Here is a 110,409-nt window from a genome sequence, read left to right as displayed (position 1 = left end):
CGCCTTCAGTTACAGCAACTCCCGTGAACGCGCTGCACACTTGCCGCGCTGGGAGCATGATTACAATTGGCATCGCCAACACGGTAGCCTGAACAAAAAACCACCTATCAGCGTTCTCGGACTCTCCGGGGACAACCTGTTGAGAGATCACATCTAGGGAAGCGCTGAAGTATTCACGCGGCAGCGTAAATACTTCAGCGCTTCCCTAGAACGGCAGGTAGACCTGCACGTTCCCGCCACCGAATGCGGCCCGATGAAGCCGCAGGGTGGGGTTCAGCGCGATACGCCCGCCGGTGCGCTGATTGACGGTGAACTCCACCGCCGGCGCTAACTTGCCATAAAAGCCCCTATCACTGTCGTCGGAATCTTCATCGCCGGGAAACACCTCGGTGTTGTCGTGATAAGCGAGGAAGACTCCCGGCGCGAAAGCGATGGCCTCGCGCACGTACCAACGTCGCCCGGCATAGACCATGTATTCGTGACGCTCCATTTCCATGGTCTCCATGGGGTCCCGCGGCCGGCGGTCATTCTCGGTGAGTTGCAGGTAGCGCACGCCGAACCAGCGCTGCTCTCCCTGATCCAGGCTTTGCCGCATCTCTGCCGTGACAGCACCATAGCTGCGGCGCAGCCTTTGTTCTTCCTGCACGGGGCCGTCCAGACCACGCTGTTCCCGGAGCCCATAGAGACCTTCCACGCGCAGACCGGCCGCGACCGATTCCGTGACGGCGACGTCGACACCGAGCCCCCCGGAGTACTGCTCGTCCTCGGCGCGCAGGTTGATGCTGTCGAGCTGTAACTCCATGGGCGTGTTGACGTTACCGAAGCCGTAGACGGCCAATTGCGGAGTGATCTGCCAGCGGCCACCCAGATAATAGGTGTAGGGGTAGCGCTCGTACACGCCGTCGTTCTGTTTGCTGTTGAAGACCGCGTCCACGGCCACGATGGTGGCACGAAAGCGATTACCCCGGTCGTCGCTCCACTGCACATCACCGTGGATGTCGATGTCCTCCTTGGCGCCTACCACGTCACCCCATACGCCCGCCTGCCAACCGCCATGCCGTAGCCCCCCGCCGACCAGGTTCTCATCGAAGCGACCATCGAAATCCTCGTGCCTGCGGAAGCGGTACCCCGCAAATCCGGGCCCGTCCAGCGGCAGTTCCAAGCGAACCTCGGACCGCACATAAAGCTCTCGGCTGCGGCTGCTGCCGGCGACTCCTTCAATACCATTGCCGCGCAGCACACGCTGCTCGGACAGTGCGGGTTTGGGTTCGAAACTGAAGCGGTGGAGAAAACTCTCGGCGTTGTAATCGAACTGCCGGCCTTCCAGCCGATCGCGGCGGAACGGCTCCGGCTCCAGCCAGTTCACGGCGCCAACCTCCACCGATACCAGAATCAACATCAGGATGCTCGGTCCGAACCAACGTCCGTCAAATCGCATTGCTCTCTCGTTTCCCTGTAAAGGAGACGGCCGCCGGAACCAGGCAGGCCACTCAGCAGTCAATTCAGGGGCGGGCCCTGACCTGACCAGCCATTTACCACGACATCTGAACCGGAACCGGGGCGACGTCTCCGCCCTATACTAACCAGCATGCGCAACGAGAACAGCAAGGCGGATGGCAATCGCACACTGAGCATGCTCATGGTTCTCGCCATGTGGCTGATCGTGCTCGGGCTGCTGGCCATGGCCTTCGGCCAGTATCTGGACCACCGTGACCACCCGAACCGGCACGCCGCCGGCCAGGTCAGCGACAATGGGTTCCGGGAAATCACGCTGCAGGCAAACCAGGCCGGCCATTACATGGCGGAAGGCCGCATCAACGGCGAGACGGTGACATTCATGCTCGACACCGGCGCTTCAGACGTCTCCATACCGCAGGATCTGGCGACACGACTCGGTCTCGAGCCGGGCCGTCCGGTGAGTTATCAAACGGCCAATGGCGTGGTGACGGGCTTTGCCACACAGCTCGGCAGTATCTCGGTGGGCCCCATCGAGAAGCGGGACGTGCGCGGATCGATCAACCCCGGCATGCAGGGAGACCGCATTCTCCTGGGGATGAGCTTCCTTCGTGACCTAGAGTTCACACAGCGGGATGGCCGCCTCACCCTGCGGCAGCCGCCCTGAGGGACACAGGTGGGGACACCCGCAAGCCGATGGGCTATATTTCAGAATGTGACACAAGTCACAGTTTCTAGCCGGAGGGAGCATGGGGCGACGACTGGCAGCCGCGAGAATCGACTTCGACAGCTGGAGCCGAATGGCCCGTGACAACCCTGACCAATTCGAGCGCCAGCGTCAGGCCATGATCGAGACGATGATCCGCTCCGCCGACCCAGTGCGCCAGCAGCGCCTGCGGCAGCTGCAATGGCGGATCGACCAGGAACGCCGGCGCGCCCGTACCCCGGTTGCCGCTTGCGTGGCGCTGTCGCGCATGATGTGGAACCAGGTCTACGGCGAAACGGGCCTGCTTTCGGCCATGGATCACCTGGGCCAACGCTGGCGCGGCGAGACCGATGCCGAAGCGTGGCCACCAGCCCCAGCATGCGGCGTGGTTGCACTCCGCGCCAATCAGGCCGAGGCCGGATCGGCCGACTGATAGAGACTCATCTATTGACCTTGTAAAGGTGTGAGGTGGGCGTTATCATCCTCGGCCTCCCGAACCGTGGGTCGAATGCTCCCGGTTTCAAAATGGACTCTGTAAGGTGTTGTCGCCATGAAGAAGGGTATTCATCCGGACTATCGCGAAGTCGTATTCCAGGACGCGTCCTCGGATTTCGCTTTCCTGACCCGATCCACCATTCGGACCAAGGAAACCATCAAGTGGGAAGACGGTAACGAGTACCCGCTGGTGAAAGTCGAAGTGTCGAGCAAGAGCCATCCGTTCTACACCGGCAAGCAGCGCGTCCTGAGCACCGGCGGTCGCGTCGATCGCTTCAAGCAGAAGTACGGCAGCATGCGGCGTGGCGGCAAGGACTGACCACACCCCCATAGCGCCGGCTTCGGTCTGGCGAGATCTTGAAAAAAGCCCTTTCCGCGTCGGAAGGGCTTTTTTTCGTTCGGCCTCCAGGATTGTGCAGTGCATCGAAACGCAGTACGATCCGCCCTTGACGTTGCCTCGCGACGCCCAGCAGTTTTTTGCACTTTTTTCGTTTTTTCAGGAGGATGCAGCGCATTTGCGGGAGCATTCTGACAGACATGGAACACCTTTTCGCAATGCGGTATTGCTGATAGTATCGGCGCCACTGCAGATTGGCAGCAGCTCCCAAGGAGCTTGCGGCTGACCATCGAGACACCCGAAGCCACAGGATTCGATCCGCGTGACGATCCCACTCCGGCGGGCTCGGATCGGCGCCCAGGCGCCTTGGTGCAGGCCGGTGACCAATGTCGGCCCGGAACAGGAGACTACCCATGGCAAAGCACACTGTTACCGTCACGGACAATGACAGCGGTAAAAGCGTTGAGTACCCCGTCCGCGAGGGCACCCATGGGCCGGCTGCCATCGACATCAAGACGCTCTACAGCGATTTCGGGCATTTCACCTACGACCCGGGTTTTACATCAACCGCCAGCTGCCGCAGCGATATCACATTCATTGATGGAGACGAAGGCGTACTGCTTTACCGCGGTTACCCCATCGAACAACTGGCAGAAAAAAGCAGCTTTCTGGAAGTCTCCTATCTCCTTCTGAACGGAGAACTTCCCGACAAGAATGAGCTGGCGGATTTCACCCGATCCATCACCGTACACACCATGGTGAACGAAAGCCTGAAGAACTTCTTCGACGGCTTTCACTACAATGCCCATCCGATGGCAATGCTCACCGCAGTGGTCAGCTCGCTGTCGGCGTTCTACCACGAGAGCATCGACATCAACGATCCCGACAGCCGCACCCTCTGCGCGCACCGGATTATCGCCAAGATGCCTACCATTGCGGCGGCAGCCTTCAAGCACCTTGTTGGGGAACCCTTCGTTTATCCGCTGAATCGGCTGAGCTATTCCGGCAACCTGCTCAACATGTTGTTCTCACGGCCGTCCGAGGAATACGAAATCAGCCCCATCGCCGAAAAGGCACTGGATCAGCTGCTGATACTGCACGCCGACCACGAGCAGAACGCCAGCACCTCCACCGTGCGCCTGGCCGGCAGCACCGGGACCAATCCTTTCGCCGCTATTGCATCGGGCTGCGCTGCGCTCTGGGGGCCAGCTCACGGCGGTGCCAATGAAGCCGTGCTGCGCATGCTCGAGGAAATCGGCGACGCCTCCCGGGTCGAGAAATATATCGCCAAGGCCAAGGACAAGGATGATCCGTTCCGGCTCATGGGCTTCGGCCACCGGGTCTACAAGAACTATGACCCTCGCGCCACGATCATCCGCAAGACCTGTCACGAGGTGCTGGATGACCTTGGCATGGCCAACGATCCGAAGCTGGAGCTGGCCATGAAGCTCGAGGATATCGCGCTCAAGGACGACTATTTCGTCGAGCGCAAACTCTATCCCAATGTGGATTTCTACTCAGGGCTCATCTACAAGGCACTGGGCATCCCGACGCAGTTCTTCACGGTGCTGTTCGCGCTGGGTCGCACACCGGGCTGGATCGCTCAGTGGACGGAAATGGTCGAAGACAAGGAGCAGCGTATCGGCCGGCCGCGACAGGTCTACACCGGGGCCGCCCGACGCGACTACGTACCGCTGGACAAACGCTAGCTCTAAGTCCTCATCAGCTGAAACCGGTGAGCGGTTCGCTCGGCTCGAGCAGCCGCTCCACCACCGAGAGGCCAGCCCGCTCCATTGGTTGGCCGTCCACCTGGCTTCGCGGCGGCTGGCGCCGCCCGGCATGGGTGAACACGGTTAGATCCACCGTGACGTCACCGGCCACGAAACGATAGACCGGAAAGAACTCCCAGACGTCCCGATCCATACGCAGCCTGCGCTCTGACGGCTCGAAGGGGATACCCTCGTCCATCAGGAAGATGGCCACTTCTTCAGCGGTATCCGCGAACAGGTGCAGCAGCACCTCGGACCACTCCCCGGCACTGCCATCCAGTACCGGGCCGACGAGCTTCGGCCGAAAAGTCCGGAAGAATCGCATGGCTTCCAGGGCCGTCACACGCAGATGGCGCAAGTGCGCCTGCTGCTCGTCACCCTTGAACAGCCTCTGATACTCAATGAGTGCATCCTGGATCTCCTGGTTGCGGGGCATATTCTGGGTGCTTGGCGCACCCAGGCGGTCAGCCGCCTTCCGCTTCGCCAGGTAGTAGTCCTTCACGCCCTCTTCCGCCAGAATTCTGGCCGCTTCCAGCGTCAGGCGCTGACGCATGCGCTGATCCTTGGTCGAGCCGCCTTTCGCCATGGGTGTCTGCTCCGCTGGAACAAGGATTGAGAAGATACTGATTCGTTCCCCGGTTGCGAGTCAGAAGAGACTGCCCCCGGAGCGGGATCCGCCGCCTGACCCCCCGCTGCTGCCGCCAGACGACGCGTTCGGATCACTGTCCGGGACCTGCCCATCACGGAATGTCTCGAACATCGCCTGGGGGTTATCGGCGCTGGTGACCAGCCCGGAGCCCGGGTCGATGCGCACGGTCACCATGCCGGCGGGTCTGCTCGGCGCTGCCTCCGGCACTTCCCGCAACGCATAAGCCATGTAGTCGATCCACATGGGGAGTGCCGTCCGCGCGCCGGTCTCACCCTGCCCCAGCGAGCGGGCCTGGTCGAAACCGACCCAGGCCGTGGTGACCATTTCACCGTTGAATCCGGCAAACCAGGCGTCGTGCAGATCGTTGGTGGTGCCAGTCTTGCCGGCCAGGTCAGAGCGACCGAGGCTGCGGGCCGCCCGGCCGGTGCCTCGGGTGATGACATCCTGCATCATGCTGCTCATCTGATAGGCGTTATCTGCGGGCAGCACGCGCTCGGCGGGCACGAAGCGTTGACCGAGCACGGGCATCCCATCGCCGTTGTCCGTTCCGGCGGACAGCAGGCCATGCCGGGCGGCGACCTCGGTACAGTCTTCGCAGGCCAGAGTCGGAACCGTCCGATAGACCACATCACCACGGTCGTTCTCGATCCTGCTGATGACGTGGGGTTGAACCCGATAGCCGCCATTCGCGAACACCGCGTAAGCAGTGGTCAGCTCCAACGGCGTCACCGCAGCACTGCCCAGCGCAAGGGACAAGTCCGCCGGCATGCGGTCACCGGGGAAGCCAAAGCGGTCCAGGAACGTCACGCCGTAACGAATACCGATGTCGCGCAAGACCCGGATGGACACCAGGTTGCGGGACTGGGCCAGCGCCTCGCGTAACCTGGTCGGTCCGTAAAAGCGGCCGGAGTAGTTCTCCGGGCGCCAGGCGGTCTCCAGCGCCGCATCTTCGAACACCACCGGCGCATCATTGACGATGGAAGCCGGCGTAAAACCACGCTCAAGCGCCGCTGCATAAATGAAGGGCTTGAATGCGGAGCCGGGCTGGCGCAGCGCCTGGGTGGCCCGATTGAACTGACTGTGGCGAAAATCGAACCCGCCCGCCAACGCCAGCACCGCGCCGCTGCTGGGCGACAGGCTGACCAGCGATCCCTCGACGTTCGGTAACTGGGCGAGCCGCCACCCGTCATCGTGGTCACGAATCCGGATTACATGCCCGGGTTCCACCACCGAGGACATGCGCTGGGGCGCGTCGCCTACCCTGGATTGCGTGATCCAGCGCCGCGCCCAACGCGCACCGTCGAAGTCGAGGGTGACCTCATCGTCGCGGCCAAGCAGCAGCCTCGCTTCGCCCGCCTCATCGTCAACGGCCAGCACCAGTGCCGGCCGCAACCCCGCGATGGTGCCGTGGGCCGCCAGCGCGGCGAGGCGGGCGTCGTCATCGCCCAGCGCCGACAGGTCGTGACTCGCCTCGGGGCCGCGATAACCATGTCGTTCGTCGTAACTGAGCAGACTGCCGCGTAGCGCCCGATTGGCCGCTTCCTGCAAATCGGGCTGAACGGTGGTGTAGACGCGGTAACCTTCGGTGTAGGCCTCATCCCCATACATGGTCACCACCTGGGCCCGTGCCAACTCGGCCACATAGGCCGCATCCAGGCCGACACGGGCCGTGCGCAGCGCCGCGGTCACCGGTGCGGTGGAGGCCTCGGCGAACTCCTCCTGACTGATCGCGCCCGTTTCCAGCATGCGCCGGAGCACGTAGGCCCGGCGCTGCAGGGCGCGCTGCGGATTGCGTATCGGGTTGGCAACGGATGGTGCCTGGGGCAAGCCGGCGATCATCGCCGTCTCCGCCAGCGTGAGCTGATCCGGCGGGCGGCCGTAGTAGATCCGGCTGGCGGCGCCAATACCGTAGGCCCGCTGGCCGAGGTAGATCTTGTTCAGATACAGCTCAAGGATTTCCTCCTTGGACAGCTCCCGCTCGATGTTAAAGGCGAGGAAAATCTCGTTCAGCTTGCGCAGGTAGGTCTGCTCACGCCCGAGGAAGAAGTTCCGCGCCGTCTGCATGGTAATGGTACTGCCGCCCGGGCCGATCTCGCGGTGGCGGGCAAGATGCAGAACCGCTCGCGCCATCCCCCGCCAGTCGACGCCGGGGTGGGAGAAGAAGCGCTCATCCTCGGTAGCAATGAAGGCCTGCTTCATCCGCTCCGGAATATCGGCATAGCGCACCGGCTCCCGCCGGTACTCGCCAAATTCGGCAATCATCTCCCCGGAGGCCGCGTAGACGCGCAACGGCTGTTGGTATCGCACATCCCGCAATGTGTCCACGGATGGCAGTTGCGGAGACATGTAGAGATACAAGCCGGCGACGGCCACGACTGCAAGCAGCCCGACCGAAGCGAGGCTGGCGAGCATGTAAAGCAGGAGTCTGGAGAGACGGGCCATGGATTTTGTCTGCGGTTTCCGGCGTTTTCAATTCGATCAGTATAAAGAGACACGGTTCACATCGCGACTGTCGCGGTAGTGCGACGATAGGCTCCACGGGCAACGCTCACCCGGTGACGCCGCCCCTAACCCGCATCAGTGCCGATGCAGATTGCCGAGCAATGCTGGGCGCTTGACATTGGCATTGAATGTTCTGGTGTAGTAACTTGGCTTAACCGCCAAAAGTATAAGGAAAAACACAGTGGGTCTGTTAAGGAATCGACGTCCTTCCCTACTGGGTATCGATATCAGTTCGACGGCGGTAAAGCTCCTTGAACTGAAGGGCCAGGATGGTCGTTTTCGGGTTGAAAGCTATGCGGTGGAGCCACTGCCCCCCAACGCGGTGGTGGAGAAAAACATCGCAAACCTGGAAGCGGTCGGGGAGACCATCAAGAAGGCGGTCAAGCGCTCACGCACCAAGCTGAAGGATGCCGCCCTTGCGGTACCGGCCTCCGCGGCTATCGGCAAGACCATCACCATGCCCGCAGACGTAAGCGAGGCGGAGATGGAAGCGCAGATCGAACTCCAGGCCGATCAGTATGTCCCGTACCCACTCGAGGAAGTGAGCCTCGATTTTCAGGTACTCGGTCCGAGTGCGGGTAACCCCAACACGGTGGACGTGCTGTTGGTCGCCTCACGGTCCGAGAACGTGGAAGTCCGCGTCGATGCCTGCGAGGCTGCCGGGCTAAAGCCGCGGGTGATGGACGTGGAAAGCTATGCCACCGAGAACGCCTTCCGGCTGCTGGCGGAGGATCTGCCCGGCAAGGGCATCGACCAGACCATCGCCATTCTGGATGTGGGCTCCACCATGACCACCCTGACGGTGCTGGAGGATCACCGCATCGTCTATACCCGGGAGCAGGTCTTCGGCGGTCGCCAGCTTACCGAGGAGATCATGCGCCGGTACGGGCTCTCCTACGAAGAAGCGGGGCGCGCCAAGCGCCAGGGCGGGCTACCCGACAGCTATGAAGAGGAAGTCCTGCAGCCGTTCAAGGAAGCCATGGCGCAACAGATCGCCCGCTCCCTCCAGTTTTTCTTCGGCGCCAGCCAGCACAACAGCGTGGATCACGTGATCCTCGCCGGCGGCTGTGCGTCCATTCCCGGGATGGATGACCTGGTCAGGGAGGAGACCGGGACCGACACACACGTCGCCAACCCCTTCGTCAACATGGCCGTTTCCTCCCGTATCAGGCCGCAGTTGCTGAGCGAGGACGCACCAGCACTGCTGATCGCCTGTGGCCTCGCCATGAGGAGCTTTGACTCATGAGCACGCAGATCAACCTGCTGCCCTGGCGGGAAGAGGTCAAGAAGGTCCGCAAGAACCAGTTTATTGCCATGGTCGCCGTCGCAGCGGTGATCGGTGTGGGCGTGGTTTTCGGCGGCAACATGTACCTCCAGGGGATGATCGACCACCAGGAACACCGCAACCAGTTGTTGCGCACGGAAATCACGCGTCTCGATACCCGAATCCAGCGTATCCAGGAACTGGAGCGCACCCGGGATCAGCTCGAGGCACGGATGAACGTGATCCAGGAACTGCAGACCGGCCGCCCGCAGGTGGTGCACATGTTCGAGGAACTGGTGAGCACGCTGCCCGATGGTGTGTTTCTCAAAACCGTGACCCAACAGGGCGGCAACATCACCATCACCGGGGTCGGTCAGTCCAACGCCCGGGTCTCTACCTACATGGAACGACTGGATGGTTCGGCCTGGTTTACCGATCCGAACCTCGACGTGATCGAAGTGCGGGACCGGGAAGGTATTCGAGTGAGCAACTTCACTCTCCGCGTGCGCCAGACCAACCCTGGCGCCGACAATGGGGAGGGAGCGTGACATGGCCATTGGCAATATCAACCTGAACGAACTCGATCTCAATGACGCCGGCAACTGGCCCATCGCCGTCAAGGCCATTGTGGCAGTGGTGATACTGGCGCTGATCGTGGCCGGCGGCTGGCACTTCTTCTGGAAGGATCTTCAAAGCCAGCTCGCCAGGGTCGAGGCACAGGAAACCCAGTTGCGCACGCAGTTCGAGACCCGCCAGCGCCGGGCCGCGAACCTGGACGCCTACGAGGCGCTGCTGGCCGACATGCGCGAGGAACTCTCGGATCGACTGCGCCAGCTTCCAAGCCGCGGCGAGATTCCGCAGTTGCTGGCGGATGTCTCCCAGGCCGGTCTCGGCGCCGGTCTCGACTTCGAGCTTTTCCGGCCCGGCAGCATTCAGCAGCAGGAGTTCTATGCGCAACGGCCTATCCAGATCGAGGTTCGCGGCAATTACCATCAATTCGGCCGCTTCATCAGCGAAGTGGCAAACATGCCGCGTATCGTGACGCTGCACGATGTGAACATTTCCCGCAGCGGCAGCGGCGAACGGCTTGCCATGCGGGCCACCGCGCGCACGTACTGGTATCTGGATGACGACGAGGGGGGCCAGTGATGAAAGCATTGATCACTGATCGTCGGCGATCCGGCCTGCTCGGCACCCTGGTGCTCGCAGTGATCACGACGCCGATGCTGGTGGGTTGCAACCAGACCACCGAGGATCTGGACAATTACATCACCTCTACCCTGGCACGCGCGGCACCGCCACCGGACCCGTTTGAGCCGCCACGGGACCTGCCGAGCCACAGCTATCCGGTGATGCTTGAGCGCGATCCCTTCAGCTCGCTGAGCTTCGTCGAGCCAAGAGCGGCGCCGGAACGCCAGGAAGGCCCGACGCCTGATCTGGATCGGGCTCGCGAGGAACTCGAACAGTATCCGCTGGATGCCCTGCGCATGGCCGGGATCATTCAGCGGGATGGCGAACTCTGGGCGCTGGTGCGTGACCCGCAGGGTACCGTGCATCGCGTTCGCGAAGGCAATTACCTGGGACAGAACCACGGCCGCATCGTCACCATTTCCGAGCGGACCGTCCGACTGGAAGAATTCGTCCGCAGCGGGGATGAGCGCTGGAGACAGCGCGAGTCCACACTGGCGGCGCGGGAGTAGCAAGGGAGTCTACCGACAATGACAAGCCTGGAATTCATCCGCGCGTGGCGCAAGCCACGCACCCTAAACCGGCTGCGTGGGCTCCCGGTCGCAGTCACGCTGCTTGCGCTGCTGTGCTGGGCCGGTAGCGCGTCCGCGAGTAATGCCCTGCGGGACATTTCCTACTCGACGCTGCCGGGCAACGAGGTGCAGATCTCGCTGGAACTCGCCGAGGCGCCGGAGTCGCCGAGTGCGTTCTCCATCGACGACCCGGCCCGCATCACCTTCGACTTCCCCGACACCCGCAACGAGTTGAGCGAGCGCTCGCTGGGTATCGGCGTCGGTCTGGTGGAAGGTGTGAGCACTGCCGAGGCCGCGGGGCGAACCCGCGTGGTTGTGCGGCTGGCCCGGATGATGGCCTACGACACCGAACTCGACGGCAACACCTTCCACATCTATCTGCGTGACCAGTCGGCCACCGCCGAACGGGCACCTGCCCGTCGGGCCACGCCCTCGGCGCAACCCACCGCGGCCGCCGTCTCCATTGAAGACATCGACTTCCGCCGCGGCACCGATGGCGCCGGCCTGATCCAGGTGGATCTATCCGACGAGGATGCCCAGGTCAGCCTGCGCCGCGAAGCCGGCCGCATCATTGTGCGCATGCGCAATGTCAGCGTGCCCGAAGAGCTTCAGCGACGGCTGAATGTGGTGGACTTCGCCACACCGGTAGGCACCATCGAAACCCGCCAGGACGGCAATGACGTTCGCATGGTGATCAACCCCACCGGCGAGCGCGAGTTCGAACACATGGGTTACCAGTCGGCGAACCGCTTCACCATCGAACTGCGTCCGCTCACCGAGCGGGAGGTCGCGGAGCGGGAGCAGGAAGAGTTCACCGGCGAGCGTCTGACCCTGAGCTTCCAGGACATCGAAGTACGTTCGGTACTGCAGCTCATCGCGGATTTCACCGGCCTCAACGTGGTGGTGAGCGACTCGGTCACCGGCAATATCACGCTGCGGCTGCAGAACGTACCCTGGGATCACGCGCTGGACATCATTCTGCGCACCCGCGGTCTCGACAAGCGCATTCGTGACAATGTCATGCTGGTGGCGCCGGCCGAGGAAATCGCGGCCCGCGAGCGCCTGGAAGCGGAATCCCGTCAGGAAATGGAAGTGCTGGCGCCCCTGCGCTCCGAGTTCTTCCAGGTCAACTATGCCCGCGCCAGCGACGTGGCGAGCCTGCTCCGCTCACAGGATGCCTCTCTGCTCTCCGAGCGCGGCACCGTGACCATCGACCAGCGCACCAACGTCCTGATCATTCGGGACACCGAGCGTAACCTCTCCGATATCCGTGATCTGCTGAACCGTCTGGACATTCCCGTGCGGCAGGTGCTGATCGAGTCGCGCATCGTCATTGCCAACGACGACTTCAGCCGCGAACTGGGCGTGCGCTTCGGCGCCAGCGGCCAGGGCAGTGCTGGCAGCCGTGACGGCTGGCGTGCCGGCGGCACCCGCCCGGGCGGCCTGGTGGATGGCACGGCCGGTTTCGCCAGCGGCGGCGCCGAGGGCATGCTGGTGGATCTGCCGGTGAGCAGCCCCGCCGGCGCCGTGGGTCTCGCCGTGGGGCGGATCGGTGATCGCGTGCTACAGCTGGAACTCTCCGCCATGGAGACAGAAGGCCGCGGTGAGGTGGTATCAAGCCCACGGGTGATCACCGCCAACCAGCGCACCGCCAATATCCAGCAGGGTGTCGAGATTCCATACCAGGAGGCCAGCGCCAGCGGCGCCACCAGCGTGTCCTTCCAGGAAGCATTGCTGTCGCTGGATGTCACCCCGCAGATCACACCGGACGACCGCATCATCATGGATCTTGCGGTCAACAAGGACAGCGTCGGCCAGGTCTTCGCCGGCGTCCCCAGCATCGACACCCAGGCCGTCACGACCCAGGTCCTGGTGGATAACGGTGAGACTGTGGTGCTGGGTGGCATCTACGAGCGTGAGCGGCGCGAGGAAGAGGCCCGGGTGCCCTTCTTCGGCTCGCTACCCGCAGTAGGCTGGCTGTTCAGAAACCGCATAGCCATCGACCAGAACAGCGAACTGCTGATCTTCGTCACACCGCGTATCCTGGAGGAATCCCTGACATCCTCCAGCATTAATTAGCCGAGAAGCGGGGCCAACATGACGAAGGGGGCTCAGGCCCCCTTCGTCGTTTACGGATGCCGGTTTTTGCCGCGGCCCACCATCAGGCTACACTTGCCCGGTGTTCAGCCTGCGACGACGCACCCTTAGGCATGCCCTCGTCACAACGACTTTTCCTGATCGGCCCCATGGGCGCCGGAAAATCCACTATCGGTCGGCGGCTGGCGCAACGGCTGGGACTGCGCTTCGTCGACAGCGATCAGGAAATCGAGCTTTGCACCGGTGTGGATATCCCCCGCATCTTCGACGTTGAGGGTGAGAGCGGCTTCCGCCGCAGGGAAGAGGACATGATCGACCGCCTCAGCGAGCAGGATGGTGTGGTTCTCGCGACCGGCGGTGGTGCCATACTCTCTGCCGAGACACGCCGTCGGTTGGCCGAGCGCGGTACCGTCATCTACCTCCGCACGTCGGTAGATCAGCAGTACCTCCGCACGCGCCGCGATCGTCGCCGTCCACTGCTGCAGACCGAGAACCCCCAGGCTCGCCTCGAAGCTCTCCTGGCCGAGCGCGGTCCGCTATACGAGGCCACCGCCGATGTAACCGTCGACACGGACCATGGCTCCATCGTCAGCGTGGTGCGGCAGATCATCGCCCAACTGAACCCACAGGATCCGGACGCATGAACAAGACTCAAACACTGATGGTCGAGCTTGGTGACCGCAGCTACCCGATTGTCAGCGGCGCCGGGCTGCTTAACGACGGAGAACGGCTTCGCAGCCACATGCGCGGTGAGCGCGCCCTTATAGTGACCACCGAGACGGTGGCGCGCCATGGCTACGCCGACCAGGTGCAATCGGCACTGGGCGGCTCCGACCGCTGCAGGATCATCACCCTGCCGGACGGTGAAGAACACAAGAACCTGGTCACCTGCATGAATGTCTACACCCATCTGCTCGAGGCACGCCATGACCGCAAGACCACGTTGATAGCCGTGGGTGGCGGTGTGGTAGGCGATCTCACCGGTTTCGTGGCGGCCACCTACCAGCGGGGGGTCGATTTCATCCAGGTGCCCACCACCCTGCTGGCCCAGGTGGACTCCTCTGTTGGCGGCAAGACCGGCGTGAATCACCCGCTGGGCAAGAACATGATCGGCGCGTTCCACCAGCCCAGACTGGTGCTGGCCGATACCGACGTGCTGCAAACTCTGCCAGATCGCGAGCTCTCCGCCGGGCTCGCCGAGGTCATCAAGTACGGTCTGATCCGCGACCCCGACTTTTTCACCTGGCTTGAGCAGCACATGGATGCCCTGCTTGCACGGGATACCACCACACTGGCGGAAGCCATCCTGATCTCCTGCCGGGTGAAGGCCGACGTGGTGGCTGCGGATGAGACCGAACAGGGGATGCGGGCCATCCTCAACCTCGGCCACACCTTCGGGCATGCCATCGAGACCGCCAGCGGCTACGGCAACTGGCTGCACGGCGAGGCCGTTGGCGCAGGCATGGCCATGGCGGCGTGGATGTCCCATGAGCTGGGCTGGCTGGACACAGCCCATCACGACCGTGTTATTGCGCTGATCCGGCGCGCCGGGCTGCCGGTGGAAGCGCCGACCGGGATGACAACAGAGCGTTTCATGGAACTCATGGCGGTGGACAAGAAGGCTCAGGACGGGCGCATCCGCCTGGTCCTGCAACAGGGCATCGGCCATGCGGTGGTCACCGACGCATTTTCGCCGGAAGTCCTGTCCCGGACACTGGCCCGCTTCACCAGCCCGGCACCGGCCTGATGGCGGTCTCCAACGCTCCGACGCCCCTGGCTTGCTATGCAGCGGATCCCGTGCGCAGCCGGGGCCGCACCTTTCCTGAGTCCGCGCCGCTGTGGCGTAGTGAATTTCAGCGGGACCGGGATCGGATCATCCACTCCTCGGCGTTCCGCCGCCTGGAATACAAGACCCAGGTATTCGTCAACCACGAAGGTGACCTATTCCGCACCCGCCTTACGCATACGCTGGAGGTCTGTCAGATTGCGCGGACCATCGCCCGGGCACTGGATCTGAACGAAGACCTCACCGAGGCCATCACCCTTGCACATGACCTGGGACACACGCCCTTCGGCCACGCCGGCCAGGACGCTTTGCACCACTGCATGCGCGACTACGGTGGCTTCGAGCACAACCTGCAGTCGCTGCGCGTCGTGGACATACTGGAGCAACGCTACGCCGAATTCGATGGCCTGAATCTCTGCTGGGAGACCCGTGAGGGCATACTCAAACACTGCTCCGCCGACAATGCCCGACAACTGGGCGAGCTTGGCCGCCGTTTCCTGGAGCGGCAGCAGCCCAGCCTGGAGGCACAGCTCGCCAATCTGGCGGACGAAATCGCCTACAACAGTCATGACGTGGACGATGGCCTGCGTGCAGGCCTGCTGGAACTTGACGACCTGCGCGAACTGGAATTACTGGGCGAGCTTTTTGCCGAGGTGGAACGAGCTCACCCCGACCTGCCACGCCGACGGGTCATCTATGAAACCGTGCGCCGCATGATCGGCCGACAGGTCGCTGACGTGCTTGAGCACAGCCGGACGACCCTTGCCGAGATCAACCCGACGACCATCGAGGCTGTGCGCGAGCAGCGCAAACCGCTGATCGTGTTCGGTGAAACCATGGCCAGGCAGCATCAGGAATTGAAGCGCTTTCTATTTCGTGGCCTGTACCGGCATCACCGGGTCTACCGCATGGCGGAAAAGGCCAAGCGCACGGTAACCGCACTGTTCGATGCCTTCTTGGCCGATACCGGGCTCATGCCACCGCAGCACGCAGCCCGGGCGGAAGCACTGCAGAGCCAGTCAGGTGATGCCGGCCGGGCGCGGGCGGTGGCGGATTACATCGCCGGCATGACCGACCGCTTCGCCATTGCCGAGCACGAACGCCTCTTCGATCCGCGGCGACTGACCTGATTCAGTGCGGTCCGTCACAGATTGGCCATAAACTGTTGCCGAATCGGGGGTTAGTACGTTGGTCGGGCTCAGCATTGCTGATATAAAAGAAGCATTCAGGAGCACACACGAATAAACGGGGGTTAAACCATGGATCGCAGGTTACTGGTGCCGACGGCGGCACTGATCGGGGGACTACTTGTCGCCGGCAATGCCCAGGCCAACGAAAATCTCACTGGCGTGTACGCCACCGTCTCCGGCGGCTACAGCGTGATGGACATCGACATTCGTGATGGCGGCGCCTTTGGCGATGCCCGCCTGGACGGCGCAGGCGCCAGTGGCGCCAGCCTTAGCGGGGCGATCGGAACGTCACTGGTGATGGGCCGGTTCTACGGCGCCATCGAGGTATATGCCGGTGCCTCCACCGCCGACTTCGAATACCGGGTCGGCGGTGATCGCCTCAAGCTCGAGGCGGAGGATTTCTTCGGCATTGCCCTGCGCGCGGGCTCCGAGGTCCGCTCCAACATGGTGCTTTATGGCATCCTTGGCTATCAGAGTACCAAGTTCGAGGAAACGGTCACCATCGCCGGCAATACTTCGAGCGGCAGCGATCGCTTCGACGGCGTCCGCGGCGGCCTGGGCCTGGAACTGGCGTCCGAGGACCGAGTGTTCGCCCGTTTCGAGTATTCGATCATCCGCTATGGCAGCGAAACCTATGGCTCCGGTGCCGATGCGGTGCGCTACCAGCCCACCGAAAGCCTGTTCTCGGTCAGCGCGGGCTATCGCTTCTGATGGGGTGAGCTACCAGCCCTTCACTTCGCCGCCGGCGGCCGCACGGTCGTCGGCGCAGCAGTCAACCCGCAGCGATATCTCCAACAGCAACACCCATAGCACCGGGAAACCCTGAAAATTCTCGATAATTCATGATCTTACCGAGAATTTGAGCACCATCGGGCGAAGCGATATACTGATCGGCCTTTTGTCCTGACGAAGGGCGGACGCGTGCGGCCGTGGTAATGCGCCAGGATTCCGCGGCGACTGATTGACCGATGGTCGATTGCCGCTACCCGCCCCCCGCCGGAAGTCATCAACCCATACGCAGAGGCACTCCCGTGAGAAACGAGAACGCCGCGCAGTCGAGTTTGTATCGGCCCAGTTTCGAGAAGGATAACTGCGGATTCGGATTGATCGCCCACATGGACGGGACGCCCAGCCACTGGCTGTTGAAGACAGCCATTGACTCCCTTGCTCGCCTGACACATCGCGGCGCCGTCGCCGCTGATGGCAAGACCGGGGACGGATGCGGGCTGCTGATCAGCAAGCCGGATGCCTTCCTCCGCACCGTCGCCGAAGAGCAAGGCTGGAACCTCGGCCAGCGCTATGCCGTTGGCGTGGTTTTCCTGAGTACCGATGAGGCACAGGCCGACGCCGCCCGCAGCGCCGTCAATAAAGCCATCTCTGCTCGAGGGCTCGAAATCGCCGGATGGCGCGTCGTGCCGACGGATGCCAGCGCCTGTGGCGAAGAAGCCCTGAAGACCCTGCCGCAGATCGAACAGATCTTCGTCAGTGCTCCCGACGCCATGGACGACGAGGCGTTCGAGCGCGAGTTGTACATTGCCCGACGTCAGGCCGAAAAGGCAGTGGATGAGCAGGACGAGACCTTCTACATCCCCAGCCTGTCGAGTCAGGTGCTGTCCTACAAGGGACTGGTGATGCCGGCCAATCTGCCGGTGTTCTACCGCGACCTCCAGGACGAGCGGGTGCAGACCTCGATCTGCGTCTTCCATCAACGCTTCTCCACCAACACCTGGCCGCAGTGGCGTCTCGCCCAGCCATTCCGGCTGCTGGCCCACAATGGTGAAATCAATACCGTCCAGGGCAACCGCAACTGGGCTAATGCCCGCGCAGCCAAGTTCGAGACACCGCTGATTCCCGACATGGACCTGGTGCGGCCGCTGGTGAGCAGCGAAGGGTCGGACTCCAATAGCCTGGACAACATGGTGGATGCGTTGCTCGCCGGTGGCATGGACATCTTCCGCGCCATGCGTCTGCTGATTCCGCCGGCGTGGCAGAACGTCGACAACATGAACAGCGATCTGCGAGCGTTCTACGAGTACCACTCCATGCATGTGGAACCCTGGGACGGCCCCGCCGGGATCGTGCTGACGGACGGCCGCTACGCCGCCTGCGTGCTGGACCGCAACGGCCTGCGCCCGGCCCGCTACGTGATCACCAAGGATCGGCATATCACGCTGGCCTCGGAAGTGGGTGTGTACGACTACGCGCCGGAAGACGTGGTCGCAAAGGGCCGGCTGAAGCCCGGCGAGATGCTGGCCGCAGACACCACCACCGGCGAATTGCTGCTGCCCGAAGCCATCGACGAGATGCTCGGCAAGCGCAAACCCTACAAGCAGTGGCTGAACCAGCACCTACAGCGCCTGGAGTCGACCCTGGAAGAGACGGAACTCGAGGAGCAGGGCACCCCTGTCAAGGAGGAGCAGTTCCCGGTCTACCAGAAGCTGTTCAATCTGACCCTGGAAGAAGACGACTCCATCGTCCGCGTGCTGGCGGAGTCCGGCCAGGAAGCCGTGGGCTCCATGGGCGACGACACGCCACTGCCAGTGCTGTCACGCCGTGAACGAGCGGTCTACGACTATTTCCGACAGCAGTTCGCCCAGGTCACCAACCCGCCCATCGACCCGCTGCGCGAGCGGATCGTCATGTCACTGGAGACCTGCTTCGGGGCGGAGAAGAACATCTTTGCCGAAACTGAGGACCACGCCACGCGGCTGGTGGTGGAATCCCCGGTATTGTCCCGCACCAAGTTCCTGCTGTTGCTCAACCAGACCGCGGCCGAGTACGCACATCACGTCATCGATCTCCAGTACTCGCCGGAGGAAGGCCTGAAGGGCGCCATCGAGCGGATCGCGGACGAAGCCGAACGCGCGGTAAAGGCGGGCACGGTGATCCTTGTGCTCTCGGACCGGGAGATCGACGAGCACAAGTTGCCGGTGCATGCCCTGCTTGCCACCGGCGCCGTGCATCACCGGCTGGTGGAGCGCGGCCTGCGTTGCGACGCAAACATCGTGGTGGAGACCGCTACCGCCCGTGATCCGCATCACTTCGCGGTGCTGATCGGTTATGGCGCGACGGCGGTCTACCCGTACCTGGCCTATGCATCCATCCGCAACCAGGTCCGCAGCGGACGCATCAAGGACACCCCCGCCGATCAATTGCGGCGCAACTACCGCAAGGGGATCAACAAGGGGCTGTTCAAGATCCTGTCGAAGATGGGCATTTCCACCATCGCCAGCTATCGCGGCGCTCAGCTTTTCGAAATCGTCGGGATGGCCGATGAGGTGGTGGACCTGTGCTTCACTGGCACGGTCAGCCGTATCCAGGGCAGCCGCTTCATGGACCTGGAGAACGACCAGAAGACCCTGGCCAAGGAAGCCTGGAGTCGTCGCAAGCCAGTGCGCAAGGGCGGCCTGCTCAAGTTCGTGCAGGACGGCGAATACCACGCCTACAACCCGGATGTGGTGCGCACCCTGCAGACCGCCGTGGAGACCGGCAGCTACGAAGCCTGGGAGGAGTATGCGGAACTGGTGAACAAGCGCCAGCCTGCAGTACTTCGGGACCTGCTCAGGCTCAAGCCGGCCGACAAGCCGCTGCCCATCGACCAGGTGGAGCCCATCGAGGACATCCTGCCCCGGTTTGATTCCGCTGGCATGTCGCTGGGGGCGCTCTCCCCCGAAGCACACGAGTCCCTGGCCGTTGCCATGAACCGCCTCGGCGGGCGTTCCAACTCCGGTGAAGGCGGTGAGGACGAGGCACGCTACGGTACGGAGCGCATGTCCAAGATCAAGCAGGTGGCCTCCGGCCGCTTCGGTGTGACGCCACACTACCTGGTGAATGCCGAGGTGCTGCAGATCAAGGTCGCCCAGGGTGCCAAGCCCGGCGAGGGTGGCCAGCTACCCGGCCACAAGGTCAACGAGATGATCGCCCGGCTGCGCTTCTCCAAGCCCGGCGTGGCGCTGATCTCACCACCGCCGCACCACGACATCTATTCCATCGAGGATCTGGCACAGCTCATCTTCGACCTCAAGCAGGTCAATCCGGATGCGCTGGTTTCGGTGAAACTGGTGTCGGTGGCCGGCGTCGGCACTATCGCCGCCGGTGTGGCCAAGGCCTACGCCGACCTCATCACCATTGCCGGCTACGATGGCGGCACGGGTGCGAGCCCGCTGACGTCGGTAAAATATGCCGGTGCTCCCTGGGAGCTTGGCCTGGTGGAAACCCACCATGCCTTGCGCGCCAACAACCTGCGGGACAAGGTGCGGGTCCAGGCTGATGGCGGGCTCAAGACCGGGCTCGACGTCATCAAGGCAGCGATCCTCGGTGCCGAGAGCTTCGGCTTTGGCACCGCGCCCATGGTTGCCATGGGCTGCAAGTACCTGCGCATCTGCCATCTGAACAACTGCGCCACCGGCGTCGCCACGCAGCAAAAAGTGCTGCGCCTCAAGCATTTCATCGGCACGCCGGACAAGGTGGCGAACTACTTCAAGTTCGTTGCCCGGGAAACCCGGGAGTGGCTTGCCAAGCTCGGCGTACGGAGCCTGGAAGACCTCATCGGGCGCACCGACCTGCTGGAAATCCTCCCCGGCGAAACCGAGAAGCAGCGTCAGCTGGACCTGCGCCCGCTGCTCTCCGATGGCGGTATTCCGGCGGACAAACCACGGTTCTGCCTCAAGCCCCGGAACAACCCCTTCGACAAGGGCGAGCTGGCGGAGCAGATGGTCCGGGACACCCTGCCCGCCATCGAGGGCAAGACCGGCGGCGAGTTCAGCTATGCGGTGAAGAACCTCAATCGTTCCATCGGTGCCCGGCTGTCCGGAGAAATCGCCCGTCGTCATGGCAATTACGGCATGGCAGAGGCGCCGATCACCCTGCGCCTGTCGGGCAGTGCCGGACAGAGCTTTGGTGCCTGGAACGCTGCCGGGTTAAACATGTACCTGGAAGGTGACGCCAACGATTACGTGGGCAAGGGCATGGCCGGCGGCAAGCTGGTGATCTATCCGCCCAGGGGCAGCAGCTTCCTGGCCCGCGAGACCACCATCATGGGCAACACCTGTCTCTACGGTGCCACCGGCGGTACGCTGTATGGTGCCGGACTGGCCGGCGAGCGGTTTGCGGTGCGCAACTCCGGCGCCCATGCCGTGGTGGAAGGTGTTGGCGATCATGGCTGCGAGTACATGACCGGCGGCGTCATCTGCGTGCTCGGCGAAACCGGTGTCAATTTCGGCGCCGGGATGACCGGTGGCTTTGCCTTCGTGCTGGACCTGGATAACCAGTTCGTGGACCGCTACAACCATGAGCTGATCGATATCCACCGGGTGCAGTCCGAGGCGATGGAAGCGCATCGTCACTACCTGAAGAACATGATTCGTACCTACGTGCGCGAGACCGGCAGCGAATGGGGTCGGGAAATCCTCGATGATTTCCGCGATTACATCCGCCGCTTCTGGTTGGTCAAGCCCAAGGCCGCTGACCTGCAGAGCATACTGGATACCCTGCGCCAGGCCGCGTAGCCATCGAGTCCCCCGGCGCGGCAATCGTGCCGTCCGGGGGATTTTGTTGACCGGCGTGACCACGCCCCGGACAAGAGTGTTGACGGATACCCATGGGAAACAACTTCCAGTTCATCGAAGTGCCCAGACAGGATCCAAGGAAGGATCCCGCCGAATTGCGGGTGCACCACTTCAGGGAAATCTACAGCCAGTACGGCAAGGAAACCGCCGCGTCCCAGGCGGATCGCTGCCTGGACTGTGGCAACCCCTATTGCGAATGGAAATGCCCGGTTCACAACTACATTCCCAACTGGCTCAAGCTGATTGCCGAGGGCAATCTGTTCGAGGCGGCGGAACTCTCCCACCGCACCAACTCGCTGCCGGAAGTCTGCGGCCGTGTCTGCCCCCAGGATCGCCTGTGCGAGGGGGCCTGCACGCTGAATGACGGCTTTGGCGCCGTAACCATCGGCAATATCGAACGCTACATCACCGACGAAGCCTTCAAGGCCGGCTGGCGGCCTGACATGACCGGTGTGGTGGATACCGGCAAGAAGGTCGCAGTCGTTGGTGCGGGCCCGGCAGGCCTGGGCGCGGCGGATATCCTGGCACGCAACGGTGTCAAGCCGGTGGTTTTCGACAGCTATCCCGAGATCGGTGGGCTGCTGACCTTCGGCATCCCGCCCTTCAAGCTGGAAAAGGAAGTGGTGCGCCGTCGGCGGGACATTCTCGAAGGCATGGGGGTTGAGTTCCGCCTCAACACAACCATCGGCACCGACATCCCGTTCAAGCAGTTGCTGGATGAGTACGATGCCGTGTTTCTGGGGATGGGCACCTACACCTACATGCGCGGCGGCTTCCCTGGTGAGGAACTGCCCGGTGTCCACGAGGCGCTGCCCTTCCTGGTATCCAACATCAACCGGGAACTGGGCTACCAGAAGGATCCGTCGGAGTTCATCAGCATGCGCGGCAAGCGGGTGGTGGTGCTTGGCGGCGGCGATACCGCCATGGACTGCAACCGGACCTCCATCCGTCAGGGCGCTCGCAAGGTGACCTGCGCCTATCGCCGCGATGAGGAAAACATGCCCGGGTCCCGGCGGGAGGTGAACAACGCCAAGGAAGAAGGGGTGAAGTTTCTCTGGAACCGGCAACCGGTGGAAATCGTCGGTGATGGCAGAGTCGAGGGCGTCAAGGTGGTCACCACCGAACTGGGCGCCCCCGACGAACGCGGTCGCCGCCGTCCGGAGCCAGTACCCGGTACCGAGGAAGTGATCCCTGCGGATCGCGTCATCATCGCTTTCGGCTTTCGTCCGAGCCCGGCTGACTGGTTCAGCGAGTTCGACATCGGCACCGACGAACGGGACCGGGTCACCATCGGCAAGGGCGAGAATGGCCGCCTGTTCGGCCAGACCGGCAACCCGAAGATCTTCAGCGGCGGCGACATGGTGCGTGGCTCGGACCTGGTGGTGACGGCTGTGTACGAGGGGCGTGAAGCCGCCAAGGGCATTCTCGACTACCTCGAGGTATAGCGGGAGCAGAAGCGGCACCTCTCCACTCCAGCGAATCCGCCCTGTACACTGGGGCGGATTCTTCAGCCAGGGAGTGAACATGACCGATGCCGCCGGGGCGCCCGCCCACCTAGAAAACGATCTGCTGCTGCGCGCCCTGCTTCGGGAACCGGTTGAGCGAACACCGGTCTGGATGATGCGACAGGCCGGGCGTTATCTCCCGGAGTATCGCGCCACCCGGGAACAGGCCGGCAACTTCCTCGACCTGTGCAAGAACACCGAACTGGCCTGCGAGGTCACGCTGCAACCGCTGGCACGCTTTCCGCTGGACGCCGCCATCCTGTTCTCGGACATCCTCACCATTCCCGACGCCATGGGGCTGGGACTGTATTTCTCCGCCGGCGAGGGCCCGAAGTTCGAGCGCACCGTGCGCAGCGCGAAGGATGTCGACGCCCTGCCAATCCCCGATCCTGCTGACCGCCTGCGCTACGTGACCGACGCCGTCAGCCTGATTCGCCAGGAATTGCGCGGGCGCGTGCCCTTGATCGGCTTTTCCGGCAGCCCATGGACGCTGGCGACATACATGGTCGAGGGCGGTTCCAGCAAGAACTTCGCCCATTGCAAGGGCATGCTCTATGGCGAGCCCGCACTGATGCACCGCTTGCTGGACAAGCTGGCCCAGGCGGTGACCGCCTACCTGAACGCCCAGATAGAGGCCGGCGCCCAGGCACTGATGATCTTCGACACCTGGGGAGGCGTGCTGACACCACCCAGCTATCGGGAGTTCTCTCTGCATTACGCGGAACAAATCATCAGCGGCCTGCTCAAATCGAGGGAAGGCCGACGAGTACCCGTGGTCTTCTTCACCAAGGGCGGGGGCCCCTGGCTTGAGGCCGCCGCCGGCACCGGCGCCGACGGTCTTGGCATCGACTGGACGCAGGATCTGGGCGATGCCCGCCGCCGAGTCGGTGAGCAGGTCGCACTCCAGGGCAACCTCGACCCCAGCGTTCTCTACGCGCCGCCAGCGACAATACGGGAACATGTAGCCGCCGCGCTTGAGAGCTTTGGCCACGGCAGTGGCCACGTGTTCAATCTTGGACATGGTATTCACCCGGAGGTGGATCCGGAACACGCCGGCGCCATGATACGGGCGGTGCACGAACTCAGCCCCCGCTATCAAGGCGTCTGACAGACTTGGGCCGGGACGCTGCAGTCGGCCGGCCCGAGTACAACCGTGAGATCACGGCAGGTTCGGATATGAAGGTACGCACCCTCTCCGCCGGTGTGGTCATCATCCGGCGAGTAGACGAGCAATGGAAGTGCCTGTTGTTGCGGGCCTTCCAGTACTGGGACTCGCCCAAGGGGCAGGTGGAGGCCGGTGAGTCCCCCTTCGAGGGTGCACTGCGCGAGGTGCAGGAAGAGACCGGCATCACCGAGCTGAACTTCCGCTTTGGACGCCGCTTTGTCGAAACCGGCCCTTATGCCCATGGCAAGGTCGCCCGATACTACATGGCGGAAACCCGGACCAGCGAGGTCGTCATGGGGATCAACCCGGAACTGGGCCGCCCGGAGCATGCCGAGTATCGCTGGGTGAGCTTCGACGAGGCCCGCGAACTGGCTTCCCCCCGGGTCAAGCGGGTGCTCGACTGGGCGGAACGGCGGCTGCGATCCGCGGAGCAACGTCGCAACAGCAATCGCCGCTCCAACCGCCGGCGGCGCCCGCAACCCATAGCCCCACCGCCTGCGGACGGCGGATACAGCTGAAGCAGCGCCCCGGGGCGTGAACACCAGCTGGCTCGCGACACCCTGCCCGAATCTGCATAATGGCTGGCAAACCGCCCGGCGAAGCGTCGTCGGCCGGACCATGGCAGTCGAGGAGAGGCAGCGTGAGCAATCAACATCCCGCGGTTGGCTACTACCCTTTGGTGCGCATGCGGCGGATGCGCCGCGACCCCTTCAGCCGACGGCTGATGCGGGAGCACCGGCTCACCACCGACGACCTGATCTACCCCATGTTCGTGCTTCCCGGCGATGATCGTCGCGAGGCGGTGGAGTCCATGCCCGGCGTGGAAAGGCTCTCGGTGGATCTGCTGCTGGGGGAGCTGGAAAGTGTGGTGGAACTGGGCATCCCTGCGATTACCCTGTTTCCCGTCATCCCCGAGGATCGCAAATCCGACAAGGCCGAGGAGGCCTACAACCCGGAAGGCCTGGTACCTTCCGCCATTCGCGCCATCAAGGAGCAGTTCCCGGACCTCGGCGTGATAACCGATGTGGCCTTGGACCCTTACACCAGTCATGGCCAGGACGGGCTGATTGATGACGATGGCTATGTGGTCAACGACGCCACCATCGACGTGCTGGTGCGCCAGAGCCTCTGCCACGCGGAGGCCGGCGCCGACATACTGGCACCGTCGGACATGATGGACGGTCGTGTGGGGCAGATGCGCGAAGCACTGGAAGCAGCGGATTACCACAATGTCCGCATCCTCTCCTATGCGGCAAAGTATGCGTCGAGCTATTACGGTCCGTTCCGCGACGCGGTGGGCTCGGCGGGTAATCTGGGCGGCGGCGGCAAGCATAGCTACCAGATGGATCCGGCCAATGGCGACGAGGCGTTGCGGGAAGTGGCGCTGGATCTCGAAGAAGGCGCGGACATGATCATGATCAAGCCCGGACTGCCCTACCTGGACGTGGTGCGCCGGGTAAAGGACACCTTCGGCGCACCGACTTTCGTTTATCAGGTCAGTGGCGAATACGCCATGCTCATGGCCGCGGCAAGAAACGGCTGGCTGGATGAAAAGAGCTGTGCGCTGGAAGCACTGGTGTCCATGAAGCGCGCCGGTGCTGACGGCATTCTCACCTATTTCGCCAAGCGCGCGGCAATGTGGCTGCGCGAGACCGAGTAACAGCAGCGCCCATGGCTGGCCACCTCTGCCGGCCATGGGTTTCATCCCCTCCTCGTCCCACTTATACTCCCGGCCCTATGTGACATTTTCATGTCGTTTTCGTGACAGCGGACGGGCGCATGTTCACCAAGAGCTATTTCTCCGGCATTTTCGGCAGCTCCCCCTTCAAGCCGCTGCAGGAACACATGAGCAAGGTGGTGGAGTGCACAGAACGGCTGGTCCCCCTGTTCGAAGCAGTGGCCCGTCGCGATTACGCCACGGTGAACAGCGAACGCGAAGCCATCGCCCGGCTGGAGGATGAAGCCGACGACATGAAGCGGGAACTGCGCATGCGCCTGCCGCAAACGCTGTTCCTGCCGGTGGATCGTCGTGATCTGCTCGAACTGCTCCGCCTCCAGGACAATATCGCCAACAAGGCCAAGGACATCGCCGGTCTGGTGCTGGGCCGGGAGATGGAACTGCCCGACGTGATGGTGGAGCCCTTCCTGGACTACGTGCACCGCTCCATCGATGCGGCCCGTCAGGCCCACCGCACCGTGGAGGAACTCGACGAACTGGTGGAAACCGGCTTCCGCGGCTCGGAGGTGGAGGTTGTGCAATCCCTGCTGCTGGAGCTGGACCGGGTGGAGAAGGACACTGACCTGATGCAGATCAGCCTGCGGGGCACGCTGCGCAGCATGGAAGCCGGCCTGTCGGCCGTGGACGTGATGTTCCTCTACAAGGTCATCGAACTGGTCGGCAAGCTTGCCGATCTCGCACAGCGGGCCGGAAGCCGCCTGCAGATGATGCTCGCCAAGTAACAGCGCTCGGGGGGAGCGATGGAATACGGGCTGATCTATCTCATCCTGGCGGCTGTGTTCGGCCTCTTCATGGCCTGGGGCATCGGCGCCAACGACGTGGCCAACGCCATGGCCACCTCTGTGGGCTCCCGGGTACTCACCATCAAGCAGGCGGTGATCATCGCCGCGATCTTCGAGTTCGCCGGTGCCGTGCTGGCCGGCGGTGAAGTCACCAACACCATTCGCTCCGGCATCATCGAGGTGGGTCTGCTGGAAGACCGGCCGGAGCAGCTGATCTTCGGCATGCTGGCAGCACTCCTGGCAGCGGGCACCTGGCTGCTCATCGCCTCCAGCATGGGCTGGCCGGTTTCCACCACCCACTCCATCATCGGCGCCATCGTGGGCTTTGCCATCGCCGGGCTCGGCTGGGGCGCGGTGCAGTGGCCGGTAATCACGTCCATCGCCGCAAGCTGGGTGATATCCCCGGTGCTGGCAGGCTTCGCCGCCTTCATGCTGTTCCGCAGCGTGCAGTGGCTGATCCTCGACCGCCGCGACCCCATACGCAACGCCCGGCGCTATGTGCCGCTCTACATTTTCCTGACCGGTTTCATCATGTCCCTGATGACACTGATGAAAGGCCTGACCCATGTGGGCCTTGACCTGACCGCAGTGCAGTCTTACAGCATTGCCTTCGGCATTGGCACGGCCATGGGTATTGCCGGCAAACTGGTCATTGACCGCATTCCCATCGATCCCAACCTGGACCGCCGCTTCCACTACACCAACGTGGAGCGGATATTCGCCGTGCTCATGGTTGTGACTGCCTGCGCCATGGCCTTCGCCCACGGCTCCAACGATGTCGCCAACGCCATCGGGCCGGTGGCCGCCGTGCTCGCCGTGGTGCAAACCGGCGAAGTGACGGCACAGGCGGCCGTGCCCACCTGGGTGCTGCTGCTGGGGGCGATCGGTATCGTCGCCGGACTCCTCATGCTGGGGCACCGGGTCATCGCCACCGTGGGCAAGGAGATCACCCAACTCACTCCGAGCAGAGGCTTCACCTGCGAGCTGGCGGCGGCGGGCACCGTGGTGATGGCCTCCGGTTTCGGTATCCCGGTCTCCACCACCCATACCCTGGTGGGCGCAGTCCTCGGGGTCGGTCTGGCCCGCGGCATTGCGGCACTCAATCTATCCGTGGTCCGCGGTATTTTCCTGTCTTGGGTTGTGACGCTACCCGCAGGTGGCATACTCTCCATTGTTTTCTTCCAGATACTTTTGCTCATCTTCGGCTGAAGCCGGACCGACCATGACCGACCGCTACGCCGTTTTCGGCAACCCCATTGCCCACAGCCAGTCACCCTGGATCCACGCCCGTTTCGCCGAGGCGACCGGGCAGGAGCTCAGCTATGAGCGGCAACTCGTTGCCCTGGACGGGTTCGCTGCCGCCGTGCAACAGTTCTTTGCCGAAGGCGGCCGTGGGCTGAACATCACGGTGCCCTTCAAGGAGCAGGCCTGGTTGCTGTGTGGCAGCCGCTCTCCTGCCGCCGAATCGGCGGGAGCCGTCAATACCCTGCAATGGACCGACGGCCGGCTCCACGGCGACAACACCGACGGCATCGGCCTGCGACGGGATATCAAGAACAATCTGGGCCAGGCGATTCAGGGCCGGCGCATCCTGATACTTGGCGCCGGGGGCGCGGTGCGGGGCGTGCTACGGCCGTTGCTGGAGGCGCAGCCGGCAGCGCTGACCATCGCCAATCGCACTGTGGCCAAGGCGCAGGCGCTGACCGCCGGGCTGACCAGGTTCTGCCCGGTAGATGCCTGTGGCTTCAGCGACTGCGCCGGCCGGCAATTCGACATCGTCATCAATGGGACCTCCAGCGGTTTGCAGGGAGAGATGCCCGCATTGCCGGAACAGCTGTTTGTCCGCGACAGCAGCCTTGCCTACGATATGGTTTACGGCCGCGAAGCGACGCCCTTCATGCGCTGGGCGGCGACGCAGGGTGCTGGCGCTGTCAGCGACGGGCTGGGCATGCTTGTGGAGCAGGCGGCGGAGTCGTTCCGGCTCTGGCGCGGTGTCCGACCCGCCACCGCGGAAGTCATGGCGGGCCTGCGAAGCCGTCTCGCTGCACCAGCGTAGTGCCCTGACACGGGCGCTTGCCAGTTTGCAGGGCAGGATGCTGACAGCACAGAGTGGCAGATAGGCGTCATTGCAGGCTCGCACCGGACGGAACGGGTTTTGCTCCGTACAAGACTCGGAGCATCACGACCCGGGAGGCTGGACGCCATGAGCACCGAAACCGACACCGCCGTACGTATTCCCCTAGGCAGGCTCGCCGATTGCGGCAACGACGAGTTCCGCACACTGGTCCTTGCCGGCAAGCGCATACTCCTGTTCCGCGATCGCGGTGGGGACCTTGTGGCCGTTGAAGATCTGTGCCGGAAACGGGGCATGCCCCTGACCCGCAAGGAAGAGGACATCAAGGACACCCACCACCCCGCCTGTGGCTGTGCCGTGGTACAGCACCTGTCGGAATGGGCACAGGCCCGCCAGTGCCGGTGTGCCACGCGCCACCCGGTGGTCATGGAAGCCGGCCAGTGTCATCTGCTGCTACGCGGGGGCTGACAACCACCGGTAGACATGCGCATCATGATTGCCGGCATGGACGACACGGGCTTACTCGATGCATGCGGAATCGGCACTGGCAGAGCATCGGCAACTGATTGCAGGCCTCCAGCGCACCCTGTCCATGGACGGCATGGCGGTGGAGACCATCGAGACCCACGGCGCAACGGTGCTGTTGGCTGGTGACCACGCGTACAAGCTGAAAAAACCCGTCGATCTCGGCTTCCTGGACTACTCCACGCTTGCGCTTCGGCAACACTATTGCCGTGAAGAGCTGCGCCTCAATCGCCGGCTCGCACCGGATCTCTATCTCGCGGTTCTCCCTGTCACCGGCACACCGGACGAGCCTGAACTCGGCGGGTCAGGCCCGGTTCTGGATCACGCCGTGCAGATGCGACGCTTCCCCACGGAGGCAAGGCTGGACCGGGTTCTGGAGCGTGGTGAGCTGAAACCGCCGGACATGGAGGCACTGGCGCAGGCCATGGTGTCCTTCCACCAGACCTGTGCGCCGTTGGCCAACGACCATCCCCTGCACTCGGTGAGCGCAATCACCGCACCACTGCTTGATAACCTGGAGGACTGCCGCCGCCTCCTGCCCGGCGGAGTACAGCTTGAGCAGGTGCTTGACTGGTTCCCCCGGGAGCATGACCGGCTGCAAACGCTGGTGAGCGAGCGCCTGCATTCGGGACGGGTGCGCGAGTGTCACGGCGACCTGCACCTGGCAAACATGTACCGGGAAGGCGGGGCGATCCACTTTTTCGACGGCATCGAGTTTTCGGAGCCGCTTCGCTACATCGATGTGATGAACGAGGTGGCTTTCGTCGCCATGGATCTGGATGCACGAGGCTCACCTGACCTCGGTGCCCTGCTCACCAGCCACTACCTTGAGTGTGGAGGGGACTACCGAGGTCTTCCGCTACTGCTGTTATTCAAATGCTATCGCGCCCTGGTGCGGGCCAAGGTCAATGCGATTCACGCCCGGGCCGGCGGTGGCGAGCAGGCCGGACAGGAGGCGGTACGCTATCTGTCCCTGGCTGCGCATTACACCGAACCCCGCAAACCGACACTCTGGATCATGGGGGGACTTTCAGGCAGCGGAAAGTCAACCCGGGCTCTGGCACTGGTGGAGCAGACCGGCGCCGTAAGGATCCGGTCGGATGTGGAACGCAAGCGGCTGTTTGGACTTGCCGCGGATGCGCGCACTGACGCTCCTGCCGGGGGTGGCATCTACGGGCCCGAGGCCGGTGAACAAACCTACCAGCGCCTGGCGGACCTGGCCCGCGGAATACTGGCCTGCGGCTCCTCCGTCATCGTGGATGCAGCCAACCTGCGTCGCTCCGAGCGAGCGCGTTTCCGTGCGCTGGCGAGCACCGGAGGCTGGTCAAGCAGGCTGGTCTGGTGCGAGGCGGACGAGAACACACTGCGGCAGCGTCTGCGGCAGCGGGCACAACTGGGCAAGGATCCATCGGAGGCGACGACAGCGGTGCTGGAGCGACAGTTGCAAATGGTGGAGCCACCCACCGCCGAGGAGACCGATCCGGCGTAGTGGAGCCGATCCGCGACGCGCTTGCCACAACACCCTATCCATGCAACGCTCGCGGTCCTCCACACCCAGCCGGAGCTATCGTGGAAGCACTCATCGTCATCCTGTTCTTGGCCACCATGACCATGGGCGTGCTGACCTACCGCCAGAGTCATCGCCGGGGGCGCTGGATACCCGCCTGGGGCATTACCCATGGCCTGATCGGCATCAGTGCCGTGTCGCTGCTCATCTACCGCGCCTTCACCGGGCCGGAGAACCTCTGGTTCAACAGCGCCGCATTCCTGTTTCTGCTGGCAGTGATCGGGGGTGGCTTTGCCTTCCTGGTTCGACGACGTGATGAGTCGCCAATCCTGCCGGTGATCCTGCTGCATGCAGGGGTGGCCGGAATCGCGTTCCTCGTGCTACTGGGCGGGCTTTAGGACGAGGACAAGCGCTTCGACCAGAAACGCAGGGGCTTGACGGTCTCTTCCAGATCGTCCAGATCCTTCCAGCGGAACCAGGCCTGCAGCGTGTCTTCAGGCTGGAAGCCCCGCTTTTGCCAGAAGGCGTCCAGAGGCACGTAGCCCTCGGGCCTGCGTGGATGCGTTGCAGGCCGTTGCACCGAGCAGAACATGGCGACGGCGTAGCCCAGCGACCGGGCATGCTCCTCCCGCTCGTTCATGAAGCCGACTCCGATCCCCCGCCCGCGGTACTCCGGAAGCAGCACGGACTCACCGAAATAGAACACGCTCTCCACGAGAAGCCCTGCCTCGCGGATCGGCTTGATGACTTCCTCTGTCTCATCGGCAAGCGGAATCCCGGTTGCCGCACCAACCACCCGCTCGCCCTCCCAGGCCAGCACACAGACAGCCTGCTCTGACTGGGCATAGGTTCGCAGATAGCGCGCCTCGTAATCGGCGTCGCCATCGTAGAGATAGGGCCAATCACGGAACACCCGGATACGCAGCGCCGCCAGTTGCTCCAGCGCCTCGTTGATCTGCGCGCCGACCAGGCGCTGCAGCCGAATGGCTTCAGCCATGCCCGCCCCCTCGCGCAAACACCTCCCCGGGGCGGCGAAACGCCTTGAACTCCAGGGCGTTGCCGGCAGGATCCAGCAGGAAGCAGGTGCCTTGCTCGCCGGTTTTTCCTGCAAAGCGCACGGTGGGCTCGATGATGAAAGTCACCGCCTGGTCACGCAACCGGGCAGCCAACACTTCCCAGTCGTCCCACTCCAGAATGAGGCCGAAGTGCTGCACCGGCACCTGCTTACCATCCACATGGTTGGTGGGCACCTGGGGCATCTGATCGACCAGATGGGCAGTAATCTGGTGACCGTGAAAATTGAAATCCACCCAGTGCTCGGACTCACGCCCACGCTCACAGCCAAGAACCTGCTCATAGAAACGCCTGGTGGTGTCCAGGTCGGTCACGGGAAAAGCCAGATGGAAAGCGTTGGACATACGGGGCTCTCTCCAGACTCTTTGCAAATCACGCCAACGGTGTCGTTGGTCACGCCAGCCGAGAGTATGCCAGTGATACCCGACGACGTGGAGAGTGGTCCGGCTTGTGCGCCGAGGACACATGCCATATATTGACTGACCGATCGGTTAGTCAATACGAGGTCAACGATGCCTCCTGTCGCTCTATCCAGCGAATCAGCCCGTCCGCCGTCCACACAAGCCTGTCAGCGCATCCTGGCCGCGGCCAAGTTGCTGTTCGGGCAGCGTGGTTATGACGGGGTCTCGATCAGGGACGTGGCGCAGATGGCCAAGGCCAGCAAGGCCAACGTGTTCCACCACTTCGGCAGCAAGGCCGGGCTCTACAGCGCGGTGCTGGAGGATACGTCCTCGGCCTTTCAGGCCATCCTGGACAGCTTCGATGCCGCGCAGCAGACACCACGGCAGCGCATCAGCGACTTCGCCCGTCGCAATCTCGAAACCATGCTTGCCGATCCGGCGTCGGTGCATCTGTTCCTCCGTCAGATGCTCAACGGCCGGGGCAACAGCCAACGCCAGCAAGCCGAGGAATTGATCGCCCGGGACCTGAATCAACTGCTCGCACGGATCCGTGATGAAACTTCCACCGGCCTGCCGCGGTCGAGTCACGTGGACCCACTGGTGCTGCTGTTGTGCATCCTCGGCGCCAATTTCATGTACTTCCAGCTACAGGACGTGTTGCCACAGCTTCGCAACGCGGAACAACCACTGGATCAGGACCGTTTCATAGGGGCCCTGATGCAGCTGCTTGAGACATCCCTCGACGGCCGCTGAGGCGACCGCTCACTCGACCTGCAGCCGCGGCAAGGTATTGCGTCGCGGCCCCACGATTGCAAGACAAGGCGTCCCATGAAAACTGCGCACTCCCGCACCGGTCTGTTTTTTCTTTTCGCCGCATTTGCCCTGATTGCCTGCGGCGGCAACGGCGATAACGATCAGGCTGACAACGATGACGACTCCGACGGGGTGCTCATCACCACCGTCACCGTGGAAAAGGAAACAGTTGAAGTCCTGGAACGCACGATTGGCCGCATCAGCTCGCGGACCACGCCCTCGCTCACTTCCGAGGTCACCGGCCGTATCCTCAGTGTGCACGTGGACGCAGGTGACCGGGTAAGCCGTGGCGATCTGCTGCTGGAAATCGATCCTGAGCCTTATGAACTGAGCCTGGCTTCCGCGTCCACCGACATCCGCCGCCTGGAGGCGCTGTTGCGCAATCAGGAACGGGAACTGGCACGCAACCGCGAGCTGCTTGAAGACGGATTCGTCACGCAGGCCATGGTGGATGGCGCCGAAGCGGAACAGGAATCCCTGGAGGAACAGCTGGAGGCGGCCCAGGTAGCCCGGCGCAACGCCGAGCGGGACCTGCGCAATACCGAAGTGCGTTCACCAGTTGCCGGTGAGATCGATGAGCGTCACGTCTCCGATGGCGATTACACCAGCCCGGGAGAGCCGTTGTTTCGCCTGATCAGCCAGGACCTGCTCCGCGTGCGCCTGCCATTCCCGGAGTCGGCCGCACCACGGCTCGAGATCGGTCAGGCCGTGCGACTGCGCGCGGCGCTAACCGACAACAGCGATGTCGAGGGTCAGATCGCGGAGCTTCGCCCTGGCCTGACGGACGGCAGCCGGGCAATCGAGGCCATCATCAACGTCCGCAACCCCGGCGGCTGGCGACAGGGTGGTACGGTCAACGCCGATGTCGTTGTCCTCACCCGGGAAAGCGTTGTGGTACCCAATCAGTCGGTGGTGCAACGGCCTCGGGGCGAGGTCGTGTACGTCATCGAGGACGACACGGCCCACGCCCGGGATGTGCGGGTCGGACGGCGTCTCGGCAGTTCCACGGAGATCCTGGAGGGGCTCGACGACGGTGACCGCGTCGCCGTGGACGGGGCGGGGTTCCTGAGCGACGGCGCCAGCGTCCGCGTGTCGGAGGACTGAGCCCATGACACTGCCAGAGCTCTCCATCCGCCGCCATGTGCTGGCGGTCATGCTCAGTGCGGTGCTGGTGCTGTTCGGCCTGATCGGCTATCAGCAGGTGGGCACCGACCGAATTCCCAACATCGACTTTCCGGTGGTCACGGTGGTGGTCTCCCAGCCGGGAGCCGATCCCGAGATCATCGATGCTTCCATCACGTCGCAGGTGGAGCGGGCCGTCAATACGGTGCCCGGCATCGACAACATCCAGTCCAGTTCCAGCCCGGGCGTCTCGGTGGTCAATATCACCTTCGACCTGGACAAGGACGTGGATGTGGCCTTCAACGAGGTGCAGGCCAAGGTCAACGAGATCCGCCAGGAACTCCCCGCCGACGCCGAGGCGCCGGTGGTCCAGAAGGTGGAGACGGACGCCCAGGCCATCATGTGGCTGTCCCTGCAGGGCGACCGCACCCTGCAACAGCTCGGCGTGTATGCCCGCAACGTGGTCCGCCCGCAGCTGGAGAACATCAACGGCGTCGGCGAAATCCAGATCGGCGGCGGGCTTGAGCGCAACATCCGTGTGGAGGTGGACCCGGACAAGCTGGCAGCCTTCGAACTCACCGTTCAGGACGTGCTGAATGCCGTCGAGACCGAGCATTTCCAGCTCCCCGGCGGCTTCCTGGTCAGTGATTCCACCGAACGACTGATCAAGCTCGATCTGGAGTTCCACCAACCTCATGAACTGGAGGAGCTGATCGTCGCCTCCCGGGACGGTGCGTTGATCCGGCTGCGCGATGTCGCCGACGTGGTGGACGGCCTCGAGGACCGCCGCGGCCTGGCCCGCTTCAACGGCGAGCCCACGGTGGGGCTCGGTATCGTCAAGGTGTCCGGCACCAATACCGTGGCCATCATCGACGAGGTGCAACGCCGGGTGGATGAAGAAATCCGCCCGCAGCTACCGCCGGGCATGGAGATCAACGTTGCCTCGGACCAGTCGGTCTTCATCCTCGAGATGATCGACAGCCTCTACCAGACCATCGGCCTGGGCATACTCTTCGCCGCCCTGGTGCTATGGCTGTTCCTCAAGAATCTGCGCTCCACGCTGATCGTCACCCTGTCCATTCCCATCTCCCTGGCGGCGATCATCGCCACCGTCTACTTCTTCGGCTACACGCTGAACTCCATGACCATGCTGGCCATGCTGCTGCTGATCGGGGTGGTGGTGGATGACGCCATCGTGGTGCTGGAGAACATTTTCCGCCATCGCGAGGAAGGTATCGAGGACCCCATCGAGGGGGCCATCGTCGGTTCCAACGAGGTGTTCTTCGCCATTATCGCCACCACACTGGCGCTGATTTCCATCTTCCTGCCGGTGCTGTTCATGGGCGGCATCATCGGTCGCTTTTTCGAATCCTTCGCGGTGGTCGTGGCTCTGGGTGTGCTGGCCTCGAGCCTTGTGGCACTGACTCTGACGCCAATGCTGTGTTCACGATTCCTGACAGTGCCCAAGGAGCATGGCAAGGTTTACAACTTCCTCGAGAGCGGCTTTCGTGGGCTGGAATCCGGCTACCGCTGGCTGCTGGCCCGGGTGTTGCGATTCCGCTGGATCACCCTGGCCGTGGTGGCCGCCGTCACCGTCGCCGCCGGCAGCCTGGTCGGACAGCTGGGCGGCGAGTTTGCACCGGAAGAGGACGAGGGTCAGTTCCTGGTGTTCTTCCAGACACCCCTCGGGTCCAGCATCGATCATGCGGACGGAAAACTGCAGCAGATCGAGGAAGTCCTCGGCTCACAGGACGGCGTACGCAGCTATTTCACCGCTATCGGTCTCGGCGATGAAAGTCAGGTCAACGAAGGCATTTCCTTCGTCAGGCTGGAGCCGCGGGAGAACCGAAGCCTGAGTCAGCAGGCCATCGTCGGCGAGGTCCAGGGACGCTTGGCGCAGCTTCCGGGGGTGCGGGCCTTCGCCTCCTCGGTGCCCTTGATCGGCGGCCAGCGCGGCGAGCCGTTGCAGTTCAACATTTCCGGGCCTGATCTGGACGAGGTCGCACGGCTGGCGGAGGAAATGGAGAGCCGCCTTGGCGGTCGCAGCGAGATCGCCACCCTGGACCTGGACCTGAGCCTGGATCTGCCGGAACTGGTGCTGGAGGTGGACCGCGAGCGGGCCGCGGTGCTGGGGCTTTCCACATTCGATATTGCCCGCGCCGCCAACGTGCTGGCCGGTGGCATCGACGTGGCGCGCTACAACGATGAGCCCGGTGACGGGGAACGCTACGACGTCCGGCTGAAGGCTATGGACAGCGCCTTCAGCAGCCCCGATGACCTGCGCCGAATTTTCCTGCGCAATGGTAGCGGAGACATGATCCGGCTGGATAACGTGGCGCGATTCGAGCCGCAGCTGGGGCCGGCGGTGATCGGTCGCTACGATCTGCAATACGCCGCCCAGTTCTACTCGGTGCCTGGGGTGCCGCTGGCCGAAGCGGTCAATCTGGTGGAGCGCGAGGCTGCGGACATCATGCCGCTTGGTTACAGCCTCAACCTGGTGGGACAGGCCGAGGAGTTCGAGCGCACGGCAGCAGCCATCCTGTTCGTCTTCGTGGTGGCCATCGTGCTGGTCTACATGGTGCTGGGCAGCCAGTTCAATTCCTTCGCCCAGCCGTTCATCATCCTCGCGGCCCTGCCTCTGGCAATGATCGGTGGCGTCGTGGGCCTGTGGCTGTTCAGCCACACGCTGAACATCTACTCCATGATCGGCCTGGTCTTGCTGGTTGGACTGGTGACCAAGAACGGTATCCTGCTGGTGGACCTCACCAACCAGTACCGCAAGAAGCGGGATCTCTCCGTGGACGAGGCGCTACAGCAGGCCTGCCCGGTGCGCTTGCGGCCGATACTGATGACCTCGCTGACCCTGATCCTTGCCATGCTGCCGGCTGCATTGGGCGCCGGTGCGGGAGCGGAAACCCAAGGTCCGCTAGCAGTGGCCATCATCAGCGGCATGATCTCGTCCATGCTGCTGACCCTGGTGGTGATCCCGGCTACTTATTCGCTGGGGGAAAACGGCATCATTCGGATGAGAGAATGGCTCGCGGACCGGGGGACGGCAACGGCGTGAGGCACAAACGGAGTGCGGGTGCGCCGCGCGGGGACACGCCGTGAACCCATCCATGGGGGCTCGACAGCGACATCCCTGTCGCTGACGGTCCCCGCGCGGCGCACCCACACTCCGTTTGTGCCATGACCATTAGGTGCCAGCGCCGCCGCCGTTGTGGTGCGTTACGCGCTTGCGCGCTAACACACCCTACTAGAGCCGCCCCGATCGAAGCCCGGCGTAGGGTGTGTTAGGGCGCAGCGCGTAACGCACCACAACAACCTCTGCAGCCGCCTCACCGCCGGAACGGAAAACCGCGCCGCCAGTACTGAATCAGGAAGAACCCGAACAGCATGCCACCCAGGTGTGCGAAATGGGCGATGCCGCCGATGCTGCCGGTGACGCCGGCAAACAACTCGAAGGCACCGTAGCCAATGACGAAATATTTGGCCTTCATCGGGATGGGCGGGATCAGCAGCATGATCCGGTTGTTGGGGAACAGCATGCCGAACCCGAGCAGGATACCGAACACGCCGCCGGATGCCCCAACCGTGGGATAGATGGCTCCACCCGCTGCGGCCTGACTGGCAACAAAGAGCTGGATCAGCCCCGCCCCCACTACGCAGAACATGAAAAAGAACAGGAAGCGCCGCGAGCCCCAGGTGTGCTCCAGCGGCGTACCGAACATCCACAGGGCGAACATGTTCACGAACAGGTGCAGCGTCCCGCCGTGCAGGAAACCGTAGGTCACCAACTGCCAGGGCTGGAAACTGCTGGTTGGGTAAGGAACCGTCACCGAGGTAGGTGGCTCAAGCGGCCACAGTGCGAACCACTGGTAGAGCGGACTTCCCAAAGACCCTGGCTGGAGAAAAAACACCAGCACATTCAGGGCAATCAGGCTCAGCACCACCGGAGGAAAGGCACTCGGCACCCGCGGACCGACCGGCTCAGGCGGCGGTTCGGGCCTGCGCGGCGGCGGCCCCTCCCGCATGATCCGGTCCTCGTCATGCCAGCTCATTCTCAGCCTGCCCTCAATGCTGCCGTCATGGATGCTTCGACCGGTGGCCAGCGCTGCGGTTTCCGGTTGCCAGACACAGGATGAATCGGGTCGGTGCGTCTCGAGCGCCCGATGTTACAGCATTGGAAAATCGAAGTCGTACCGCCAGAAAGCGCCGGCCCGCCATCCGCGTCCGGCGGTATCGTCCTCGGGATCGAGCAGCAGGTGATCGTATTCCAGGCCAACAGTGTGCTGGCGAACGCGGTAACGGTAGTCCAGGGTCAGCCCGTACTCCTCGAAACCCAGGGCGGCATCCGGGCTGATATCGCGATAGCCGAGGGCAAGCCCCATCCGATGCGCGTGGGCCACCGCCGCCAGGGTCAGCGTGGGGTTTAGCACGCTGACCCCCAGGAACCCGACCCGACGGCGGTAGTCCACACCGGGCGTCACGGTGAACGTGAGGTCCTCACGACCGAGGCTATGGGCGTGGCTGAGTTCGAATCGCCGCTGACGAAAATCTTGATCCAGTGGTGTGTCGTCGTCCACACCAAGCCAATGGGCCGCGAGGCGCGTGGATGATCGCCGCTCGCCGTCCAGCGCCACCCGCACGGTCCACTGAGCCTCGTGGGCCCGACTGTCCACCAGCCCGGGCGTATCGCCGCGATCACGCCGACGCAGGTTCCATGCATGGCTGGCACGATCGAATGAGCCGAACGTGTCATCGGTCTCAAGGCGCAGGCTGTAGTCATCCGTGCGCAAAGCCCGCTCACTGGCCTGTTGCAGCAAGGAGTTATAGCGGCCGCTGATTCGCAGCCCCGGCTGCAGTGCGTACTCTGCACCGGCATCCAGCGCCGAGGAGTCGCGCTCCACCGCTGCTGCCACGGGGAGAAAGCCGGCTGCATGCCGGCGGAAGGCCATGTCATAACGCAGTTGCTGGCGGCGGTCACGCCCGCGCAGGCCCAGTCGCACACCCTGACCACCCCGAGACTCATCGGCGATAGAGCGCCCGTCCTGATGCGCCAATTCAACGTCGGTGGCCAGTTGCTGGGATAACAGCTGCGTGTCCCAGGCCGCAGTAACACTGCCAACAACGCTGCCGTCATTCGCCCAGGCCTCATCCGGTTGCTGGTAGACCACATTGACGGAATAGCGCCGGTCAGCCGACGGTTGAAGCAGCCAGGAGCCGCCGTGGACCTGATGCGGCAGTTCACGCTGGGGCGAAAAACTGGCGGCAGTCAACTGATCGTCACGCTCCCGTCCGGAAAGCCAGACCACGGACTGACCCGGCCGGGGTTGGGCCTCCACACGCACGGCCCGCAAGGTCCGATCCAGCGTCAGGGGCGTGAAGTATGCCGGTTGATCACCCAGATCCAGGCGATAGGGGACGGCGACGCCGGATTGTTCGTGGCGCAGGTGTACCCATTCCAGCCGGCTGGTCCGGTCATCCGTGCGATAGTCCGATTCGCTTAACACACCGGCAAGTCTGAATGTGGTGACCGCACCATCGGCCCGGTAACTGCCTCGCAGGCCGACATCCTGATACACATGCCAGCCCTCGTGGGCGTAGCGTGGGGGGAGACGCAGAGTATTGCCGGAGCGCTGGTAGTAGTCGGCACGGGTGGTGATCTCGCCGGCCAGTTGTTGCTCCCCCGCCGCCGCACCGCCAATCAGCAGCATGGGTAGCAGACAGAGCAGGCTGCGCCAGCGCATCAGGGCACCCGACTCATCACAGACAGAACCAATTCGTGGCGTCCAATGCCATCCGCTACCTCTGCCCCGCTCTGTCGCGTCTCTACACGAACTTCCACCAGCACGCGGACGATCCGGATGGCACCATCCCAGCGCTCGTCCAGCGGTTGAATCGGACCGACGGCAACCAGCCTGGCGGCAGCCGCTGGTGGCCTCTCGGCCAGTTCGGCCAGCAGGCGCTCGCGGTCGGGAAAGGCATCATCGAGGAAATCGCCGAAATCGAGGCCGTTCCAGGCCCGGATCAACGCGTCCAGCAGCCTTTCCACGGCATCCCGGGGCGGTGGTAATGGACTGTGTGCACTGGAGTCGTTGATCGCTTCGAACTGCCGGGGGCCGTGACCAGGCGTGGGCTGCCCGAAAATGGCCTCGCCGGCGAGAGTTGTCGCACCAACCAGTGTGCCGCTGATCTCGACACAATGGGGTTGCAGCAACATGGCCCGGGCGAGCTGCAGGCGTCGATCATCATCGGCGCCCGGATCCCCGGCGAGGATGCTGGCGAATGTCAGGGCCTCGCAGCCCCCTTCGTCAAAAGGTTCGGCGGCTGTACCCATTACCGATGCAAGCAAGACAAACGCTAGCCCGGCGCGCTGAATCCAGAGTCGGGTCCCTGTCACGAACAGCCCCAAGAATCAAGTTTAGATTTATCTTGTATGCGTCTGTTTTTATGTGTTTTGAAGTCTATCAAACCAGGGGGCCGACAGTCTGCGGCGCAGTTCACAACCCGCGCTTGATGGCATACTGTGGGTGCACTCATGACGACCTCGGATCAAAAACCATGCCTCGTATCCCCGCAGTTGCTGCCGTGTTGCTCGGCCTCGGCACGCTGCTGACACTCGCAGCCCCATGGCTCCCCGGCGGCGAGCGGTTGGTCCTACTCGACCCGCCCCGGGAGGGGCATGCCATGGCTCTGGTGGCCACGGATGACGAGCTTCTGGTGGGCACGGAGCGCGGTGAGCTATGGCGCTATCGCCGCGGCGATTGGGAACTTGCGGATCAGGACGCTGACGGCCGGGCCATCACGGTGCTGCGGGGGCATCCTGATGAAATACCCGCCGGGACGGCCCGTGGGCTGCTCCCGGAACCGGAAGCCGCGTTACCGGGCGCGGCACGGGTAAGCGATCTGCTTCGCCTTGATCAGCGACTTTTGGTGGCAACAGGTGCCGGCGTGCTCGCACTGGACCAGGGCGGGTGGCAGACCACAGGCCCGGATGCGGCGGTTTACCGACTGCTGGAACATCGCCGGGATGACGAAACCTTCCTGCACGCGGCGAGTATCGGCGAGGGGCTATTGGGGGCGAGAGTGCCTGAACTGGATTGGTCAACCAACAATGCGGGATTACCACTTCCGCTCAACGGCCTGAGTCTCGCCACCACGGCGGGCGGCCTTGTTCTGGCCGGTACGGATCAGGGCCTTTACTGGCAGATAGCACCCGGGGAACGCTGGCACCGTATTGATGACGGGCCGGGAGATCGCCGAATCCTTGCACTGGCAGTGGCGGCAGAGGCGGATGGTGTGCAGAGGCTTTGGATTGGCAGCGACGATGGCCTGCATGGGTTGGACCTGGTGGAGCGAGAAAGCAGCCTTGAGACACGAGGCCGCGCCCGACACTATGATCACGTCGGGGACGGGCCTGAAACCGGGGTGAGCTGGATCATCGATCGACAGGGCACGCCCGTCCTGACGGCCGGTGGGGTCTACCATCTTGGATCAAGCCGATTCGACTACTGGCACTGGCTGTGGATGGTCGGGCTCGCGCTGATCGTGCTCGGCGCGCGGCAATGGCGGCAGTCGCTGCGCAACCAGGCCTGAGACGAGTCACACGATGGGCGGCTCTGCCCAGTCGTCGTCAATCTGATCCAGGGTCTCGCTGAAGCGCTCCAGCTGCAGTGCTGCGCGGCGACCGCGCTGGAAGCGCGCCACGTGGAACAGGGCCTCGCCCTGATGCACCAGGGGCAGGTTGGTACGACCGATCACCACGCCCGCCACGGGAGATTCCACCGCGGTTTCCCGCTCGCCGAACGGGTCTGCCACCCAGCCCATGGGCTGACCGGCGGCCACATGGGCCCCCAGGGCCACCGCCGCCCGGAGTATGCCGTCCTGGGGCGCCCGCACCCACAGGGAGGCATCCGCCACCAGCGGTGTCGGCTCGGTCTGGCGGCGCCCGCGCGGTGCCGCCAGCATGTCCAGTTCACGCATGGCCCGCAGGATGCCCCGCACCCCAGCGCGGATGGCCGCTTCGTCGAAACGCAGGGCCTCCCCCGCCTCGTAGGTCACCACCGGCACCCCCAGTTCCCGCGCGGCCCTGCGCAGACTCCCGTCGATCAAGGGAGAGTGGATGAGCACCGGCAAACCGGTTGCCCGGGCCAGTGCCTCGTCGCCGGGGTGATCCAGATCGGCGCGGATCTGCGGAAGGTTGTCGCGATGAATCGCGGCGGTGTGCAGATCGATGACGTGGCTGGCATGGGCGAGAACCTGGGTGCGGAAAAGATGGGCCAGACGCGATGCCATGGAACCGGCTTCACTACCAGGGAAGCTGCGATTCAGATCGCGGCGATCCGGCAGGTAACGCGAGCGCCCTGTAAAGCCCAGCACGTTGACGATGGGCACGGCCACCAGGGTGCCGGCGAGACGATCCAGCGTCTTGTGCCGCAACAGTCGACGGATGATCTCGACGCCGTTGATCTCGTCGCCATGCACAGCCGCGGAAACCACCAGACATGGCCCGGCGCGGCGGCCATGAATGACCTGCAGCGGGATGGTCAATGGCGTATGCGTGTAGAGATGGCCCGCCGGGAGGTCCAGAGTCTGACGGGTGCCGGGCCTGACACGCACGCCGGCTATTTCGAAGGGTTGGCGGCTCAAGTGTGGGCTCCCGTGACCGGCCTGTTTCCGATTTCAGTTGACAGCGGCACGGTCCGATCTAAGGTGAAAGTCTAACGCCCGCTGCCGGGCTCCCTGTCCTCACCATGCCGGAGATGCTACCTCGTGTTGTCCTGGGCACTGATTTTCCTCATCGTCGCCATCGGGGCCGCCGTGCTCGGGTTTTCCGGCATCGCCGGCACGGCGGCGTGGATGGCGCAGGTTCTCTTCGTACTATTCATCATTCTGTTTCTGGTGTCCCTGATTTTCGGGCGACGCGGACCCTGAAGGACACAGCAGCCCACTAACGGCCGTAACGATGGCGGTTCTTGAGCTTGACGTAATGCGCCGCCGAATAGCGCAGGAATTCACGTTCCTTGTCCGACAGACAGCGCTGCATGCGAGCCGGCGACCCCACGTACAGATGGCCGCTCTCCAGCCGTTTACCGGGGGGCACCAGTGCGCCAGCGGCAAGGATTACCTCGTCTTCCAGCACTGCGCCATCCATCACCGTGGCGGCCATGCCGATCAGACAGGCATCACCGACGGTGCAGGCGTGCACGATGGCACGGTGACCGATGGTGCAGTCCTCTCCAATCAGCGTGGGAAAGCCCTTTTGCACGCCTTCCCGATCATGGGCCACATGGATGATCGTGCCATCCTGGATGTTCGTCCGGGCACCGATACGCACGTGATTGACATCTCCCCGAACCACCGTCATCGGCCAGACGGAAACATCGGCGGCCAGCTCCACATCACCCACCACCAGGGCCGTGGCGTCGACCCAGGCCGAGGAGGCCAGCACCGGGCGGCAACTTTCGAATGTTCGTAGCATCGGGTTCTCTCTTTTTTTATAGGCCTCGGCCTACACCATGGTGACCAGTTCTTCAGCACTGGTGGGGTGTATGGCAACAGTGTTGTCGAAATCCGCCTTGCTTGCACCCATACGCACGGCCACCGCGAAGCCCTGCAGCATTTCGTCCGCACCGGTGCCAATCACATGCACACCCACCACCCGCTGCTCCGCGCCGACGGTGACAAGCTTCATGCGAGTTCGCGGCTTGTGCTCTCCCAGGGCGTAGTCCATGGCCACAAATGCGGTGGAGAACACCTGCACAGCGTCGCCGAATTGCTCCCGCGCCTCGGCCTCGGTGAGACCGACAGTGCCAATGGGCGGGTGGCTGAAGACCACTGTGGGGACGTTCTCATAGTCCAGCTTGCGCTCTGTCATGCCACCGAAGAGGCGATCCGACAGGCGTCGTCCGGCGGCGATGGCCACCGGTGTCAGCGGGATCTGGCCCGTAATGTCCCCCAGTGCATAGATGCCGGAGACGTTGGTGTTCTGCCAGGCATCCACTGGGATATCGCCGCGCTCGTTCACCACTACACCGGTGGCCTCGAGCCCGAGTCCGTCCGTATTGGCGTGTCGGCCAATGGCCCAGATCACGGCATCCAGATCATCCAGCGAGCGGCCGTCCTCTGCGTGCAGAGAGAGCCGCCCCGGCTCGCCACGCACTGCCGACGGGGTGAAGCGGTTGATCAGATTCACGCCACCCTGGGGCAAAGCCTCCACCAGCCCCTCCTGGAGCAGGGCGTCAAAACCACGCAGCGGTCCATCGCGGCGCACCACCAGGGACACGTCGCTACCCAGCCCTGCCAGGACGCCGGCAAGTTCAACGGCAATGTAGCCGGCACCCACCACAGCCACACGCCGGGGCTGTGTCGCGAGTTCGAAGAAACCATCGGAATCGATCCCCAGTTCGGCCCCGGGAATTCGCGGCCACACTGGCTTGCCACCGGTGGCAATCACGATGTGATCTGCGGTGATGCGCTGGCCGTCCACTTCCAGTTCCGCCGGCCCGGCAAACCTGCCGTGGCCCTGGAATACAGTTACCGCATCCTTCCCCAGGTTGCGGGCATAGATGCCATTGAGTCGCTCGATATAGGCATCCCGGCGGGATTTCAAAACCGGCCAGTCCAGCCTTGGTGCACCAGCCTGAATGCCGTAATCGCCGGCGCGGCGCAGCGCGTCCATGGTGTGCGCTGCGTTCCACATGACCTTTTTGGGTACACAGCCAACGTTGACGCAGGTACCGCCGAGGCGGGCGGACTCGATCACCGCAGCCCTGGCACCATGACGCGCCGCCCGCCTGGCCGTCGCGAGGCCTCCGCTACCGCCACCAACCGCCAACAGATCGAAATGCTCACTCATGTCCGCTCCCGTCGCTGCGGGATCGGCGTGGCCTTGGAATGCCCGCCACCGACCCCATCTATTAAAGCTGCGTTGCATGGTACATTCGCAACCAACTACTCGCACCCATCCGAGGGATCAAGCTCCATGTCGAACCCTTTACTCGATACCGATCAACTGCCGCGGTTCAAGGACATCAGACCGGAACACGTGGAGCCAGCCATTGATGCCTTGCTGGCCGAAAACCGTGATCTGCTGGACAAGGCGCTGGCGTCCGGCGGCCCCTATACCTACGACAGCCTGGTGCGGCCTCTGGAAGAGGCCAATGATCGCCTCAGCAAGGCCTGGTCGCCAGTGGGTCACCTGAATTCGGTGATGAACAACGATTCCCTGCGTGCCGCCTACAACGCCTGCCTGCCGAAACTCTCGGCCTACGCCACCGAGGTGGGTCAGAACGAGGCGCTATTCCACGCCTATCAGGCGCTGCGGGACAGTGATGACTATGTCGGGCTGAGCACCGCGCAGCAGCGCAGCATCGACAATGCCCTGCGGGATTTTCGCCTTGCAGGCGTCGACCTTGCGCCGGAGAAGAAAGAGCGCTATCGGCAGATTGCCAGCCGGTTGTCGGAGCTTTCCAGCAAGTTCTCCGAGAACGTACTCGACGCCACCAACGCGTGGAAGACGGTTCTGCCGGACGCCGGCCGACTGACCGGACTGCCCCAGTCCAGCCTGGACATGCTGCGTCAGTCGGCGGAGCAGGAGGGTGAACAGGGCTATCTGCTCAATCTGGACTTCCCCTGCTATTTTGCCGTCCTGGCCTATGCCGACGACCGGGAGCTGCGGCGCGAACTGTATGAGGCCTTTGGAACCCGGGCCTCGGAACAGGGCCCCCATGCCGGGCAATGGGACAACGCACCGCTGATGGAGGAAATCCTCGCCCTGCGTCACGAGAAAGCGCAGCTGCTCGGGTTCGCCAGTTATGCGGAGCTCTCACTGGCCACAAAGATGGCGGACTCCACCGACGAAGTCATCGCCTTCCTGGATAACCTGGCTGCCAGGGCCAAGCCCCAGGCCGACGGCGAGCTGGAGGAGCTACGCCAATTCGCCCGTGCCGAACTGGGCATGGACGACCTGCAACCCTGGGATGTCACTTATGTATCCGAGAAGCTGCGTCAGGCGCGCTATCAGCTTTCCCAGGAGGATCTGCGCCCCTACTTCCCCGCTAACCGGGTGATCGACGGGCTGTTCCAGGTGGTGGAACGCCTCTACGGGGTGACCATCCTGGAGCGCACCAGCGAAGTGGAGACCTGGCACCCGGACGTTCAGTTCTTCGAGATCCGCGATGGCAGCAATGAGCTGCGCGGCCAGTTCTACACCGACCTCTACGCCCGCCAGAAAAAACGTGGCGGCGCCTGGATGGATGAATGCCGTGTGCGCCGCACCACCACGTCCGGCATCCAGACGCCGGTGGCCTACCTCACCTGCAACTTCACCCCGCCGGTGGGGGGCAAACCTGCGTTGCTGACCCACGGTGAGGTGGAGACCCTGTTCCACGAATTCGGCCACGGGCTCCACCATATGCTCACCCGGATCGACTGCGCACCGGTGTCCGGTATCAACGGCGTGCCCTGGGATGCGGTAGAGCTGCCCAGCCAGTTCATGGAAAACTGGTGCTGGGAACGGGAGGCCCTGGACCTGTTCGCCGCTCATTACGACACCGGCGAGCGTATTCCAGAGCCCCTCTACCAGCGCATGCGGGACGCGAAGAACTTCCAGAGCGCCATGCAAATGGTGCGGCAACTGGAATTCAGCCTGTTCGATTTCCGACTCCACGCGGAGTACGACCCGAATGCCGGCGGGCGCATTGCCGAAATCCTTGATGATGTGCGGGCCCAGGTCTCGGTATTGCCACCGCCCGCATGGCACCGCTTCCCCAACAGCTTCGGCCATATTTTTGCCGGTGGCTATGCGGCAGGCTATTACAGCTACAAGTGGGCCGAGGTGCTGTCCGCCGACGCCTACTCCCGCTTCGAGGAAGAGGGGGTGTTCAGCGAAACGGCCGGGCGGGATTTCCTTACCAACATTCTGGAGAAGGGCGGCTCGGAGGACCTGATGGAGCTGTTCGTCGCCTTCCGTGGCCGCAAGCCGAGCATCGACGCCCTGCTCCGACACGCCGGTCTGGCTGCCTGACGTCCCACAGCAGGAGGTAACAGTGGAGACCCCGCAAGTGTCCGACTGCATCTTTTGCCAGATCGCCAGCGGGCAACTGCCCGCGGCGACCGTGGTTGAAACCGACGACATTCTGGTCATCCTGGACGCCTTTCCTTCGTCGCAAGGTCACAGCCTGATACTGCCCAAGGCGCACCACACGGATCTGATGCAGATGCCGCCGGACCTGCTTGCCCAGTGTGCCAAGGCATCAAGACAGGTAGCACAGGCGCTGATGCAGGCGCTGGAACCAGACGGCATCGCGGTAACCCAGTTCAACGGGGCGGCTGCCGGCCAGACCGTCTTTCACTACCACCAGCATGTAATTCCACGCTGGCAGGGGCAGGACTGGCGCAGTCACGGCAGGGTGAAGGCGGATATCGAGGACCTCCATGCCCTGGCGGAACGCATCCGTGCAAGTCTCGACTGGTAAACCAATCACAAGAGCCCACTGATGAAACTCGCTTCCTGGAACGTCAATTCCCTCAAGGTTCGCCTGCCCCAGGTCCTGGAATGGCTGGAATCCGCAAAGCCGGACATCCTCGGCCTGCAGGAGACCAAGCTCACCGACGACAAGTTTCCGGTGCAGGCCATTGCCGAGGCGGGCTATCAGGTCGTCTATGCCGGGCAGAAAACCTACAACGGTGTAGCGGTTCTGGCCCGCGCAGCCATGGCCGACCCGGTCACCGACATCCCCGGCCTGGACGATCCGCAACGACGGGTCATGGCCGTCACCGTGGGCGATCTGCGCTTCATCAATCTCTATGTGCCCAACGGCTCGGAAGTGGGATCAGAGAAGTACGACTACAAGCTGGGCTGGCTGGACAAACTCCACGGCTGGCTGGCTGACGAACTGAAGGGCCACGACAAGCTCGTGGTGGTTGGCGATTTCAACATTGCCCCTGCCGATGCCGACGTCCACGACCCGGAGGAGTGGCGTGGCAAGATCCTTTTCAGCGAGCCGGAGCATGCAGCCCTGCATCGGCTGGAGGCACTGGGACTCACCGATACCTTTCGCCTGTTCCCCCAGGAGGAGGGAATATTCTCCTGGTGGGATTACCGCATGAACAACTTCCGCCGCAATCGCGGCCTGCGCATTGATCTCATCCTCGCCAGCGACACGCTCAAGGCCGCCTGCACCGCAAGCCGGGTAGATTTGGAACCGCGGCGCTGGGAGCGGCCGTCGGACCACGCTCCGGTGGTGGCAGAGTTCGATCTGTAGAGCAGACTCCAGGCGAGCCTCATTGATCGCTTTGTAGTTTTACTACACAATAGCGGGCATTCTCTGCACCCCACTCCATGGAGACCCACCGCTATGTTCCAGCTGACGCGCAGCGTGACCTGGCAGGCCCTGCAGCGGCTGCGTGATGAAACGGCCAGCGACCGCATCAGCGATTACTTTCGCGCCGATCCCCAGCGCTTCGACAAGATGAGCCTGCGGGTAGGCGGGCTTTTCCTGGACTATTCCAAGCACCACGTTTCCGGCACGGTGCTGAACCGACTGCTGGAACTCGCCCATCATTCGGCTCTGGTCCAGCGCCGGGCGCAGATGTTCTCCGGTGACATCATCAATGTGACCGAGGATCGACCGGTGCTCCACACCGCCCTGCGCAACCTGGGGGATACCCCCGTGCATCAGGCCGACGGCCGGGACGTGATGCCGGAAATCCGTGCCACCCGCGAGCAGATCAGGCAGTTTTCCGAAGCTGTACGTAATGGCGAATGGAAGGGCTACAACGGCAAACGGATCAAGGATGTGGTGAACATCGGCATCGGTGGGTCCGATCTGGGGCCCAACATGGCCTGCCGCGCGTTGCTGAACTACAAACACCCGGATCTCAACTTCCACTTCGTGTCCAACGTGGACGGCACCCACATTCAGAAGGTGCTGCGCGGCCTGGACCCGGCGACCACGCTTTTTATCGTCTCTACCAAGACCTTCTCCACCCAGGAGACGCTGATCAACGCCCGCACGGCGCGCCGCTGGTTTGTTGAACAGGCTGGCGACGAGGCCGATATCGGCGCCCATTTCGTGGCCGCTTCCACCAACCGCAAGGCGGCCACGCAATTCGGCATCCGCGAGGAGAACGTGTTCGAATTCTGGGCCTGGGTCGGAGGCCGGTACTCCATGTGGTCCTCCATCGGCCTGCCCATCGCCCTGTCCATCGGTTTCGACGGCTTCATGGAATTGCTGCGCGGGGCTTTCGAAATGGATCAGCACTTCATCGAAGCACCACTGGAAGCCAATATGCCAGTGTTGATGGCCTTGATCGGTATCTGGTACATCAACTTCATGGGTGCCGAAACTCACGCAATCGTGCCCTACGACCAGGCCCTGCATCAGCTGCCATCGTTTTTGCAGCAACTGGACATGGAATCCAACGGCAAGTCCGTGGATATCTTCGGCCAGCAGGTCAATTACAAGACCGGTCCCATCGTCTGGGGACAGACCGGCTCCAACGGTCAGCACGCTTTCTTTCAGCTACTGCACCAGGGCACCCGCTACGCCCCCATCGACTTCATTGCCTCGCTGAAGCCCGAACCGGGTTTCGAGGACCACCACTTCGCCCTGCTCACCAACATGCTTGCTCAGGCCAACGCCTTCATGGAAGGCAGCCAGGAAGGCAGCCGGCTGAAGCACGACAGCTGTCCGGGGAATCGTCCCTCCAGCGTGCTGCTGCTAGACGCGCTCACTCCGCGCAACCTGGGCGCGTTGATCGCGCTCTACGAGCACAAGGTATTCGTTCAGGGCGTGATCTGGAACATCAATTCCTTCGACCAGTGGGGTGTGCAGCTGGGCAAACGCATTGCCGGCGAAATCAGCGAGCGCATCGATACCAACGTGGACGACTTCGACGCTTCCACCCAGGGGCTTTTGCATCTGGTGCGACAACACTTTGAAGGCCAGAGCGCACCGAAGAAGAACCGAAAGGGCTGAATCATCGGGCGCGGGCACCGGAGAGCTTGGCGACGCCGACGATAAAGTGTAATGTTATAACATTCTACTTTATTCAGTGCGCATCCATGCCACCAAACTATCTGTCCAACAGCGGCCGGCCCAATCAGCCATGGGCCGAGGCAGCCGCGCGATTTTACCTCCAGGCCATCCAGGGCTCCGATTACGAGGCCCGTGTGGGCAGTGCCCTGCATACCCTCGTGGGCGCGACCCAAGATCTGCTGGATATCGGCGCTGGCGGCGGTCAGCCCGGGGCGGCCCTGCTGGCCCCCAACGCCAGCTGGACTGCTGTGGAACCAACTGCAGCGTTGGCCCGGCATCTGGCACGCCGCCCGGAGCGCCCCCGGGTAATGCGCTGCACATGGCAGGCGTTGCCTGGTTCAGTAACCACCGAGGTATATGACGTCGCTCTGGCAGCCAATACGCCGCTTCCACTGGGAGATCCCGTCGGGTTTCTCCGCTCACTGCAGCCCTTGGTACGCGATGCAATCGCCTGGGTGGTGCCGGCGCAGGCCGGGCCAAGGCGACATTGTCTGGCAGGCTTTCTGCCAACGGACATCCATGGCGAAAGCAACGAGCCGGCTGTTGCTGGAGTACTCCGGAAGCTGGAGACGGCCAGGCTTGGTCCCAGCGCCGTGCAGCAGGTGGCCTGGACATTCAGCGCCCGCTTCTCCTCTCTGGCTGCCGCACAACTGCACCTGGAACGCCAGTTCAACCCGGCCCGCTGCCGCCGCCGCCGTCATCGAATACGGGCGCGCCTGGCCCGGCTGCCCCGTGCCACCGACGGCAGCATCACAGTCTCAGTGCCGAAGCAATCAGCCTGCCTGGTTTGGCGGCATTGATCCTTCAACAAAGATGACAACAGGAAGTCAGCCATGCCCCGCGTACCCGCCGCGAGCCTGATCGCCATTGCAACCGTTATCGGTAGCGCGCCTGTCAATGATGTCCATGCCCAGCCCGGTTTTTCCCTCGGCCCAATGGTGGTCACGCCGGGCCGCCGGGCGGAGCCCCAGAGCCAGGTCGCTGCAACGGTGCAGGTCATCGACGAGGAGCGCATCCGCGCCTCCGGCGCCCAGTCGGTGACCGACCTGCTGGCGGAGCATGCGGTGGGCTTTTTCAGCGAATGGACACCGGCCCAGACTTCGATGAATATCCGTGGCGGCGCCTCCGACGGCCAGGGGCGTGACTTCCGCGGGCAGGTCAATGTACTGCTGAACGGCCGTCGCGCCGGCACCGCCAACCTGTCCAAGCTCAGTCTGAATGACGTGCGCCGCATCGAGATCGTGCGCGGCCCGGCCTCCGTGGCCTACGGTAGCCAGGCCATGGGCGGTGTGGTCAACATCATTACCCGCACCGGTGCCGACACGCCCACCACCGGCTTCACCGCCCGCACCGGGAGCTGGAACCTGCGCGAGGGGCACGTCTTCACCGGTGGTGCCCTGGACGGCATCGACTACTACCTCTCCGGCAACCTGGCGCTACAGAATGACTACGAATCCGGCCGCGGCAGCGAGGAGCGGATGGTCAATACCGCCTGGGAGCGGCGCGGCGGCCTTGCCAGCCTTGGCGGGGATCTGCCCAACGGCCACCGGCTGGAACTCACCGCCCGCAGCGACGGCGTCTATGACGCCGGCTTCCGCGGCTCGGCCTGGAACTTCGAGAATACCGACAACCGCATCAACCGTTCCCTGGATCTGGTCTACGACGGCTTCTCCGAGGACGGCCGCCTGGGCTGGAACGTCCACGGCTATCTGGTCCGGGATATCGACGAGTTCAACTGGGCCAACCCGCGTCTGGACTGGGAGACCTTCTACAACGAGCGGATTCTGGACATCCAGGGCCTGCGCCTGCTGGGCGACGTGGCCCTGCGGCCCAGCACCGATCTGCGCGCCGGCATTGACTGGGAGTACAGCGAACTGCGCAACGACCGCCTGGTGCTGACCGGCGACGGCGAGCAGGTGGGCGGCCCGCCGGCGGCGCCCCAGGACAACGACCACGACGAGCGCGTGGTAGGCCTGTGGACCGAGGGCCTGCAGCGGGTCTGGGATGATCGCGTGACCCTGCGCGCCGGCGCCCGCTACACCGATGGCCGCACCTCGATTCGCCCCACCGTCGGTCGCGACGACCTGCGCAGCAACACCGAGCGCTACGACGAGTGGACCTACAGCCTGGGGGCGGCCTGGCGCATCGACCCACGCTTCACCGGCCGCATCGGCTACGCCACCGGCTTCCGCGCCCCCACCGCCACGGAGCTGGCGGCGGATTTCGCCGTGCTGGCGGGCGGTCAGGTCATCGGCAATCCGAACCTGGACCCCGAGCGCAGCGAGCAGGTCGAGGTGGGCGTCAGCGGCTACCTGCCCGCCACCTTTGTCGATCTGGCACTGTTCCGCAACGTCATTTCCGACCGCATCGTCACCGAGCCGCTGGACGACGACCGGCGGCGCTACGCCAACAGTGACGATCCGGTGGAGATGGTGGGGCTGGAACTGCAGTCGGAAATCGACCTCGCCGCCCTGATCGACATCGATGCACTCTGGCGCCTGCAGGCCAACGGCACCTATCACTTCCGCATGCGCGACCGCGCTGCGCCGTCCGCCGCCAATACCGATCGTGCGCAGCGCATCCACAAGTACGAGGCAGGGCTCAGCATGGTGGTCGGAGAGCCGGCGCGCTGGGATGTGCGGCTCACCGGCATCCTGCGCGGCCCGGTCTGGTACCGGACCGAGGAGCGGCTGCTCATCCCCGAGGCCGAACCGTCACGGGAGTTCGTGCACAAAAAAAATGCGTTCTGGGTATTGAACCTGCGGGGCAGCATCGCGGTGACCCGCAACGTGCGGGTGTTCGCCGGCATCAACAACCTGCTGGATAAAAACGAGCACCCGCTGTTCATCGCCCTGAACGAGACCCCTTACATCTCGGACCCGGAGTTCTCGAACGGCGGTCGCGGTAACAGCATGCCCGGGCGGATGTGGTTCGCCGGCGTGAGTGCGGAGTTCTAGCCTTGTTCGGTGTGAGGCGTCGGTATCGCCTGCCCTTGGCAGTCCTGTTGGCGGTGGCCTCTGTGCTCCCGTCAGCGGTCATGGCGGAGTTTCCCCGCACGGTGGTGGATGCACTGGGGCGCGAGGTCACCATTGCGCAGCCGCCACAGCGCATTATCTCCATCTTCGCCAGCAATACGGAGCTGCTGGCCGCCCTGGAGCTGACGGATCGCATCGTCGGCATTGAGGACTACACCCGGTATCCGCGAGGCATCCGCGACGGGCGGGCCATTGTCGGCGGTCGCCTCGGCTTTTCCGCCGAGGCCATGGCCCGCCTTGAGCCGGACCTCGTGGTGGTGACCCCTGCCCGCCAGGCCGCCGCCACCTTGCTACGGCCGATGGAAGCCGCCGGCATTCCCGTAGTGGTGCTGCTGCACCGCGACCTGGAACAGGTATTCGACAACCTGCGCTTCCTGGGCCGGGTCACCGGCGAGGAGGCGGTGGCGGAAGCCGCCGTCGAGGCGCTGCAGGCGCGACTGGAGCAGGTTCGTGTGCGCATCGCCGACGCGCCGCCGCGACACGTCTATTTCGAAACCGGGGAAACGGACCGCGGCGGGTTCATGACCATACGCCCCGGCACTTACACCTTCGATGCCCTTGTTGCGGCGGGCGGGCGCAGCGTGTTTCCCGATCTGACCGGGCTCAGCCAGGTCTCCGGCGAGGCCGTGATTCAGGCCGACCCGGAGGTCATTCTGGTGGCGCGTCGCGACATGGACCCGACGGGCGTGGCAGGCCGGGTTGGCTGGCAGCGGACCACGGCAGTGCGCCATGGTGCCGTTCACCCCGTGAACCGCAGCCTGCTGCTGATTCCCGGTCCACGCGTGGTGGACGGTGTGGAACAGATGGCCCGCCTGCTCCACCCGGAGCGTTTCCCGGAGCCATGAACGCATTGCTGGCACGTCATCCGGTACCGGGCGTCGCCCTGCTGCTGCTCGCCTGTTTCGTGAGCGGTGTCTGGCTCGGCGCCGAACTGCTGCCGCCGGCGGCACTGTGGGCTGCCGTGTCCGACGGCGGCTCCACCCTGGGCAACATTATCCTGCACTGGCGGCTGCCCCGGGTACTGGCCGCCTTCTGTGTCGGTGCCTGCCTGGGCATGGCCGGTGCCGTGTTCCAGGGCGTGTTCCGCAACCCGCTGGCAGAGCCCTACCTGCTTGGCAGCGCCTCCGGCGCCTCGGTGGGTGCGGCCATCGCCATCCTCGCGCCACTGGCGCTGCCCACCGCCATCGGCTTGCCGCTACTGGCCTTCGTCGGCGCCTGGGGGGCAACGTGGATCGTGGTGCTCATCGCCAGCAGCGCCGGCGTACGCCAGACCCATGCCCTGATTCTCGCCGGCGTCGCCATCGCCGCCATGCTCACCAGTATTCGCAGCCTGCTCATGCTGGTGCTGTCCGATGACACCATGAGCCTGCAGGCCATCCTCGCCTGGACCCTGGGCGCGATCCAGACGCCGCACTGGGGCGAGCTGGCACTGCTGGCCCCGCTCACCGGCCTGGGGCTGCTGGCCTGCCTGCTGCTGGCGCGTGGCCTGGACGTGCTGGGCCTGGGGCCGGACGTCGCCGCCAACATGGGGCTTTCGGTGCAAGCCTTCATGCACCGGGCGGTGCTGGTGGCGGCGGCGGTCACTGCCGTCGCCGTGGTCTGGGGCGGGCTCATCGGCTTCGTCGGCCTGGTCGTACCCCACGTGATTCGCTGGTGGCTGGGGCCGTCCCACCGGCGGCTGATTCTCTACTCCGCCCTCGCCGCCGGCGGCCTGCTGATGGTGTTCGACGGGCTGGCCCGGGCGCTGCTGCCACCGGCGGAAATTCCCCTGGGGCTGCTCACCGTTCTGCTGGGGGCGCCGTTTTTTCTTTACATTCTGGTTCGCGAGGCCCGCCGATGACCGCACCTCTGCTCAAGGCCAGCAACCTCTCCGTGACGGTGAACGGCGCCCGCCCGCTGGACTGCGCCAATATCGACATTGCCGCCGGCGAGGTGCTGGGCATCCTCGGGCCCAACGGCTCCGGCAAGAGCACCTGCCTGAAAGTGCTGGCCGGCGTGCTGTCACCGGCGAGCGGCACGATACAGCTCTGCGGGCGCGACTGGGCGGCCTGGCAGCCGCTGGAGCGAGCCCGCCGCATCGCCTATCTGCCGCAGCAGGCCGACATCTACTGGGACTTCCGCGTCGACGATTTACTGGCGCTGGGAGCGAGCCGGGGACAACGATTCGCAGGCTGGCCCTTCACCACCGCGAGCACCGGGGCAACGGACGTGGCGCGGCTGGTACAGGAGTTCGAGCTGGAAGCACTGCAACGGCGTCGCTTCGACACATTGTCCGGGGGCGAGCAGGCGCGCGTGCTGTTCGCCTCGGCGGCGGCGGCGCGGCCCGCCATCCTGCTCGCCGACGAGCCCACCGCCAGCCTGGATGTCTGCCACCAACTGGCGCTGATGCGCCGTCTCCGGGAACTGGCCAGCGACATGGCGCTGGTGTTGGTGCTGCACGACCTCAACCTGGCGGCCCGCTTCGTCGACCGCGTGGTGCTGTTCCGCGACGGCCGCACGGTACTTGAAGGACCAACCGCTGCGGTGCTGGCATCCCCCGAGGTGGACCGCACCTTCCAGGTCCGCTTCCAGCGTCTGCCCATGGGGGAGCAGACGCTACTGATGGCCGAGTGAGGGACTGTGCGGCACGGAAAGCGTCATTTTGCCGGCATCGTCGTCACGGCCCCTCTAGTTCGCGCTCCAGGGTGTCGAGGTAGGCGCTGATGCGCGCCGCGTTGGCGCCGGCGTCGCCCACTCCCAGCCGGGATGCCGAGCGCACATCCACCCGCGTGCCTCCGTTCTCCTCCCGCAACCGGACAACCACATCGTCCTCGAAGCCGAACCAGGTGGTGGTGGCAGTCGCCTCCAGGCGAGTGTCACCGACGTACGCCACGTGCCAGCCGCGGGCCAGCGCCACGGTCTCCACTGCCTCCATCACCACCGCCGGCTCCTCGGAGCGAATGAGCGGCTCGATCTCCGGATAGGCCTCCCGCTGCTGTCGGGCAGTCTCCTCTCCGGGGTAGTCCACCGCATTCGGAGCCTGCTCCCGGGCGCTGGCCAGCGCCTCGAACGGCGGTGGATCATTGGTGTCGGTGGTGATGTCGTGGATGGGCGGCGCATCCTGCGCCTGTTGCCAGTGCAGGATCGGCAGGGCGCTCGTGGACAGGCCGCCGGCCACCGCCACGACGGCAGCGGCAGTGGCGGCGACACGGCCATGGCGCAGCACCCCAATCAGGCCCGCCAGCCCCAGGGCCGTCGCGGTAAGGGCCGCATGGGTGCCGTAACGGAGGCCATCGAAAGCCACTCCCAAGGGCAGCACCCCAGTGCGGTAGGCGGGACCCACGCCAACAACCGGGAGAAGCCCGAGCATCATCAGGGCGAGACCGGTCCAGGCAAGGGTTGCGGAGAAACTGCCTCGTTTCGACATGGGTCAACCTGCTCGCCAAGCGTGATCACTCAATAGACTGTCATGGAGTTCAGCCGATGGATACCAGGTTTGGGGACTTAGCAAATCCAGTCAGTGCAGGCCCATTCGTGGAGTGGAAGCAAGGGCAATACTATCGTGCAACCTTCTTAAGGCGTTGCGCCGCACGCTTGCCGACAAGGATTTTCTCCTTCCGCTTCATGCCGTGCCATGCCTTGATCTCCACCTTGTTGCGCCCGCAACCCACACAGACATCGCCCTTGAACTGGCAGACACTGACGCAGGGGCTGTCGATACGCTTCGCCACAACGGATCTCCGGAATCTGCAAATGCAATAGTATAACAAATCGAAAATCCGGCATGGCGCTAATGCAGTCGAGGCGATGCCATGCTGGGGACGCAAGGGCAAGGATCGGCCGTGGGCGGCAGAGGCCAGCCGTGTCGCACCAGCAGTTCAGCGACGCCCAATGGCAGCGCATTCGCCGCAACTCCCCGGCTCAGGAGCCGAGTGCTAGGCCCGATGCCCCTCGCCAGCAAGAACCGCAGCAGGGGCATGGGGTGCTGGCAACGCAGGGCGGTGAGAAACGGCGACCAGTCGCCCTCGAGATTACCGCGGCGGATGAGATCCGTGGCCTGCCCGTCAGGCAATTTCACCGTGTTCATTGTCAGTGGTCTCTCCATGGCTGATCAGGGAAGGTGACGGTCACCGTCGGCAATGGCCCCGCGGCCGCCACAACGATCCGCGACTCCCGCTCCCGAAGCAGTTCTTCGTCCCAGTACAGAGAGTTGTCCAGCGCCACGGCGAGCACGATGCCGGACACCAGGATCCACCAGACCAGATTCACGGGCCCTCGGCCTTTCATGCTTAGCCCTCCATGGTTTGAATGACGAAAGAACCTGGCCATGATGTAAACACAAATGAGAATCGTTCGCAATATTTGAGCTCAGCTCGGGAATGTTATACTGTTTCGTTTTTTGGAGGAGATTGCGTGATGCAGCGGTTACCCGTCACCGTTCTGTCGGGCTTCCTTGGCGCCGGCAAGACCACGCTGTTGAACCACGTTCTTCATAACCGCGAGGGGCGGCGTGTCGCGGTGATCGTCAACGACATGTCCGAGGTCAACATTGATGCCGCCCAGGTCCGCAGCGGCGGTGCCGCACTGTCACGGGCCGACGAGAAGCTGGTGGAAATGAGCAACGGGTGCATCTGCTGCACCCTGCGCGAGGATCTGCTGCTGGAAGTCAGCCGCCTTGCCCGTGACGGCCGCTTCGACTACCTGCTGATCGAATCCACGGGCATCTCCGAACCCATGCCCGTGGCCGAGACCTTCACCTTTCGCAACAGCGATGGCGTCAGCCTGGCGGACGTCGCCCGCCTGGATACCCTTGTCACGGTGGTCGACGCCCGCAATTTTCTGCACGACTACGCCTCCGCCGATCAGCTGACCCAGCGAGGTGAATCACTGGGAGAGGATGACCAGCGGACTGTGGTGGATCTGCTGGTGGAGCAGGTCGAGTTCGCCGACGTCATCCTGGTGAACAAGACGGACCTGGTCTCCGCCGATGAACTGAAACGCCTGGAGGCCATGCTGCGCAGCCTCAACACCCGCGCCCGCATCCTGCACAGCGAGTTTGGCACCGTGCCGCCGGACGCGGTGCTCGATACCGGGCTCTTCGATTACGACGCCGCGGCCCGGGCACCGGGCTGGCTGGCGAGCCTGCACCAACCCCATCGCTCCGAATCCGACGAATACGGCATCGGCAGCTTTGTCTACCGCACCCGCCGGCCCTTTCACCCCCAACGTTTCTGCCTCCTCGTGCACTCGGAATGGCCGGGAGTGATTCGTAGTAAGGGGCACTTCTGGCTGGCAACACGCCCCGACATGGCGGGCGACTGGTCCCAGGCCGGCGCCGTTGCGCGACATGGCCTTGCGGGCACCTGGTGGGCGGACGTCGATCCGGACAACTGGCCGGATGACCCCGAAATCCTCGCGCTGATTCGCAGCCGCTGGGAGGAGCCATGGGGAGACCGTCAGCAGGAACTCGTGCTCATCGGCATGGACATGGACGAAGCAGCACTTCGCCGCAGCCTGGATGACTGCCTGCTTACCGACGCGGAGATGGCTGAAGGCCCACGGGCCTGGGAATCGCTCCCCGACCCGTTTCCACGCTGGGCCTTCGCCGGAGAAGAGGAGACCGACAGTGCCTTTTCCGAGGAAAACCCATGAATACCGACCCAATCCCGGACAGCTATGAGGCCTGGCGGCATTGCATAACCGAGGACTGCGGCATTCCGCTCACAGTTGCGTTCGTCGAGGAACGGCTGACCGTTTGGCAGAACTCCGAACACGAGGAAACTCAGCGTTTCCGTCGCCTCTACGGTGACGAGCATCTGCGGACAATCATCGCCTGGTTCCGGCAGGCACGACAGGAACTCGAATGAGCAATGCCCCTCCCGGCTCGTGCCGCTCCTTCGAAACCGGCACTTTTACCGGTGATCCCTATACGTTATGTTGTTCCAGTCGCCGCAAAAACCTATGGGATGGGATCAATGGCACAGGGGTTACTCCATGACTGCCGCGCCTCACTCCACCGGGCTGCTCTTCCTTTCCTGATTCTGCTGATCGGTTTCGGCTTGCTGCCGGTCGCTGCCTTCTCCGACGAGGTCACCGATTGGACCGGGGCCTGAGACAGTCGCTGGCGCGATGGCGGCGCTGTGCTGTTTCTGGAACAGTCGGGCGACGGGCGCGTCGAGGGCACCTACCCGGTCCTGGAGGGAGAGATTAGCGGCCAGGTGGACGGACGCACTCTCAGGGGCACCTGGAGCGACCCCGGCGGTACGGGTGAGTTCGTCTTCTCGCTGTCACCCGACGGCGAAACCTTCATGGGCCGATTTGGTACCGGTGAATGGTGGACTGCACGGCGCAAGGATGCCGACGAGATCCGGCAGGTGGAGACCATCCCTGCCGCCTCGACTCCCGGCGACACGCTGTTTGCCTTTCTGCGGGCCGGCAACGATGCACGCGATGGCCGTACCGACCGGTTCGGACCGGTGCTGCCGCTGCTCGACTACGACAGATACCCGGAAGACCTCCCCCCCGCGGCGCGGATCGGACTCGCGATGGAGCTTTTCAACGTGCTCGATCGGACCACCGTGCGGGTGCGCCGATTGGTCCCGTCGGACCCAGAGACCACGGAGTACGTCGCGACCCTGTCGCAGGCCGGTACGCGAGCCCAGATCGACCTGAGCTTCGTTCGCGAGGAGGCACCGGACGGATCCGATCGCTGGCTTCTGGTCGTGCCATCGCAGGAAGAGATGGATCGGGCGCTGGTCTCCATGCTTCGATTGTTCGACGGCGAAATGCCGCACGCCCGCGAGCATCACCTGCTGAAGTCGCCACGCGATACGATGCGAACCTTCCAGGAGCAATGGGAACTGTGGCGAACCGATCCGACAGATCTGTTCGTCAAGACAATGGATATGTCGCAGATTCCCTCTGCCATCAGGTCCGACGAAGCTGCGCTGCGCGGCGAATACCTCAAGGAGGTGATGGACCGAATCGGACTGGTCCTGCCCCAGGAGATTCCTGACAACCCCAAGCAGCAGTCTCCCTACCTCCACTTCCAGCATCCGGCGGGGAGCGTGGAAATCGTGCCAGTGCTGGTGGACGTATCGGAGGACGGTGAAAACGAGACCTGGATCTGGCAGTTCAGCGCCGAGACTGTTGATTCCGCCCGTGATCTGTTCATCGCACTCGAGGACATGCCGCGTGACGAACTGGCCATCACCGAGGCATCGTCACCGTTTTTCGAGCTTCGCAGCCAGATTCGCGCGGTCAACCGGGACCTCCTGAACGAGGTGGGCGGCGTCGAGGTGTGGCAATGGTTGACGCTGACAGCGTGGCTGCTGGTCAGTATTCCGGTGAGCTGGCTGCTGAGCTGGCTGACCGTCCGCATGTTGCGGCTTGGTCGAAACGATGGTCGACATGACGACAATACCAACGTGGTGGTGCGCTTCTCCCTGCCGCTGCTGCTGGTCCTCGTCGCGTGGAGCGGCCTGCTGCTCGTCGGCTGGCTTGGTCTTCCGCAGAACGTCGACATCCCGCTTCGCATTGCTCTCGGCGTCGTGCTTTCGATCGCCGGTGGATGGCTGGCCTAGCATCTGGTCGACCGGATCAGCCACTTCTTCGCCGTCGACCCGAAAATTTCCCAGTATCGCGACGAGATCCTGCACTCCCTGCTGACTTCGCTCGCCAAACTCGTGGTCATCATCGGAACGATCCTGTTCCTGGCGGAAGTGCTCTCGCTACCCTACCAGGGGGTACTGGCCGGTCTGGGTATCGGCGGCCTGGCGGTCGCGCTGGCGGCGCGTTCCACGGTCGAGAACTTCATCGGCGGAATCACTCTGTTCGCCGACAAACCCGTGAAAGCGGGCGATTTCTGCCGGTTCGGCGAAAATATCGGAGTGGTCGAGACCATTGGCCTGCGCTCGGTCAGAATCCGTTCCCTCGACCGGACGATTGTCACCATTCCCAACGCCGAGTTCGCCGCCATGCATATCGAGAACTACTCGCGTCGGGACAGCATCCTGATCAATACCGAGGTGGAACTGCGTTACGAAACCACGCCCGATCAGGTCCGCTGGGTGCTGACGGAAATCCGCAAGCTATTGCTGCAACATCCCATGGTCGAGGGCGATTCGGCCCGGGCGCGCTTCGCCGGGTTCGGTGCGCACTCGCTGCACATCGCGATCTTCGCCTATGTGAGAACCACGGACTGGAGCAAGTATCTCGGTGTGCAGGAAGATATCTTCCTCCGCCTCATCGACATCGTCGATGAATCGGGCACCGGCTTCGCCTTCCCGTCAACGGTGAACTACGTCGCTCGCGACGGGGGCATCGACGAGGAACGCAGGGAACGTGTCGAGGGGATCATCGATCAACTTCGCAAGAACAACCAACTGCCGTTTCCGGACTTCGACCACGATACCCGCGGTGCCATGGCAGACGGGCTGGATTACCCCCCGGCGGGTTCGGCGACAACCCGCTGACATGAGTACACCGGCAGCAGGGCGGCGGATGGCCATCACACGGCAATTCAGCTGGCATTTCGGCGGTCAACGCATCACGACCCCCTTCGATGAGCGCGGCGCCCGCCTCGGCACGGCCGTGTTCGTCACCGGCGGGAGCCCTGCCCAGCATCACGTTCTCGTGCCTGCCCACCGGCACCCTGGGCCTCCATGAGGAACAGGCGGAAACCGTCGCAGGGCTCGTGCAGCGCCATCTTTTCTAGAACCCTGACTAGCACACGGACTGAGGGAGTTCCGCAACCAGTGCATGTCGCCCACGAACACCGCCGGTTAGCTGGCACGGCAGTTGCGCGTACGAAAGCGATCCTCGAATGCCGCGGCAGCCAGGCCCAGCACCGTGATGGTGGCAATTCCCAAGGGAAGCAGGGCCCAACCGACCTGAAGTGGTATCAGGGTGAGCGTGGTGATCAGGCACCACAGTAGCGGGATCGGGTACACCAGCCAGCTGGCGGAGCCGCGCAAGGCGATGAGCAGGAAACCCAGGGTGACGATGGCCGTTGGGTCCGGATGCAGGGCAAAGACTTCGGCCTGCCTCCAGCCGTTGCCTGTGAGCGGTGCCAGCAGCGGGTAGGCGGCGCTTCCGAAGGCGGCGATGGCGACACCGACGACGGTTCGAAGGCCACCACTTCGCCGCGCTGACGGTCCCCCAGCGCCGAAGGAGGCGACGGTCAGCATCAGCACCGCCTGGACAAAGAATAGAACCGCAAGGTTACCGGCAAGGACATTGATTTCCGCGTAATACTGGAGGTGGAAGACAAAGCCGCTGACCAGCCATGCCCCGGCAACCAGTGCCAGACCGAACCGCCGCCATCCGCGCCAGGCGAGGAGTACCGCGACCAGGCCGAGGAAGACCATCAGCAGCTGCAAGGGCCAGAAACTCTCGTTGATACGCTCGATCAGGCGAAAGTAGACCTCGGCGGTGAAGGGGATAAAGTCCTCGAGTCGGTAGCTGAGCCAGTCTCCCATGACGGCGTCAAAGCGACTCAATGTGTTCGATCATGCGCCGGCGCGCACCTTCGCCGGGCATGGGCTCGAGACCTGCCCGCATGTTTTCCTCAAGATGCTCGACGCTCGTCGTTGCCGGGATTGCGCAGGTAACTGCCGGATGGCTGACGATGAACTTGAGCAGGAAACCGGCCCAGGTGGAGCAGCCACACTCCTCTTTCGCCCAACCGGGTACTTCATGACCCCGCTTGAGTCTCCGGATCAGGCCGCCGCCGTCGTAGGGCCGATTGGCGATCACGGCGATGCCCTTCTCGCGGGCCAGCGGCAGCAGGCGGTGTTCCACCTGCCGATGGGTGATGTTGTAGGTCAGTTGCACGAAGTCGATGTCGTGGTTTTGCATGATGTCTTCAAAAGCACTGTGGCGGCGACCGTGGGAGGTGGTGACGCCGATGTGCCGCAGTTCGCCGTCCGCCTTCATTTGCTGCAGCACCTCCAGGTGCTCGCGCCAGTCCACCAGGTTGTGTACCTGCATGAGATCGAAGCGTGACACACCCCAACGGTCGGCGAGCTCGGCAATCTGCTCCCGTGTCGAGCCCCCGGCCGGGCTCCACACCTTTTCGGCCGAGTAGAGCGAGCCGGGGTGGCCCAGCCGCTCAAGCGCGAAGCCCATCACGTCGGGCGCCGAACCGTACATGGGCGAGGAATCCACCATGCCGCCGCCGTGTTCAAAAAACGCGCGGACCACCTCGGCGCGATCACCCAACAACTGCTGATCGGCGCCCACATTGAACGTGCGCCAGGTGCCAAGCCCGATCACCGGCAGCCGCTGCCCGCCGGGAATGGGCTTGTAGAGCCTGCCATTCGAGCCTGCCAAAGCCAGCGACGGTGGGAACAAGGCGCCTGCAATGCCGGCACCCAGAAGCTGGAGCGCTTTTCTGCGTGATAGCCGCAGACTCATGATGACCTCGCGCGGAGTTGTTCGGGGCTGAATCTTCGACGCATCGACATACACTCCTTTCGTCCATTATCAGGCTTACCGGACAGGTCGGTAAAATCGGGGTGGAGGCCTGGCCGCTCGGTGGCCTCAGTGCCGACCGGCGCCTTCTCCGGCAAGGGCCAGAAGCTATAATGGGATCTGATGGCATGACGTCCGCGCCGCCGCGCCGGACACACCACGCTATCGAGGAGGTCGTCATGAGCAAGACGGTTACCGCCGCATACGACAACATCGACAAGGCCAACAACGCCTTGGACGAGTTGATCTCGGAGGGGTTCATCCGGGAAGAAGTGTTTCTGGACAAGAGCAACAACCAGGTCAAAGTCATCGTGCCCGATTCGGTTCGCCGCCGGGCGGAGGACATCCTCCGCCGGCATGAACCCAACGACTTGTGGGATCGCCCCTTCGAGCCCGCCTGACCGAGTTGCCAGCGCGGGCCCCGGCGAGCGCTGCGGGCCCGCACACCTCAGGGACCGTGACACGGGGCGCCGTCCACCCGGAAACGCCGGAACATGCGAGCACCTCGCCAGACCCCCCGCGGCTCCGAGATCAGGGGGAGCCTCAGCTCACGCCTCGGGAGAATTTCGACGGTCCATTGGGTCTCGCCCATGAATCGGAAGTGGACCCGGTTGGGCGGCTCTATTTCCAGCAACGAGAAGGCTTCCGTGGCGTATGGATACCCGATGGCCGCGCTGTCCAAACGGCGACCATCCGCGGTGATCAGATGGATGTTCAGGACGTCCTCGTGGGGAATGTCGTCGGTGAGGAACAGCAGGCACTCCCCGTTGCCGATGTCGATAGCCGCATCGAGCTCCGCGCCTGAGACCACGGGACCGGTATCCAGACCGAACAACCGGACCTCGCTGCGCGGCGGTCCGCCCGGACGGACCGACTGGACGGGACTGAGCTCAATCTCTCTGATCACGCGCACGGCGACGGCACTACCAGGCAGCGGACGCGCCGAAAGCGGCTGCCGCACCGCCGGCGAACGCACCAGCGGCCACACAGACCGGCGCGCCAGGCCCACAGGCGAGGCCTGCAAGCGCGCCACCGTCCAGGCCACCGGCACCGGTTATGGTGGCCTCCTTCGCCGCCGCCTCGGCACGGTCATCGGCGGTCATGATGTTGTAGGCGGACAACCCCAACGACTGAGAAGGGCCAGTCGCTCTTGCAGAGCGGTGAGGCCGGCTTTCTCGAAGGCAGGGCTTCGGCCAAGGACATCCCGGGCCAACAGGGTTTCAAGGCGGTATTCCCGACCCCAGAGCTGCTTCAGTTCATCTGCAGAGACGGAAAACGGTGGTCCGTCCATCCGGGCCTGCTCGTATTCAAGGGTCCAGCACAGCAGCGGTGGCCGAGCAGGGGTGAGGTCCAGCATATGGCGGGCGTATTCCCTGCGCATTTCCGGGGGCAAGGCCACCAGGGCGGCCCGATCCCAGATGGCATCCACTCTGCCCAGTTGCTTCGGGGTCAACGCAAAGTAGTCGCCACACCAGAGGGTGAGGTTTTCACCGGCAAAGCATTGCAACCCATCGACGTGCGCCGCTGCCTGCCGCTCAAGGCCTTCAGCGTCGGCAACCGCCTGCAGACTCGCCTCGGCAAGGTCGACACCCACGACATCGAATCCCTGGCTCCTCAGCCAGCCGAGATCCAGCGTCGCGCCACATAATGGCAAGAAAATACGCGCGCCCGGTTCAATTCCGAGGGATGGCAGATGCTGCTGCAGCAACGGGTTGACCCGATCAAGCTGCCAGGGCGTGTCGCCCTGCTCCCAGCGATCGAGCCAGAACTCCGCCCGCATGTCAGCGCTCAGCCACAGTCAGGCCGGCAAAACGGCGCAGGAGCCACCACGCCTCTGGCGATGGCTGCAAACCTGCCTGCAGTGCGGCGGTATTCAGCCCCTCCTCCTGCAACGCGGGCTCCAGAGCGCGAATGAAGCTACCCATGACGCGATCACTGAACTCCGGATGAAACTGCACGCCCCAGGCACGGGAACCCAGACGATAGGCCTGAGTCGGTTCAAAGTCACCGGTGGCCAGCAGCACCGCCTCTGACGGCAGCCGCTGAACCTGCTGTTTGTGTATCGCCTGCGCGGGAAACGCAGCAGGCAGACCACCGAATAGCGGATCATGGGCGGCTTCCAGCGTGGGCCGGATGGTGACGGTGCCCACTTCCCGTCCGCCCTCGTGGAAGCCGACACCCCCGCCGAACGCCTCCGCCAGCAGGTGGTGGCCGAAGCAGATGCCGAGCACCGGCACTTCGCGTTCTACCAGCGTACGCAGCCATCCGGCGGTGTATTCGCTCCAGGGTTCGCGGTCAGTAACCATGGATCGGGAGCCGGTGAGTACCGCCCCCGCAATTGCGTCCGGGGCTGGCAGCGGCTCGCCCTTTCGAGGGTCGACCACATGCACAGGCAAACCCAGGCCGTTGCCGATCCATTGGTCGCCGGTACCGCACTCCGCCTTCACCGGCGGCGGTGTGGTTCCAAGCCGTACGATCAGCACGGGAAGGTGTTCCCCGGATCCATTCATCATTCACGCAACCTCTTCGTTGAACCGCGCCGTACACCGTCTGGAATGATGCCATGGATCTCGCCGGCATGGTGTCCTGGCCGGCATGCTACCTTGTAACCGACGAGAGAGGACGAGCCCATGGATGATCGCGTACGCCGTGCCATGGCCCGCTGGCCGGATGTCCCCCATCTCTATGGCTGGCTGCGTCTGGACGAGCGAGGCCGCTGGTGGCTGCGTGACAGCTTGGTGCGGAACCAGGCCCTGTTCGACTATATCGGCCGTAACTATGACGTGGACGAACGTGGCTGCTGGTATTTCCAGAACGGCCCGCAGCGGGGTTATGTCGCACTTGATTACACGCCCTGGGTTCTGCACCTCGACAACAGCGGCATGCTGCGTTTTCAGACCGGGGCTGAGGCCAGGCTGACAGGCACGGCCCTGATTGATGACGAGGGGAATCTGCTGCTGGTCACCCAGCGTGGACCAGGGGTGGTCGCTGGCGAGGGGCTGGCGGCCATGATCGACGGATTACGCGACCTGCAAGGGGAAACCATCCCGCTGGAAACCCTTGAACAGGCTATCAACGATCAAAATCTGCAGGCCCTCTCGCTGCATTGGAACAGTGAGCGGGTACCCCTGGAGTTCATCCATCGGGCTGACGTACCCCGGCGCTTTGCCTTCAACCCGTCGCCCACGCCAACCGGCCACTGAACCTTTCCCCCACGGCGCAGCCTTGTGAGCATACCCGGGGGCTGGGAGAATAGCCGCCGGCGCAACGGCGGAGAGATGGCGACGCATGCAATACAGAGATCTGCGGGATTTCATGAACCAGCTCGAGGGGCGCGGGGAGCTCAAGCGCATCACGGCGCCGGTGGACCCTGTGCTCGAAATGACGGAGATCTGCGATCGCACCCTGCGTGGTGGCGGCCCTGCCCTGCTATTCGAGAATCCCGTCGGCCACCAGATGCCCGTACTCGGCAATCTGTTCGGCACGCCGACCCGGGTTGCCATGGGCATGGGCGCCGACAGCACCGACGCGCTGCGCGACATCGGCAAACTGCTGGCATTCCTGCGCCAGCCCGAACCGCCCAAGGGTTTTCGCGACGCCTGGGATCAGCTTCCGGTCTTCAAGAAGGTGCTGAGCATGGCGCCGAAGAAGGTGCGCCGCGCGCCCTGCCAGGAGGTGGTGCTGGAGGGGGAAGACGTGGACCTCTCCCGCATCCCGGTGCAGACCTGCTGGCCGGGGGATGCGGGTCCGCTGATCACCTGGGCGCTGGTGATCACCCGCGGCCCCCACAAGGACCGGCAGAATCTCGGCATCTACCGCCAGCAGGTCATCGGCCGCAACCGGGTGATCATGCGCTGGCTGGCGCATCGGGGCGGCGCGCTGGATTTCCGCGAATGGCGGCAGGCGCACCCCGGCGAGCCGTTCCCCATCGCCGTGGCGCTGGGCGCCGACCCGGCCACCATCCTCGGGGCGGTGACGCCGGTGCCGGACAACATCTCCGAGTACGCCTTCGCGGGCCTGCTGCGCGGCAGCAAGACCGAGCTGATCCAGTGCATCGGCTCGGATCTGCAGGTGCCGGCCAGCGCCGAAATCGTGCTGGAGGGCCACATCCACCCGGATGACATGGCGCCGGAAGGCCCCTTTGGCGACCATACCGGCTACTACAACGAGGTGGATGAGTTCCCGGTGTTCACCATCGACCGCATCACCCACCGACCGGACCCGATCTACCACAGCACCTACACCGGCCGCCCCCCGGACGAGCCCGCCATCCTCGGCGTGGCCCTGAACGAGGTGTTCGTGCCGATCCTGCAGAAGCAGTTCCCGGAGATCGTGGATTTCTACCTGCCGCCGGAGGGCTGCTCCTACCGCATGGCGGTGGTGAGCATGCGCAAGCAGTACCCGGGCCACGCCAAGCGGGTGATGCTGGGCGTGTGGTCGTTCCTGCGGCAGTTCATGTACACCAAGTTCGTCATCGTGGTGGATGACGACGTCAATCCACGTAGCTGGGAGGACGTGATCTGGGCTATGACCACCCGCATGGACCCCCAGCGCGACACGGTGATGATCGACAATACCCCCATCGATTACCTGGATTTCGCCTCGCCGGTCTCCGGTCTTGGGTCCAAAATGGGGTTGGATGCCACCAGCAAATGGGCGGGGGAAACAACGCGGGAGTGGGGTACGCCGATTCGAATGAGTGACGAGATTCGCCAGCGGGTCGACGAACGGTGGGCGGAACTGGGTATTGATGCACCCCCGGTTCCCCGGTAGCCGATATCACACCTCCACCGCCAGACTCGGCCCCGGAGAGGTTTGGCACTTTCCGCTGTCATAGGGCCAGGGACTGTCATCGGATCGGGAGCAGGCATGGAATACCAGGTCACAATCGAGCCTTCCGGACATCGCTTCACCGTCGCGCAGGGTGAATCCGTGCTGGCCGGTGCACTGCGAGCGGGACTGGTGATTCCCTACAGTTGCCGTGGTGGCTCGTGTGCCACCTGCATGGGCAAGGTCGTGGAAGGTGAGGTCACCTACCCGGGTGGCGGCACGCCCGAGGCTCTGGACGAAACCGAGGCCGCCATCGGCCAGGCGTTGTTCTGCATGGCCCAGCCCGGCAGTGACCTGGTGATCGAAGTCCGGGAACTGCGTGACGCAGGCGACATCGAGCCCCGCAAACTCCCCTGCCGGGTGGTCGCCATGCATCGCCTTGCCCATGACGTCATGCAGCTGGATCTCAAGCTCCCGGATAGCGAGCGGTTGCAGTTTCTCCCCGGCCAGTACATCGACATCCTGCTCCGCGACGGACGCAGGAGAAGCTATTCCCTTGCCAACCCGCCACACCGGGATGATTTCCTGGAAATCCATGTCCGGCATCTGGTGGATGGTGAATTTTCCGGCAAGGTGTTCGGCAGCATGCGGGAGAAGGCGCTGCTCAGGCTCGATGGACCCTACGGCACGTTCTTTCTACGCGAAGAGTCGGAACGCCCCATCCTGATGATGGGCGGCGGCACAGGTCTGGCACCACTGCAGAGCATGCTCGAGCACGCCTTCGAGATCGGCTTGAACCGGCCGATTCACCTATACTGGGGGGTGCGGGCCCGGAACGACCTGTACCGTCATGAGCAACTGGCCATCTGGGCTGCGAAGTATCCCCACTTCACTTACACGCCCTGCTTGTCGGAGCCACTTCCCGAGGACCAGTGGCAAGGCCGCATCGGTCTGGTTCACAACATGCTGCTTCAGGAGCATCCGCAGCTTGGCGGCTATGATGTCTACATGAGCGGTCCGCCCGGAATGATAGAGGCAGCCCGGCGGGACTTCCGCCATCATGGCCTTCTGGACGAGCATCTCTACTTTGATTCCTTTGAGCATGCAGCAGACAATATGATTGCGCCGCCCGAGAATTGAAGCTGGTGCGCACCCGATAGCGGTATCGATGGAAACGACGGATGGAAAAGGACGCCCTGCCGAGAGCACACACCACGCATCATTCAATCATCCGGGACGGCGGCCTCCTGGTCGGCACGCCCGCCCTGGCTGCGGCCTGCTGGATTTTTTTCTCCTGGCCCGGCCTTGTGGCATACGCGGCGGCTCTCAGCCTGGTTATTCCCGCATTTCTGGCAACCCGTCGCCGGGTCATCGTGCTGGATGAGCGGCTTGACTTGCTGTCACGGGCAAGCGAAGACACCGAGCATCAGTTGCGCTCCCTCCGCGCCGTTGAAACGGCGACCGCCCGCCGCGATACCGAGCTTGAGCGCTACGCAGCCATGGTGGAAGAACCGGGCCAGGATCTGTTCTCCGCTCATGCCCTTGATGGAGAAATCCTCTGGGTGTCGGCATCTGCCGAGACCATGCTGGGGTGGCCGGCCGCCGAGCTGGTCGGTCGCAACACCTTCGACCTGATCGACCCCGAATTCCGGCAGCGCGTGCGGCGCAAGCGCGAGCAGCGTCTGGCCTCGGAGCGACCATTCACCACGGTGTATCCCATTCGCCATGCCGATGGCCAACTAATCTGGCTTGAGGCCACCCACCGCCTGCACACCAATGCCGACGGTCATCAGGAGGTGCTGGTCATCTCCCGCGATATCAGTGATCGGCGTCGCGCGGCCGGTGCCCTGCGCGACAGCGAGCGGCTTTATCGGGCCATCTTTGACACTGCATCCATCGGCATGGGCCTGTTCGATCCCGCCGACAACGGGCGCTGCCTGCATGCCAACCATGCACTTTCCGAGATGTTGGGCTACACCACCGCGGAGTTGCTGGAAACCCACTTTCGCGACCTCACCCATCCGGCAGACAAGGAACTGACGCCCAACCTGGTTCGGGAACTGCTGGAAGGAGAACGCAACAGTTTCCTGGTCGAGAAACGGTATCTGCGAAAGGATGGCAAGCTCATCTGGGCGCTGGTGAGCGGCTCCCTGATTCATGACGGCGACGGGCAGCCCATCTATGTCACCACGCAGATTCAGGACATTTCGGATCGCCGGATCGCCGAGGACACCCTGGCCCGACTGAGCCGGGAACAGGACCTCATCCTCAACGCGGCAGCAGAAGGCATTATCCGGCTCGACCGGAACGGCCGGGTCACCTACTGCAATCATGCCGCGCGGGAATTGTTGCGACTGTCGGATGACGAGTCCGACGCGCCGAACATGGACGTCCGCGCACTCATGCCGGCGGACACCGATGTAGAAACCTGGCCCGTTCTCGAGGCCTTGCAAGCGGAGAAGACCTGCCACGTCACCGAAGCGTATTTCCGCCGTACGGACGATACCCTGCTGCCCGTGGACTACACCTGCGCCCCGATGATCGAGGCCGGAAACATGCGGGGCGTGGTGCTGGTGTTCTCGGATGTCTCCCGCCTGCAACGGCTCAGCACGCAGCAACGCATCATCCTGGATTCTGCGGCGGAGGGCATTTATGAACTGGACAAGCAGGGCCGGTTGCGGTTTTGTAACCGGGCGACGGAGGAGTTGCTCGGTTACACCGCCGAGGAACTCCTCAACAAGGATTTGCACAGCCTGATCCACCACAGCCGCAACGACGGTACGCCCTACCCCCATTCCGAGTGCCCCAGCCAACATACCCTCGCCACCGGCAAGGTACACACCATGAGCGGTGAACTGTTCTGGCGGAAGGACGGCACCAGCTTCCCCGCAGAGTACATCTGCGCACCGATCCTGCAGGGCGGAGAGGTTCAGGGTGCCGTGCTGGTGTTCTCCGACATCAGTGAAAAGGTGGCGGCCCAGGCCCGTCTGGAAGAGGCCACGGAACGACTCCGCAGAAGCCAGCAGGAACTCCTCGACATGGCGGGCCTTGCCGCACGTGGTCTCGATTCGCCTCTGCAGACCCTCGAGGATCGTGGCGAAGTCGACAGCGAAAAGTTACGCACCCTCCAGGCGGTACTGCTAAGCATCGCCGATAGCGCCACGACGTCCGCGCCGCAGCCGCTGGCCACCAGCGCCCTGGTCAATACCGGCATCGAAACCACCGGCTGCCCCATCGCGGGCACCGAGACACTGCGAGGTGCAGTCATCCTGGCGCCCGAAGATGCCGACATGCTGATCCGGCACCTGTTCGAGATCATGCGTCACGCGCGGCTATCCGGGGGCGGCTGGGCGGTGGAAGAGAAGTTCGAAGACGATACGCTTATCCTGGCCTTCGAGCCGCCGGATGACGTGTCCCTGGATGCAGAAGACCCAACAGTGGGTCTGAGCCTCGCAGTATGTCGACGGCTGCTTTCGAGTCATCGGGGTAGACTGGACATCGCGGACGACAACACGATCCGCCTGTTGCTGCGTCGTGCCGACACCGTCTCGGCGTGACACGAATGGCCGGACCCGCCCTCGGGAGCTATACTGCCGCCTTTCGGCGCGATACCAGCGGCCACCTGTCCTACCACCATCAGGAGCGCGTGTATGGCGGCAAGCATGCCCCTGCCGACCAGTGAAGCGGAACGTCGGCAAGCGGACATCCTGCCCGGTGTCAGTCGCACCTTCGCCCTGACCATTCCGCAGCTTCCTCTCGAATTGCGGCCGGGCATCACCAATGCCTACCTGCTCTGCCGGACGGCGGATACCATCGAGGACAGCGCAAAACTCACGCCGACGGAGAAGGAAACCCACTACTCAGCGCTGCTGGCGACACTCGATGCCGAGGCAGCGCCAGCCAGCTTTTCTCGCCAGTTGCAGGCGGCAGCGCCAATTGCCGAGCAGACCGAACGCGCCCTGCTTGATGCCATGCCCCAGGTCATTACCGTGTACCAGACGCTACCCGCACGGCAGCGCCAGGCATTGCGCCGCTGCCTGGGCGTCATGTGCGAGGGCATGGGAAGGTTCGAGCACCTGAAGAACCCCACTGGCCTGCCTGACCGTCGCCACTTCCGCGATTATTGCTACGTGGTGGCCGGCGTCGTGGGAGAGTTCCTGACAGAGTTGTTCAGCCAGGTCGATGATCAGGTGGCAGAGCGGCGGCAGGAACTGCTTGAACTGGCACCGGCGTTCGGCCAGGGACTGCAGATGACCAACATCCTCAAGGACGTATGGGACGATCGCGCGCGGGGCATCTGCTGGTTGCCGCGGGACGTATTTCGCGAACATGGCTGCAGCCTGGCAGCTGATGCGGCCTGGCACCAGGATGCAGGCTATCGTGAGGCCATGCACACGCTGGTCGGTGTTGCCCACTACCACCTGCGCCAGGCACTTCGCTATACCCAGCTTATTCCTCGTCGCCAGCCGGGCATTCGTCGCTTTTGCAGTTGGGCGATCGGCATGGCTCTCTACACGCTGCAGAACATTCGCCAGCAGCCCGATTTCAACGAGTCATCCATGGTCAAGATTTCACGTCGCCGGTTACGGATGATCATCGCCTATTGCAACCTGTCCGTCGGCAGTAACCGTTTGCAGCAGGCCGGTTTCGAATGGGCTGCCCGGGGCCTGCCGCTGGCGCATCAGGACTCCCTTGGCAACCTGGCTGCCAGGGGCGGTAACCCATGAGCGCCCGGCGCAACCTGCTGATCGCATTGTTTTGCGCGCTTCTGCTTCCCCTGTCGGGCTGTGCCTCGGCGCCACCGGCACCGGATCCGGAGGTCTACGATCCCTTCGAGGAAACCAACCGGCGAATCTACGCCTTTAACGAAGTGCTCGACGCATACATCGCGAAGCCGGCGGCTGATGCCTATGTGGCAGTGACGCCCGGCTTCTTCCGCACGGGGGTCACCAATTTCTTTCGTAACGCCGCTTATCCCGGCGTGATCCTGAACAGCACCTTGCAGGGCCGCTGGGACGAGACAGTGGAGGGCAGCGTTCGGTTTCTCATCAACTCCACCGTGGGCCTGCTGGGGCTGTTCGATATCGCGACACCCATGGGACTTGAAGCAAAGCGCCGGGACTTCGGCCAGACGCTGGCGGGCTGGGGTGCCCCTGAGGGCACATACCTGGTACTGCCGGGGCTTGGGCCCTCGAACACGAGAGACGTGAACAACATTCCCGTGGCGGCAGCAACCAGCGTGGTCACCTACCTCGGCTGGAGCGTGGCGGCACCGCTATATGCGCTGGACCTGGTAAACACCCGCGCCAACCTGGATCAGGCCGCCCGGTTCCGCAGCGAAGCCGCCCTGGATGAATACGTCTTCACACGATCCGCCTACCGCCAGTTCCGTGCCAATCTGATTTTCGAAGGCGAGATACCGGAGCCGGACGTCGACCCGTTCGACGAACTCGACTGGGACGACATGGACTGGTAGAGCGCCACCATCTCGCCCCATGCACAAACGGACGATGGGGGCGCCGCTCAGGGACCGTCAGCGACAGGGATGTCGCTGTCGAGCCTACAGGGATGTATTTACGGCGTGTCCCTGAGTGGCGCACCCGTCGTCCGTTCCCCGGGTATGCAGCTGCAGCCGTAGTGCCCGGGAATGCAAGCTCCTCAGTGCGGCAGGTCCTCCGTGTCATCACTCATCGCGAATAGCGATGCGTTGCCACCGGCCGCCGTGGTGTCGATGGTGACCACCCGCTCGGTGGCAAAACGGTGCAGGTACCGCGGGCCACCGGCTTTGGGCCCGGTACCGGACAACCCCTCGCCGCCGAATGGCTGCACACCGACCACCGCCCCGATCTGGTTGCGATTGACGTAGCAATTGCCGACCTTCACCCGGGAGGCGATGTATTCCGCCGTGGAATCGATGCGCGTATGCACGCCCAGGGTCAGGCCGAAGCCGGTGGCATTGATGGCGTCGAGCACCTTGTCCAGATCCCTGGCCCGGTAGCGCACCACGTGAAGCACCGGCCCGAACACTTCCTTTTCCAGTTCGTGAATCCCGCCGATTTCGAAGGCGATGGGTGCGACGAACGTACCCTTGCCGGTGTTGGGCCCGAGTGCAGCCTCACCGATAACCCGCTTGGCGCGCTTGCGCATGGCATCGATGTGATCCTGCAGCATCCCCTGGGCATCCTCGTCGATCACCGGACCAATGTCCGTGGACAGCCAGGCCGGGTCGTCGATGACCAGATCTTCCATGGCGCCCGCCAGCATCTGCAGGATGTGGTCCGCCACCTCGTCCTGAACGTACAGCACGCGCAGCGCGGAACATCGCTGACCGGCACTCTGGAAAGCCGAGGCAATGACATCCATGACGAGTTGCTCCGGCAGTGCGGTGGAATCGGCAATCATGGCGTTCTGGCCGCCTGTCTCTGCGATCAGCGGGATGATTGGCCCCTCCCGCTGCGCCAGGGTCTGGTTGATGCGGCGCGCCGTCTCCACGGAGCCGGTAAAGGCAACGCCATCGATGCGTTCGTCAGACACCAGCGAGGCACCCACGGCACCGTCACCCGGAACCAGATGAAGCACATCCATGGGTATACCTGCCTGGTGCAGCAGTTGCACCGCGCGATGGCCAATCAGGGTGGTCTGCTCCGCCGGTTTTGCCAACACGGCATTACCGGCCGCCAGGGCTGCGGTAACCTGGCCACAGAAAATGGCCAGCGGGAAGTTCCATGGACTGATGCAGACGAAAACCCCGCGACCGGCAAGGCGGATCTCGTTCTTCTCGCCGGTCGGGCCAGGCAGCGCTTCGGGTGCGGAGAAGTCGGCTCGCGCCCGATTGGCGTAGTAGCGGCAGAAATCCACCGCCTCCCTCACTTCGGCCACACCGTCGGCAAGCCCCTTGCCCGCTTCCCGCGTGCACAGGGCCATCAACTCGGCCATGTGCTCTTCCATGAGATCCGCCATACGCTCCAGGCACCGGGCGCGGTCTTCCGCGGGCGTGGCGGCCCATCGCTGCGCGGCGGCGGACGCACTGCGCATGGCCTTGTCCACGTGCTCCTGGGTGGCCCAGATCGCGGTACCGACCTGACGGCCATGGTCGGCCGGGTCCATCACCTTGCGCTCGGAGCCGCTCTGCGCCTTGCCGTCGATCAGGGGTGCGGCGTTCCAGCCACGCTCCGCTGCACTCTGCATGGCTGCACCGAGGGGTTCGACGGCGCGGCGGTCGGTGAGATCCACGCCCCGTGAGTTCCGCCGGCCCTTGCCGTACAGATGCTCCGGCAGGGGAATCCGCGGATGACGCACGGTATCGAGCTTGCGCATCTGTTCAACCGGATCGGCGATCATCTCGTCGATGGGCAGCTTCTCGTCCTGGATACGGTTGACGAAGGAGCTGTTGGCACCGTTTTCCAGAAGGCGGCGCACCAGATAAGGCAGCAGTTCCTCGTGGCTGCCCACCGGCGCGTAGATGCGACAGGGGATACCGCGCTTCTGCACCAGCCCTGCGTAGAGGGACTCACCCATGCCGTGCAGCCGCTGAAACTCGAAGCGCCGGTCGCCGGCAGCTTCGAGTATCCAGGCGACGCTATGGGCATTGTGGGTGGCGAACTGCGGGTAGATAACATCCTGGGCGTCCAGCAGCCTTTTGGCGCAGGCCAGATACGAGACATCGGTGTTGACCTTGCGGGTGAAGACCGGGTAGTCAACGTGCCCCTGCTCCTGGCTGTCCTTGACCTCGGAGTCCCAGTAGGCCCCCTTCACCAGGCGCACCATCAGCTTCCGCTGATGACGCCGCGCCATATCCGCCAACCAGTCAATCAGGGCGTGGCAGCGTTTCTGGTAGGCTTGAATGGCAAGCCCGAATCCGTCCCAGTCCTTGAGGGCATCATCCGCTGCCACGGCCTCGATAACGTCCAGGGAAATATCCAGCCTGTTGGCCTCCTCGGCGTCCACGCACAGACCGATATTCGCTTTCCGGGCGGCATGGGCGAGCGCAGTCAGACGCTCCACCATGATCGGCAGCATGGCGTCGCGCTGGCCGAACTCGTAACGGGGGTGAAGCGCGGACAGCTTCACGGAAATTCCCGGCGACGCGTAGATGTCCTTGCCCTTGCTGGCGGCGCCGATGGCCTTGATGGCGTTACTGTAGGCTTCGAAGTAGCGGTCGGCATCACGCATGGTGCGTGCCGCCTCGCCTAGCATGTCGTAGGAGTGGGTGTACCCCTCTTTTTCATCTTCGCGGGCCCGCTTGATGGCCTCGTCGATGGTCCGCCCGATCACGAACTGCTTGCCCATGATGCGCATGGCCTGGCGGACCGCCTGGCGAATCATGGGCTCACCGCTACGCTGCACCATGCGCCGCATGACCTGCCCGAGATCCTTGCCGGAACGCTCGGTGAGACGCACCACGCGCCCAGTGAGCATCAGGCCCCAGGTGGACGCATTGACGAACAGGGATTCGCTGTGGCCGAGATGCGACTCCCAGTCACCACTGGCGATCTTGTCCTTGATGAGCCGGTCGGCGGTTTCGGCGTCCGGCACCCGCATCAGCGCCTCGGCAAGGCACATGAGTACGACGCCTTCCTTGCTGGACAGATCGTATTCATGGAGCAGTGCATCCACACCGCCGCTGGAGACTCGCTCGTCACGCACAGCCTGAACCAGGGTGCGTGCCTCCTGTTCGATTCGCCGGCGCTGCTCGGCGCTGGTTTCAGCAGCAGCGGCCAAGGCCTGCATGATCTCCCGCTCGTCCATGCGATAGGCGTCTCGCAATGCCTGTCTAAGGGATGTCGCGCGGGCTTCGGGCTGTACGATCATTACAATTCTCCATGTCTGTGCGACGTGTCTGACAGGGCGGCCAAACCAGCGGCCCTGCAGTGTGACCGGTCTAGTCGTGGGCAGTTTCGAACTGTTTCTTGATGGCCATGGACGGCTCATCGTCCATCAGGCTCACAACCATGATGGCGATCCAGGCGAGAACGAAGCCGGGCACGATCTCGTACAGTTCGAAAATGCCGCCGGCGGGAATCAGATCCCAGATCACCACGGTGGCAGCGCCCACCACCATGCCTGCCAGGGCGCCGTTGCGGGTCATCCGACGCCAGAACAGCGACAGAATGATCACCGGACCGAACGCCGCACCAAAGCCGGCCCAGGCGTATGCAACCAGTTCCAGAACCAGGCTGTCGGAATCCCAGGCCAGCGCCAGCGCTACCAGGGCAACCCCGATCACAGCGCCGCGACCCACCCAGACCAACTCGGTGGAGCTTGCATCCTTGCGCAGCAGGGTATTGTAGAAATCCTGGGTCAGCGCGCTGGATGACACCAGCAACTGGGAGTCGATGGTGCTCATGACCGCCGCCAGGATCGCGGCCAGCAGCACACCGGCCACCCACGGATTGAAAATCACCTGGTTCAGCAGGATGAAGGCCGCCTCCTGGTCATCCAGGGGCGAATCGGCAAACCAGGCGATAGCCACCAGGCCGGTGAGCACCGCGCCGATCAGCGCAAAGATCATCCAGGTCATGCCCACGAACATGGCCCGCGGCACCTCGTCTGCCGACCGAATCGCCATGAAGCGGGCGAGAATATGCGGCTGACCAAAGTAGCCAAGCCCCCAGGCCAGCAACGAAATCATGCCCAGCACGGTGACGTTGTTCCAGATGTCGAGCATGCTCGGGTCGATGCCGCGGATGGTGTCCGCCGTCTCGTCCCAGCCGCCAAGCATCTGCATGCCGATCAGCGGCACCAGGAGCAGGGCACAGAACATCAGGATGCCCTGGAAGAAGTCGGTCCAGCTCACCGCGAGGAAACCACCGAGAAACGTATAGCCGATGATCACGGCACCACCGACCAGCAATGCGGTGTGGTAGGGCAAACCGAACGAGCTCTCGAACAGCGTAGCGCCGGCAACCAGCCCGGAGGACGTATAAAAGATGAAGAACAGCAGGATCACCACCGCCGACACCACGCGCAGGATGCGGGAGCGATCGGCGAAGCGGTGCTCGAGAAAGTCCGGCAGGGTGATGGAGTCGTTGGCCACCTCGGTGTGCCGTCGCAGCCGCCGTGCCACGAACATCCAGTTGAGGAAGGCACCCGCCGTCAGACCGACGGCGATCCACATGTCCGCCAACCCAGCTGCGTAAATGGCCCCGGGCAGGCCCAGCAACAACCAGCCGCTCATGTCGGATGCCCCCGCGCTCAGGGCCGTCACCCCCGGACCGAGGCGGCGTCCACCGAGGATGTAATCGGACAGATTGTTGGTCACCCGGTAGGCGACCAGCCCCAACGCCATCATCAGCACCAGGTAGATGCAGAACGTGACGAGGGTCGGCGTGCTGATGTCCATATACGTGCCCCTTGTTGATGCATTGTTTTGAGCGTCTTTGACACCTTAGCCGCTGAATTCGGAAGATGCACTCCGCTGCCTCTTGGAGTCCGGCGTAGGCATCGGTATAGTCCTCGGACCCCGAACGGATGCCGGCAAGGTTGGCGTACCAGGCAGGCTGGGGCTAGGCTAGGCTAGGCTAGGCCTGTAGCGCATCAAGGCGACCGCCAGTCCTCGCAGCGGATCCGCTTCAAGACTCGTCCCACGGAGTGCCAGGATCGCAGCATGCTACGAGAAACCGCTCTCCACGAACGTCACCGCCAGGCTGGCGGCAAGATGGTGCCCTTCGCGGGCTGGGATATGCCCCTGCACTATGGCTCTCAGCTCGAGGAACATCGGCATGTCCGCAGTCACGCCGGCATGTTCGACGTCTCCCACATGACGGTGGTCGACGTCACTGGCGCAGACGCCAGGGCCTACCTGCAACGATTGCTGGCCAATGATGTTGCTCGTCTGTCAACTCAGGGGCAGGCCATGTACACGTGCATGCTCAATGCAGATGCCGGCATCATTGATGACCTCATCGTCTATTTCCTGTCCGAGGGACGCTACCGCACCGTGGTCAACGCGGCGACGCGGGAGACGGACCTGGCCTGGATGGAGCAGCAGGCCGAGCCATTCGACGTGCGCGTCCGTGAGCGGGCCAGTGCAGCCATGCTGGCGGTCCAGGGTCCGGAAGCGGTGAACCTGCTATCCGCCGGCATCGACAGCGCCACGGCGACCAAGGCGGCGCAACTCAAGCCCTTCCATAGCCTGGAACAGGGCGATCTGCTCATTGCCCGCACCGGCTACACCGGTGAAGACGGCTTCGAACTGATCGTACCCGAGCGTCAGGTGGTGGACATCTGGGACCACCTGGTGGAAGCCGGCGTGCGGCCCTGCGGCCTGGGCGCGCGCGACAGCCTGCGGCTGGAAGCAGGGCTTTGCCTGTACGGACAGGACATGGATCAGAGCACGTCACCGCTGACCAGCAACCTGGCCTGGACGGTGGCCTGGGAGCCCGATGACAGACGATTCATCGGTCGCACCGCCCTCGAGAAAGAGCGCGACGCAGGCCCGGAGGAAACCCTGCTTGGCATCGTCCTGCGCGAGCGCGGCATGCTGCGCCATGACACGGTGATTCGCACTGCGGACGGCAGCGAAGGTCATGTGACCAGCGGTGGTTTCTCGCCCATGCTCGGTTGCTCCATTGCCCTGGCCCGCCTCCCCATGGGGGCGGAAGGTGAGGCGACCGCGCTGCTGCGCTCGGGTGAACAGCCTGTGCGCGTGGTGCAACCGCCCTTCGTGCGTCGCGGCAAGATTCTTGTAAACTGAAGTCTTTTTCTCTGAACCACGCTGCCGGGGGAAGACCATGAGCGAAGTACCGAGCAACCTGCGTTATGCCGCCACCCATGAATGGGTTCGTGCGGAAGAGGACGGCACCATTACCGTTGGCATCACGGACCATGCTCAGGGTGCCCTGGGAGATCTGGTCTTCGTCGAGACGCCAGCGATGGACGGCACCGTGCAGGCCGGCGAAGGTTGTGCAGTGGTGGAATCCGTCAAGGCGGCATCCGACGTCTACGCCCCAGTGGACGGCGTCATTGTCGACACCAACGGCCGGCTCACCGATGAGCCGGAGCTTGTGAATACGGACCCATACGGTGACGGCTGGATCATGCGCATCAAGCCGGACGACGCCGACAGCATCGAAGAACTGATGGACGCTGACGACTACGAGCACATGGTCAGCGAACAGGAGGACGAGGAGTAAGGTCCAACCCACTCAGCCTTCCAGTCAATAGCCATATGGTAGAGCCATGCCATTCATCCCTCATACCGACGACGATATCCGGCATATGCTCGACACCATCGGTGTCGCGGATATCAACGCCCTGTTCGACGAAATTCCCGAGCCGCTGCGCGGCGCCTCCCTCGACGGGCTGCCCGCGGGGCTGCCCGAGCAGACCATCACCCGCTTGATGCGGGAGCGCGCCCGGCAGGACGAAGTACCGCTATGCTTCATCGGCGCTGGCGCCTACCGGCACCATGTGCCGGCGGCGGTGTGGGAGCTGACCACCCGCGGGGAATACTACAGCGCCTACACGCCGTATCAGGCAGAGGCCAGTCAGGGCACTCTGCAGCTGCTCTACGAATACCAGAGCATGATGGCCGGCCTGACTGGCATGGACGTCTCCAACGCATCACTCTATGACGGTGCCACCGCCGTGGCGGAGGCCATCCTCATGGCGGTGCGCGCCAACCGGCGTGCAAAAAGCCGCCGGGTGTTCCTGGCCGGCACCCTGCACCCGATCTACCGGGACGTGATCCGGGCAATCGTGGACAACCAGGGCATCGAACTCGACACCCTGCCCCTGCCCGAGAAGGATGGCGCACTGGATGTCTCCGGCCTCGATGACCTTGACGAAGCAGCGGCGGTGGTCATCCAGCAGCCCAACTTCTATGGCCGTCTGGAAGCCGTCGACGCCCTGACCGACGCCGCCCATGCCGCCGGTGCCATGGTCATTGCCGTGGTCAACCCACTGGCACTGGCGCTGCTGAAACCGCCGGGCCAATGGGGCAGCAAGGGTGTCGATATCGCCTGTGGTGAAGGTCAGCCCATGGGTATCCCCCTGTCCTCCGGTGGCCCCTATTTCGGCTTTCTCTGCACGCGCAAGGCCCACGTCCGGCAAATGCCGGGACGGGTGATCGGCCGAACGGTAGACCTGGACGGCAAGACAGGTTACACGCTGACCCTGCAGGCCCGGGAGCAGCACATCAGGCGCTCCAAGGCCACTTCCAACATCTGCACCAACCAGGGCCTGATGGTCACCGCGGCGACAATCCACATGTCTCTGCTGGGTGCGGAAGGGCTGCGTCGCGTGGCGATTGCCTGTCACGAGCAGACCAATCGCCTGGTGGCGGCGCTGACGGAGATTCCTGGTGTGGAAGCCGTCCACAGCGGTCCGGTATTCCACGAGCGGCTGCTGCGCCTGCCCACGGCGGCGGCGCCGGTACTGGAAACCCTGGCCGGGGAAGGCATCCTGGGCGGATATGATCTGGGGCGGCACGATTCGGGCCGCGAACGGGAACTGCTGGTCTGCGCCACGGAAGTCGTGACCGACGAAGACATCGCGCACTATGCCGCACGGCTGCGTGCAGCGGTTGCGGGAGGTTGATGCCATGCGTGAAGACAAACTGATTTTCGAACAGAGCAGCCCCGGTCGCCGCGCCACTGTGCAGGCCCCCGCGGCTGACCTGGCCACTCCCGGCGATATTCCGGCCGAACACCTGCGCAGTGATGCCCCGCTGATGCCGGAAGTCTCCGAGCTTCAGGTGGTACGCCACTACACGCGGTTGTCGCAGCGGAATTTTTCCATCGACACGCACTTCTACCCGCTGGGTTCCTGCACCATGAAGTACAACCCGCGGGCCAGTAACCGCCTCGCCATGCTGCCCGGGTTTCTCGACCGTCACCCGTGGGGGCCAGCCTCCCATGGCCAGGGCTATATGGCCTGTGTGTGGGAGCTGCAGGAAATGCTCGCCGAGGTCACCGGACTCGACGGCTGTAGCCTGACTCCAATGGCCGGCGCCCAGGGAGAGTTCGCCGGCGTGGCCATGATTCGCGCCTATCACCGCTCCCGCAACGATGACGCCCGCACCGAGATACTGGTGCCGGACGCCGCCCACGGCACCAACCCCGCAACAGCGGTGATGTGCGGTTACACGGTCCGGGAGATCCCCACCGATAGCGACGGTGATGTGGATATGGAAGCCCTGCGCGAGGCCGTGGGGCCGAAGACCGCCGGAATCATGCTTACCAACCCGTCCACGCTGGGTGTATTCGAGCGGCGCATCAAGGAAATGGCCGACCTGGTGCATGGTGCCGGTGGCCTGCTCTACTACGACGGCGCCAACCTGAACGCGATCCTGGGCAAGGCCCGCCCCGGCGACATGGGTTTTGATGTCATCCATATCAACCTGCACAAGACCTTCTCCACGCCCCACGGCGGCGGTGGACCAGGCGCTGGAGCCATCGGCGTGGGCAAGCGCCTGCTGCCCTTCATGCCACTGCCAGTGGTGGAGCGTGCCGAAGATGGCAGCTACCAGTGGCTGACTGAAAAGGAGCGCCCCCAGACCATCGGCCGCCTGTCCGCTTTCATGGGCAATGCCGGGGTGATTCTGCGTGCCTATGTCTACGCCCGCATGCTTGGCCGGGAGGGCATGATTCGTGTTTCCGAGTTCGCCACGCTGAACGCCAACTACGTGATGACCCGGCTGCGCGAAGAGGGCTTCCAGGTCTGGTTCCGCAATCGCCGCGCAAGCCATGAATTCATCATCAGCTTCCGTCGCGAGGCAAAGGAGTACGGCATTACCGCCATGGACGTGGCGAAGCGTCTGCTGGACTACGGCTATCACGCACCCACCACCTACTTCCCGCTACTGGTCCCGGAGTGCCTGCTGATCGAGCCCACCGAGACCGAAACCCGGGAAGAGCTTGATGGCTTCGTCGAGGCCATGGTAGCTATCCGCAAGGAGGGCATGGAGAACATAGACACCCTAAAGGGGGCGCCCTACACCATGCCGGTGAGAAGGCTTGACGAAGTGCGGGCCGCGAAGGAGCTGGATCTGGTCTGGCACCCGGCCGCGCCTGTGGAAAGTGACGCCCAGCCGAAGCGGAGTAATGGATGACAGCATTGATCAGCGGGTCGCTGGCCTATGACACGATCATGGTGTTCCGCGACCGCTTCAAGAACCACGTGTTGCCGGAGCAGGTGCACATTCTCAACGTCTCTTTCCTGGTGGAGGAGCTGCGCAAGGAGTTCGGCGGCTGCGCCGGCAATATTGCCTACAACCTGAAGCTGCTGGGCGGCGAGCCATTGCCGGTAGCGACAGTGGGCGCGGATTTCTCCGATTACACCGACTGGATGGAAAAATGGGGGATCTCCCAGCGCTTCGTGCGCGTGCTGGATGATCACTACACCGCGCAGGCCTACATCACCACCGATCTGGACGACAACCAGATCACCGCCTTTCACCCCGGCGCCATGGGGCTGGCGCATATCGTTGACATCCCCACGGACGCCGGCGCCCGTATCGGCATCGTCGCGCCCAACGGCCGTGACGGCATGCTGCAGCATGCGCGGCAGTTCAAGGAAGCAGGCATCCCGTTCATATTCGATCCCGGCCAGGGGCTGCCGCTGTTCGATGGAGACGAACTGCTGACCATGGTGGATCAGGCCACCTGGGTTGCCGTGAACGACTACGAGTCGCGGCTGCTGGAGGAGCGCATCGGTCAGCCCGTGGGCGAGCTGGCGCGCCGCACCCAGGGGCTGGTGGTCACGAAGGGCGCGGAAGGCTCGCACATCTATACCGACGGACGGCGCATCGACATCCCCCCGGTGAAGCCCAGCGCCGTGGTCGACCCCACCGGATGCGGCGACGCCTACCGCGCCGGGCTGCTATTCGGCCTGATGCGGGAACTCGACTGGGAGACCACTGGCCGAATCGCATCCCTGATGGGCTCCATCAAGGTGGCGCGACACGGCACCCAGAATCACCATTTCAGCATGGACGATTTTCGCGCCTGGTACCGGGACGCCTTCGGCGCAGATCTCAACGGATAACGTACTCACCGTGGAGAGGAACGGAGTGCGGGTGGGGCCCTCGGGGACACGCCGTGAACCCGTCCATGGAGGCCGGTGGCCTGGCCAGCGCCCTTGTGGTGCGTTACGGCCTTCGGCCTAACACACCCTACCTTTGGCCGTGCCCGTTTCCCGTAGGGTGCGTTAGGCCGAAGGCCGTAACGCACCACGACAACCCTCAACCAGGCCACCACGCCTGTGACTCACCCCGCAACCTCCGCCAGCAACCGGTCAACAAGGCTCTGGGCACTCCCGGCGTAGCCGCCGCCGAACAGGTTGAAGTGATTGAGCACGTGGTAGAGCTGGTAGAGATCCCGGCGCACCGGGTAGCCCGACTCGAGGGGCCAGACGGACTCGTAGGCGGTGTAGCACGCCTCGGGAAAGCGGCCGAACAGCTCGCTCATGGCAAGATCGCACTCCCGGTCTCCGTAGTGCGTGGCCGGATCATAGAGCACCGGGGCACCGGACTCGTCGAAGGCGACATTGCCGGACCACAAGTCGCCATGCAGCAGCGACGGCGCCGGGGCATGCCCCGCCAGCAACGCGGGCAAGGCATCCTGCAAGCGCTGGCCGCGGTCCAGCAACCGCGTCGACGCGCCGGACTGCTCGGCAAGGGACAACTGAAAACCCAGCCGTTGCCCAGCGAAAAAGCTGCACCAATCCGGGTGCTGCGAATTGGGCTGCGGCGTGGAACCGATGGTGTTATCCCGGTGCCAGCCATGTTGCTCGCCCGTCTGCCCGTGCAAGTGAGCGAGGGCCGTGCCCAACGCCGCCCAGTCACCCCGGCCACGCAGATTGATCCACTCCAGCACCAGGAAGCTGCGCCCCGCCGCCACACCGTGGGTGATCACAATCGGAATACGCGGCCCGTGATCAACCGCCGCCAAATCGCGCAGGCCATCGGCCTCGGCCTGGAACATGTCCAGCCGCGTGGCGTCATTGAGCTTGACGAAATAGTCACCAACCGTGGTCTCAACCCGGTACGCGGTATTGATGCTGCCGCCGGAAAGCGGGATTCGCTGGCGAATGACTGGCTGCCCATCGGTTGTCTCGCCTATCGCCGCGGCGATCTCCCCCCAGGGCGTCATCAGACCGGCTCGGATTCGCGGCGGTCAGCTTCAAGCCTCGCATCCACCCGACGTCGCACGCGCCCAGGCAGCGGAAGCGAGCCGAGCAAGTCTGGATCAGCGGGGCCGACGGCGATGCAGTCCTCGGTACATTCCAGCGGTGCACCGCGATGGATCGTGGCCAGACGCCGACAGAGAAAGGCCATGTCCCGGTGCTCGTCCAGTAATCTCGCTACTCGCGCAGCGCCGCGCATGGGTAACTGCGGCACCAGGTCCAGCGATTCGTAGATCCCCTCCAAGCCTCCGAAATGCTGCAACAGCACCCGCGCCGACTTCGGCCCCACGCCCGGTACGCCGGGTATGTTGTCGACACTGTCTCCGGCCAGTGCCAGCAGGTCGGCGACCTGGTCGGAACGCACCCCCATCTCCCGCTCGACCCCCTCGCAATCCAGGTTACGCCGCCCCGCCGCATCCCAGATCCGGTCGCCGGGCTCCAGTAGCTGGGCATAGTCCTTGTCGGAGGTCATGAAGCGCATGCTGAAACCCGCCGGCCGGAAACGCTCGGCCGCCGCGCCGATGAGGTCGTCTGCCTCATAGCGGTCACTGGCCAGCGTAAGCAAGCCGAGCCCGCGGGTCAGATCACGACAGATACCGATCTGTCGCTTGAGATCTTCCGGCGCCTCGGGCCTGTTCGCCTTGTAAGGTGGATAGAAGTCGTTGCGGAAGCAGGTGTTGAGGCTTTCGTCGAACCCGGCAAGGGCGTGGCCGGGTCGGGTCCCTTCCAGGAAGTCGAGGAGGAAATTGCCATAACCGAAGACGGCATGGGCGGCGTTGTCATGGTCATCACGAACCCGGTCATCCAGGGAAAACCAGGCACGGAAGATATAGATACTCGCATCGATCAGGTAAAGCTGCATCTTGCCCCGCTACTCCTGCTGTCGCCGCGCCCGCTGCACATGCCAGGTCGCTTCCACCAGGCGCAGGCAGACGCCAAATACCGCAACCTGAACCAGCAATCCGATGGTTGCAGCCCCAACGGCCAGCCCGGTTGCGATACCCAGCGCCATCAACAAGGCAAGAATTATGGATGCAAGGCGGCTGTAAGCCCACCCGGCGGCAAAGCCAAGCAGGGCAACCAGGGTGCCTTCGAGCATGGTAGCGGTGTCCGCTGCCAACGCGCCGACAGTGACCACGATCACACCCATGAGCATGACGATGCGGCCCCCCATGCGGGCAAGCCGCCGCGCCCGCTCCGGATCACCGATTGCCTGTAACAACAGGGCCAGATCGGCGACCCAGGCGCTACTCACCTCACGCGCCTTCCCGCACTGCCTGCAGGCGTGCGTCGCCGGCGTTCTCAAGCACGCTACGCCCGGCCAGTCGATTGACCGCGCTCAGCACCGCATGCAATGACGCAGTGACGATATTTGCGTGCCGACCGACACCGTACAGGGTTGAACCGTCCGGACCACGCATCTCGACGTAGGCGACCGCCTGGGCATTGGCACCCGCGTTCACCGCATGCTCGGTGTAATCGGCTACCTGCAGTTCACAGCCCACATGTCGCGACAACGCCGTCACGAAGGCGTCGATGGGCCCGGTGCCCTGGGCGGCGATGAGGTGATTGTTGCCATCATCGCGGATAGTCGCCGAGAGCTTGTCATTGCCCTGGGCGTCCGTCCCTTCGCGATACTCCACCAGTTCGAAGGGGCGGTTCACGGTGAGGTATTCGTCGCGGAAGGCCGTCCAGATCTCATCGGCAACCAGCTCACGGCCGGTCTCATCGGTGACCCGCTGGATCACCTGGCTGAACTCGATCTGCAGGCGCCGTGGCATGACCAGACCGTAGTCACGCTCCATGAGGTAACTGATACCACCCTTGCCGGACTGGCTGTTGATGCGAATGACCGCTTCGTAGTTGCGGCCGACATCCAGCGGATCGATGGGCAGGTAGGGCACTTCCCACAGGCTGTCCGGATCCTGGGCGCCGAAGCCCTTCTTGATGGCATCCTGGTGCGAACCTGAGAACGCCGTGAACACCAGCTCACCGGCATAGGGGTGCCGGGGATGAACCGGCAATTGATTGCAGTACTCGGCCAGACGCATGACCTGATTGATGTCCGCGAAGTCGAGCCCCGGATGCACACCCTGGGTGTAGAGGTTCATGGCCAGGGTCACCACATCGACGTTGCCGGTTCGCTCGCCGTTACCAAACAACGTGCCTTCTACCCGGTCCGCGCCAGCCATCACCGCCAGCTCGGCCGCAGCCACCGCCGTGCCGCGATCGTTGTGCGGGTGCACGGAGACAATCACGCTATCCCGCCTTGCCACGTGCCGGCAGAACCACTCGATCTGGTCGGCATAGATGTTCGGCGTGGACATCTCCACCGTGGCCGGCAGGTTGAGGATGACCCGATGCTCCGGAGTCGGCTGCCAGACCGCAGTGACCGCGTCGCAGACTTCCACGGCGTAATCCAGCTCCGTGCCGGTGAAGCTCTCCGGCGAGTACTGGAAAACCCACTCGGTCTCCGGGGCTTCGGCAGCAAGATCCCGCACCAGCTCGGCACCCTGCACGGCAATATCGCGAATACCATCGCGATCCAGCCCGAACACAACGCGGCGCTGTACCGTAGACGTGGAGTTATACATATGAACGATGGCGCGCCGCGCACCCTTGAGGGCCTCGAATGTCCGGCGGATCAATTCGGGCCGCGCCTGGGTCAGCACCTGGACCGTGACATCGTCGGGGATACGATCCTGCTCGATGAGTTCACGACAGAAGTCGAAATCGGTCTGGGAGGCGGCGGGGAAACCGATCTCGATTTCCTTGAAGCCGATATCGACCAGTGCCGCGAACATGCGATGCTTGCGCTCGCCGTTCATGGGCTCGATCAGCGCCTGGTTACCGTCCCGCAGGTCGACGCTGCACCAGATGGGCGGTTGCTCGATGACCTTGTCCGGCCAGGTACGGTCTCGTATATCGATCGCCGCGAAGGCCCGATACTTGGATGATGGTTGCTTCAACATGTCTGGCTCCCGAATGCCTGCTTGATCTGCCGAACTGACCGCCCCGAGGGACGTTGTGGCACCGCTACGGCCACCAGGTCGCCACTAGACCCGGTGACCGCGGGGCAGTCGTAGCAGCGCAGCACGCAATACACGGACGCAGCGTAAAAAGAATCTTGCGGAAGTTTGACAGACGATCATGACGGTTACTCGGTGGCGCTGACTGGATAAACTGCGACGCTGCCCGACGCTCCTTCAGGAGGCCGGGTTTAGCAGTCGTAGTAGAGCGCGCGAGGCGAAATCCCGAGTATTCATGCCTAGAACATACGCAGAACCCACCGTGCCGGTCAAGTACCGGCGCCCATTCAAACCAGCCGCGTTCAGTGCCTGCCCGGGCCTTCCACCGTGTAGACCTTTACCTTTCGGTCCCGCAGCGGCGAGGTGCGCGGGAAGTGGGCGCGAAGAAACTCCATCTGGTCAGCGAGGATCCGCCGCCCCTTGAGGTAGATGTACTCCGCGTGGGTGGGAATGAACGGAATGGCGAGCAGCTCCATGCCGGCCTGCTCCGGCGTACGCCCGGCCTTGTAGTTGTTACAGCGCTTGCAGGCCGTCACCACGTTGTTCCAGACATCCTGCCCCCGCTGACTGATCGGCGTGACATGGTCACGGGACAGGCGGGAGGAGCTGTAATGCTCACCGCAATAGAGGCAGAGGAAGTCGTCGCGCCGGAACAAGGCCTTGTTATCCAACGGCGGCACGTAGCCATTGCGCCCCTTCATCACAGCCTGGACGCTGCCCTCGGTGGCAATGATCGAATTGAGTTCGATAACGCTGCGCAGCCCGCTTTTGGCGTTGTAGCCACCGCGGACACGATAGAGCAGGCTGCCGCAACTGTAGACAACCTGCCCCAGGTAGTAGAGCCGGACCGCGTCCTGATAGGTAATCCATTCCAGCGGCATGCCGGAAACGTCGGTCCGGAGGATCTGGCTCGCAAGGGTGAGCACCGTCAGATCTCCTGCTGGTCACGAAGGCCTGGTTTTGCAGGCGGCGTGATGTCTCAGTCCATGTATCCCACAGACCATGACAAATGACAATTGTTTCAACATGATGTAGGCCCTGCGAGAGAGTGGGCGATAACCCGCAATGGAGGAGTCCTGCACATGGCGAGGCAAGCCTGCTGGAGGCACCCTCATAGCCGCCTGACTCGCTACGCCCTTCAAATCTGGACAACTTTGCACTATGATTGCGCGGCTAGCGCGGCCGGGTCGTACCGTCCGCGCTTTTTTGTCCGACCCGTGATCGCTCCCGGGGTGTGGGCCGTTTTCAGGCTCGGAGCGGCACTCAATGAGGTCGGAGCAACCCTGTGAAAAACGGGAGATCAAACATGGCAATCAAGGTCGCTGTGCCGAAAGAGTCTCAGCCGGGAGAACGGCGTGTGGCTCTGGTGCCCAGCCTGTTCAAGCAGATGGAAAAGCTCGGAGTCGAGCTGCTGCTTGAAAAAGGTGCGGGCGTTGAAAGCGGATTCGATGACGACGCCTACGAGGGCGTCAAGGCCGTCACGGCCTCGAGCAAGGCCTTCAAGAGCGCGGACATCATGCTGAAGGTGCAACCGCCCACCGTGGAAGAGGTGGGCAAGCTCAAGCAAGGCAGCATCCTGATGGGCTTCATGGCGCCCCACGAAGGTGACACCCGCATCAAGGAGCTGGTCAAGCGCAAGATCACCAGCTTCTCCATGGAACTGGTGCCGCGTATCACCCGGGCACAGGCCATCGATGCGCTGTCGTCCCAGGCCTCCATCGCCGGCTACAAGTCGGTCCTGCTGGCTGCCAATATCAGCCCAAGACTGTTCCCCATGCTCACTACGGCCGCCGGCACCATCAAGCCGTCGAGAGTTGTCGTCGTGGGTGCCGGCGTGGCCGGTCTGCAGGCCATTGCAACGGCGAAGCGCCTTGGCGCGGTGGTAGAAGCCTATGACGTCCGCTCTGCCACCAAGGAGCAGGTGGAATCCCTGGGCGGCAAGTTCATCGATACCGGCGTCAAGGCCGATGGTGAGGGCGGCTACGCCCGCGAACTGACCAAGGAAGAACAGGCGCAACAGGCCAAGGTGCTCGCCGATCACATCGCCAAGGCCGATGCGGTGATCACCACGGCCGCCATTCCCGGCCGCCCGGCACCGAAGATCATTGATACCGCGACAGTCGAGCGCATGAAGCGCGGCGCAGTGGTCATTGATCTGGCCGCAGAGACCGGCGGTAACTGCGAGGTCACCCAGGCCGGCAAGGAAGTGGACCACAACGGCGTCATTGTCTATGGGCCCAAGAACGTGGTCAGCGCGCTGTGCCAGCACGCCAGCGAGATGTATGCACGCAACCTCTATAACTTGCTGACCCTCATCATCAAGGACGGCGAACTCGTTCTTGACTGGGAAGACCAGGTGCTGCGTGACAGCTGCCTGACCCATGACGGTGAAATCAAGCACGGCGCCACCCGCGAGCGCCTTGAGGGAGGGAAGAAGTCATGATCGAGATCACCGGTTTCACCGCCCTTTACATCTTCATGCTGTCCGCAGTGGCGGGCTATGAAGTCATTTCCCGAGTCCCTGTCATCCTGCACACGCCGCTGATGTCTGGCTCGAACTTCATCCACGGCATCGTGGTAATCGGCGCGATGATTGCGCTGGGCCACGCCGAGACACCAATGGAACAGCTGATCGGCTTCATTGCCGTGCTCCTTGGTGCAGGTAACGCCGTGGGCGGCTACGTCGTCACCGAACGCATGCTCGAGATGTTCAAGAGCAGCAAGAACGACGGATAAGGGGGCTAGGACATGTTGCATTTCCTGATACAACTGAGTTACTTCCTGGCCGCCGTTCTGTTCATCGTCGGCCTGAAGGGCATGAGTACGCCGGTCACCGCACGCCAGGGCATCATCTGGGCCGGTGTCGGCATGCTCGTCGCCGTCTTCATCACCTTTTTCCATCCGGAAATCCACGGCGTCACGAACTTCGTGCTGATCATCATCGCCATCGCCATTGGCGGCGGTCTTGCGTGGAAGACGGCCCAGACGGTGCAGATGACCGAGATGCCGCAGATGGTGGCACTCTACAACGGGATGGGTGGCGGCTCCGCCGGCGCCATCGCCGCCGTGTATCTGCTGGCAGCTCAGCGTAACCTGCTGGACACCGGGCAGAACGCCATCTACCAGTACATGGGCGCTGATGTGGCTTTCCTGGCCGTACTCGGCGGCCTGATCGGCTCGGTGGCCTTTTCCGGCTCGCTGGTTGCCTGGGCCAAGCTTGACGGCCGAATGAAGCGCAACAGCCTGGTACCACAGCAGCAGCTGGTGAACATCATCCTGTTCGCTGCCATGGTCATGGCGGGTATCTGGGTGTTCATGAGTGGCGGGGTGTTCCCCATCTTCGTGTTCTTTGCCCTGGCGCTGCTGTTCGGCGTGTTCATGGCAGTGCCCATCGGCGGTGCGGACATGCCGGTGGTGATTTCCCTATTCAACGCCCTGACCGGCCTCGCGGTTGGCTTCAAGGGCTACGTGCTGGGCAATCCGGCACTGATCATCGCCGGTACGGTGGTTGGTGCTGCCGGTATGCTGCTGACGCACCTGATGGCCAAGGCCATGAACCGGCCGATCCACAATGTGCTGTTCAGCGGCTTCGGCACCACCGGTGACAGCGGCGGCGAAGGCCCCGAGGGCGAAATGAAGGAAGTCGGCGCCGAAGACGCCGGCTACATGCTTGCCTATGCCGAGAGTGTTGTCATTGTGCCCGGCTACGGCATGGCCGTGGCCCAGGCCCAGCACAAGATCTGGGAACTGGTGCAATTGCTGCAAGAGCGGGGCGTGGACGTCAAGTTCGCGATCCACCCCGTGGCGGGGCGCATGCCGGGGCACATGAACGTGCTGCTGGCGGAAGCCGGGGTTCCTTACGATCTCATCTTCGACATGGAAGAGATCAACGAGGACTTCAAGACCACCGACGTCGCCGTGGTGATCGGCGCCAACGACGTGGTCAACCCCGCGGCGAAGAACGACGAATCCAGCCCCATCTACGGCATGCCGATCCTCAATGTGGACGAGGCGGAGAACGTGCTTGTCATCAAGCGCGGTCGAGGCACCGGTTTCTCCGGCGTGGAGAACAACCTGTTCTTCGAAGAGAACACCCGCATGGTGTTCGGCGACGGCGCCAAGGTGGCCAACAAGATGGTGGCTGCCGTCAAGGAACTCTAGGCACCGCACTGAGATTCATGGATGACCAGAGGCCGCTCCCGGGAGCGGCCTCTTTTTTTGCATCCACTGCGACAGACAAATGTGAACTGTGTCACAGAAAAGCAAGGGTGCCACGGCAAGCTAGTCAGGCCGACCACCGATTCATGCGCATTGGTGGCCCCGCCGAATGGAATCCTCGGATCATCACACGGAGCGTGATCATGCAGCGTCCAGTCCTGTCCGTCTCAGCCATCCTGCTTGGTGTTCTCACCGTGCTGCTTGCCGGCTGCCTCTCCGGAGGCGGTTCCAGCGGCGGGTCGAGCGGTGGCAACAACAGCAATACCCCGGTGGTAACCACCACCCCCGAAGGCGTCTACACCACGCACTACACCGGACCCGGTCAGCTGTCCTTCTCGTGGCGTCGCGACGAAACCGAAGACGACGGCGAACTCAGCCTGGTGGTGAACGGTTCCACCATCGCCACAACCCGGGACGCGCGGGATTGGGAGGAACGCCAGTACATCCTGCCTGCCGGGCAGGTGGAGGTCTCCTGGGTACATCGGGGTGGCGGCTGGATCGTAGACGAACAGATCCAGGCGCAGGTCGACACGGCCAACGAGCCGCTGGCCAGGCTCCAGGCGCCCACGTTTATCGAGGGGCAAACCACCGCGCCGCCGCAGGAAATCCCAACGAACGCGGTCTATTGGTCGCAGCAGTTCTCCTCCGCAGGTCCCGATGATCCGGTCATGATCCATGAGGGCATGACAGTGGTCATGGATGAACCCTCGGTGACGGTTCGCTCGCTCATGATTCATGGAACGCTGCTGTTTCAGGATCAGGACACCCATCTGCAAACCGACTGGATCCATGTCCATGGCCCTGCAGCACACCTGCAGATCGGCACTTCGGAGCGTCCCCTGGGCGCCGATATCCGCATCACCGTCACCGATCCTCGCCGTGTCTATCGGGAAATAGTCTCTCTGGACCGCGAGGCCACGGGCAGCAGCAACGGCCAGATTCTCTGGCACGTGGCAAGGGATGGCTCGAAAACGGACAAGCTGGACTTCGGCAACTACAAGGGGCTGATGGTGATGGATGGAGCCACCCTCTCTATCTATGGGCAAAGCGCCATGAAGCGCAGCTGGACACAACTGGCGGTGCCCGCGGAGCCCGGCGATACCACACTGGAACTCGTCAATCACACCGGATGGGCACCGGGGGACAGGATTGCCCTGGCGCCTACCGGCTACATCGCCGAGGAGGCGGAGAGCTTCACCGTGGCGGCGGTGGACGGGCGTCTTGTGACGCTGGCAGAACCGGTGCAGCACTACCACGCGGCGACGGTCCGCGCCTACGACGACATCGACGGGGCCGAGCGTCTGCTGGACATGCGCGCCGAGGTGGGTCTCATCTCGCGCAATATTGTCATCGAGGGAGACGAGGCCTCCGAAGAGCATCGTTATGGCGCCCACACCATGTTCATGTATCCCTCAACGGTGAACATATCCGGGCTGGAAATGCGCCGCTGCGGCCAGATGGGCAGCCAGGGGCGCTACTGTTCCCACTGGCATCGGCCCTACGTGGATAACATGGAGGCAATCTACGAGAAGCCCGAATTTCTCGATCTGTGGGAGCGCACCTGGGCCAATGCCAGCCTACCCCATCCACCCGGCGCCTTGCCCGATACCAACGCACAGCGCCGGCACTGGTACATGGATGGCGCCAATGGCCGCAACGTCTACGTTCACGCCACGCCCGAGGATCGCGCCACCCTTGATCGGCTGCTGATCGACTCGGTGGATGCCAGCGGCGACTACATTCGCAACAGCTCGGTGCACAGCTCGTTCCAGCGTGCCGTCAATCTTCACGGCGTGGCGGGTGTGGTGGTGGACAACAACGTGGCCTACGACATCAGCAACCACGCCTTCGTCTTCGCCGAGGATGGCAGCGAGTTCGGCAACACCATGACCGGCAACCTGGCCATCCTGGTGCGCAACGTACTGGAGCGGCAGAACATGGCGTTCCTCGGCCACCCCATCGTCCCCGCAGACAATCTCAATAACACCAACGCCGCCTGCTTCGAGGGCAGCCGGCCATTGAGCCTGCCGCAGACACCCTCCTGCCAGGAAGAGGACCGCACCGGTGCGTTCTGGGGTGAAAACCCCTTCAACACCCTGCGCAACAATGTGGCCGCCGGTGTCGCCGACCGGGGCAATGGCTACTTCTACAGCGCCGCCTTCACCAGCCGTGCCGTCTGGGACGAAGACCGCGGCCTCTACCGCATGGGCCGCACCATGAAGGGCGACAACTGGCAGGAGCGCCCGGTGATCGCGCCGGCGCCGATGATCTTCGAGAACAACCGGGCGCACACCATTTCCATGGAAAACGCCGAGGTGGAGCGTGGTTATGCGGACGCCAACGTGTATCCGCCCCAGGCCACCGCACTGGGCTTTTTCTTCCGCCAGTTCCGGCATCGTAACTCCCCCTCGGCGCCGGATGTCACGCTGCGGGGCATACAGGGTTACGGCTTCCAGGATCACGGGATCTGGATCGAGAACCGCCAGGTGGTGGAAGACTGCGTACTCGCGGCAGCCTACAAGCGACTCGTTATCCCCCACGGCGGTGGCAGCGATCTCGGTATCGACAACTGTGTGCTGGTGGGCGACACCGGGGATGCGTTCCTGGAACAGGAATATTATGGCTATCTGCGTGACCGCTGGTACCTGGCCTACGCGCCCAACTTCGGTCGCTCGCCGGACTCGTTTCGTCCGTTCATGCGCAACACCATCATCTACAACCATGGCGGTGGGCTGCTGCTGGAGAGCGGCGAGGCCCGGGCAATCACCAGCAACATCCGTGAAGTTGACTGACATGCCGGCCCGGGCCCACACGCCAGTGATCATGGCCGCGGTCGTTGCGGGCGTTGCCCTCGCCGCCTGCGACAGCACGCAGGCGGAGCATGCCACCCCGGACGCCTATGCCTATCCGGGGACGGTGCTCTGGTTCACGGCGGACCATCCGACGGTGCGGGAACCCGGCGATGTCGTGGACGTGGGGCGGGAACCGGAGTCACTGCCTCCCTTCGTCCTCGATTTCGACCCCGACGGACTGCGATATGCAGATGGGCAAGTCGGTGAGGCGGCCTGCCTGTTACCCGGCAGTGAATTCGCCCTGAGGCTGGACCCGTCCCTTGATCTCGCCCAACCCATGGACTATCGCCGCAAGAGCCTTGCCTTCTGGGTTCGACCAGAGGCCCTGACCACGGAACCAACGCCGATCTTCACGGCAATCCATGGCCCGAACGCCGGGATGCAGATTACCGTGGACGTGGAGAACACCACCCTCCATGCCTGGGACGATAACCGCAACTGGCACCAGACCATCAGCCAGGGCGCCCTGACCGAAAACGATTGGACGCACCTGGCGCTGACCCTGAACGCCGCTCATGTCGACGCAGCCCGGGACGGTTTAAGGTTCTACGTGGATGGGCACTCCGGCGAGCCGGCAACTGCGAAGATAATCATGGACCAGCAGGGCCGCCTGGTCTTTCATGCCCATGGCGACGCTGCAGTCTGCTTCGACGAAGTCGCCCTCTACATGGACGCCCTGACCGGCGAGTCGGTGCGCGACCTCTATCGTTACGGACTCGATCACTAGGACACGCCGGCCTTCATGGAACGCCAGGCCCGGGACCAGGCCTGGGAGATCTGCAAGCCATCATAGTCGTCCAGGGCGACGCTGATGGCGTGAATCAAAGCCTGGGCCGCCTCGGCATCAAGGTCAATTTCCAGCGCCCGGCAATAGCGCGCCAGCGCAAGACAGGCATCACTCAACGCATCATCCGGGGCTTCCCGCTGTTCCGCCGGCCCGAGACTTTCCAGCACCAGGGCCTGTTCCAGGCGCTCAACCTCAAGCTCCACTGCCAGCAAACGCTGTCGCACGTCTTCAGCGGATACTCCCGGCGTGACCTCCCAGCCACGCAGTGCCTCCCGGGCAGAGCGCATGGGCCGCAGCACGTCTCGCTGAAATGCCTCGGTACTCTGCACCAGAGCCCTGATGGCCGGCGCCGTCGGCGCGCCATGATGCGTCGCACTGAGCCAGAGCAGGGTCAGCAGCGCCGTGACGCTGACCCCGAGCCGATCCTGCAACTGCAACAGTTGCCGTGCCGCACCGGGCTGCTGGTAATAGCCGACGATACCTTGCCAGGCGGCCTCTCGATCCATGGTCATCGCACGCTCCCGTCCATGAGTATCATCATTGCCTCGTTGATCTTCTGCAGCGTGGCGGTCTCGCCGCCGCGGTCCGGATGGTGCCTCTGTACCAGACGTCGATACTGCCGCTTTATCGCGGCGGCATCGACGTTGGAACCAAGCCCCAGCACCTCCAGGGCCGCGCCTCGCCGGTCATCGGGTGTAGACAGGCGGCGCCAGAAATCGGAGATCATGGCCTCCACCTGGGCAGCATCCACACCGTCCATGTTGGCAAGATCCAGATAGTAGGCCCGCATGGGATCGGCTGCAGCAGGGACTGATGCCTCTGCCGGTCCATCGTCGCCTGGCGGAGCCAGAAGGCGTACACGTAGGCAGTGCACCTCTACCCCTTCACCGGTTTGCCGACGCAGATCCTCGTCCAGCCGGTAGAGACGATGAAAGAGGAGAAAGTGCGAGCGGAACAGGCATTCCGGATCGGCGAGATTCATTCGCTCATAGCCTGGAGCCTCAGCCTCATGCAGTGCCCGCAGCAACTCCCACTCACTGAGGCCTGCCGGGTGGCGGCGCAGCACTGCGAGAATTTGGCCCGCGGAATCGACGGCTGTGATCCCATTCCAGGTCTGCATGGTTCCAGTGTCATCCCCCACGCTTGGCCGTTGCAACCGCGACCATAGTAGACTGCGGGACCCCGGCCCATCGAGGCCGTGCCCGACTGTGACAGAGCCCCGATGACCGCAGGCCGCAACGCCACAATACTTCAGGTCGCCGTTCCCTGCCCCATTCCCGGAACGTTCGACTACCGAGCACCCGCTGACTTCACCGGCACGGTGGCCCCGGGTCAGCGCGTGCAGGTGCCTTTCGGTCGCCGGCAGGTCGTTGGCGTGCTGGTCGGGTGCAGCGACACCAGCGCCCTGCCGGAGAACAAGCTGCGGCGGGCAACAGCTATCCTCGACGAGTCGCCCCTGCTCAGCGCGGACGTACTGGAACTGGCCCGCTGGGCTGCAGATTACTATCACCATCCCATCGGGGAAGTATTCGCGACCCTGCTCCCCACCGCATTGCGCCAGGGCAAACCGGCCCGGCGGCGCCCCCCGGAGGCCTGGCGTCTCACGGAAGCCGGGCGCGCCATCTCCATTGCATCCCTGGGCCGCCGCGCACCACGACAGGCTGCGTTGCTGGAGCAGGCGGCGGATGCTGCAGCCGAGGGGGTCACTGCGGAGACCCTGCGAGATACCGGCGGCGACTGGCGCACGGCGCTCAATGCGCTGGTGGAAAAAGGGCTGCTGGAGGCCTGTCCGCCGCCCCGGACCCGACCGACTCCGGAGAGACCGTCGCTCAACGAAGAGCAGCAAGCCGCCTGCGATGCACTGATGGATATGGTGGAGTCCCATGGCGTCGCCCTGCTGGATGGTGTCACCGGCAGTGGCAAGACCGAGGTGTACCTGCGCGTCATCGCCGATGTGCTGCAACGCGACCGTCAGGTGCTGGTACTGGTACCGGAGATCGGGCTGACGCCGCAGTTGGTTCGGCGGTTCCGCCAGCGCCTGCCCGGCCGTCTGGTCAGCCTGCATTCCGGGCTGTCCGACGGTGAGCGGCTGGACGCCTGGCTGGCCGCGGCAACCGGCGAGGCGGACGTGATCGTCGGTACGCGTTCGGCGCTGTTCACCCCACTGGCCCGGCCGGGTCTGCTGGTGATCGACGAGGAACATGATCTTTCTTTCAAGCAGCAGGACGGCTTTCGCTACCATGCCCGGGATCTGGCCGTGGTGCGGGCGCGGCGACTGGGCGTTCCCGTGGTGCTGGGCTCTGCGACCCCAGCCATGGAAAGCCTGCATAACGCGGAGCGGGGCCGTTATCAGCACCTGCGCCTGACCCGGCGGGCCGGCGTCGCCCAGCCGCCCACAGTCCATCTGCTCGATCTACGCGGACAACGGCTCACCGCCGGGCTGTCGGAACCCCTGATCGCCCGCATGCGCAAGAACCTGGAGGAAGGCGGACAGAGCCTGCTGTTCCTCAACCGACGGGGCTACGCACCGGTACTGCTTTGCCACGACTGCGGCTGGGTGGCTGAATGTCCACGCTGCGACGCCCGGCTGACCTGGCACCAGGCGGCGAACCGCTTACGCTGCCATCATTGCGGCCATGAAACCATGGTTCACCGGCAATGCGGCGACTGCGGCAGCATTGACCTGCGCCCCATCGGCCAGGGCACCGAGCAGCTCGAACAAACCCTGGAGTCCCTGTTTCCCGACGTGCCCATCGCCCGGATCGATCGCGACAGCACCCGCCGCAAGGGCGCCATGGAGCACCTTCTGGCCCGGGCCCGCAGCGGCGAGGCCCGCATCCTGCTCGGCACCCAGATGCTGGCCAAGGGCCATCACCTGCCGGACGTGAGCCTGGTGGGCCTGCTGGATTGCGATCAGGGGCTGTTCGGCACGGATTTCCACGGCTCGGAGCGCATGGCGCAGCTCATCACCCAGGTGTCCGGCCGGGCCGGACGCGCCCAGCGGCCGGGTGAGGTACTGCTGCAGACCCACCATCCGGAACACCCGTTGCTGCAACTGCTGCTGCGGGATGGCTACCCGGCCTTTGCCCGGGCCTGTATGGAAGAGCGCGCAGCGGCGCTGCTGCCGCCATTCAGCCACCTGGCCCTGTTGCGAGCAGAAGCGGTGCAGCCTGAGGCACCCAGGCAGTTCCTGCAGGCGGCCCGGGAGCTGGCGGCCAGCGTGGCGGCGCGCGAGGTCGGCATCATGGGGCCGGTCCCCGCACCCATGGAGCGGCGGGCCGGTCGCTACCGCGCACAGCTGCTGCTCCAGTGCCGCACCCGCAAGCCCTTGCACATCACCCTGTCGCGGCTTGGCGAGGCACTGCAGACGCTGTCTGCGGCGCGCCGGGTCCGGTGGTCGCTGGATGTGGACCCGCAGGAAATGATCTGAGCGCCGGCCGGCCTCGCGGCCTTGCAACGTCACTGCGACCACGGATAATACGCGGGACTTCCACGCAACATCGCCCCCGGCGACCACCGGCAATACCAGGCCATGGGAACTCCATGAAAGAACAGATTCGCGCGCTGATCGAACAGGCCCTGCAGCGGTTACAGGCCGACGGCACCATTCCAGAGGAAGTGTCCATCCCCATCCAGGTGGAGCGCACCAAGGATCGCCGCCATGGCGACTTTGCGCTCAATACCGCCATGATGCTGGCCAAGCCGGCCCGACGAAAACCGCGGGAGATCGCCGAAGCGCTGGTGGCCGCCATGCCGACGGACGCGGCCATCCACCGCTACGAGATCGCCGGGCCCGGATTCATCAATGTGTTTCTCAGCCGGGAGGCTGCATTCCTGCCAGTCAGCAATGCGCTGGCCAAGGCCAACGACTATGGCCGTGTCGAGCGGGAGAGCGGCAACCGGATTCTGCTGGAGTACGTCTCGGCGAACCCCACCGGGCCGCTGCACGTCGGCCATGGCCGCGGGGCCGCTTTTGGCAGCGCGCTGGCCAACCTGCTGCTGGCCGCTGGGCACAGCGTGCAACAGGAGTACTACGTCAATGACGCCGGCCGGCAGATGGACATCCTGGCGGCCAGCGTATGGTTGCGTTACCTGGAACTGCAGGGCGAGGAAATCCGTATTCCGGACAATGCCTACCGTGGCGAATACGTGCGTGACATCGCCCGCGACCTGCAGCAGCGCGACGGCGATCGGCACCTGCACCCAGCGGCAATCGTACTCTGCGAGATGCCGCTGGACGGCTCCGAAGGCGGTGACAAGGAAAACTACATCGACACGGTGATCGAGCGCTGCAAGACCGTGCTCGGCGCGGCGGCCTACGAAGAGGTCTTCAAGCTGGCGCTGGATACCGTGCTGGACGATATCCGTGACGATCTGGCCGGCTTCGGCGTACATCATGATGTGTGGTTCTCGGAGCGCTCCCTCACCGGCTCCAGTGCCATTGAACACGCCCTGGACATCCTTGACCGGAGCGACCACCTCTACGAGGCGGATGGCGCCATCTGGTTCCGCTCCAGCAGCCTTGGCGACGAGAAGGATCGCGTGGTCCGCCGTGACAACGGGGTGACCACCTACTTCGCCTCGGATATTGCCTATCATCTCAACAAGTTCGAGCGCGGTTTCGACCAGTGCATCGACATCCTCGGTGCCGACCATCACGGCTATATCGGACGGCTAAAGGCCTCGCTGGAAGCGTTGGGACGTGATCCAGCGGGGCTGGACATCCGCCTGGTGCAGTTCGCCATCCTGTATCGCGGAACAGAGCGGATGCAGATGTCCACCCGCTCTGGCCAGTTTGTCACCCTGCGGGAGTTGCGCGACGAGGTGGGTACCGACGCGGCGCGGTTCTTCTACGTGCTGCGCAAACCGGAACAGCACCTGGACTTCGACCTGGAACTCGCCAAATCCCAGTCGGCGGACAACCCGGTGTACTACATCCAGTACGCCCATGCGCGCATCTGCAGCGTGATGCGGCAACTGGAAGAGAAATCCCTGAGCCATGATCTGAACAATGGCCTGGCTCACCTGACGCTGCTCACCGAAGAGCACGAGCAGGTGCTGGTGGATTCCATTGGCCAGTATCCGGAGCTGGTGGCCAACGCCGCCCAGGCCCGGGAGCCGCATCAGCTCGCCCACTATCTGCGCGACCTTGCCAACGCCGTCCACACCTATTACAACGCGCACCAGTTCCTGGTGGAGGACGCGGCGCTGCGGGATGCCAGGCTGTGCCTGGTGCTAGCCGCCAGGCAGGTGATCCGCAACGGACTCGGTATACTGGGCGTCACCGCGCCCGAGGCAATGTAGGCTTGATCGTTCATGGCAGCTAGACGCAAACAGACCCAGGCGCAGCCACGCAGGAAAGCTCCATCCGGCGGCGCGCCCGGCTGGGTATGGATGCTGGGCGGGTTTCTACCAGGCCTGTTTCTGGCCGGCCTGGTGCATCTGCATCATGAGCGACAGACGCACATGACCGCCGAACCCACCAGCCGCAGCGCGAGCGAACCCAGCACCGCGGCGGCACCGGAGGGTAGCGAACAGCGGCCGCGCTTCGAGTTCTACAAGTTGCTCTCGGAAATGGAGGTCGTGGTCCCCGACGACGATCCTGCAGCCGCGCCGGGCGATACCACCACCGCACGCATCGAGGCGGCGCCACCGCCAACAGCGCCACCCAGCGCCTCGAGCCCCACGCCGAGTCCGCCGGCGAGCGCGCCGGCTGACGATCCCGCCCGCTACGTGGTGCAGGCAGGATCGTTCCGCAACCACGGCGACGCCGACCGCCTCAAGGCACGCCTGGCACTGCTCGGCGTGGAAGCCGAAATCCAGAGCGTGCGCATCGAAGGTGGCGACACCTTTCACCGAGTGCGCATCGGGCCCATGAGTGACCGGCAGCGGGTCGAGGACGTCCGCCGTCGGCTGCAGGAAGAGCAGGTGGAAAGCATCCTCCTGCGCCTGCAGGGCTAAATCAGAGCGAGCGCAGGTTGCCGTCCTTGAACATGGCCTGCTTGAGGCGATAAAGCGCCGAGATATCCTCGTCGCCATGCCCCTGGGCCATCAGCCGTTCGTAGTGCTTGAGAGTCATCTCGATGATGGGCAGGGCCACGCCCTGTTCAGCGGCCATGGCCTTGCAGATGGACAGATCCTTGTGGTGCAGCGCGAGCTTGAAGCCCGGCTCGAACACCCCCTCCACCATGGTCTTGCCCCGGCGCTGCAGGAACCAGTTGCCCGCTGCGCCGCCGGCCACCACATCGATCACCTGCTCCATATCGAGCCCGGACGCCTGACCAAAGGCCAGTGCCTCGGTGACCGCCTGGTTCACCCCGGCCGCCATGATCTGATTGACGGCCTTGGTGGCCTGGCCAGCACCGCTCTCCCCCATCAGGGTGGCGGACTTGCCCATGGCATCGAACATGGGAGCCAGCGAATCGAATGCCGCCGCGTCGCCGCCCACCATGAACACCAGTTGACCGTTGTCGGCGCCCTCCTTGCCGCCGGACACGGGCGCGTCAAGAAAGGCAGCACCCCTGGCCTGAACCCGCTTGGCCGCCTCCCGGGCGGTATCCACAGCAATGGTCGAGCAGTCCACAACCACCTTGCCGGCCGCCAGGGCCGGCAGCAACTGGTCGATCACCGCCAGGACGTCTTCATCCCGGGAGACACAGGTGAACACCACGTCCACCGCCCGGGCCAGCGCTTCCGGGCTCGCCGCCACGTCCACGCCCAGCTCGGCACCCAGCTCCCGGGCCACTTCGGGTGAGCGATTCCAGACCGCGCCCAGCAAATCGGCCCCATGAAGATTGCGCGCCATGCCGACGCCCATGGCGCCGAGTCCGATTAATCCCGCTTTCATAAATCCTCCAGATAAGTGTAGCCGTCGAGGCCGGCTTCCAGGGTTTCCAGAAACTGTTGCCGTTCCTGGTCGGAGAGGTCGGCCGCCTGGACCTTGCGCCGGTAATCCTCGAGCAAGCGCTCGCGGTCGAATTCCACGTAGCGCAAAACCGATTCGACGGTATCGCCGCGGCGGGCCCCGCTCAGGTGATACCCCCCGTCGGTGAGGGTGACATTGACCGAGTCCGTATCGCCGAACAGGTTGTGCATGTCGCCCAGGATTTCCTGGTAGGCACCCACCAGGAAGATCCCCAGCAGATACGGTTCACCCGGCCGGAAGGGTGGCAGAGGGAGCGTGCTCTCGACACCGTCGCCGTCCACGTAGAGGTGGATGCAGCCGTCGGAGTCGCAGGTCAGGTCCTGTAGTGTGGCCCGGCTGCTGGGACGCTCGTCCAGCCGGCCCAGCGGCAGTATGGGGAACACCTGGTCGATGGCCCAGACATCGGGCATGGACTGGAAGACCGACAGGTTGCAGAACACCTTGTCGGCAAGCTTTTCGTTGAGTTCGTCGATGACTTCCCGGTGGGGGCGCGCCGTCCCGTCGAGCAACGGCAGAATACGCCGGCAGACCGCCTGGTAGAGTTGCTCCGCCAGCGCCCGCTGAGGCAGGTCGAGCACGCCGTGGGTATACATGCTCTGGGCTTCCTGCAGCACATGCAGGGCGTCGTGATAGCGCTCCAGGGGCTGGCGGTCATCCGCATCCTGCAGGTTACGCCAGAGATCGTGAAGGATCTGCGGGGCATCATCCGCCGGTGCCGCGATGTCGGTCTCTTCACCGGGCGTGTCATGGTCGATGATATTGGTAAGCAGCACGGCATGGTGTGCGGTCAGCGCCCGACCGGACTCGGAAATCACGTCGGGGTGCGGCAGGTCATATTCCTCGCAGATCTCCCACAGCGTGTGCACCACGTTATGGGCGTATTCCTCGACGCTGTAATTGATCGAGCAGTAACTGCGGGAGCGCGTGCCTTCGTAGTCGACGCCCAGGCCCCCGCCCACGTCCACGGTACGCAGCGGGGCGCCGAGGGTGCGCAGTTCGGCGTAATAGCGGGCCGCCTCGCGCATGCCGCGGCGGATATCCCGCACGTTGGGGATCTGTGAACCCAGGTGGAAGTGCAGCAGCTCCAGGCAATCCAGCATGTCCACTGCCCGCAGCCGCTCGACCACGGCGAGGGCCTGCACGGCGGTGAGGCCGAACTTCGACTTCTCACCGCCGGTGTTCTGCCATTTGCCGGCACCGATGGAGGCCAGGCGGATCCGCATGCCCAGCCGGGGGCGCACGCCCATGGTTCTGGCCTCGTCGATGACCAGCTCCAGTTCCGAGCGTTTTTCGATGACCAGATGGACGCGCAGGCCCAGCCGCTCGCCGAGCAGGGCCAGGCGGATGTACTCGCCATCCTTGTAGCCGTTGCAGATCACCACACTGCCGGGCGGTGCCAGCGCCAGCACCGCCATGAGCTCCGGCTTGCTACCCGCCTCCAGCCCGACACGGTCGCCGCCGCGGCGCAGGATCTCCTCCACCACGCGACGCTGCTGATTGACCTTGATGGGATAGACGGCGGTATAACGGCCGCGATAGCCATCATCCGCCATGGCGGAGCCGAAGGCCTCGCAGAGGGTGTCGACCCGGTCATGCAGGATGTCGGTGAACCGCACCAGGACGGGCAGGCTCAATCCCGCGGCTCGTGCCTCATCGGCAATGGCCTGCAGTTCGATGGCCGGCGTGTCGGAACGACGGTCCGGGCGCACAACCACCCGGCCCGCCTCGCCGATATCAAAATAGCCGCCGCCCCAATGGGCAACGTTGTAGAGTCTGCGCGCCTGCGCAATGCTCCAGTCTGTAGTCATCCCGGGCCGCTCTCCTGGGCGCCAACAAGGGCGCATAGGTTACCGCCCTTGCCGGGATGAAGGCCATGCCCGCTACACTCGGGCCACAAACCAGACCGATTGCACTCTATTGGTGCATTGCCGGGGAATGTCGTGGCGGACTGGTTGGTTCCGTGGGATGCATTACAAGCTGACCGCAACCCTTACATCACCCCCTGGCTTTCGGGATAATCGCGCCGAATCCATTCAACGCAGACATGGTTGGTGATCGTGGACGACAAACACTGGTTTACCGAGGACTATCCGGAGGCGGGGACCGCGTTCTCGTTGCGCATCCGCGCCAAGCTTCATGAAGAGCAGACGCCGTTCCAGAAGCTTGAGATCTACGAAACCGAACACTGGGGCAACCTGATGGTGCTGGATGGCTGCGTGATGCTGACCAGCCGGGACAACTTCACCTATCACGAGATGATGGCCCACCCCGTGCTGTTCACTCACCCGGATCCGAAGCAGGTTGTGATCATCGGCGGTGGCGACTGCGGCATGCTGCGTGAAGTGCTCAAGCACAAGGCCGTCGAGCGATGCGTGCAAGTGGATATCGACGAACGGGTCACGCGCGCATCCGAACGCTTCTTTCCCGAACTGTGCAGCGCCAACGATGACCCGCGGGCGAAGTTACTGTTCGCGGACGGGCTGGACTACATGCGCCGACTGGAGCCCGGCTCCGTGGACGTGGTGATCGTGGACAGCACCGATCCGGTGGGGCCTGCGGAAGGTCTGTTCGGCACGAAATTCATGGCCGATGTCTGGCGCGCTCTCGGTGACGACGGGCTGATGGTGCAACAGAGCGAGTCACCCATACTGCATCTGGATACGTTGCTCGCTGACGTCTACACCGCCATGCGCGGCGGCGGCTTCACGCAGGTCAGATCCCTACAGTTCCCGGTGGTGGGCTACCCCTCGGGCTGGTGGTCGGCCACCATGGCCGGCAAGGGCGACGTGGACCTGACGGCTTTCCGGGAGACCGACGCCGCGGCGAAGCCATTCGCCACCGAGTACTACAACGCCGCCATGCATCGCGCCGCCCTTGCAATTCCGGAGTTCTGCAAGAAACTCATGGCCGACAGGTCGGGCTGACTACTCAGCCCGACGATTTCAGGCGATCCAGGCGCAGCCGCTGGCGACCATCGAAGAGCCGGCGACTGCCCACGAGGACCGCCACCACCGTCCCAAAGCCGGTACCGACGGTGATCAGAAACATGACCAGGATCTGATACTTCACGGCCAGCGCAGGGGCCGTGCCGGCCAGGATCTGGCCGGTCATCATGCCCGGCAGGCTTACCACCCCCGCCGCCGCCATGGCGTTGATGGTGGGAATCATGCCGCTGCGCATGGCGTCCCGGCGAATGTCCGCCACCGCGGCGCGCCAATCCATCCCCAGCATCAGACGACCCTCGATGACCTGGCGCTGGCGCCAGGCACCGTCGGTCAAGCGGTCCATCCCCAGGGCCACGCCGGTCATGGTGTTGCCCAGCATCATGCCCAGCAGGGGGATTGCGTACTGGGGCGTGTACCACGGCTCGGGACCGATGATAAAGGCCAGGGCGAGGACCGTCACGGTGAAGGAGGACAAAAACATGGACACCGTGCCGATGCCGAACGCCCAACCCCCGACCAGCCGGTGCTTCTGCCGCGACATAACCTCGTAGCCAGCAATCAAGAGCATGACCGTGGCCATGAGCGCCACCCAGGGCAAGGACGCCACCGCGAACAGCGCTTCCAGCACAAAGGCGATGATCGCGAGCTGAATCACTGTGCGCAAACCGGCGACAAGCAGATCCTTCCCCAGCCCGAGTCGCCCCAGGTGGGTCACCCCGGCAAGTGCGACGACCAGGGACGCGCCGATGGACAGCTGCCACCAGGACAACTCGATCACGCCACCCTGCATGGAATCTCCCGGAGCGCTTCGCCACGAATCGTGAAGTGTCGATGAGCCACTCTTTCGATCTGCGCCGGATCATGAGCGACCCACAGTACGGGAATGCCCATACGTCCGGCATAATCCCGCAACCAGGTCTCGACGCGGCGCGTGGTATCTCCGTCCAGATTGGCGGTGGGCTCGTCGAGCAGCAGGGCCCGGGGCATCAAGGAAAGCGCTCGCAGCACGGCGAGGCGTTGCTTCTCCCCGGATGAGAGCCTAGACACCTCCCAGGCGAGTACCGAATCCGACAGGCCGAAACCATCCAGACTGCCAGGCAAGGGTTCGACGAAATGGGCAGCGACTGTCTCGGCCCACCAGGCGCTCTCGGCTGGCACAAGCATGACCCAGCCGCGCCAATGATGGGCCGCAACCCCGGATTGCCGGTCATGGCCGATAAGCGCATCACCTCCGTGGGCCTCCAGATCGGCCACCGCTCTCAACAGGCGACTCTTGCCGGAGCCGGACGGGCCGGAGAGGCAGACGATCTCGCCGGGCTGAACGGTAAGGGACACTTTCCGCAGCGGCCCAACCGTCAGGTCCTCAATCACGAGTGCGTCCATGGCCGATCAATCTACCGACTTTGGATTCTGAAGTCAGTGCTTGACGCAATAACAAACCGGGCGCCATGAAGGCGCCCGGTTTCTTACTACAAATGACGGTTTCGACCTACTTTGAAGCCTTGCCGTCGAACTCCGGATAGGCTTCCATGCCGCACTCGAGGATGTCGAGACCTTCGACTTCTTCTTCCTCACTCACGCGGATACCCATCGCGGACTTGAGAATCGCCCAGACAATGAAGCTGGTGATGAAGACCCAGCCGAAGATGGCGCCGAGGCCGATAATCTGGACAAAGAAACTGGCGTCGCTGTTCCACAGCAGCACCGCCATGACACCCCAGATACCGCAGGTGCCGTGGACAGAGATCGCACCGACGGGATCATCGATCTTCAGCTTGTCGAGACCGATGATGGAGAACACCACGATCACGCCACCGATGGCGCCGATTATGACGGCCATCAACTGGGACGGGACATCAGGACCGGCAGTGATGGACACCAGGCCGGCCAGCGCGCCGTTGAGGATGAAGGTCAGGTCGGCCTTACCGAACATGGCCTTGGAGAGAATCATCGCGGCGATCAGACCAGCCGCGGCGGCCAGGTTGGTGTTGGTGAACACCAGGGCCACGGCGTTGGCGGACTCTACGTCGGACACCTTCAGCTCGGAACCACCGTTGAAGCCGAACCAGCCCAGCCAGAGAATGAACGTACCGAGCGTCGCCAGCGGCAGGTTGGCGCCGGGAATGGCGCGCACTTCACCATCCTTGCCGTACTTGCCCTTACGCGGCCCGAGCAGGATGACACCAGCCAGTGCAGCGGCCGCGCCGGCCATGTGCACGATGCCGGAACCGGCATAGTCGGAATAGCCCAGGGCATCCAGCCAGCCTTCACCCCAGGACCAATAGCCCTGGACGGGATAGATGACACCGGTCAGCACGATGGCGAACACCAGGAAGCTCCACAGCTTCATGCGCTCGGCGACAGCACCAGAGACGATGGACATGGCGGTTGCCACAAACACCACCTGGAAGAAGAAATCGGAGGTGTTGGAGTAGTAGATGTCACCATCGCTACCCAGCACTTCGGAAACGCTGTTATCCAGGTCGAGGCCGAAGCTCAGCCCGGGGATAACGCCATTCGGACCACCGCCGTACATGACCTGGTAGCCGAAGAACAGGTACATGATGCAGGCGACGGAATACAGGGAAATGTTCTTGGTCAGGATTTCGGTCGTGTTCTTGGAGCGCACCAGGCCGGATTCCAGCATGGTGAAGCCCGCAGCCATCCACATCACAAGAGCACCGGAAATCAGGAAGTAGAACGTATCCAGCGCGTATGCGATTTCAATTGCTTGATCCATCTTCTTTTCCTCGTCAGAAATCAGGGAGCCAGATCAAAGAGCGTCCTTGTCGGTCTCGCCGGTGCGAATACGAATCGCCTTCTCAAGTTCGAAGACGAAGATCTTGCCGTCGCCGATCTTGCCGGTGTTGGCGGCCTTGGTGATTGCCTCGATAACGCTGTCCACCAGGTCATCGGTAATGGCAACCTCCAGCTTCACCTTCGGCAGGAAGTCGACGACGTACTCGGCGCCACGGTAGAGTTCGGTGTGACCCTTCTGACGCCCGAAGCCCTTTACTTCCGTCACGGTGATACCCTGCACACCGATTTCCGAAAGGGCTTCACGCACGTCGTCCAGCTTGAAAGGCTTGATGATCGCGGTGATGAGTTTCATGCCCAGTGTCTCCCTGATGCGTTTTTGCCGCTGCGCGGCATCGGAACATGCCCTCCGGACTTCCGGAGCGGTTGATTGCAGGCCGGGATGGCGGCGGAATTTCGGCAACGGCTACCGTTCCGTGGTCGCTGCCTGCCGGATCGGCCGCCAGGCCGACGCTCCGACACCCGACTTGACAGCGGTGAGAGCATTTCCCGTGCCATTTGTTGTGAGCCCTTGTAAAACGTGGTGTTATTGGCCGAAGAGAGCCGACGACGCACCGCAGCAATCACGGATACGCACCGAATTAGTGCAAAATGCGCTTTCTTGGTGCAGACACAGACCGATTTCGAGAGGAGGGAATGCACCATGCTGGACCCCAAGACACTCGATGAGCTCAGCCGGAAGTTCAGCGAAAACCTGCCATCCGGCCTGCGCGAATTTCAGCGCGAGGTAGAACAGAACATGCGGGCCGCCATGCAGAGCACCTTCCATCGCATGGAACTGGTCACCCGTGAGGAGTTCGACGCCCAGTCAAAGGTGCTGGCCCGCACCCGCGCCCAGCTGGAAGCACTGGAAGAGCGGGTTAGCGCACTGGAAGCGCTGGTCAAGGAATCCGAGTAAACAGCAGCAATACACCCAGGGAAGGGTCACATGACAATTGCCATTGCCTACGGCAGGGCCGGGATCGGCGTTGATGCGCCATTGGTAACGGTGGAAGTCCACCTGGCCAACGGCCTGCCGGCTTTCTCCATGGTGGGGCTACCGGAAACGGCGGTAAGAGAGAGCCGCGACCGTGTCCGTAGCGCCATCGTCAATAGCGGCTTCGACTTTCCGCGCAAGAAGATC

Annotated in this window: 103 protein-coding genes (1 of these 103 cut by a window edge); 67 read left to right on the top strand and 36 right to left on the bottom strand. The window is 63.7% G+C overall.

The annotated features are described in order from the left end of the window. Positions 1 to 205: 205 nt before the first annotated feature. Positions 206 to 1,438, bottom strand: a complete 1,233-nt coding sequence (locus J2T57_RS20025; protein WP_253484270.1) for a hypothetical protein — start codon at positions 1,436 to 1,438, stop codon at positions 206 to 208. Positions 1,439 to 1,588: 150 nt separating this feature from the next. On the opposite strand from J2T57_RS20025, the gene J2T57_RS20020 reads away from it, so the two are divergent. The 4 genes from J2T57_RS20020 (at position 1,589) to J2T57_RS20005 (ending at position 4,702) form a co-directional block, all read left to right on the top strand. Beyond that, positions 1,589 to 2,122, top strand: a complete 534-nt coding sequence (locus tag J2T57_RS20020; protein ID WP_253484267.1) for a retropepsin-like aspartic protease family protein — start codon at positions 1,589 to 1,591, stop codon at positions 2,120 to 2,122. An 82-nt stretch (positions 2,123 to 2,204) separates the two neighbouring features. After that, on the top strand, positions 2,205 to 2,594 hold the full coding sequence (locus J2T57_RS20015; protein ID WP_253484264.1) for a DUF3135 domain-containing protein: 390 nt from the start codon (positions 2,205 to 2,207) through the stop codon (positions 2,592 to 2,594). 117 nt (positions 2,595 to 2,711) lie between these two features. Then, complete coding sequence (locus J2T57_RS20010) at positions 2,712 to 2,975, top strand: type B 50S ribosomal protein L31 (protein ID WP_253484261.1); 264 nt, start codon at positions 2,712 to 2,714, stop codon at positions 2,973 to 2,975. Between the two features lie 431 nt (positions 2,976 to 3,406). Then, complete coding sequence (locus tag J2T57_RS20005) at positions 3,407 to 4,702, top strand: citrate synthase (protein ID WP_253484257.1); 1,296 nt, start codon at positions 3,407 to 3,409, stop codon at positions 4,700 to 4,702. Between the two features lie 13 nt (positions 4,703 to 4,715). Here J2T57_RS20005 and J2T57_RS20000 read toward each other — a convergent pair whose 3' ends face one another. After that, positions 4,716 to 5,348 carry a hypothetical protein gene (locus J2T57_RS20000; RefSeq protein ID WP_253484238.1) on the bottom strand — a complete coding sequence of 211 codons (633 nt, stop codon included), beginning with the start codon at positions 5,346 to 5,348 and terminating at the stop codon, positions 4,716 to 4,718. A 60-nt stretch (positions 5,349 to 5,408) separates the two neighbouring features. Beyond that, on the bottom strand, positions 5,409 to 7,853 hold the full coding sequence (locus tag J2T57_RS19995; protein ID WP_253484222.1) for a penicillin-binding protein 1A: 2,445 nt from the start codon (positions 7,851 to 7,853) through the stop codon (positions 5,409 to 5,411). 241 nt (positions 7,854 to 8,094) lie between these two features. On the opposite strand from J2T57_RS19995, the gene J2T57_RS19990 reads away from it, so the two are divergent. The 20 genes from J2T57_RS19990 to J2T57_RS19895 all read left to right on the top strand — a co-directional run bounded on the left by J2T57_RS19990 (position 8,095) and on the right by J2T57_RS19895 (position 31,271). After that, positions 8,095 to 9,159 carry a pilus assembly protein PilM gene (locus J2T57_RS19990; protein WP_253484219.1) on the top strand — a complete coding sequence of 355 codons (1,065 nt, stop codon included), beginning with the start codon at positions 8,095 to 8,097 and terminating at the stop codon, positions 9,157 to 9,159. Next, positions 9,156 to 9,725 carry a PilN domain-containing protein gene (locus J2T57_RS19985; protein WP_253484216.1) on the top strand — a complete coding sequence of 190 codons (570 nt, stop codon included), beginning with the start codon at positions 9,156 to 9,158 and terminating at the stop codon, positions 9,723 to 9,725. Before J2T57_RS19990 ends, J2T57_RS19985 begins: the two co-directional genes overlap by 4 nt. A gap of 1 nt (position 9,726) precedes the next feature. Then, the gene (locus tag J2T57_RS19980; RefSeq protein ID WP_253484212.1) at positions 9,727 to 10,326 is read left to right on the top strand and encodes a type IV pilus inner membrane component PilO; all 600 of its coding nucleotides are present in this window, start codon (positions 9,727 to 9,729) and stop codon (positions 10,324 to 10,326) included. Continuing rightward, positions 10,326 to 10,877: a pilus assembly protein PilP gene (locus J2T57_RS19975; RefSeq protein ID WP_253484209.1), complete on the top strand. Its 552-nt coding sequence runs from the start codon at positions 10,326 to 10,328 to the stop codon at positions 10,875 to 10,877. The genes J2T57_RS19980 and J2T57_RS19975 overlap by 1 nt, the downstream gene beginning before the upstream one ends. A gap of 18 nt (positions 10,878 to 10,895) precedes the next feature. Further along, positions 10,896 to 13,016, top strand: a complete 2,121-nt coding sequence (locus J2T57_RS19970) for a type IV pilus secretin PilQ (protein ID WP_253484206.1) — start codon at positions 10,896 to 10,898, stop codon at positions 13,014 to 13,016. A gap of 131 nt (positions 13,017 to 13,147) precedes the next feature. Next, positions 13,148 to 13,678, top strand: coding sequence for a shikimate kinase AroK (aroK, locus tag J2T57_RS19965; protein ID WP_253484203.1), 531 nt, complete (start codon positions 13,148 to 13,150; stop codon positions 13,676 to 13,678). Next, positions 13,675 to 14,781 carry a 3-dehydroquinate synthase gene (aroB, locus tag J2T57_RS19960; RefSeq protein ID WP_253484183.1) on the top strand — a complete coding sequence of 369 codons (1,107 nt, stop codon included), beginning with the start codon at positions 13,675 to 13,677 and terminating at the stop codon, positions 14,779 to 14,781. The genes aroK and aroB overlap by 4 nt, the downstream gene beginning before the upstream one ends. After that, positions 14,781 to 15,950, top strand: a complete 1,170-nt coding sequence (locus tag J2T57_RS19955; RefSeq protein ID WP_253484180.1) for a deoxyguanosinetriphosphate triphosphohydrolase — start codon at positions 14,781 to 14,783, stop codon at positions 15,948 to 15,950. The genes aroB and J2T57_RS19955 overlap by 1 nt, the downstream gene beginning before the upstream one ends. Positions 15,951 to 16,079: 129 nt before the next feature. Continuing rightward, complete coding sequence (locus J2T57_RS19950) at positions 16,080 to 16,721, top strand: outer membrane protein (RefSeq protein WP_253484177.1); 642 nt, start codon at positions 16,080 to 16,082, stop codon at positions 16,719 to 16,721. A 320-nt stretch (positions 16,722 to 17,041) separates the two neighbouring features. Then, positions 17,042 to 21,517 (top strand): glutamate synthase large subunit, encoded by a 4,476-nt coding sequence (gltB, locus tag J2T57_RS19945; RefSeq protein ID WP_253484175.1) that lies wholly within the window; start codon positions 17,042 to 17,044, stop codon positions 21,515 to 21,517. A gap of 92 nt (positions 21,518 to 21,609) precedes the next feature. After that, a complete protein-coding gene (locus J2T57_RS19940; RefSeq protein ID WP_253484156.1) occupies positions 21,610 to 23,022 on the top strand; it encodes an FAD-dependent oxidoreductase in 1,413 nt (470 codons plus the stop codon). Positions 23,023 to 23,101: 79 nt separating this feature from the next. Then, entirely contained in the window at positions 23,102 to 24,190 is a 1,089-nt protein-coding gene (gene hemE, locus J2T57_RS19935; RefSeq protein ID WP_253484153.1) for a uroporphyrinogen decarboxylase, read from the top strand. 68 nt (positions 24,191 to 24,258) lie between these two features. Continuing rightward, on the top strand, positions 24,259 to 24,765 hold the full coding sequence (locus tag J2T57_RS19930) for a bis(5'-nucleosyl)-tetraphosphatase (protein WP_253484150.1): 507 nt from the start codon (positions 24,259 to 24,261) through the stop codon (positions 24,763 to 24,765). Positions 24,766 to 24,932: 167 nt separating this feature from the next. Beyond that, a complete protein-coding gene (gene hemB / locus J2T57_RS19925; protein ID WP_253484303.1) occupies positions 24,933 to 25,907 on the top strand; it encodes a porphobilinogen synthase in 975 nt (324 codons plus the stop codon). Positions 25,908 to 26,026: 119 nt separating this feature from the next. Next, positions 26,027 to 26,707, top strand: coding sequence for a TIGR00153 family protein (locus tag J2T57_RS19920; protein ID WP_253484146.1), 681 nt, complete (start codon positions 26,027 to 26,029; stop codon positions 26,705 to 26,707). An 18-nt stretch (positions 26,708 to 26,725) separates the two neighbouring features. Next, positions 26,726 to 27,976: an inorganic phosphate transporter gene (locus tag J2T57_RS19915; protein WP_253484143.1), complete on the top strand. Its 1,251-nt coding sequence runs from the start codon at positions 26,726 to 26,728 to the stop codon at positions 27,974 to 27,976. Between the two features lie 13 nt (positions 27,977 to 27,989). Continuing rightward, on the top strand, positions 27,990 to 28,823 hold the full coding sequence (aroE, locus tag J2T57_RS19910) for a shikimate dehydrogenase (protein ID WP_253484140.1): 834 nt from the start codon (positions 27,990 to 27,992) through the stop codon (positions 28,821 to 28,823). 147 nt (positions 28,824 to 28,970) lie between these two features. Continuing rightward, positions 28,971 to 29,309: a Rieske 2Fe-2S domain-containing protein gene (locus J2T57_RS19905; protein WP_253484138.1), complete on the top strand. Its 339-nt coding sequence runs from the start codon at positions 28,971 to 28,973 to the stop codon at positions 29,307 to 29,309. A gap of 58 nt (positions 29,310 to 29,367) precedes the next feature. Further along, positions 29,368 to 30,855: a bifunctional aminoglycoside phosphotransferase/ATP-binding protein gene (locus J2T57_RS19900; RefSeq protein ID WP_253484135.1), complete on the top strand. Its 1,488-nt coding sequence runs from the start codon at positions 29,368 to 29,370 to the stop codon at positions 30,853 to 30,855. An 80-nt stretch (positions 30,856 to 30,935) separates the two neighbouring features. Further along, the gene (locus J2T57_RS19895) at positions 30,936 to 31,271 is read left to right on the top strand and encodes a hypothetical protein (protein WP_253484132.1); all 336 of its coding nucleotides are present in this window, start codon (positions 30,936 to 30,938) and stop codon (positions 31,269 to 31,271) included. On the opposite strand, the gene J2T57_RS19890 is transcribed toward J2T57_RS19895, so the two are convergent. Continuing rightward, positions 31,268 to 31,870: a GNAT family N-acetyltransferase gene (locus J2T57_RS19890; RefSeq protein WP_253484129.1), complete on the bottom strand. Its 603-nt coding sequence runs from the start codon at positions 31,868 to 31,870 to the stop codon at positions 31,268 to 31,270. The genes J2T57_RS19895 and J2T57_RS19890 overlap by 4 nt on opposite strands. Then, a complete protein-coding gene (locus J2T57_RS19885; protein ID WP_253484126.1) occupies positions 31,863 to 32,291 on the bottom strand; it encodes a VOC family protein in 429 nt (142 codons plus the stop codon). Before J2T57_RS19885 ends, J2T57_RS19890 begins: the two co-directional genes overlap by 8 nt. Before the next feature lie 168 nt (positions 32,292 to 32,459). On the opposite strand from J2T57_RS19885, the gene J2T57_RS19880 reads away from it, so the two are divergent. The 3 genes from J2T57_RS19880 (at position 32,460) to J2T57_RS19870 (ending at position 37,350) form a co-directional block, all read left to right on the top strand. Continuing rightward, a complete protein-coding gene (locus J2T57_RS19880) occupies positions 32,460 to 33,101 on the top strand; it encodes a TetR/AcrR family transcriptional regulator (protein WP_253484123.1) in 642 nt (213 codons plus the stop codon). Positions 33,102 to 33,176: 75 nt separating this feature from the next. Continuing rightward, on the top strand, positions 33,177 to 34,265 hold the full coding sequence (locus J2T57_RS19875) for an efflux RND transporter periplasmic adaptor subunit (RefSeq protein WP_253484120.1): 1,089 nt from the start codon (positions 33,177 to 33,179) through the stop codon (positions 34,263 to 34,265). Positions 34,266 to 34,269: 4 nt separating this feature from the next. Beyond that, positions 34,270 to 37,350, top strand: coding sequence for an efflux RND transporter permease subunit (locus J2T57_RS19870; RefSeq protein ID WP_253484116.1), 3,081 nt, complete (start codon positions 34,270 to 34,272; stop codon positions 37,348 to 37,350). 271 nt (positions 37,351 to 37,621) lie between these two features. Here J2T57_RS19870 and J2T57_RS19865 read toward each other — a convergent pair whose 3' ends face one another. The 3 genes from J2T57_RS19865 to J2T57_RS19855 form a co-directional block, all read right to left on the bottom strand. Then, a complete protein-coding gene (locus tag J2T57_RS19865; RefSeq protein WP_253484300.1) occupies positions 37,622 to 38,317 on the bottom strand; it encodes a rhomboid family intramembrane serine protease in 696 nt (231 codons plus the stop codon). 141 nt (positions 38,318 to 38,458) lie between these two features. Further along, the gene (locus tag J2T57_RS19860; protein WP_253484113.1) at positions 38,459 to 40,033 is read right to left on the bottom strand and encodes a hypothetical protein; all 1,575 of its coding nucleotides are present in this window, start codon (positions 40,031 to 40,033) and stop codon (positions 38,459 to 38,461) included. Next, on the bottom strand, positions 40,033 to 40,686 hold the full coding sequence (locus tag J2T57_RS19855; protein WP_253484110.1) for a hypothetical protein: 654 nt from the start codon (positions 40,684 to 40,686) through the stop codon (positions 40,033 to 40,035). Before J2T57_RS19855 ends, J2T57_RS19860 begins: the two co-directional genes overlap by 1 nt. Positions 40,687 to 40,847: 161 nt before the next feature. Here J2T57_RS19855 and J2T57_RS19850 point away from each other — a divergent pair, with 161 nt between their 5' ends. Next, complete coding sequence (locus J2T57_RS19850) at positions 40,848 to 41,882, top strand: ABC transporter substrate-binding protein (RefSeq protein WP_253484105.1); 1,035 nt, start codon at positions 40,848 to 40,850, stop codon at positions 41,880 to 41,882. A gap of 6 nt (positions 41,883 to 41,888) precedes the next feature. Here J2T57_RS19850 and J2T57_RS19845 read toward each other — a convergent pair whose 3' ends face one another. Continuing rightward, the gene (locus J2T57_RS19845) at positions 41,889 to 42,935 is read right to left on the bottom strand and encodes a succinylglutamate desuccinylase/aspartoacylase family protein (protein ID WP_253484102.1); all 1,047 of its coding nucleotides are present in this window, start codon (positions 42,933 to 42,935) and stop codon (positions 41,889 to 41,891) included. A 123-nt stretch (positions 42,936 to 43,058) separates the two neighbouring features. Between J2T57_RS19845 and J2T57_RS19840 the strand changes: the two genes are divergently transcribed. After that, positions 43,059 to 43,220 carry a DUF1328 domain-containing protein gene (locus J2T57_RS19840; RefSeq protein WP_253484099.1) on the top strand — a complete coding sequence of 54 codons (162 nt, stop codon included), beginning with the start codon at positions 43,059 to 43,061 and terminating at the stop codon, positions 43,218 to 43,220. A 16-nt stretch (positions 43,221 to 43,236) separates the two neighbouring features. Here the strand turns inward: J2T57_RS19840 and J2T57_RS19835 are convergent, their stop codons facing one another. After that, positions 43,237 to 43,767 (bottom strand): gamma carbonic anhydrase family protein, encoded by a 531-nt coding sequence (locus J2T57_RS19835; protein ID WP_253484096.1) that lies wholly within the window; start codon positions 43,765 to 43,767, stop codon positions 43,237 to 43,239. 30 nt (positions 43,768 to 43,797) lie between these two features. After that, on the bottom strand, positions 43,798 to 45,144 hold the full coding sequence (gor, locus tag J2T57_RS19830) for a glutathione-disulfide reductase (protein ID WP_253484093.1): 1,347 nt from the start codon (positions 45,142 to 45,144) through the stop codon (positions 43,798 to 43,800). 126 nt (positions 45,145 to 45,270) lie between these two features. Here gor and prlC point away from each other — a divergent pair, with 126 nt between their 5' ends. The 9 genes from prlC to J2T57_RS19785 all read left to right on the top strand — a co-directional run bounded on the left by prlC (position 45,271) and on the right by J2T57_RS19785 (position 55,977). Further along, positions 45,271 to 47,313 carry an oligopeptidase A gene (gene prlC, locus J2T57_RS19825; protein ID WP_253484090.1) on the top strand — a complete coding sequence of 681 codons (2,043 nt, stop codon included), beginning with the start codon at positions 45,271 to 45,273 and terminating at the stop codon, positions 47,311 to 47,313. Between the two features lie 22 nt (positions 47,314 to 47,335). Then, a complete protein-coding gene (locus J2T57_RS19820) occupies positions 47,336 to 47,764 on the top strand; it encodes an HIT family protein (protein ID WP_253484086.1) in 429 nt (142 codons plus the stop codon). 21 nt (positions 47,765 to 47,785) lie between these two features. Then, positions 47,786 to 48,553, top strand: a complete 768-nt coding sequence (gene xth, locus J2T57_RS19815) for an exodeoxyribonuclease III (RefSeq protein WP_253484083.1) — start codon at positions 47,786 to 47,788, stop codon at positions 48,551 to 48,553. Between the two features lie 93 nt (positions 48,554 to 48,646). Further along, positions 48,647 to 50,269 (top strand): glucose-6-phosphate isomerase, encoded by a 1,623-nt coding sequence (pgi, locus tag J2T57_RS19810; protein ID WP_253484066.1) that lies wholly within the window; start codon positions 48,647 to 48,649, stop codon positions 50,267 to 50,269. An 86-nt stretch (positions 50,270 to 50,355) separates the two neighbouring features. Further along, positions 50,356 to 51,129, top strand: coding sequence for a hypothetical protein (locus J2T57_RS19805; RefSeq protein ID WP_253484063.1), 774 nt, complete (start codon positions 50,356 to 50,358; stop codon positions 51,127 to 51,129). 33 nt (positions 51,130 to 51,162) lie between these two features. Continuing rightward, the gene (locus tag J2T57_RS19800; RefSeq protein WP_253484060.1) at positions 51,163 to 53,286 is read left to right on the top strand and encodes a TonB-dependent receptor; all 2,124 of its coding nucleotides are present in this window, start codon (positions 51,163 to 51,165) and stop codon (positions 53,284 to 53,286) included. Between the two features lie 11 nt (positions 53,287 to 53,297). After that, on the top strand, positions 53,298 to 54,209 hold the full coding sequence (locus tag J2T57_RS19795) for an ABC transporter substrate-binding protein (protein ID WP_253484285.1): 912 nt from the start codon (positions 53,298 to 53,300) through the stop codon (positions 54,207 to 54,209). Beyond that, on the top strand, positions 54,206 to 55,204 hold the full coding sequence (locus tag J2T57_RS19790) for a FecCD family ABC transporter permease (RefSeq protein ID WP_253484057.1): 999 nt from the start codon (positions 54,206 to 54,208) through the stop codon (positions 55,202 to 55,204). The genes J2T57_RS19795 and J2T57_RS19790 overlap by 4 nt, the downstream gene beginning before the upstream one ends. After that, positions 55,201 to 55,977, top strand: a complete 777-nt coding sequence (locus J2T57_RS19785; protein WP_253484054.1) for an ABC transporter ATP-binding protein — start codon at positions 55,201 to 55,203, stop codon at positions 55,975 to 55,977. Before J2T57_RS19790 ends, J2T57_RS19785 begins: the two co-directional genes overlap by 4 nt. Before the next feature lie 43 nt (positions 55,978 to 56,020). Here J2T57_RS19785 and J2T57_RS19780 read toward each other — a convergent pair whose 3' ends face one another. From J2T57_RS19780 to J2T57_RS19765, 4 genes are all read right to left on the bottom strand, one after another. After that, positions 56,021 to 56,770 carry a DUF1499 domain-containing protein gene (locus J2T57_RS19780; RefSeq protein WP_253484051.1) on the bottom strand — a complete coding sequence of 250 codons (750 nt, stop codon included), beginning with the start codon at positions 56,768 to 56,770 and terminating at the stop codon, positions 56,021 to 56,023. 130 nt (positions 56,771 to 56,900) lie between these two features. After that, positions 56,901 to 57,074: a DUF1289 domain-containing protein gene (locus tag J2T57_RS19775; RefSeq protein WP_253484048.1), complete on the bottom strand. Its 174-nt coding sequence runs from the start codon at positions 57,072 to 57,074 to the stop codon at positions 56,901 to 56,903. A 59-nt stretch (positions 57,075 to 57,133) separates the two neighbouring features. Continuing rightward, positions 57,134 to 57,430: a hypothetical protein gene (locus J2T57_RS19770; protein ID WP_253484045.1), complete on the bottom strand. Its 297-nt coding sequence runs from the start codon at positions 57,428 to 57,430 to the stop codon at positions 57,134 to 57,136. Positions 57,431 to 57,432: 2 nt separating this feature from the next. Further along, the gene (locus J2T57_RS19765; RefSeq protein ID WP_253484042.1) at positions 57,433 to 57,630 is read right to left on the bottom strand and encodes a hypothetical protein; all 198 of its coding nucleotides are present in this window, start codon (positions 57,628 to 57,630) and stop codon (positions 57,433 to 57,435) included. 129 nt (positions 57,631 to 57,759) lie between these two features. Between J2T57_RS19765 and zigA the strand changes: the two genes are divergently transcribed. The 6 genes from zigA to J2T57_RS19735 all read left to right on the top strand — a co-directional run bounded on the left by zigA (position 57,760) and on the right by J2T57_RS19735 (position 62,010). Further along, positions 57,760 to 58,995, top strand: coding sequence for a zinc metallochaperone GTPase ZigA (zigA, locus tag J2T57_RS19760; RefSeq protein ID WP_253484039.1), 1,236 nt, complete (start codon positions 57,760 to 57,762; stop codon positions 58,993 to 58,995). After that, positions 58,992 to 59,210 carry a hypothetical protein gene (locus tag J2T57_RS19755; protein ID WP_253484036.1) on the top strand — a complete coding sequence of 73 codons (219 nt, stop codon included), beginning with the start codon at positions 58,992 to 58,994 and terminating at the stop codon, positions 59,208 to 59,210. The genes zigA and J2T57_RS19755 overlap by 4 nt, the downstream gene beginning before the upstream one ends. 99 nt (positions 59,211 to 59,309) lie before the next feature. Further along, a complete protein-coding gene (locus J2T57_RS19750) occupies positions 59,310 to 59,456 on the top strand; it encodes a hypothetical protein (protein WP_253484032.1) in 147 nt (48 codons plus the stop codon). Positions 59,457 to 59,483: 27 nt separating this feature from the next. Further along, positions 59,484 to 60,926, top strand: coding sequence for a hypothetical protein (locus J2T57_RS19745; protein WP_253484029.1), 1,443 nt, complete (start codon positions 59,484 to 59,486; stop codon positions 60,924 to 60,926). Positions 60,927 to 61,028: 102 nt separating this feature from the next. After that, positions 61,029 to 61,817, top strand: a complete 789-nt coding sequence (locus J2T57_RS19740; protein ID WP_253484026.1) for a mechanosensitive ion channel family protein — start codon at positions 61,029 to 61,031, stop codon at positions 61,815 to 61,817. A gap of 1 nt (position 61,818) precedes the next feature. Further along, positions 61,819 to 62,010 (top strand): hypothetical protein, encoded by a 192-nt coding sequence (locus J2T57_RS19735; RefSeq protein WP_253484023.1) that lies wholly within the window; start codon positions 61,819 to 61,821, stop codon positions 62,008 to 62,010. A 116-nt stretch (positions 62,011 to 62,126) separates the two neighbouring features. Here the strand turns inward: J2T57_RS19735 and J2T57_RS19730 are convergent, their stop codons facing one another. Next, positions 62,127 to 62,822, bottom strand: coding sequence for a DUF6064 family protein (locus J2T57_RS19730; protein WP_253484020.1), 696 nt, complete (start codon positions 62,820 to 62,822; stop codon positions 62,127 to 62,129). A gap of 7 nt (positions 62,823 to 62,829) precedes the next feature. Further along, positions 62,830 to 63,759 carry an aldo/keto reductase gene (locus J2T57_RS19725; RefSeq protein ID WP_253484017.1) on the bottom strand — a complete coding sequence of 310 codons (930 nt, stop codon included), beginning with the start codon at positions 63,757 to 63,759 and terminating at the stop codon, positions 62,830 to 62,832. Between the two features lie 236 nt (positions 63,760 to 63,995). On the opposite strand from J2T57_RS19725, the gene J2T57_RS19720 reads away from it, so the two are divergent. Continuing rightward, on the top strand, positions 63,996 to 64,217 hold the full coding sequence (locus J2T57_RS19720; RefSeq protein WP_253484015.1) for a hypothetical protein: 222 nt from the start codon (positions 63,996 to 63,998) through the stop codon (positions 64,215 to 64,217). A 47-nt stretch (positions 64,218 to 64,264) separates the two neighbouring features. On the opposite strand, the gene J2T57_RS19715 is transcribed toward J2T57_RS19720, so the two are convergent. The 4 genes from J2T57_RS19715 to J2T57_RS19700 are packed head-to-tail and all read right to left on the bottom strand — an operon-like array spanning position 64,265 to position 66,329. Further along, positions 64,265 to 64,723, bottom strand: coding sequence for a hypothetical protein (locus J2T57_RS19715; protein WP_253484012.1), 459 nt, complete (start codon positions 64,721 to 64,723; stop codon positions 64,265 to 64,267). A gap of 16 nt (positions 64,724 to 64,739) precedes the next feature. Then, complete coding sequence (locus tag J2T57_RS19710; RefSeq protein ID WP_253484009.1) at positions 64,740 to 64,919, bottom strand: hypothetical protein; 180 nt, start codon at positions 64,917 to 64,919, stop codon at positions 64,740 to 64,742. Continuing rightward, positions 64,916 to 65,596, bottom strand: a complete 681-nt coding sequence (locus J2T57_RS19705) for a class I SAM-dependent methyltransferase (RefSeq protein ID WP_253484006.1) — start codon at positions 65,594 to 65,596, stop codon at positions 64,916 to 64,918. Before J2T57_RS19705 ends, J2T57_RS19710 begins: the two co-directional genes overlap by 4 nt. Before the next feature lies 1 nt (position 65,597). Then, on the bottom strand, positions 65,598 to 66,329 hold the full coding sequence (locus J2T57_RS19700; protein WP_253484003.1) for a glutamine amidotransferase: 732 nt from the start codon (positions 66,327 to 66,329) through the stop codon (positions 65,598 to 65,600). Positions 66,330 to 66,446: 117 nt separating this feature from the next. Here J2T57_RS19700 and J2T57_RS19695 point away from each other — a divergent pair, with 117 nt between their 5' ends. The 6 genes from J2T57_RS19695 to J2T57_RS19670 all read left to right on the top strand — a co-directional run bounded on the left by J2T57_RS19695 (position 66,447) and on the right by J2T57_RS19670 (position 74,062). Then, positions 66,447 to 67,019 (top strand): DUF2946 family protein, encoded by a 573-nt coding sequence (locus J2T57_RS19695; RefSeq protein ID WP_253484000.1) that lies wholly within the window; start codon positions 66,447 to 66,449, stop codon positions 67,017 to 67,019. An 85-nt stretch (positions 67,020 to 67,104) separates the two neighbouring features. After that, a complete protein-coding gene (gene ubiD / locus J2T57_RS19690; protein WP_253483997.1) occupies positions 67,105 to 68,589 on the top strand; it encodes a 4-hydroxy-3-polyprenylbenzoate decarboxylase in 1,485 nt (494 codons plus the stop codon). 96 nt (positions 68,590 to 68,685) lie between these two features. Next, complete coding sequence (locus J2T57_RS19685; protein WP_253483993.1) at positions 68,686 to 69,726, top strand: CDP-6-deoxy-delta-3,4-glucoseen reductase; 1,041 nt, start codon at positions 68,686 to 68,688, stop codon at positions 69,724 to 69,726. Between the two features lie 41 nt (positions 69,727 to 69,767). Then, complete coding sequence (locus tag J2T57_RS19680; RefSeq protein WP_253483990.1) at positions 69,768 to 72,143, top strand: bifunctional diguanylate cyclase/phosphodiesterase; 2,376 nt, start codon at positions 69,768 to 69,770, stop codon at positions 72,141 to 72,143. A gap of 93 nt (positions 72,144 to 72,236) precedes the next feature. Beyond that, positions 72,237 to 73,313 carry a phytoene/squalene synthase family protein gene (locus tag J2T57_RS19675; protein ID WP_253483987.1) on the top strand — a complete coding sequence of 359 codons (1,077 nt, stop codon included), beginning with the start codon at positions 72,237 to 72,239 and terminating at the stop codon, positions 73,311 to 73,313. Continuing rightward, complete coding sequence (locus J2T57_RS19670) at positions 73,310 to 74,062, top strand: MlaA family lipoprotein (RefSeq protein WP_253483984.1); 753 nt, start codon at positions 73,310 to 73,312, stop codon at positions 74,060 to 74,062. Before J2T57_RS19675 ends, J2T57_RS19670 begins: the two co-directional genes overlap by 4 nt. 182 nt (positions 74,063 to 74,244) lie before the next feature. On the opposite strand, the gene putA is transcribed toward J2T57_RS19670, so the two are convergent. Together putA and putP are read right to left on the bottom strand one after the other, a co-directional pair. Further along, complete coding sequence (gene putA / locus J2T57_RS19665; protein WP_253483981.1) at positions 74,245 to 77,397, bottom strand: bifunctional proline dehydrogenase/L-glutamate gamma-semialdehyde dehydrogenase PutA; 3,153 nt, start codon at positions 77,395 to 77,397, stop codon at positions 74,245 to 74,247. 70 nt (positions 77,398 to 77,467) lie between these two features. Next, positions 77,468 to 78,928 carry a sodium/proline symporter PutP gene (putP, locus tag J2T57_RS19660; protein ID WP_253483978.1) on the bottom strand — a complete coding sequence of 487 codons (1,461 nt, stop codon included), beginning with the start codon at positions 78,926 to 78,928 and terminating at the stop codon, positions 77,468 to 77,470. A 264-nt stretch (positions 78,929 to 79,192) separates the two neighbouring features. On the opposite strand from putP, the gene gcvT reads away from it, so the two are divergent. Genes gcvT through J2T57_RS19635 form a run of 5 tightly spaced genes read left to right on the top strand, consistent with a single transcriptional unit; the run spans position 79,193 to position 84,573 of the window. Further along, positions 79,193 to 80,281: a glycine cleavage system aminomethyltransferase GcvT gene (gcvT, locus tag J2T57_RS19655; RefSeq protein WP_253483975.1), complete on the top strand. Its 1,089-nt coding sequence runs from the start codon at positions 79,193 to 79,195 to the stop codon at positions 80,279 to 80,281. Positions 80,282 to 80,318: 37 nt separating this feature from the next. Continuing rightward, on the top strand, positions 80,319 to 80,720 hold the full coding sequence (gene gcvH / locus J2T57_RS19650) for a glycine cleavage system protein GcvH (RefSeq protein ID WP_253483972.1): 402 nt from the start codon (positions 80,319 to 80,321) through the stop codon (positions 80,718 to 80,720). Between the two features lie 46 nt (positions 80,721 to 80,766). After that, positions 80,767 to 82,125 (top strand): aminomethyl-transferring glycine dehydrogenase subunit GcvPA, encoded by a 1,359-nt coding sequence (gene gcvPA / locus J2T57_RS19645; protein ID WP_253483969.1) that lies wholly within the window; start codon positions 80,767 to 80,769, stop codon positions 82,123 to 82,125. 4 nt (positions 82,126 to 82,129) lie between these two features. Further along, a complete protein-coding gene (gene gcvPB / locus J2T57_RS19640; RefSeq protein WP_253483966.1) occupies positions 82,130 to 83,638 on the top strand; it encodes an aminomethyl-transferring glycine dehydrogenase subunit GcvPB in 1,509 nt (502 codons plus the stop codon). Then, complete coding sequence (locus tag J2T57_RS19635) at positions 83,635 to 84,573, top strand: carbohydrate kinase family protein (RefSeq protein ID WP_253483963.1); 939 nt, start codon at positions 83,635 to 83,637, stop codon at positions 84,571 to 84,573. Before gcvPB ends, J2T57_RS19635 begins: the two co-directional genes overlap by 4 nt. 221 nt (positions 84,574 to 84,794) lie before the next feature. Here J2T57_RS19635 and J2T57_RS19630 read toward each other — a convergent pair whose 3' ends face one another. The 5 genes from J2T57_RS19630 to J2T57_RS19610 all read right to left on the bottom strand — a co-directional run bounded on the left by J2T57_RS19630 (position 84,795) and on the right by J2T57_RS19610 (position 89,623). Beyond that, on the bottom strand, positions 84,795 to 85,679 hold the full coding sequence (locus J2T57_RS19630) for a fructosamine kinase family protein (RefSeq protein WP_253483961.1): 885 nt from the start codon (positions 85,677 to 85,679) through the stop codon (positions 84,795 to 84,797). After that, positions 85,679 to 86,575 (bottom strand): 5'-3' exonuclease, encoded by an 897-nt coding sequence (locus J2T57_RS19625; protein WP_253483958.1) that lies wholly within the window; start codon positions 86,573 to 86,575, stop codon positions 85,679 to 85,681. The genes J2T57_RS19630 and J2T57_RS19625 overlap by 1 nt, the downstream gene beginning before the upstream one ends. 9 nt (positions 86,576 to 86,584) lie before the next feature. Then, entirely contained in the window at positions 86,585 to 86,968 is a 384-nt protein-coding gene (locus J2T57_RS19620; protein WP_253483956.1) for a hypothetical protein, read from the bottom strand. Position 86,969: 1 nt separating this feature from the next. Next, complete coding sequence (gene leuA / locus J2T57_RS19615; protein ID WP_253483954.1) at positions 86,970 to 88,685, bottom strand: 2-isopropylmalate synthase; 1,716 nt, start codon at positions 88,683 to 88,685, stop codon at positions 86,970 to 86,972. Positions 88,686 to 89,044: 359 nt separating this feature from the next. Beyond that, positions 89,045 to 89,623, bottom strand: a complete 579-nt coding sequence (locus J2T57_RS19610) for an HNH endonuclease (protein WP_301289579.1) — start codon at positions 89,621 to 89,623, stop codon at positions 89,045 to 89,047. A 425-nt stretch (positions 89,624 to 90,048) separates the two neighbouring features. Between J2T57_RS19610 and J2T57_RS19605 the strand changes: the two genes are divergently transcribed. The 5 genes from J2T57_RS19605 (at position 90,049) to J2T57_RS19585 (ending at position 96,539) form a co-directional block, all read left to right on the top strand. Beyond that, a complete protein-coding gene (locus tag J2T57_RS19605) occupies positions 90,049 to 91,185 on the top strand; it encodes a Re/Si-specific NAD(P)(+) transhydrogenase subunit alpha (RefSeq protein ID WP_253483950.1) in 1,137 nt (378 codons plus the stop codon). Continuing rightward, positions 91,182 to 91,478 (top strand): NAD(P) transhydrogenase subunit alpha part 2, encoded by a 297-nt coding sequence (locus J2T57_RS19600; protein WP_253483948.1) that lies wholly within the window; start codon positions 91,182 to 91,184, stop codon positions 91,476 to 91,478. Before J2T57_RS19605 ends, J2T57_RS19600 begins: the two co-directional genes overlap by 4 nt. A gap of 15 nt (positions 91,479 to 91,493) precedes the next feature. Next, positions 91,494 to 92,903: an NAD(P)(+) transhydrogenase (Re/Si-specific) subunit beta gene (locus J2T57_RS19595; protein ID WP_253484282.1), complete on the top strand. Its 1,410-nt coding sequence runs from the start codon at positions 91,494 to 91,496 to the stop codon at positions 92,901 to 92,903. Positions 92,904 to 93,103: 200 nt separating this feature from the next. After that, on the top strand, positions 93,104 to 95,752 hold the full coding sequence (locus tag J2T57_RS19590; protein ID WP_253483946.1) for a G8 domain-containing protein: 2,649 nt from the start codon (positions 93,104 to 93,106) through the stop codon (positions 95,750 to 95,752). Next, complete coding sequence (locus tag J2T57_RS19585; protein ID WP_253483944.1) at positions 95,739 to 96,539, top strand: LamG-like jellyroll fold domain-containing protein; 801 nt, start codon at positions 95,739 to 95,741, stop codon at positions 96,537 to 96,539. The genes J2T57_RS19590 and J2T57_RS19585 overlap by 14 nt, the downstream gene beginning before the upstream one ends. On the opposite strand, the gene J2T57_RS19580 is transcribed toward J2T57_RS19585, so the two are convergent. Together J2T57_RS19580 and J2T57_RS19575 are read right to left on the bottom strand one after the other, a co-directional pair. Then, positions 96,536 to 97,111, bottom strand: coding sequence for a TIGR02444 family protein (locus tag J2T57_RS19580; RefSeq protein WP_253483942.1), 576 nt, complete (start codon positions 97,109 to 97,111; stop codon positions 96,536 to 96,538). The two genes, J2T57_RS19585 and J2T57_RS19580, sit on opposite strands and share 4 nt — an antisense overlap. Next, complete coding sequence (locus J2T57_RS19575) at positions 97,108 to 97,719, bottom strand: DNA-J related domain-containing protein (protein ID WP_253483940.1); 612 nt, start codon at positions 97,717 to 97,719, stop codon at positions 97,108 to 97,110. Before J2T57_RS19575 ends, J2T57_RS19580 begins: the two co-directional genes overlap by 4 nt. 102 nt (positions 97,720 to 97,821) lie before the next feature. Between J2T57_RS19575 and J2T57_RS19570 the strand changes: the two genes are divergently transcribed. The 3 genes from J2T57_RS19570 (at position 97,822) to J2T57_RS19560 (ending at position 102,560) form a co-directional block, all read left to right on the top strand. Next, a complete protein-coding gene (locus J2T57_RS19570; protein WP_253483938.1) occupies positions 97,822 to 100,029 on the top strand; it encodes a primosomal protein N' in 2,208 nt (735 codons plus the stop codon). Positions 100,030 to 100,142: 113 nt separating this feature from the next. Further along, complete coding sequence (argS, locus tag J2T57_RS19565; RefSeq protein ID WP_253483936.1) at positions 100,143 to 101,903, top strand: arginine--tRNA ligase; 1,761 nt, start codon at positions 100,143 to 100,145, stop codon at positions 101,901 to 101,903. Positions 101,904 to 101,915: 12 nt separating this feature from the next. Next, the gene (locus J2T57_RS19560; RefSeq protein ID WP_253483934.1) at positions 101,916 to 102,560 is read left to right on the top strand and encodes an SPOR domain-containing protein; all 645 of its coding nucleotides are present in this window, start codon (positions 101,916 to 101,918) and stop codon (positions 102,558 to 102,560) included. A gap of 1 nt (position 102,561) precedes the next feature. Here the strand turns inward: J2T57_RS19560 and J2T57_RS19555 are convergent, their stop codons facing one another. Then, positions 102,562 to 103,446, bottom strand: a complete 885-nt coding sequence (locus J2T57_RS19555; RefSeq protein ID WP_253483933.1) for an NAD(P)-dependent oxidoreductase — start codon at positions 103,444 to 103,446, stop codon at positions 102,562 to 102,564. After that, positions 103,443 to 105,332 carry a biosynthetic arginine decarboxylase gene (gene speA / locus J2T57_RS19550; RefSeq protein WP_253483931.1) on the bottom strand — a complete coding sequence of 630 codons (1,890 nt, stop codon included), beginning with the start codon at positions 105,330 to 105,332 and terminating at the stop codon, positions 103,443 to 103,445. Before speA ends, J2T57_RS19555 begins: the two co-directional genes overlap by 4 nt. A gap of 246 nt (positions 105,333 to 105,578) precedes the next feature. Here speA and speE point away from each other — a divergent pair, with 246 nt between their 5' ends. After that, a complete protein-coding gene (gene speE / locus J2T57_RS19545; protein WP_253484278.1) occupies positions 105,579 to 106,448 on the top strand; it encodes a polyamine aminopropyltransferase in 870 nt (289 codons plus the stop codon). 4 nt (positions 106,449 to 106,452) lie between these two features. On the opposite strand, the gene J2T57_RS19540 is transcribed toward speE, so the two are convergent. The 4 genes from J2T57_RS19540 to glnK all read right to left on the bottom strand — a co-directional run bounded on the left by J2T57_RS19540 (position 106,453) and on the right by glnK (position 109,581). Further along, positions 106,453 to 107,259, bottom strand: coding sequence for an ABC transporter permease (locus J2T57_RS19540; RefSeq protein WP_253483929.1), 807 nt, complete (start codon positions 107,257 to 107,259; stop codon positions 106,453 to 106,455). Further along, a complete protein-coding gene (locus J2T57_RS19535; RefSeq protein WP_253483927.1) occupies positions 107,244 to 107,852 on the bottom strand; it encodes an ABC transporter ATP-binding protein in 609 nt (202 codons plus the stop codon). Before J2T57_RS19535 ends, J2T57_RS19540 begins: the two co-directional genes overlap by 16 nt. Positions 107,853 to 107,958: 106 nt before the next feature. Then, positions 107,959 to 109,209, bottom strand: coding sequence for an ammonium transporter (locus tag J2T57_RS19530; protein ID WP_253483925.1), 1,251 nt, complete (start codon positions 109,207 to 109,209; stop codon positions 107,959 to 107,961). Positions 109,210 to 109,242: 33 nt separating this feature from the next. Beyond that, the gene (gene glnK / locus J2T57_RS19525; RefSeq protein WP_253483923.1) at positions 109,243 to 109,581 is read right to left on the bottom strand and encodes a P-II family nitrogen regulator; all 339 of its coding nucleotides are present in this window, start codon (positions 109,579 to 109,581) and stop codon (positions 109,243 to 109,245) included. 348 nt (positions 109,582 to 109,929) lie between these two features. Between glnK and ubiK the strand changes: the two genes are divergently transcribed. Both ubiK and J2T57_RS19515 read left to right on the top strand, forming a co-directional pair. Further along, positions 109,930 to 110,184 carry a ubiquinone biosynthesis accessory factor UbiK gene (ubiK, locus tag J2T57_RS19520; protein WP_253483921.1) on the top strand — a complete coding sequence of 85 codons (255 nt, stop codon included), beginning with the start codon at positions 109,930 to 109,932 and terminating at the stop codon, positions 110,182 to 110,184. 30 nt (positions 110,185 to 110,214) lie between these two features. Further along, positions 110,215 to 110,409: the beginning of a YifB family Mg chelatase-like AAA ATPase gene (locus J2T57_RS19515; RefSeq protein WP_253483919.1), read on the top strand. The gene runs 1,302 nt beyond the window's last position; the window shows 195 of its 1,497 coding nt (coding positions 1-195); it begins with the start codon at positions 110,215 to 110,217; its stop codon lies off the right edge, out of view.

Source organism: Natronocella acetinitrilica (assembly GCF_024170285.1).
GTDB lineage: Bacteria > Pseudomonadota > Gammaproteobacteria > Nitrococcales > Aquisalimonadaceae > Natronocella > Natronocella acetinitrilica.
Note: the sequence above shows the minus strand (reverse complement) of the source record. Positions and strands in the feature narration are given on the sequence as shown.

Bases quoted from the DNA above. Each gene is read 5' to 3' on its own strand.
- J2T57_RS20025 (WP_253484270.1), bottom strand. From the start codon at position 1,438: ATGCGATTTGACGGACGTTGGTTCGGACCGAGCATCCTGATGTTGATT.
- J2T57_RS20020 (WP_253484267.1), top strand. From the start codon at position 1,589: ATGCGCAACGAGAACAGCAAGGCGGATGGCAATCGCACACTGAGCATG.
- J2T57_RS20015 (WP_253484264.1), top strand. From the start codon at position 2,205: ATGGGGCGACGACTGGCAGCCGCGAGAATCGACTTCGACAGCTGGAGC.
- J2T57_RS20010 (WP_253484261.1), top strand. From the start codon at position 2,712: ATGAAGAAGGGTATTCATCCGGACTATCGCGAAGTCGTATTCCAGGAC.
- J2T57_RS20005 (WP_253484257.1), top strand. From the start codon at position 3,407: ATGGCAAAGCACACTGTTACCGTCACGGACAATGACAGCGGTAAAAGC.
- J2T57_RS20000 (WP_253484238.1), bottom strand. From the start codon at position 5,348: ATGGCGAAAGGCGGCTCGACCAAGGATCAGCGCATGCGTCAGCGCCTG.
- J2T57_RS19995 (WP_253484222.1), bottom strand. From the start codon at position 7,853: ATGGCCCGTCTCTCCAGACTCCTGCTTTACATGCTCGCCAGCCTCGCT.
- J2T57_RS19985 (WP_253484216.1), top strand. From the start codon at position 9,156: ATGAGCACGCAGATCAACCTGCTGCCCTGGCGGGAAGAGGTCAAGAAG.
- J2T57_RS19980 (WP_253484212.1), top strand. From the start codon at position 9,727: ATGGCCATTGGCAATATCAACCTGAACGAACTCGATCTCAATGACGCC.
- J2T57_RS19975 (WP_253484209.1), top strand. From the start codon at position 10,326: ATGAAAGCATTGATCACTGATCGTCGGCGATCCGGCCTGCTCGGCACC.
- J2T57_RS19970 (WP_253484206.1), top strand. From the start codon at position 10,896: ATGACAAGCCTGGAATTCATCCGCGCGTGGCGCAAGCCACGCACCCTA.
- aroK (WP_253484203.1), top strand. From the start codon at position 13,148: ATGCCCTCGTCACAACGACTTTTCCTGATCGGCCCCATGGGCGCCGGA.
- aroB (WP_253484183.1), top strand. From the start codon at position 13,675: ATGAACAAGACTCAAACACTGATGGTCGAGCTTGGTGACCGCAGCTAC.
- J2T57_RS19955 (WP_253484180.1), top strand. From the start codon at position 14,781: ATGGCGGTCTCCAACGCTCCGACGCCCCTGGCTTGCTATGCAGCGGAT.
- J2T57_RS19950 (WP_253484177.1), top strand. From the start codon at position 16,080: ATGGATCGCAGGTTACTGGTGCCGACGGCGGCACTGATCGGGGGACTA.
- J2T57_RS19940 (WP_253484156.1), top strand. From the start codon at position 21,610: ATGGGAAACAACTTCCAGTTCATCGAAGTGCCCAGACAGGATCCAAGG.
- hemE (WP_253484153.1), top strand. From the start codon at position 23,102: ATGACCGATGCCGCCGGGGCGCCCGCCCACCTAGAAAACGATCTGCTG.
- J2T57_RS19930 (WP_253484150.1), top strand. From the start codon at position 24,259: ATGAAGGTACGCACCCTCTCCGCCGGTGTGGTCATCATCCGGCGAGTA.
- hemB (WP_253484303.1), top strand. From the start codon at position 24,933: ATGCGGCGGATGCGCCGCGACCCCTTCAGCCGACGGCTGATGCGGGAG.
- J2T57_RS19920 (WP_253484146.1), top strand. From the start codon at position 26,027: ATGTTCACCAAGAGCTATTTCTCCGGCATTTTCGGCAGCTCCCCCTTC.
- J2T57_RS19915 (WP_253484143.1), top strand. From the start codon at position 26,726: ATGGAATACGGGCTGATCTATCTCATCCTGGCGGCTGTGTTCGGCCTC.
- aroE (WP_253484140.1), top strand. From the start codon at position 27,990: ATGACCGACCGCTACGCCGTTTTCGGCAACCCCATTGCCCACAGCCAG.
- J2T57_RS19905 (WP_253484138.1), top strand. From the start codon at position 28,971: ATGAGCACCGAAACCGACACCGCCGTACGTATTCCCCTAGGCAGGCTC.
- J2T57_RS19900 (WP_253484135.1), top strand. From the start codon at position 29,368: ATGCATGCGGAATCGGCACTGGCAGAGCATCGGCAACTGATTGCAGGC.
- J2T57_RS19890 (WP_253484129.1), bottom strand. From the start codon at position 31,870: ATGGCTGAAGCCATTCGGCTGCAGCGCCTGGTCGGCGCGCAGATCAAC.
- J2T57_RS19885 (WP_253484126.1), bottom strand. From the start codon at position 32,291: ATGTCCAACGCTTTCCATCTGGCTTTTCCCGTGACCGACCTGGACACC.
- J2T57_RS19880 (WP_253484123.1), top strand. From the start codon at position 32,460: ATGCCTCCTGTCGCTCTATCCAGCGAATCAGCCCGTCCGCCGTCCACA.
- J2T57_RS19875 (WP_253484120.1), top strand. From the start codon at position 33,177: ATGAAAACTGCGCACTCCCGCACCGGTCTGTTTTTTCTTTTCGCCGCA.
- J2T57_RS19870 (WP_253484116.1), top strand. From the start codon at position 34,270: ATGACACTGCCAGAGCTCTCCATCCGCCGCCATGTGCTGGCGGTCATG.
- J2T57_RS19865 (WP_253484300.1), bottom strand. From the start codon at position 38,317: ATGCGGGAGGGGCCGCCGCCGCGCAGGCCCGAACCGCCGCCTGAGCCG.
- J2T57_RS19860 (WP_253484113.1), bottom strand. From the start codon at position 40,033: ATGCGCTGGCGCAGCCTGCTCTGTCTGCTACCCATGCTGCTGATTGGC.
- J2T57_RS19850 (WP_253484105.1), top strand. From the start codon at position 40,848: ATGCCTCGTATCCCCGCAGTTGCTGCCGTGTTGCTCGGCCTCGGCACG.
- J2T57_RS19835 (WP_253484096.1), bottom strand. From the start codon at position 43,767: ATGCTACGAACATTCGAAAGTTGCCGCCCGGTGCTGGCCTCCTCGGCC.
- gor (WP_253484093.1), bottom strand. From the start codon at position 45,144: ATGAGTGAGCATTTCGATCTGTTGGCGGTTGGTGGCGGTAGCGGAGGC.
- prlC (WP_253484090.1), top strand. From the start codon at position 45,271: ATGTCGAACCCTTTACTCGATACCGATCAACTGCCGCGGTTCAAGGAC.
- xth (WP_253484083.1), top strand. From the start codon at position 47,786: ATGAAACTCGCTTCCTGGAACGTCAATTCCCTCAAGGTTCGCCTGCCC.
- pgi (WP_253484066.1), top strand. From the start codon at position 48,647: ATGTTCCAGCTGACGCGCAGCGTGACCTGGCAGGCCCTGCAGCGGCTG.
- J2T57_RS19805 (WP_253484063.1), top strand. From the start codon at position 50,356: ATGCCACCAAACTATCTGTCCAACAGCGGCCGGCCCAATCAGCCATGG.
- J2T57_RS19800 (WP_253484060.1), top strand. From the start codon at position 51,163: ATGCCCCGCGTACCCGCCGCGAGCCTGATCGCCATTGCAACCGTTATC.
- J2T57_RS19790 (WP_253484057.1), top strand. From the start codon at position 54,206: ATGAACGCATTGCTGGCACGTCATCCGGTACCGGGCGTCGCCCTGCTG.
- J2T57_RS19785 (WP_253484054.1), top strand. From the start codon at position 55,201: ATGACCGCACCTCTGCTCAAGGCCAGCAACCTCTCCGTGACGGTGAAC.
- J2T57_RS19780 (WP_253484051.1), bottom strand. From the start codon at position 56,770: ATGTCGAAACGAGGCAGTTTCTCCGCAACCCTTGCCTGGACCGGTCTC.
- J2T57_RS19770 (WP_253484045.1), bottom strand. From the start codon at position 57,430: ATGAACACGGTGAAATTGCCTGACGGGCAGGCCACGGATCTCATCCGC.
- J2T57_RS19765 (WP_253484042.1), bottom strand. From the start codon at position 57,630: ATGAAAGGCCGAGGGCCCGTGAATCTGGTCTGGTGGATCCTGGTGTCC.
- zigA (WP_253484039.1), top strand. From the start codon at position 57,760: ATGCAGCGGTTACCCGTCACCGTTCTGTCGGGCTTCCTTGGCGCCGGC.
- J2T57_RS19755 (WP_253484036.1), top strand. From the start codon at position 58,992: ATGAATACCGACCCAATCCCGGACAGCTATGAGGCCTGGCGGCATTGC.
- J2T57_RS19750 (WP_253484032.1), top strand. From the start codon at position 59,310: ATGGGATCAATGGCACAGGGGTTACTCCATGACTGCCGCGCCTCACTC.
- J2T57_RS19735 (WP_253484023.1), top strand. From the start codon at position 61,819: ATGAGTACACCGGCAGCAGGGCGGCGGATGGCCATCACACGGCAATTC.
- J2T57_RS19730 (WP_253484020.1), bottom strand. From the start codon at position 62,822: ATGGGAGACTGGCTCAGCTACCGACTCGAGGACTTTATCCCCTTCACC.
- J2T57_RS19725 (WP_253484017.1), bottom strand. From the start codon at position 63,759: ATGAGTCTGCGGCTATCACGCAGAAAAGCGCTCCAGCTTCTGGGTGCC.
- J2T57_RS19720 (WP_253484015.1), top strand. From the start codon at position 63,996: ATGAGCAAGACGGTTACCGCCGCATACGACAACATCGACAAGGCCAAC.
- J2T57_RS19710 (WP_253484009.1), bottom strand. From the start codon at position 64,919: ATGACCGCCGATGACCGTGCCGAGGCGGCGGCGAAGGAGGCCACCATA.
- J2T57_RS19705 (WP_253484006.1), bottom strand. From the start codon at position 65,596: ATGCGGGCGGAGTTCTGGCTCGATCGCTGGGAGCAGGGCGACACGCCC.
- J2T57_RS19700 (WP_253484003.1), bottom strand. From the start codon at position 66,329: ATGATGAATGGATCCGGGGAACACCTTCCCGTGCTGATCGTACGGCTT.
- J2T57_RS19695 (WP_253484000.1), top strand. From the start codon at position 66,447: ATGGATGATCGCGTACGCCGTGCCATGGCCCGCTGGCCGGATGTCCCC.
- ubiD (WP_253483997.1), top strand. From the start codon at position 67,105: ATGCAATACAGAGATCTGCGGGATTTCATGAACCAGCTCGAGGGGCGC.
- J2T57_RS19685 (WP_253483993.1), top strand. From the start codon at position 68,686: ATGGAATACCAGGTCACAATCGAGCCTTCCGGACATCGCTTCACCGTC.
- J2T57_RS19680 (WP_253483990.1), top strand. From the start codon at position 69,768: ATGGAAAAGGACGCCCTGCCGAGAGCACACACCACGCATCATTCAATC.
- J2T57_RS19675 (WP_253483987.1), top strand. From the start codon at position 72,237: ATGGCGGCAAGCATGCCCCTGCCGACCAGTGAAGCGGAACGTCGGCAA.
- J2T57_RS19670 (WP_253483984.1), top strand. From the start codon at position 73,310: ATGAGCGCCCGGCGCAACCTGCTGATCGCATTGTTTTGCGCGCTTCTG.
- putA (WP_253483981.1), bottom strand. From the start codon at position 77,397: ATGATCGTACAGCCCGAAGCCCGCGCGACATCCCTTAGACAGGCATTG.
- putP (WP_253483978.1), bottom strand. From the start codon at position 78,928: ATGGACATCAGCACGCCGACCCTCGTCACGTTCTGCATCTACCTGGTG.
- gcvT (WP_253483975.1), top strand. From the start codon at position 79,193: ATGCTACGAGAAACCGCTCTCCACGAACGTCACCGCCAGGCTGGCGGC.
- gcvH (WP_253483972.1), top strand. From the start codon at position 80,319: ATGAGCGAAGTACCGAGCAACCTGCGTTATGCCGCCACCCATGAATGG.
- gcvPA (WP_253483969.1), top strand. From the start codon at position 80,767: ATGCCATTCATCCCTCATACCGACGACGATATCCGGCATATGCTCGAC.
- gcvPB (WP_253483966.1), top strand. From the start codon at position 82,130: ATGCGTGAAGACAAACTGATTTTCGAACAGAGCAGCCCCGGTCGCCGC.
- J2T57_RS19635 (WP_253483963.1), top strand. From the start codon at position 83,635: ATGACAGCATTGATCAGCGGGTCGCTGGCCTATGACACGATCATGGTG.
- J2T57_RS19630 (WP_253483961.1), bottom strand. From the start codon at position 85,679: ATGACGCCCTGGGGGGAGATCGCCGCGGCGATAGGCGAGACAACCGAT.
- J2T57_RS19625 (WP_253483958.1), bottom strand. From the start codon at position 86,575: ATGCAGCTTTACCTGATCGATGCGAGTATCTATATCTTCCGTGCCTGG.
- leuA (WP_253483954.1), bottom strand. From the start codon at position 88,685: ATGTTGAAGCAACCATCATCCAAGTATCGGGCCTTCGCGGCGATCGAT.
- J2T57_RS19610 (WP_301289579.1), bottom strand. From the start codon at position 89,623: ATGCCGCTGGAATGGATTACCTATCAGGACGCGGTCCGGCTCTACTAC.
- J2T57_RS19605 (WP_253483950.1), top strand. From the start codon at position 90,049: ATGGCAATCAAGGTCGCTGTGCCGAAAGAGTCTCAGCCGGGAGAACGG.
- J2T57_RS19600 (WP_253483948.1), top strand. From the start codon at position 91,182: ATGATCGAGATCACCGGTTTCACCGCCCTTTACATCTTCATGCTGTCC.
- J2T57_RS19590 (WP_253483946.1), top strand. From the start codon at position 93,104: ATGCAGCGTCCAGTCCTGTCCGTCTCAGCCATCCTGCTTGGTGTTCTC.
- J2T57_RS19580 (WP_253483942.1), bottom strand. From the start codon at position 97,111: ATGACCATGGATCGAGAGGCCGCCTGGCAAGGTATCGTCGGCTATTAC.
- J2T57_RS19575 (WP_253483940.1), bottom strand. From the start codon at position 97,719: ATGCAGACCTGGAATGGGATCACAGCCGTCGATTCCGCGGGCCAAATT.
- J2T57_RS19570 (WP_253483938.1), top strand. From the start codon at position 97,822: ATGACCGCAGGCCGCAACGCCACAATACTTCAGGTCGCCGTTCCCTGC.
- argS (WP_253483936.1), top strand. From the start codon at position 100,143: ATGAAAGAACAGATTCGCGCGCTGATCGAACAGGCCCTGCAGCGGTTA.
- J2T57_RS19560 (WP_253483934.1), top strand. From the start codon at position 101,916: ATGGCAGCTAGACGCAAACAGACCCAGGCGCAGCCACGCAGGAAAGCT.
- J2T57_RS19555 (WP_253483933.1), bottom strand. From the start codon at position 103,446: ATGAAAGCGGGATTAATCGGACTCGGCGCCATGGGCGTCGGCATGGCG.
- speA (WP_253483931.1), bottom strand. From the start codon at position 105,332: ATGACTACAGACTGGAGCATTGCGCAGGCGCGCAGACTCTACAACGTT.
- J2T57_RS19540 (WP_253483929.1), bottom strand. From the start codon at position 107,259: ATGCAGGGTGGCGTGATCGAGTTGTCCTGGTGGCAGCTGTCCATCGGC.
- J2T57_RS19535 (WP_253483927.1), bottom strand. From the start codon at position 107,852: ATGGACGCACTCGTGATTGAGGACCTGACGGTTGGGCCGCTGCGGAAA.
- J2T57_RS19530 (WP_253483925.1), bottom strand. From the start codon at position 109,209: ATGGATCAAGCAATTGAAATCGCATACGCGCTGGATACGTTCTACTTC.
- glnK (WP_253483923.1), bottom strand. From the start codon at position 109,581: ATGAAACTCATCACCGCGATCATCAAGCCTTTCAAGCTGGACGACGTG.
- ubiK (WP_253483921.1), top strand. From the start codon at position 109,930: ATGCTGGACCCCAAGACACTCGATGAGCTCAGCCGGAAGTTCAGCGAA.